We start from the raw sequence: 113444 nt of genomic DNA, 5'->3' as shown, positions 1-113444 counted from the left end.
GTAGCACCATCACACTAAGGGGCGGTATCGGCGCTCGCGAGGTCTCGTGGAACGTGCTCTCGAGCGCCTTGTTTTCGCACCCCGCGTATGCACATTTATTGCGGGACCGCATAAACACTGTTAGCTCGCTGCCGGCGCGGCGGGTCGCGTTGAGGAGGCTCTCTCACGCAATGGTTGGGCTTTCAGCGGGGCTCCTAGTCGGTAGGCTCTCCGTCTCCGACGTGTTTCTACTCTCGTTTCTCGGGGTTCTCGGCGGCGTCTTCCCGGACTTCGACCTTCGCTACGCCCACAGGGTAGCCCTCCACAACCTGCTGTCGTCCTCGATAGTCTCTCTAGGCCTCTACTCGGTCCTGGCCATGGCGGGGGTGGACGCGCGGACGCGGATCCTGGGCTCGGCGTGCTTCCTCGCTGGCTGGCTGAGCCACCTGCTCCTCGACTCCCTGACTCTCAAGGGCGTCGCGTTGCTCTACCCCTTCAGTAGGAGGATGTACGGCCCGAGGCTTCTCAAGTCGGGGGACTGGAAGGGGGAGGCTCTCGCCTGGATGATCAGCGGCCTACTAGTCTACGCGGCTCTCAAGACGTGGTGAAAAACCCGCGTGTTAAGGCAGGCTAGGCGTCAGCCGGCGTACTTGAGGCCCCTTCTCAAGACTACGTATAGACCCACGTTGAGGACCACTACAGCGGCTAGACCCATCGTCACGTAGAGCCTGGCCTGGTTGAGCATGTTCTCCGCCTGCCCGACCCTGCTCTCGTACTCGTTGAGCTTCACGGTCAGGTTCGCAACAGACGCGTTGCAGCTCCCCGCGTTGACCAGCAGGACGTTGACCGTCTCGTTCAGGCTGGCCACCTGCGTCCTGAGGCTGTCGACCGTCTTTGTCAAGTTGTCGATGTAGCCCTGCATCTGGAAGCCTGTCGAGACGAGCGCCGAGGCGGAGGGGTAGTAGAGCCTCGAGTACGAGAGCAGGAGCGTCTCGAACACCTTCTGGTCTACCACGCCGCCGAGTGCCAGCGTCTGGTTGAAGCCCGCCGGCCTGAGTACGAGGGCGAGACCCTCCGAGTACCCCAGCTTACTGTAATCCCTCACCTCGACCAGGACCCTCGTGCCGGACCTGACCACGTCCAGGCTGTAGCCCTGGGCTACCAGCGAGCTTATAGTCTCCGGGCTCGACGTGGCGTCGTAAACACCCGGCTGGACGACTGGGAGCCCTATGCTAGCCCCGCCCGCGACCACTGTGAACGGGCTGTAGACTACGACCGTTGAGTTGACCCCTAGGAAGGTGCGGAAGTCGTTCACGATGGATAGGACGTTGGTTACAGTCGTGTTCAAGAGGGTGTTGTAGGTATTCTCGTCCACCAGGCCCTTTAGAGCGCTGAGCCTCTGGAACAACGGGTAGTACATCAAGTAGACGCCGCCGCTAGTGTACCAGGTGGCCTTGACGACTAGGGCGCTATAGAACCTGCAGGACTGGTTGTACGCCCAGACAAGGGCGTCGAGCGGTAGAGACCTGAGCAGGTCCCGGGGGTAGAGCTCGAGTAGGACGACGGGCTCGGTGAAGCTGCCGTAGAAGCTGTTGAGCCACCCGCTGGACTTGAGCGCCCCTGGGAAGAAGAGCGTGGCCTTGCTGCCCGAGATAGAGACTATCTTGAACTTGAGGTAGTACATCCCCTGGGAGACGTTCAGCCCTGAGGGCACCGAGACCGCGAAGCTCGGGGTCTCCAGCGTCTTGTTGTCGAACTGCTGTACGACGTCGTAGTTGGTGAGGTTGAGCGTCAGGCCGCTACTCGTGTTTGTCAAGACGATCGACGTGTTGAGGGCGCTCCAGTAGACGCTCCCGTTGACGTCCACTGTGAACAGCTGTGGGGGTATGTAGTTGCCTGTAATGTTGAAGTACGGGTTTATACTCATGGCCGTCGAGTTCGGGTCGACACCAGGCACCCCTATGAACACCGTGAAGTTCCCTCCCCATACCTCGTTGACGTAGGACTGGTTGACAGCTGAGGCGAGGTCGACCGGCTTGTTGTCGACGAGAGCCGTCGTCTCGTTCACCACTACGGTCTCGAGGCCGAGCGAGGGGTCAACGAGCTTAAGCAGGTGGTAGAGGTAGTCGTAGGGGGGCTGAGGTCTCACGAGCTCGACAACCGTGCTGTTGGCGCTGAGAGCCCCCGTCGCGTTCAGCAGGCCTAGGTCCGCACCGGGGGCGTACACTACGATCAGCCTCATGACCTGCGATAGGTTCTGGGACTCCACCGGGGCTCCGCCGGCCAACAACGACAACGCGATGACCAATACTACTAGCACGGGGTAAGCTCTACTCACAGCTGTACCACCGTTAATCCTAGTTTAAACAGCACACGAAATTAAAAAGACTACCTAGAGAGGCGGATCGCCCACGCGAACAGTTTAATTCGGTGCTGGGCTTCAGCAAAGAGAGGGCGAGGCCCTGTCCCGGCCATGAGGCTGCTCGTCGCAGGCCTACTCCCGTTCGAGTCTGGGAAGACGACGCTCGTCTTGGGGCTCGTCGAGGAGATGAAGGAGAGGGGTCTCAAAGCCGGTTACTTCAAGCCGGTGGCCGGCCACAACGGGTGGTTTCAGGCAGACACCCTCGAGTACACAGTCTCGCTAGGTGTCCTGGTGGGCCACGACGTTTACGTGGTGGCCGAGAGGCTCGGGCTTACCGAAAAAGCCGCCATCTTAAACCCGGTCGACGTCCTCTCACTACCGATCGACCCCTTCAGCGCGAAGACGACGCCTAGAGGCTACGTGGACTTGATGAGCTCCAGCCTAGGTACGGCCGTGATGGCGCGTTTCACAAGGTTGAGAGGGGGCGTCGTCGAGCACGTGTACTACATGGTCGAGGACAACGTTGCCAGGCTGTCGCCTGTTTCGGCCGAGCTCCTCTCGAGGGTAGTGGAGGCCGTCGCGGGCGGAGGGGCCATCGAGAGAACCGCCGCGAGAGGTCTCGAGAAGCTCTTAGACGACCCGTCGACTTACGCTGAGGTAGACCGCTTCCTCGAGCTGCTCGGGGGCTACGACCACCTGGTCATCGAGGGGTACAACGACGTCTCGGCGCCGACACCCGGCTCTTGCGCAGCCGACTACGTCGTCGTCGTAGCGCCCACGAGAGCGGCGCTGTACGACGGGCGGAAGTACTGTAGAGCCGTCGAGGTGATCGCCCCTGGAAGGCCGTGGGTCGTTCGCTCCTTGAGCGTAGTCGAGATAGCCGGGAGGCCGATCAAGGTTTTCGACGTCCATCAGCTGGGTCACGGTGCTGAGTTTAAAAGAAGCGTGAGCGATATACTTGATACAATAACTGGAGTGCGTGGACGGGATGAGCGAGCTTTCTAAGCACGGTTTCGCCCCGAGGGCTACGGGTAGTGAGCTTTTAATGGACCTCTTGAACGAGTCTCTCAAGGTGGCCGGTGGGAGGGACTGCAGAGACCTCGTGAGGTTCCTCAAGGAGAAGTACCTCCTCTACGCCAGGGAGAGGCCGGGTTCCGCCGGCCTGTTCAACACGATCAGGTCCATCCTGAACTACATTAGGGAGAACGGGTGCACGGGTGTCCGGGAGTTCTTCGGGGGGTTCAGGGACAGGTACGACAAGGCTTTGTGGGCCGCCGGCGAGGTGATGGCTAAGCGCGTCGTCGACGGGGACGTCGTCATGACGAACAGCAATAGTGTGGCCGTGAGGAGGCTCTTCGAGATACTCGTGAGGAACAAGGTCAAGTTCAGCGTCTACGTCCTCGAGTCCAGGCCCGGCATGGAGGGGCTCGTACTCGCAGACTACCTCGACAAGCTCGGGGTTGAGACGTACCTCGTCGTCGACTCCGCTGCGAGGTTCTTTATGAAGAACGTTGACAAAGTAGTGTCGGGCGCGGAGGCCGTGGCCGTGAACGGGGCCATAGTCAGCAAGGCCGGCACGAGCCTGATGGCGCTCGCCGCTAGCGAGGCCAGGGTCAGGTTCTTCGCGATAGCGCCGACGCTCAAGATCAGCCTCGAGACGATCTACGGCGAGTTGGTAAAGCTGCCCGAGGGCGACTGGAGGCTCCTCATGGACGAGGAGACGAGGAGGGCGATGCCCGAGAAGTACACTGCTAGGGCCCCTCTCTACGACGTCACTCCCCCGAACATGGTCGACGGCATAGCGACCGAGCTAGGCCTCTACCCGCCCCAGTCGATCCCTATCCTGGTCAAGACGATCTACGGGACCTACCCCCCGCAGTTGAAGCCCCTGGACACGCTCTTCGCCGAGTTGTTGGGAGGTGGTTGAGTTGAGCACCATACCCCAGGAGGTGCTGGACATAGCCGAGGGGATAAGGTCGATGAGGATCAGGGGTGCTGGTAAGATAGCGAGGTCTGCTGCCGAGGCCCTGAGGATAGCCGCGGAGAAGTACCAAGGCGAGAGAGAGCCCTCCGTCTTCAGGAGGTACATGGCTAAGGTAGCGGACACCCTTATAGAGACGAGGCCGACCGCGGTGAGCCTACCCAACGCCGTCATGTACGTTATGCAGGCGGTGTTCCGGGAGACAAGCGACTTCGACGAGCTGAGGAGGGGGGTGGTAGACGCAGCAAACAGGTTCATCGAAGACAGCCTCAACGCTGTGAAAAGGATAGCCGAGTTCGGGAGCAAGAGGATCAGGGAGAACTCCGTCATACTAACGCACTGCCACAGCACGGCAGCGGTGTCGGTGATAACGGAGGCCTACAAGCAGGGGAGGGTGGTGAAGGTCTACAGCACGGAGACGAGGCCCTTCTACCAGGGGAGGATAACTACGAGGCAGCTGCTCGAGAACGGGGTGCCGGTCGTTCAGATCCCGGACAGTGCTGTGAGGTACATCATGCACGAGGTCGACCAGGTCGTGATCGGCGCCGACACGATAACGAGCAACGGGGCAGTAGTGAACAAGGTAGGGACTAGCCAGGTCGCGCTGGCCGCTCACGAGGCTAGGGTCAGGGTGTTCGTCGCGGCTGAGACTTACAAGTTCTCCCCGATGACCGTTATAGGAGAGCTGGTGCCGATAGAGTTCAGGGACCCCACCGAGGTGGTCCCCCGGGAGTGGTTGGAGAAGCACAAGAACGTGAGGGTTCTCAACCCGTCCTTTGACGTCACTCCCCCCGAGTACGTTGACGCTGTGATCACGGAGGTCGGTGTGATCCCGCCGCAGGCGGCCATCATGGTCTTGACTGAGAGGCTCGGCTGGGCGATCGATAAGATTAAACAGGCTGGTTTAACAAAGCTTAGGTTTGAAGACCTTGTGGAGGATTGAGATGAGCGAAGAGGTGGCCAAGCTGAAGAGCGAGATCGTAAGGCTGATAGACGAGAGCAGGGACGTGGAGGTCAAGATGGCGTTCTACAGCGACGAGAGAGTGCAGTCGATAATGGACAGGCTGAACAAGGAGTGGGAGAGCAACGGCTACAAGGGGATACCCCTGGACTACGCCACGGTAGACGAGTTGAAGACCCTCCACAGCCTAGCCAAGTTCTACTCGGCGAACCCCACGGGAGCCTATAGGGAGTTCATGAGGGCCGCCTACGGGATCCCCTCGGCCAAGCCCGAGAAGAGGAGCTGGTGGAGGAGGCTGCTGGGCTTGTAGGTGTCCTCCATGAGCGGGCCGTCCAACGACGAGCTCAAGAAGAGGGTCATAGAGGTCCTCGAGACCATAGCAGACCCGGAGATAGGGATAGACGTCTACAACCTGGGGATGATATACGGCCTCGAGGTCGGCGGGAACAAGGTCAAGGTAAGAATGACTCTGACCACCCCGTTCTGCCCTCTCGCCAACATACTGCCGCTCATGGTCGAGGAGGAGTTGAAGAAGAAGCTGGGGGTTGAGGTTGAAATAGAGCTCGTCTACGACCCCCCGTGGAACCCGCTGATGATGACCGAGAAGGGCAGGAGGATGTTCAAGGAGAGGTTCGGCTACGACATAGTGGAGGAGTACAAGAGACAGTTGGAGTCGGAGAGGTTCGAGTTCTAGCGACCAAAAAGATTTTTACAATCCGTCTCCCTTTCAATTCACATTGTGAACCGGGGCGAGCTACGTGAGCTGGAGTATACTCAAACTTCTCAGGGAGAACCCTGAGGAGCTGAAGAACCACGTAAAGAAGAGGTTCATGGACGTCTCCATAGTCGACGAGGCCCTCAAGGCGGACTTGGAGTGGAGGAGGATGCTCGCGGAGATACAGGAGCTCAGGCACAAGCACAACGTGATCAGCAGGGAGGTCTCGAGGCTACAGGGCCCGGAGAGAGAGGAGAAGATCAAGGAGGCCAAGGAGCTCCTGTCCCTCATCGAGGTGTACGAGAAGAAGCTCAGCGAGGTCGAGGCGAGGAGGGAGGAGATACTGCTAAGGCTCCCGAACATCGTCCACGAGAGCGTCCCGATCGGCCCAGACGACTCGTACAACGTCCCGGTCAGGTTCTACGGGAGGCCCAGGGTCTGGACGGGGTTCCTAGAGCAGTTCAAGCAGCAGACCGAGAGGTACGGGTTCAAGGTCGACTACGAGCTGATCGACTGGAAGCCTGTTGGGCACGCCGACATGCTCGAGAACGTGCTGGGGCTCGGCAATACGGTTAAAGCGGGCGAGGTGGCGGGTAGCAGGTTCTACTACCTGTTCGACGACGTAGTATTCCTGGACATGGCCCTACTCGCGTACGCTATAGACTACCTGACGTCGAAGGGCTACACCCTCGTCCTACCCCCGTACATGCTGAGGTTCAAGTACATACAGGGCGTCTTAGACTACGCGACCTTCAAAGACGCCATATACAAGGTGGAGGGCGAGGACCTGTACCTGATCGCCACCGCAGAACACAGCCTAGCCGCACTACACGCCGACGAGGACATACCCGAGGAGGCCCTCCCCTTGAAGTACGTGGGTGTCAGCCCGTGCTTCAGGAAGGAGGCGGGGGCCGGCAGCAGGGACTTGAAGGGTATTTTCCGCGTCCACCAGTTCCACAAAGTCGAGCAGTTCGTGTTCGCTAAACCCGAGGAGAGCTGGGACGTAATGGAGGGGCTGATAAACAACGCCGAGGAGCTGTTCAAGGGCCTGGAGCTCCCGTACAGGGTTGTGAACATAGCCAGCGGGGACCTTGGAGCCCCCGCTGCGAAGAAGTACGACCTCGAGACCTGGATGCCCGCCCAGGGCCTTTACAGGGAGATGGTGAGCTGCAGCAACGTGACGGACTGGCAGGCCTACAGGCTGAAGATCAGGCTTGTGAGGAGGAAGGGGATGGTGAAGGAGTACGTCCACACGCTGAACTCGACGGCTATAGCCAGCACAAGGACTATAACGAGCATACTCGAGAACTACCAGGAGCCGGACGGCGTGGTAGTCGTGCCCAAGGCTCTGAGGAGGTACCTCGAGCCCTTCAGCAAGGCCCCAAAGGACGCTATACACCCCGTTAAGAGAGAGAAAGTAGCGTGAGGCGCTCTCCTATAGCCCAGCCTTTTGTGCCCACCGGGCGCGTAGCGATCAACGCCCGCTCAGCACTTTAAAAGAGATCCCGGGTCTAGTTTAGCCTGTGACAGGGCGTGGTCTTGTTGGAGGAGCCGGACATCAAGGTAGAGGTATACCTGGTACTGGGGTTCGACGAGGAGAGCGACAAGGCACTGAAGGTGGCATGGGGTGTCGCTGAGAAGATGCTCGAGAGGGGTATCTGGGTCGTCGTGACGCCCTCTCACGACTGGCTCCTCGACCCCATGCTAGCGGAGGCCTCGGACTACCCCAAGGTCTTCGTCAACGGGAGGCTGATGTTCATAGGGAGGTCGCCTACAGAAGAAGAGCTCGTGAACGCGATAGAGGACAGGCTGGGCCTCAAGACGAGGCCGAGGAGCGAGGAGGCAGCCGTGTACGGGTCGCGGGGTGAAGAGGGGTTTCGTGAAGTAGCTATTGCCTACGTCTAGACTCCTATTCTCACGCTTATAAGGGTCTTTAAACAAAAGCAGAATTGCAGAGCGGGGCTCTACCCAGGGCGATTTGGGTAAAGCCCGCTAGCTTTCAGCGGGCTCGTATGGCTATTTCAGTACACAGTAAACGAGCAGACCACCAAACGAGTAACCTTAGGATTCCAGCAGTCGCGTTTAGAGTACAGGGCTTTTTAGAGAGCTTAAGTAGGGTGGAGCCCCGCGATGAAGCACTACCTTTTCTCCCTCTCCAAGAGCCACTTGTCCGTCTCCTCGAGCGCGTACTCGACGGCCTCCCTCACTGGCAGCCCCTCAACGACTCCAACGAACAACCTGGCCAGGAAGTAGTCCCCGGACCCCGTCTTGTCCCCTACCCTCACCCGCTCCTGCCCGACTACCTCGAAACCCTTCCTGTGGACGACTACAGGCGGCTTGAACCCCTCCGTTACGACTACGTAGCCGTCTCGTAGTAGCTTACGCAGCCTCCCGAGAGCCTCGTCCTTACTGCTCGACCCGGTCAACGCGAGGAGCTCAGCTGTGTCCATGTGTAGCACGTCGAAAACGCCTATGAGCTCGCGCACGTCCGGGCTCCCCCTCAAGGCGAGCGGGCCCAGCCTCCTCTCCCTCACAAAGCCCTGTACGTCACCTGCTAGGACGATCGACTTGGTCCTCAAGCTCTTCAACAGGCTCGGCGTAACCTCCCCCAGCACGGGGTTGACCACCGTGTAGCACGAGCCTGAGTGCTCGTCTACACCGCTGAGTTGAGGGGACATCTCCGCGACTTCCATCACCCGTTCCGTGTCGAGGTAGGTTATCCTGAACACCATCGGGGAGGCCGAGTAGGAGGGGTTCGCTTTGAACTCCATCAGCCCGTTGACTAGGAAGAGCCAGTGGGGGCCCACGGAGTAGACTTCTGATTTAACGCCCTCGTCGAGAAGAGAGAGCGCGGTGTAGTAGACCCCGCCGCCGGTCCTAACCGCGACCCCGCGGCTCGTCACGATAACGTCGACTGTGGGGTTCCCGTAGACGCAGACTCTTCCACGCAACTCCCGCCCCCTAGCGAGACTTAGCCCTGAACGCGCTCCTCGCGTGGTAGTCCCGTATGTGGTATATGAGGTCTTCGACTGTGTAGAAGAAGACCGGCTCTTGCTTCCCCTTACCTGTGCCCCCGCCGAGGCAGGTCTCCCGGGCGTTGACGCATATCGGGCAGGTGATCATCCCGGTTATCCTGTCGCGACACGTCCAGAAGACTATCCCGTGCGACTCAACCCTGAACTTCTCCCAGCGTGGCTCCCATGTGTAGCTCATTCGACCACCTAGTGCCCTCAATGCCAATATCGGAGCCAGGCCGGCTTAAACCAGGCAGGCCCCGAAGACGGAGAGCCCGGGTGTCGGGGCTTTAGCCGGTCGGCACGCGTGTACTCAGCCGGTTGATCCCTCTTCATCGCCTCCAACTCGGCGGCCTAAAGTAGTCATCACCTAGTCTTAAACCATCTGAAGTAGTCTCTTATAACGTTCCAGATCAACAATATCTCGTTAACCCTCTTCTCCGCATCTACTCTCTTCAAGTACATCTTCTTGACCATGAACTCCAGGCTCGCCTCTCTAATAGCCTCGAGCTCGGTCCCTACCGACTCGTAGTGCTTTACCTCCTCGCTCAAGTCCACCACTAAGGCGGTGAAGGGACGACGACCTTGCCCTTGTACTCCTCCAGCTTGAAGGTGTTGGTGGGGAGCCTGACCACCTCGTAGCCTCTAACGAGCTTCAGGAACTCGTCGACGGGGGCTATAGGCAGGTTCAGCCCCTTCACCCAGTAGTGTATAGGCATGACGTTGACGGGCTTAGCCTTCTCGACGGTCTCCCAGGCCTCTCTCGCGTCTATGGTGAAAATCCCGCCGACGGGGAGCATTAACAGGTCTACGCCGGCCAGCTCTGTTAAGACGTCGCCCGAAGGCACGTGCCCTATGTCCCCTAGGTGAGCTACCCTGACACCCTCTGCCCGCACCACGTAGACGTAGTTCTTCCCTCGCCGCCTCCCCTGCGCCTTGTCGTGGTACGTCACAAAGCCCTTAACCACCACGTCGTCGAGCCTGCTCTCGCCTGCGAACTCCATTAGGACCCTGCTCTTGTCCTTCCTCACAACTTCCACGGCGTTGTGGTCGAAGTGGGTGTGCGTGACGAGTATTAGGTCGCCCTTGACCGATGGGGGCTTTAAGCCCAGGCTGCCCCCGTCGTGGGGGTCTATGACGACAGTGTAGCCGTTGGAGAGAGTTATAGACACGCACGCGTGCCCGTGCCACGTAACGGTGACCAAAACAGCCCCCTCACACTAAAATAGCTGCGGGCTATCTATTAAGTCTACCTGGTGCCAGGTTTGAGCCCACTCGACTTGGCTGGGCTGGTTGGGGTAGCCCTGTTTCTCCTGCCGCAGACGCTGTTCTTCGCGTTCTACAGCCTACTCGGCCTCTACTCTAAGAGGTACTCCGAGAAGAGGGGGTCAGAAGCCTACCTAGGCGAGACGGTGTCCATCATTATACCCGTGAAGGGGGAGCCCCCCGACTACGTCGAGGCGGCGCTGAAGAGAGTGAGCGAGCTGAGCAGTACTGTGAACGTCGAGGTGATCGTAGTCTCCGACGACCCGCCCGAGTTCCTCGAGTACCTGAGGAGGCTCGTAGACGAGTGGAGGGGGAGGCTCAGGGTCTACTACGTGTGGAGGAGCGAGCCGAGGGGGTTTAGGGCGGGCGCCCTCAACGTGGGCCTGTCCGCCTCCACAGGGGAGTACGTGTACGTGATGGACGTCGACTCCTTCTTCGACCCCTGCCTCGTACTGAGAGGGGTCTCTCTACTCAAGTCTAGCGAGAGGCTGGCAGGCGTTGTGGGGAGGTGGAGCGTGTGGAACAAGGGCAGCAGGCTCAGCGAGGCGCTGGCGTACAACATGGAGTACGTAGTTAACGTGCTGTTCAAGGCGAGGTCCGCCCTCTCGCTCGACATCTTCCCCCTCGGCACCGGTACTCTATTCAAGGCGAGCGTGCTGAAGGGGCTTGGCGGGTGGGACGAGGAGAGGATACAGGACGACATGGACTTGGGCGTGAGGCTGTACGGGATGGGCTACAGGGTTGAATACATAGACTCGTGTAGGGTCTACGTCGAGGCCCCAACGAGGTACAGCTCCTTGAGGGTGCAGCAGGAGAGGTGGGCTTACGGGGCTACGGACGTACTGCTCGCGAGGCTCGGCGCCCTCCTGAGGAGTCCGGTCAGCCTGGTCAGCAAGTTCGAGTCGGCGCTGTTCTTGAGCCAGTACACCGTAGTCCTCCTCCTTTGGGTCGGCTTCGCCGTCACCGTGGCCGCGAGCCTCCTGGGAGGAGTGGACTACGCCGCCAAGTACGCGTTGGTTGCCGGGGCTTGGCTGTTCTCCCAGGCCCTCTTCGCTGCTGTGGAAGCCCACACCCTGAGAGCCGGGTTGAGGGAGAGCGCTGTTAACCAGGGGAGACTGGCCGCCGTCACAGTCGCGTTGTCGGTGCCGATACTCAGGGGTGTGGCGAAGGCCCTTGCCAGGGTGAGACAGGAGTACAAGAGGACCCCGAAAGGGCTCTTCGAGAGGAGGCTGCGCGGGAAAGGGGTCTCCGGGGAGCTGGCGCTGCTAGTAGCTCTAGCCGTCGTCTTGTCCCTTGTCGCTCTCCGTAGGTACGTCCTGCTGTCTCTTATTACAGGAATGTACACGGTCAGCGTTGTATATACTTTAATAAGGTGGCCTAGAGATATTATCGGGTTGAAATAGCCCGGTTTAAATCCAAACCGTAGAATAGTAGGTTGGAGGGGTCGCGGTTTCTAATGGAGTATGCCAAGGACAACCTCAGCGACGACGAAGTCCTGGGCATGCTGCTGCCTTTCGTGAGAGCCTGGTTTACGCGGAAGTACGGCAAGATGACCCCGCCGCAGAGGATGGCCATACCGTACATTATGCGGGGACGGAATGTCCTGATATCCTCGCCCACGGGGACGGGTAAGACGCTCGCCGTCTTCCTCGGGATCATAAACAACCTGTACAAGGAGTACCTCGAGAAGGGGAGCCTCCCCGACGGCATTGTAGTCGTCTACGTCAGCCCTCTCAGGGCCCTGAACAACGACATGAGGAGGAACCTCTACGAGCCGGTCAAGGAGATCGTGGAAGAGGCGAAGAGGCAGGGAGTCGAACTCCCGGAGATCAAGGTCGCCGTGAGGACGAGCGACTCCAAGCAGAGCGAGAAGCAGAGGATGCTGAGAGACCCGCCTCACATCCTAATAACCACCCCCGAGAGCCTGGCGCTGTCCTTGAACGCGCCAAAGTTCAGCGAGAAACTGAGGAACGCTAGGGTCGTGGTGGTCGACGAGATACACGAGCTGGCCTCCAGTAAGCGCGGTAGCCACCTCAGCCTCAGTATAGAGAGGCTCGAGTATTTGACGGGCAGAGAGCTCCAGAGGATAGGGCTCAGCGCGACGATCGCCCCCTTAGAGGACGTCGCGTTGTTCCTCGTGGGCTACAGAGGCGGGGACGAGCCCCGCGACTGCGTGATCGTCGACGCGAGGTTCGCGAAGCCGGTCGACATAAGGGTGACCGCCCCCGTCAAGGACTTGATACACACGCCAGCCGAGACCGTGAACGAGGCTATATACAAGGCCCTGATCGGGATGATCAAGAGGCACAAGACAACGCTGGTGTTCACGAACACCAGGAGTGCCACGGAGAGAGTCGTGTACAAGCTCAGGAAGATCATGGAGAGCGAGAAGGTCGTAGACGTCGACGAGGTTGAGGCCCACCACAGCAGCCTCAGCAGGGACGTGAGGCTGGAGATCGAGGAGAAGCTGAAGAACGGGGCCCTGAAGTGCGTCGTGAGCTCTACTTCTCTGGAGCTGGGGATAGACATCGGCCACATAGACCTCGTGGTGCTCCTCAGCAGCCCGAAGAGCGTTACGAGGCTTTTACAGAGGGTCGGCCGTGCGGGGCACCACATACGGGAGGTGAGCAAGGGCAGGCTGATCGTGGTGGACAGGGACGACCTAGTCGAGTGCGCTGTCCTCGCTAAAGCGGCCATGGAGAGGAAGATCGACAAGATAAGGATACCCAGGAACCCGCTAGACGTCCTGGCCCAGCACGTAGTGGGGATGGCGCTCGAGAGGAAGTGGAGCCTCGGGGAGGCGTACGAGCTGGTCAGGAGGTCCTACAGCTTCCACGACCTACCCTACGAGGACTTCGTGAGCGTTGTGAAGTACCTCGCAGGCCAGCTCGGCGACTTCTACGAGTACAACAAGGTCTACTCGAAGATATGGCTCGACGAAGAGGAGGGGGTGTTCGGGAAGAAGAAGAGCACGAGGATGATCTACTACCTCAACTTGGGCGTGATACCCGACGAGAGCAAGGCCCACGTCTTCACTACTGAGGGCAAGTACGTGGGAGACCTCGAGGAGGCCTTCGTGGAGTACCTGGCGCCGGGAGACCTCTTCGTCTTGGGCGGCAGGGTCTACGAGTACCTCGGCAGCAAGGGGCTGAAGGTCCTGGTGAGGAGGGCGGACGGGGCTAGGCCGACCGTGCCCAGCTGGTTCAGCGAAATGCTCCCGCTAGCCTTCGACTCGGCCCTGCTCGTAGGGAGGTTCAGGCGGGAAGTAGCCGACAAGCTCGCGAGAGACGGCTTCGAGGAGGCGGTGAGGTTCGTCGCGAAGGAGTACAACCTAGACAAGGACGCCGCCAGGTCCGTCGTGGAGTACGTCTGGGAGCAGTACAGCTACACTGGGGGCCTCATACCGAGCGACAAGCTGATCTTGATCGAGGTCTTCGACGAGGAGGACAGGCGCAACGTGATAGTCCACAGCCTCTTCGGTAGGAGAGCCAACGACGCCCTGTCTAGGGCGTACGCGTACATCGTCTCTAGGGCTGTGGGAGCCAACGTCAAGATCACGGTAACCGACAACGGCTTCATGCTGACCCTCCCGGGCCACCCAGGCGCGGACTGGGTGGGGGTCTTCAAGTCGATAAACCCCGACGAGCTCTACGACATCCTGGTCAGAGTCTTGAGGAGAACCGAGCTGCTGAAGAGGAGGTTCAGGCACGTGGCTACGAGGTCGTTTATGCTCCTCAGGCGCTACAGGGACGTGGAGAGGAGCATCCAGAAGCTCCAGGTGAACGCCGAAGAGCTCCTCAAGGCCGTCGAGGAGATAGAGAACTTCCCCGTCCTGAAAGAGACGTACAGGGAGATCCTGGAGGACTACATGCACATAGACGAGGCCAGGAAGGTCCTAGAGTGGGTGAGGGAGGGGGAGGTAGAGGTCAGGCTCTTCGGTCCTGTAGACGTGCCCAGCCCCTTCGCCCACTCGATAGTAGTACACGGCTACAGCGACGTGGTGCTTATGGAGGACATAAGGAGGATGCTCGCGATACTCTACGACCAGGTAATGGAGAAGCTGAAGAAGCTGGGCGTACAGCTTCAAGTGGGCGGGGTAGAGGAGGTCTCCTGACCCCCCTCCTCTAGCGACAGCACCTCCCGCAGCCTCTCTTTGGGGACCCCGAAGACGTTCTCGGCTATGACGGCTATGTAGTCGTCGCTGGGAGTCGACTTGGGGAACCCCAGCCTTATCGCTAGTGCTCTTTTGAATGCCTCTTTAAAGGTCCTGTTCCTGATCTCGCCCTTCTTTATCCCCTCCGCTATCCTCAGCGCGATAAAGAACCTGACGTAGCTCTTGATCGTCTTCTCCTCCTCGCTCATAGTCTCGGAGACCGCCTTGAACACCTTCGCCACCTCCTCTTCGCTCATGAACCCCAGTACGAACTTCACGAGCGGGAGCCTCAGCATCCTGGCCACCGTGTTGCTGTCGACGACGTTTGCGGGGGAAACGCCCTTGAGTATGCTCTTCGCCTTCTCCTTGTCCCCGCTCATCAAGCTCGACAGGGCCTCTTCGAGCGCCTCCTCGATGTAGAAGATCTTCTTCAAGACCTCTGGGTAGTCCCTGTCGATGTTGAGCCCGTACTTGGCTATCACGTAGATGGTCGCCATCTCCTTGTCGTATATGTCGCTGGGGACGGACTTCCCCATTATCGGCTTCAAGCCGTGCCTCTCGTACTCCCTTCTCAGCATCTCGACCGCGTCCGCCCTCCCTATGTTCTCGATGTTGTGTATGAACTTGCTCAGCAAGTAGACGGCTAGCTTGACCCTCTCCCTGTGTGGGCTAGACTCCACTCGCGTCACCCCTCCACTCCAAGACCCTCTGGAGGACTCTCTTCAGCCCTATGTCCAGGCTCGCTGCACCAGAGTAGACTCTAACAGTGTTTTTCCTAATATTGATTACAACCTTAACAACTTTTTCCTCCCTAACGCGGAAGAACAAGTTTATCTTGGACGACTTGACCTCGACTCCCGCGAGCTCCGTGTGCCCGATTCTCCTCTTCAGGTATCTTATCCCCGCGTCGACCAGACTCTCCACAAGCTCCCTCGAGGGGGGCACGCGCGGCCACCTCTACCTCCATTCCTCTCTAAGCCTGACGAGCCCGAGCGTCTCGCACGCCTCGACGAGCCACCCTGCGTACAGGGACGACACGTAGTCGCAGGCCTGGTTCTCGGGCACTTCCACGCCCTTGCTGAGTTTCATCGCCTCGGAGGCCAGCCTACAGTCCAGCCTGGCAGCGAACTTCCTCTTCAACGCGTCGATCACCTCCAAAAGGCTCCTCCGTTCCTCGAAGAGCCGCATAGCGTACTCCATGTCCTCCCTCGTCAAGGTGTAGTCCTCGGGCTTAAGACCCCTCTCTCGCGCGAGCTCGACGTACCTGAGGAGCGTCTCGTAGTCGCCTACGACCCTCCCAGTGGCTAGTAAGGGCCTCTTTTCTTCACTCCCCTGCGACCGACTCAACTATCCTCTCTCTCGCCTTCTCCCTCAGTCTCGGGTCGTCTATCATGGTGATCAAGGTCTTAACCGAGCTTAATATGTCTTCGACCAGGACTTCGATGACCTTCTCTTTCTCGTAGGGGGCCAGTATGCTCAGAGCCCTGGAGATCACTTCGTCGTCGGGGTACGCCCGCCTGTAGACGTACTTCCGTACAGCGGTCGGGGAGACGCCCAGCTCGGAGGCCAGCTGCTTTATACTCCTAGATGACAGGAGGACGTCGATTATCTTCAGCCTCGCCTCTCTGCTGACCCAGTGGAAACTCATGGTTCTTCATCACAATAATAAACCCAGTTCTGGGTAACATAAATACCTTGAAGCTCTCGCCACGAGAGTGTGGGGTGTAGTGTTTGAGGAACAAGGCAGTGGTGTACGACGGCTCCTTGGCCTACGCCGAAATGCCGGCGGTAGTCCTGAATAGAGGCATGGTGCTAGTCAAGAACAGCATGGCCTACGTGGGCTTCCAGGACGAGGAGCTACTGGAGGGTCGCGAGCCCGTCATCCTCCCGAGGCTACTGGGCTCCGTTTGCGCCGGTCGGGTGATCGAGTCGCCCGAGCACCCCTACCTAACGGGGAAGTTCGTTGTCACAAACCCGCTCGTGGGCGGGTCGAGGAGCGTTCTCGACGTGGACGGCTGCCTCTCGACGTACTTTCAGGTCGACCCTAAGAGGGTCTACGGCACCTACCCTGCCGTGGAGCCGGTCAACCTGCTAGAGCCCTACGCGTCGCACGCCCTCGAGCTCGCGGGCGAGTCGGAGGGGAACACACTCGTCTTAGGCTGCAACGTCGTCGGGATCATGACTGCGATCGCCCTGAGGGACAAGGGGTTAGAACCGTACTTGCTGTGCGAGAAGTGCCTCGCCCAGGCTAAGAGGTTGGGTCTGAGGGCCTTCAGGAACGTCGGCGACCTGCCGCTAGACCTGGAGACGCTGGTGGTAGCAGAGGCCGCACCAGCGTTGTGGGACCTAGCCGACAGGAGCCCGCTGAGGAGGCTCGTGGTCTCGGGCTTCTCGGGCACGAGGAGCCTGCGCCTAGGCCTGTCGAGAGAGCTGGTGGTCGTCTACCTCGACACCGTAACCCCCGCGACCGGCGGGGAGGCGGGGAGGCTGGCCGAGAGGGCCTTGGGCCTGGTCAAAGTCTTCAACGTGAAGAGCGTCGAGGAGGCTGTAGGCCTCCTCCCGCCGAGGGGGCTCGGCACGATACTGAGGGTCTCCGGGCCTGGTGAAAAGAGCCAGGCTGGTGGCGAGCAGGGCGGGGCTGCGAGCCCTACTCGGTCTTGATTAAATCAGACAGCCTCCTCACACCCTCGTATATCTCGTCGAACGTTGGGTAGCTGAAGTTGATCCTCATCGTGTTGTGACCGGTGCCGTCCACGAAGAAGCTGGCGCCAGGTACGTAGGCGATCTTGTACTTGGCGATAGCGACCTCGAGGAGCTTGGTCGTGTTGAAGCCCTCCTTGTTGACCTTCACGAATATGAAGAGGCCGCCGATGGGCTTCGTGTAGTCCACGTAGTCCGGTAGGTAGTCCTCCATAGCCGAGATCATCGCGTCCCTCTTTGACTTGTAGTAGGGTGTGGCCACCTTCACCATCCTGTCTATCAGGCCCTTCTTCACAGCTTCAGCCACAATGAACTGCGTGAGGGTCGGGCTGTGGAGGTCCAGGTACTGCTTGACCAGCTCGAACTTCCTCGTGAGGTCGTCTATCGCGGCGATCCAGCCAATCCTCAGCCCTGGAGCCAACACCTTGCTCACAGTGCTCAAGTAGACGACCCTGCCGTACTTGTCGATGGACTTCAGGGGCGTCGTGTCTGCGCCGTCCTCGTATATTATGTAGCTATAGGGGTCGTCCTCGACCACCAACACGTCGTACTCCTCTGCCAACTCGATGATGTGCTTCTTCCTGTCGAGCGTGAGAGAGGTGCCTGCGGGGTTGTGGCCCACGGGTATGGTGTATATGAACTTCACCCTCTCACCGCTGTTCTTAAGCGACCTAAGCTTCTCCTCCAGCTTGTACGTGTCCATACCGTGCTCGTCCATCTCGACCCCCACCAGCCTGGCACCGGCTATCTTGAAAGCCCCTATTGCTGCGAGGTAGGACGGGTTCTCTGTTACGACGACGTCGCCGGGGTCTACCATGCCCCTGGCCACGATGTCCAGGGCCTGCTGGCTCCCTGTCGTTATGATGAGGTCCTCTGCGTCTGTCTGGATCCCCTTCGTCCTCCTCATGAAGTCCGAGAGTATCTCTCTCAGCTCGATCAGGCCCTTCGTCTCGCTGTACTGGAGGGCGTCGTCGCCGTACTTCAGTATGACCTCTCTCGCTATGTCGGCCAGCTCGCTTTTGGGAAAGAGCTTCGGGTCTGGTATACCCCCGGCGAAGCTTATCACGTCCTTCCTGTGCTTTATGATCGCAAGCAACTCCCTGATGTCCGAGGCTTTAATACCGACAGCCAGCCTACTATAAAACTTGTCGTAAGCGGGCATCACAGAGCCCGGTTAACAGATATCCTGACCATATATTAAAAGCTTTACGTCCCAAAGTGTGTATATATTACACTTATCCGTTTATACCTAGTTTTTAAAGACAGGTGGAGATCACTATATAGAGCCTCGGTGTTCGAGCTGGTCGAGTTAAACAGGGTGTTGAAAAACCCCCTCAGGGTCAACGCGAGAGTCGCGTACGTCTACCCCGGTAAGTACGAGGTCATGACGTCTAGTCTAGCCCACGACATCATATACACGTACGTCAACAGAAGAGAGGACGTCTACCTCGAGAGGTTCGCCGCGGACAGGGGGGAGACCGGGTACAGGAGTATAGAGACGGGTAGCCCGCTGAGGGACTTCGACGCGGTGTTAACCACGCTACACTACGAGCTGGACGTCGTCGATCTCGTCGAGGTCTTGGAGTCCTCGGGCTTGCCAGCGAGGCGGGAGGATAGAGAGATACCCGTGATCGCGGGCGGGCCCGTCGTCATGGCCAACCCAGCGCCGTACACGAGGGTAGTCGACGCGTTCGTGGTAGGCGAGGCCGAGGCCACGATCGACAGGGTGGTCGACGCTATCTCCGCTAGGGCAGGCGAGAGGAAGAAGGCCGTCCTCGAGGAGCTGTCTCAGCTCGACTACGTCTACGTCCCAGGGTTCAACGAGGGGGCGGTGCGGAAATACGCGCCCAGCCTAGACGACGTCGAGTACCCTGTGCGGCAGGTCTTCGACCCCGACAGGCAGCCGGCCTTCGGCCTCGGGTTCAAGCTCGAGCTCTCCCGGGGCTGCTTGTTCCACTGCTCTTTCTGCATGGAGTCCAGGCTCTTCCAGCCCTTCAGGCACAGGTCTCTCCAGAAGACTGTCGAGCTCGCCGATAAGGGGCTCGAGTACAACCGGCTCGAGAGAGTGGTGTTGTACGCTCTCTCGTTCCCTGTCACGAGAGAGGACGTGAAAGTTCTGGAGTACCTGGCCGGGAGGGGTGTGAGGGCTGTCCTACCCTCCCTCAGGCTCGAGAAGCTCGGCGACGAGGTGCTGGAGCTGATAAGGCAGGTGGGGCAGAGGGAGCTCACCCTAGCCCCGGAGTCCTTCAGCGTCTTCGCCCAGAGAGTCCTGATGAAGTACCCCGGGCTCGTGGAGCTGGCCAAACACAAGGTCGGGTCGGTCGTCAGAGCCGGTTTCGACGTGAAGCTCTATTTGATATACGGGGTTAAGGGGACGGGGGCCGAGGACGTGCTCGAGACTGTGAGGATCGCCAGGGAGCTCGCGAGCATGGCAAAGGAGCGGGGTAGGAGGCTCGTCTTGTCCTTTAACCCGCTAATACCCAAGGCCAGGACGCCCTTCGCCTACATCGGTATGATGGGCTTGGACAGGCTCTCGAGGCTAGAGAAGTTGGTAGACAGGGAGCTGAGGGGGTTCGCCAGAGTGAGGGAGTTCAACGTGAAGACCTCGTTCGTCCAGGCGTCCCTCTCGCTGGGCGGCGAGCAGATCGCCGACTTAGTGCTGGAGTGGTCGCTGAGAGGCGGGGGTTACGCTAACTGGGTGAAGTTGGCGAGAGAGAAGGGTGTAGACCTGCGCTACGTCTACAACGGGCTCGACCCCGATTCAGAGCCGCCTTGGTCCAATATAGTGGTGGACGGGCTTGAGGAGAAGGTGTTGAGGGCCCAGGTCGAGGCTATTAAACACCTCGTAGGGTCGGCGGGCGAAAAACAGTAGGGGCTCTAAAGTGCTACTTCACTACCGGCCTGTACGAGACCAGGTAGTATATGAGCCCCGACTCCCCGTCCTCGTTTACCCTCCTCAGTACAGGCTCGAGTAGCATACCCGTCTTCAGCTCGCTCACGTCTACGTCTGTTATCCTAGTCAACAGTCTCGCCTTCGACTCCGTGGTCTCCACGATGCCTACCACGACCGGCTTCTTGTCCTCGAACCCCTCGGCGGCGCTGTAGATCACCGTGTAGGTCAGCAGGACTGCCCTCTCGTTCAGTAGCTCCACCTCCTCCACTCTAGTGGACCCGCAGAGCCGGCACCTGTCGTTGTAGGGGTAGACTACGCGGCCGCAGTCCAGGCACTTCGCGGCCTTCAGCCTGTAGTAGGTCTGCCTTTCACGCCAATACCTGGGTATAGAGAACCTCATGCCGGTCACCCTATCCGCTTGATCAGGCTCCTCGACCTGGCGTAGAAAGCGTAGTCGACGACCTTCTTCCTGGAGAGGTAGTCTACGACCCTAGGGGCCTTGTCCCTCTTCTCCAACACCCTGTCCGTCACCACTATACTGTACGCGTCGCTCCCAGCCCCGCTGCCGAAGGGGGCGAGCAGTATCCTAGAGCCCGGTCTAGCCTCGTCGAGCACCTTGGAGAGGCCTATGAGAGCAGAGGAGTTGTAGCTGTTCCCTATCAACGGCGTTACGAGGCCCGGTTTGACCTTCTCGACGGGGATGTCTAGCATTCTGGCCACCTGCACGGGGAACTTTCCGTTGGGCTGGTGGAAGATCGCGTAGTCGAAGTCGCTGGGTCTGAGCCCGGTCTTCTCCATCAAGCCCTTGACAGCTCCCACGATGTGGTGGAAGTACGCGGGCTCCCCAGTGAAGGCCTCTCCGTGCAGCGGGTACGGGACGTGGGCCCTCCTCCAGAAGTCGGGCGTGTCCGTCACGTAGGTGTAGCTGGCCTCGAACACCGCGGCCGCCTCGCTACTGGGACCTATAACCAGCGCCGTGGCGGCTGAGGAGGCCGTGTACTCCAGGACGTCGCCGGGGTTTGCCTGGGCGGTGTCCGAGCCGACAACTAGTGCGTACTTTATGAGGCCGGACGCCACCGACGCGATGCTTATCCTGATCGCCTCGCTCGCCGCCCTGCACGCGAACTCCAGGTCCGTCGCCATGGTGGAGGGTGTTACACCCAGGGCCTCGGCTATGACGGTGGCAGAGGGCTTGACAGCGTAGGGCTTGCTCTCGGTCCCGAACCACACGGCCCCTATCTCCTTAGGGTTGACACCCGCCCTCTTGAGGGCGTTTAGAGCCGCCTCCCAGCCCATTGTAATGGCGTCCTCGTCGTAGCCTGCGACGCTCTTCTCGGCCACGTCTAGTTCTCTCGGCTGCTCCGGGTTGAAGCCCCAGACCCTGGTTATCTCGCTGAGGGGCATACGGTACCTCGGTATGTAGCTACCCCAGCCGACGATCCCTGTCAGGTCCTCGGGCTTCATATACGCTACCTCTTAGCGTAGAGCCAGCAGGCGACGTAGTGGCCCGGCTCGACCTCGACCATCGGGGGCTCCTGTTTGTCGCAGACGCCCCTCAGCTCCTGGTGCTCGTCTAGGGCTACGCACCTCGGGTGGAACCTGCAGCCCGGCGGTATGTTGACCGCGCTGGGTACCTCGCCCTTTATAGGTACCTCCCTTATCTTCAGCCTGTTAGAGGGGTCGGGTTCTGGGACGGCTGATATTAGGGCCCTGGTGTAGGGGTGGAGTGGGTTCCTGATCACCTTCTCCGTCTCGCCCATCTCCACTATCTTGCCCAGGTACATTATGGCGATCTTGTTCGCGATGTACCTAGCTATAGCCAGGTCGTGAGTGATGAACAGGTAGGTCAGGTTTAGCTTCTGCTTCAGCTCCAGCAGTAGCTCTATGATCTCTGCTCTGATGGACACGTCCAGCATGGAGACCGGCTCGTCGGCGACGATGAACCTCGGGTTCAGTATGAGCGCCCTGGCTATGACCACCCTCTGCCTCTGCCCGCCGGACAGCATGTGGGGGTACCTGTTCATGAAGTCCTCTGGCGGCGTGAGCTTGACCAGCTCCAGTGCCCTGTGGATCATGTCGTACCTGTCCGACCTAGTGAAGCCGAATTTGTGTATTATCAGCGGCTCCTCTAGGATCTCGAATATCGTCAACCTCGGGTTCAGGCTGCCGTAGGGGTCCTGCCATATCATCTGTATCTCCTTGCGTAGCGGGCGCTGGTACTTCCTGGGCACCTTCGAGAGGTCGATGTGCCCGTACTCGGTTATGTACTCGGGCTTGTAGCCCAGCTTCGTGAAGGAGTCTATCAAGTCCTGGGAGGGCTTGTAGCCTATCTGTCCACCCGTCACCTCGTAGAGCATGAGCACGGACTTACCCGTGGTGGTCTTGCCGCAGCCGCTCTCCCCTACCAGCGCGAAGACGTCTCCCTGCTTGACCTCGAAGCTGACGCCGTCTACGGCCCTAACGTAGAGCGGGGGCCTCCTAGCGAGGGCGTCGGTTATCCCTCTTCTGACGGGGAACCAGACCCTCAGGTCCTTCACGAACAGGATGGTGCTGGAGTCTATGTTCATGAAGCCAGGCGTGCTCACGGGGACTCACCTCTTCGCGTAGAGCCAGCAGGCGACGTAGTGGCCGGGCTCGACCTCGACCATCGGGGGCTCCTCCCTCGAGCACGGCTCGAACACGTACTTGCACCTGGGGTGGAACCTGCATCCGGGCGGCGGCTGTATTAGATCAGGCGGGACGCCGGGTATAAACTCTAGCTTCTTCAGCTCTTTCCTGAGGCTGGGTATGCTGTTGATCAGGGCCCTGGTGTAGGGGTGGAGAGGGTTGTTGAAGACCCTGTCCGCGTTCCCTATCTCGACTATCTTGCCGGCGTACATTATAGCTACCTTGTCCGCTATCTCCGCGATCAAGCTCATGTCGTGCGTGATGAGGATTATCGACATCTTCAGCTCTCTCTGAAGCCTCTTCAGCAGGTTCATTATCTGCGCCTGCACGACGACGTCTAGAGCCGTGGTCGGCTCGTCGGCGATCACGAGTGGGGGTCTGAGAGCTAGAGCCATGGCTATCACGACCCTCTGCTTCATGCCGCCGCTCAGCTCGTGCGGGTAGCTCCTCACCCTTCTAGGGTCGAGACCCACCATCTTGAGGAGCTCGGCCGCCTCTTGGAGGGCCTCCCTCTTCGTGAGGCTCCTGTGTAGCATTAGGACCTCGGCGATCTGGTCTCCTACCGTGTAGACTGGGTTGAGCGCGTTCATGGCGCCCTGGAAGATCATCGATATGCCCTTCCACCTAACCTTGACCCTGAACTCCTCCTCCGGCATCTTCAGGATGTCCGTGCCCATGAAGGATATCCTACCGCCGACGATCCTGCCGGGCGGGGGAACGAGCCTTATTACTGAGTAGGCGAGAGTGCTCTTACCGCAGCCGGACTCCCCCGCTACACCGAGTACTTCGCCTTTGTTGAGTTTGAACCCCACGTTGTCGACGGCCTTGACTATACCCTTCGAAGTGTAGAAATAGGTCTTGAGCCCCTCGACCTCTAGTAGCACTTCACTCAACTCAAACTACACCCGCTCCGCGCTAATGTATATGGATACAGAGCGTATATTTTAAAACGTTTTTATCTTAGACTGCTCGCAACCAAAGGTAAGGCCCCCCCGTATTGTATCCGGGGTCTCACTACCTCCTCACACGGGCGTATCGACGTGTGTAGCATACGTTGTGAAACGGTCTTAAGCTTCGCGCCCCCTAGATTAGAGCTTGGTGCCAAGGCTTGAAGAGGGAGTTGCTCGACAAGTTGATACCCGAGTGGGCTAGAGACCTGTACTCGAAGAGGATGTTCTCAGTCCGCGACCTGTTCAAGAGCGACAAGGCGATCATAGGCATGGTCCACCTGCTCCCACTACCTGGTGCGCCCGGATACAAGGGTTGGAGCATCGACGTGGTCGAGGAGCACGCGGTGAGGGAGGCGAGGATCTACGAGGAGAACGGCGTTGACGGCGTGATAGTCGAGAACATGTGGGACCTCCCCTACTACAGCGGCGCCTCCCGCATACCGCCCGAGGAGATGACCGCCCACGCCGTGGTGGCTAGGCATGTGGTGAAGAACGTGTCGATACCCGTCGGGATAACCGTTATCCACAACGGGGGGAGGGTAGCACTCGCGATAGCGAAGGCCTCTGGAGCCAGGTTTATAAGGGTCTGCCTCTACACGGGGGCGGCTGTCTGGGACACCGGGGAGTTCGACCACGGGGTGGCAGCAGACCTCGTGAGGCTGAGGAAGGCCCTCTACGCGGAGGACATCAAGTTCTTCGTAGACGTGGTCAAGAAGCACAGCGTGGTGTTCCCCGGCATCGACATCGTGACGCACACGAAGTGGGCCGACTTCTACCTAGCCGACGCAGTTATCGTGACGGGGAGGATGACGGGCGAGGAGCCCTCGGTGGAGGACGTTAAGCTCGTCAAGTCGATCGTCGGCGACACGCCCGTGCTCGTAGGCAGCGGGCTCACCCCGGAGAACGCCGAGAAGCTGCTCAAGTACGCGGACGGGGCAATCGTGGGCACGTACTTCAAGGTCCACGGACTGACCCAGAACCCTGTCGACCCTGAGAGGGTGAAGCGACTCATGAGCGTCGTCAACAGAATTAGGGGTAAGGCTTGAGCGAGAAGCGCGTCTTCGTCTACGGCGACCTCAACCTCGACGTGATATACTTCCTCGACACGGACGAACTGGTGTTCAGGGACGTCTCGTACGTAGCGAGGAGGGGGCTTTACGCCCCCGGAGGAGTGGCGGGCAACCTCGCCGTGGCTGCGAGGAGGCTGGGCTCCAGGACGAGCGTGATAGCAAAGGTCGGGGAGGACGTGGTGGGGGTGGTGCTGGTCAAAGACTTGGAGACCGAGGGGGTAGGGGTAAGGTACGTGGCCGCCACTCGCGAGGAGCCCACGGGCGTTATGAGCATATTGGTCAAGCCGGGGGGAGGCAGGGTCATAGTCGGGTACAGGGGCGCCAACAGGCTGAACACTCCGAGTAGCGAGGTGATAGAGAGCGCTGTGTCGAGCGCTGACGCCGTCTTCGCCTACGGGTTCGCGGCCCGCAACGTGGACAGGGGGGAGTCGCTCGTGGGGCTCCTCACCAGGGCTAGCAGGGAGTCCGTTGTAACAGGGCTAGACCTGAGCGGCTTCAACAAGGGGGACAGGAGCCTCTTGCTCAAGCTCAAGAAGAGCGTCACCTACGCGTTCATCAACCTAGACGAGCTCGAGGAGCTCGTCGGCTCGGCCTCCGTGTCGGCTGCCGAGGCGCTGTACAAGAGCCTCGAACCAGAGGTCCTCTTCCTCAAAATGGGGGAGAGAGGCTCGCTGGCGATAGCCGGGGACAGGAAGGTGTCCGTGAAGGCGTTCAACGTAATGGCCGTCGACACTACTGGCTCTGGAGACGCGTTCAACGCGGGGGTGCTCTACTCGGTGCTCGAGGGGTTCGACCTAGACAAGGCCCTGCTATACGGTAACGCGATGGGGGCTTACAAGGCGCTGGGCGTGGGGGCGAGGCACTTACCGAGGTCCCTGAGGGAGCTCGAGGAGTTCATCGAGGCGGTAGGCAGGCTCAGCGGGCAACACGCGCTCTGATCACGAGGAAGCTAGCGCCTGGTGCTAGGCCTAAAACGGGCGTCTCGAGAACCTCGGGCGACCCTGGCGGGCTGCGGAGGGTGGAGACCAGCAGCTCCGTCTCGAACCCGGAGAGCTCGAGCATCCCGGTTAACTCGCTCAGCGAGTAGAACCTGGCGTGCGAGTAGAACTTGTGCCCTCTCTCCTTGAGCCGGCTGTAGAAAGTGCCCCACGGACTGTCGCTGGGTATGAACCCCACCACCAGCCTGCCCTCGGGCTTCAGTATTCTCCTGGCCTCTCTCAGCGCCTTCAAGGGCTCGTCGAGGAAGCATATGGTTATGATCACGAAGACCCCTCCAAAGCTCCCGTCTGGGAACGGCGTGGACTCCGCGAGGCCTCTGACCACCCTTACCCCGCGTCGGGAGGCGAGCTCCAGCAACCTCTCGGAGGGGTCTAGGCCGACGTCCACACCCAGCGGTGCCGCGAACCTCCCGCTACCGACACCGATCTCCACCCAGGGCCTAGGGACGCCCCGCGAGGCTAGCTCGACAGCCCACAGCTCGGACCTGTATATGTTGGGGTGTTCATCGTACCACTTGTCGTACTCGAGCCAGAACTTCTCGAAGGGGCCGACGACCATGGCGCCCACTACTCGAGTACGTCGTGCCGCACTACTGCCCGCCCACGTTTATTCGACAAAACTCCGTCACGGGTGGAACACGTGTGGGTGAATACGTCCCCGACCTACTCATCCACAGGCCTAAGCCTGAGTTGTAGGTCCGGTAATAATATTGTCTCAAGAGCACTTATATATATGTCAGGTGAAACCGTTTGAAGGCCCTCCTCTTAAAGGGCCCGCGAGAGCTGAGCATCGAAGACGTGCCTGAGCCCCAGCCCGGACCGGGCTGGGTCTTGGTCAGGACCTCTGCGGTCGGCATCTGCGGGACGGACAAGGCCTTCTACACCGGCTCATACCCTCTGTTCAAGAAGCCGCTGATACCCGGCCACGAGGTGGCTGGGGTGGTCGTCAGCGATGGGAGGCTCAAGGGCAGGCTAGTAGTCAGCGAGATCAACTTCCCGTGCGGCAGGTGCGAGTACTGTAGAAGGGGCTTGTACACCCACTGCCCATACAGGAGGACGCTCGGCATCGACTTCGACGGCGGCTTCGCTGAGTACTTCGTCGCCCCGGAGCAGGCGCTCCACGTAGTAGAGGGCTTGCTCGACCCGGTGGAGGCGACGCAGGTAGAGCCGCTAGCAGCCGTCCTCAACGCGTTCGCCCAGTACCCCCCTGAGCCAGGGGACAACGTCGCAGTAGTTGGCACGGGCAACCTCGCCCTACTCGCTGCCCAGGTACTCAAGTGGATGGGGGTGGACCCCGTGGTCGTGGCGAGGAGGGGTAGCTCGAAAGCGCACTACTTCGAGAAGATGGGGTTCACGGTGATGGCTCTCGACGAGGTGAGAGAGTACATGAAGAGGAGGACCCCCGAAGGCCTGGGCTTCGACATGGTAGTCGAGGCCACTGGAGGGACGCAGGGGCTGGACACAGCGATCGAGATCACGAGGCCTAGAGGGGTCGTGCACTTGAAGTCGACACCCGGGTCGAAGTTCACTGTAGACTTGACGAGGGCTGTTGTCAAGGAGGTGAGGATCGTGGGGACGAGGTGCGGGACCTTCAGGGAGTTCAGGAAGGCGATCGAGCTCGTGAGCAAGGGGCTAGTGAAGCCGGTAATCACCAGCGTGTTCGACGGTATAGAAAGCTCCGTAAAGGCGTTCGAGAAGTCCCTGGGCGAGGGGGAGGTTAAAGTAGTGGTCAGAATCTGAAGCTCGCCAGCGCCCCTAAGAGGGCCGACCCGTACTCTACGGCATACTTTTTCAGCTCCTCCGCGGTGGGGTACCCCGTCTCCTTCACAAGGCTGTTACTCACTAGCAGTACCGAGAGAGCCTTGAACCCCCTGATCTTGGAGAGGACGTATAGGACCGCGGTCTCCATCTCCACGCTAATGGCGCCCAGGCTCCTCCACTCCCGGGCGAACTCGGTGGGGTCGACGTAGAACCTGTCCGCGCTGACTACGCTGCCGACGTAGTACCTGACGCCCCTCTTCGCGAACCTCTCCTCCACGTGCTTCAGCAGCTCGTAGTCGGCTGTGGCGCTGAGCGATATGTTCCCGGGGAAGTACTGGGAGTAGATGCCGCCGCTGTAGTAGCTCGCGTCCATGGCTAAGACTACGTCCCCCACGTCGAGCTGTTCGACCAAGGCCCCTGTTGTCCCGAACCTCGTTATTACCTTGGCGCCCAACATCCGCAACTCCTCGAAGACTATGTGGGCGGACGCAGCCCCGACCCCGTGGACGGCTATTGAGACCGGCACGCCGGAGTACTCCCCGGTGTACACGTAGAAGCCCCTGTTCTCGTTCACCAGCCTCGGGTTTGAGAGGAGGTCCTTTAGTAGGTGGGCCCTCTTAGGGTCGCCGACGGTGACGACCCTCTCGGCGACCTCGCCCGGCTTTGCGAGTATGTGTAGAGGTCTACTGAAGTAGCTCATGGCGCCATCCTCTTGTAGAGCTCCTCCGCCATGTCGCCTACCCTGACCACCTTCCCCAGCCCTAGCTTCGAGGCGATCACGCTGACCTGCAACGGTATGTAGCCGTTGGATTCGAGGAATGCCACGTCCCCGATGACCTCCTCGGGCGTACCCTCCCTGATTATCCTGCCCTGGCTCATGAACACCACTCTGTCGGCGAGCTCGGCGATCAGCTGGAGGTCGTGGGCTATTAGTACGACAGAGTGCCCCTTCTTCGTCAGCTCCCTGAATATCTCGAGGAGGTTGAGGCTCCTCTTGTAGTCGATCCCGGCGAAGGGCTCGTCCAGTACGAAGACGTCCGGGTTAAGGGCCAGTACTGTGGCTATCGCCAGCCTGTGCCGTTCGCCGAAGCTGAGGACGTGCGGGGATATGTCGAGCGGCTTCCTAAGATCCACCACCTCGAGAGCCCACTTGATCCTCTCCTCGATCTCCTCCGTTTTGAAACCGAGCTTCTTGAGCCCGACGCTCAGCTCGTCCCTGATGGTAGCCGAGTAAATCTGCGAGTCCGGGTTCTGGAAGACGTAGCCCACGTGCCTCGCCAGCCTCGAGGTGGGGACTCTCCTCGTGTCCATACCGAGCACTCTGACCTCACCTCTCCACGGCTTTAAGAGGCCGTTGAAGTGCTTGGCGAGCGTTGTCTTCCCGGCCCCCGACTCGCCTATGACGCCGACGAACTCGCCCCTCCTCACCGTGAAGTTGACGTCCTTCAAGACCCAGTCCTGCTTCTTGTTGTACTTGAACCAGACACCCTTTGCCTCCACCAGCACCTCGCTCAACCTACCTCCCCCCGCTCAGCCTGCCCTTGATCAGCTCCACCGCCTCGCGGGCTGTGACGGGTATTCTGTCTACTCTGACCCCCCTGTCAATTAGCTTGTAGAAGACCTCGGAGATCATGGGCGGCCTCACGCCCACCCTCTTGACCAACTCGTAGTTGGAGAAGACCTCGCTAGGCTTGCCCACAGCTACAAACTCCCCCTTGTCCATTATCACGATCTTGTCCGCGATCTCGCTAGCCCACTCGATCCTGTGCTCGACTACAACTATCGTCATCTGGTAGTCCCTCTTCAACCTGTCGAGCAGGTCGAGGACTCTCTTAGTTCCTCTGTGGTCTAGCATGGAGGTCGGCTCGTCGAGTATCATCACTTTCGGCCTGAGAGCCAGCACGGAAGCTATCGCGAGTATCTGCCTCTCCCCGGCCGACAGGCTCCACGGCGAGAGGTCCTTCTTCTCCCACAGGCCCACGTACTTTATAATCTCCTCCGCCCTCTCCCTTATCTCGTCTGGTGGGAGGCCCAGGTTCTCGAGCCCAAATATGACCTCCTCGAGGACAGAGGGCATGATAATCTGCGAGTCGGGGTTCTGGAAGACGAAGCCTATATCCCTCACTATCTCCTGGGGCTGCAGCCTTAGGATGTCCTTTCCGAGTATCTTCACCGTGCCCTTTATAGTCCCTTTGACCATGTTAGGAATGATACCCGTAAGTATGTACATCAGAGTGGACTTCCCGCAGCCGGAGGGGCCCATTAGGACGACGAACTCCCCTCTCTCAACTGTTAAGTTGAGGTTCTTGAGCGTCCAGTCTTCGGCCAGTAAGTACTTGAACCACAGGTCTTTGATCTCAACAGCGGGCTCGCTCATCTCCATCCCTCCACGTAAGTGTAGGTCGAGAACCCGACCATCTTCAATGCGATTATAGAGAGGTAGAAGGCCGCCAGCACAACCAGCGCTATCGTGTCCTTCCGACTCCAGTTCAGGGGCTTCATGTAGCTCCTCTTACCCGCGCCGAAGCCCCTAACCATGAGGGTTATAGCGGTCTCCCACGTTATGCTCATGATCCTTATTATCAGGGGGACGAAGACGGGGGTGGTGTAGGCTATCCTCTTCACCGGGTTAGGAGAGTCGACTTCTATACCCCTGGACTTCTGGACATCGATTATCTCCTTGAGCTCCTTGAAGGTGACCGGCAGCAGCCTCAGCGAGAGGAAGAGTGTGAAGCCCGCCTTATACGGCAGTCTGAGCTTGTCGAATGTCTGGACAAGGTCGTACGGCTTGACAGTCGAGAAGAAGAGCAGCATGGCTGTGATCGGGTTTACTATGAGGAAGAACTTGCCTGTCCCGACCAGTAAACCGACGTCTGTCACCAATAGGTTGGCGAAGCCTATGTAGAACAGGGGCCTGCCCACGTTCTGATAGAAGCTCGCCCACACGAGTATGGTGACTATGAAGAAGACTACGCTGTAGGTTATGGTTATTAGCAGCCTAGCCAACGACAGCCTGGCTAGTACAATCCCCACGATCAGGCTTATGAAGACGAACACGCCTACGCTCCCGTCGAACTGGGTGGCGATCGAGGCGGCGAGTGCGAGTACAAACCAGGCCAGCTTTACTCTCGGGTCCAGCCTGTGTATAACGCTGTCGGCCTCGTAGTATAGGCCTATCTCACCGCTCAACTCCACCACACTCGAGTAAATCTTGGCGAACTTCGCGGATTTTCTCAAAGACTACGTGCTTGAGCCTATTAAACTCCGCGCTTTTGTTCACGGCTCTCCCCGAAACGACTACCAGTGCCGGCCTGTAGTACTGGTGGTCGTAGACGAGGCTGAAAGCCGCGTCGGTCGGGGACATCTCGCTGGGGTCGACCCAGGGCGGGGGCTCCCAGAGGACTATGTCTGCTGGCGCGCCCGGCACGATACCGCTGTACTCCCACCCGAGCGCCCTACTGCCCTCCCAGACGCTATTCTTGAGCAGGGCGTACACGTCCAGCGGCACCGGTCGAGCGTACCTGCTCCCCTGTGCGGCCAGCGCTACTTTCATCTCGAAGAGCGGGCTCATCACGCCTGCTGTGAGAGGCCCGTCTGTGCCGACCGTTACAGGTATGCCTCTCTCGAAGTACTCGAGGACCCTCGCGACGCCGGAGCCCCAGCTCATGATCGTGAACGGGCAGTACGACGCGTAGGGCCTGCGCCTTGCCAGCAGCTCCAGGTCCCTGTCGTCGACGTAGACAGCGTGGGCCAGGAGGGGCCTCACCGAGAGCAGGCCCAGCTCGTCGGCCAGCTGCGCCGGCGTCTTCCCGTACCTCTCCTTAGCGAACCTTACTTCGTCCAGCGACTCTGCGAAGTGGATGTGTATCTTAACCCCCTGGTCGAGGGAGGCCTCGACCGCCCTCTCGACAGAGTCGAGGGATACCGAGTAGAGGGCGTGGACCCCTATCATGCCCCTGACAAGCTCGTCGCTCTTGTATCTCGCCGCGAACCTTACGGAGTCCTCTATACTGTGCTTCGGCGGCCCCTCGAACAGCTCTATGACGCCTAGGCTCAGCGACGCCCTCAAACCCACCTCCTTGGTGGCCTTCGCAACCTCGTCCTCGAAGAAGTACATGTCGCCGTATAGTACAACGCCGTTTTCCACGAGCTCGACTAGCGCGGCGAGAGCCCCGTAGTAGACGTGCCTGGGCTTAAGGCAGCTCTCCATCGCCCAGACCCGCCTCAGCCACTCGAAACCCGTCTTCCTAATAGGGGTGCCCTTGAAGACGTACATGGGTATGTGCGTGTGAGTGTTTACCAGCCCTGGCGTGACGAGGTAACGCCTTCCGCCCACTATGAACTCGGGCCTGTGCTCAAGGGCCTTCTCGTACGGTAGCACGCCGTGTACAACACCCCTATCACCGTCCACTAGGACGACGTGGTCTTCCAGGAAGCGGTCTCGCTCGTCTAGAGTGAGGACGCTCCCCCTAATCCCGTAGAGCAAAAACACCACCGGGACGATGCGGTTAGGTGAGAAAAAATGTGTTTAAGGTAGGCCGACCCTGTCCTTCCAGTAGAGGCCCCTCATCTTGATCGGGGGGTACAGTAGGTAGCCTAGTATGGGTGTTATGGTCGACGTCACGATGGCGTCGTTGAATATGACCCAGGGGGCGAACCAACCCCATATCAGCGGTCTCGGCAGCCCTATCACCGGCTCTAGGGCGTCGAGCCACCAGGATATGTACAACGCTACGTAGATGCTCCCTATGACGGCGCCCCATATGTAGTACTCTATTATGCTCCTCGGGCTCCTGAAGCTGTGGTCTTTCATGAACTTGTACGGTAGGTAGGCTATCATGAAGTTGCCTATGAACCCGCCGATACTGCCGATGCTGAGGTAGCCTGTGAGCGCGTCCGCTATAAAGTTGCCTATTGCAGTCCCGAGCGCGCCGGGTACGCCGAAGAGCATGCCGAAGAGCGGTGCGAGGGCGTTGCCCGGCCTCAACCACGTGAAGCCGGGGATTATCGGGATACCGCCTGTAGCGGCCAGCGAGCCGCCGTAGATAGCTGCGGAGAGAGCCGTCACGGTGACGTCTACTGCGTCCCACTTCACGTTGTTCTTGACTATCCTGAAGTTCCTGTCGATAGTGTCGCCGGAGACCTCCATGAAGAATATTATTGTACCGATCACCCAGAGTATCCCGGCGACGACGAACCAGAAGTCCCTACCCAGGGCTATGAACGGCCGCGAGATGATCCATTGCTGCCAGTTCGAGAGCCCCTTGCTCACGATGTCGTACGCTACGTAGATGAAGAAGGCGGCGAACAGCAAGCCTATGACTATGCTAAGAGTCCAGAGACCGGCACCCTTCCCGCTCACTTCTTACCACCCCTCCTAGCCACGTAAACGGCCAGGGCTATTCCCACTATCAGGATTATGAAGCCTAGCGTTGTCGTGACGGCTGGGCCCATAGAGCTCTGGTTCAGGCCCACAGCCGCGTAGAAGCCCATCGTCGAGTAGACGTAGTATACGAGCATGGCGAAGAGCCACAACGCGCCCAGCGCCAGCAGCACCAGCCCACCCCGCTTCTTCGCAAGGTAAAGCGAGATCCCGATTATTAAGACGATGACGCCTATCGTTAGTAGAACGATGTCCTGCATCAAGAGCCATCCACCTTACGTGTCTTAGTCATATATTTGAGTAGGTAGAAAATATAAACGTTTACACAGGTCTATGTACCGCTTATAGGAAGTAAGCGGCTATATCCTGATTAAGGGGGCGCCCCCGTTTAGTAGAACCTCTGCCAGCCTCCTAGTCGAGCGGGTGACCAGGTTGCTTTCCGCAGCCTCGCGGAGGTCGAACCACTCCACCCTCCTCGCGTCTCCGCCGGGCCTCAGCTCGCCGCTCAGCGTCTCCGGGTCGAAGAGGACGTCTACTATCACGTAGTGGTACTTGACCCTACCGTCGTCCCTCACAATCGACTCGGACACCCAGACTATGCCCACCGGCTTCCCCTTAAGCCCGGTCTCCTCCTCGAGCTCCCGGACAGCCGCCTCTAGAATTGACTCGCCGGCCTCGATCGCCCCGCCCGGAATAGACCACAAGCCTACACCGGGAGGGTAGCCCCTCTCGACCAAGAGTATCTTCCCGTCCTTGACCACTACAGCGCCCACGGAGGCTATCGCGTACTCGGGGTACTCGCGGGGCAAAGGGATGCACCCACGCGGCCTTTTCACAGCCTTGATAGGAGACTATTCCGTTCACAGGGGTAAAAACGGGTTAGCCTGGCGGCGCCTGCGGGCTTACTCCCTCTTGTAGGGCACTCCCACGTACTTCGGCGGCCGGGACTTACCGATGACCCCTGCTACAACTACTAGTGTAGCCACGTAGGGGATCGTGTTGAAGAGGTCTACCGGTATGATCTCCTTGAGCCACCCAATGTTTTTCATCCACTCGCCGAGAACCCAGAAGAACCCGAAGAGGAAGCTCCCCGCTATCCCGAGTATAGGATTCCAGTTGGCGAAGTTTACTGCGGCCAGCGCTATGAAGCCCCTACCGGCCGAGATCTGCTTCGTTATCCCAGCGTTCCAGTCGATGCTCAAGAAAGCCCCTGCCAAGCCGGTGAGAACCCCGGCTATTGCTGAGGCCGCCGTCTGGACCAGCTCGACTCTCACGCCTACAGAGTCGGCTACCTCGGGGTTCTCACCGCAGGCTCTGATTGCGAGGCCGGCCTGCGTCCTGAACAAGTACGGCCTTTCTCCGAGCTAGCTTCTGCCCACAAGAAGGTCTATAGGGGCTCAATAAACACCCTCATAGCATATAACGTTTAATGATATGACGAATACATAGGTTTGTGTGAGTGGTGCTATGGGCCTCCTCGAAGTACAGGACCTGACGGTTGAGGCGGGCGGTAAGGTCGTCGTCGACAACACGAGTCTAGCACTAGAGGAGGGGGAGGTACTCTACCTGCTCGGGCCTAACGGTACTGGCAAGACCTCTCTGATAAGGAGCATCGTCGGCTACCCCGGCTACAACATCGTGAGAGGTAGAGTCCTCCTCGAAGGCGAGGACTTGACGGGGAAGCCCATGGAGTACAGGGTCTCTAGGGGGCTCGGCCTCGCGCACCAGTTACCCCCCAAGCTGAGCGGCCTAAGGGTGAGGGCGCTCTTAGAGGCCATCTGCTCCAGGACTAAGTGCTCCGCCGACGAGATAGCCTCGGCGCTGCAAATACAGTACCTGCTGGACAGGGACTTCGGGAGGGGCTTCTCAGGCGGAGAGCTGAAGAGGGTCGAGCTCGCAACGCTCCTCGCGATGAGGCCGAAGGTCGGCCTAATAGACGAGCCGGACAGCGGTGTGGACGTTGACTCCGTCAAGGTGATCGCTGACGGGATCAGGGCCCTCATGGGTGTCTCGAGGTCGGTCCTCATTGTGACCCACAGCGCCTTGATATCAAAGTACATTAGGCCTACAAGAGTATGCCTGATGTTGAACAGGCGCATACAGTACTGCGGGGGCCCTGAACTAGTGGAGGAGGTGTTCGAGCACGGCTTCAAGGGGCTGGTTAGAGGAGATCAGGTCTAGAGCCCGCGCCGCCCTGTCAAAGCCGGCGACGTACGGCGACGACGTCGACCTGGCAGAGTATACAGAGGCTATCGGGAGAGGAGACTTCGACCCCGCCAGGGCAGAGGAGGTGGGGTTCACAACGTCCGGTAGGGCCTACTACCTCCAGATCGACCAGAACTACTTCAAGTACCTGAGCAGGTTCAGCGGCGTGGAGATCATGACGACGGGGGAGTTCGTCGAGAACAGGCCCGACGAGGCGAGGGAGTACTACTGGAGGCTGATAGACCCGGCGAGGGACAAGTACACCGCCACGGCCGCGCTCCTCGAGAGGGGGGGTTACTACATCAGGGTTAAGAGGAACACGAGGCTACAGGAGCCTATACTGGCGTGCCTCTTCCTAAGTACGCGGGGCATACAGGCACCGCACAACATCGTGGTGGTCGAGGAGGGGGCCGAAGCCGTCGTCACAACGGGCTGCACTATAGCCCCCGAGAATGTCGGCGTCCACATCGGGATATCGGAGTTCTACGTGGGCGAGAGGGCGAAGCTCACCTTCGTAATGGTACACTCCTGGAACCACGTCTCTCACGTCAGGCCTAGGACGGCCGTTGTAGTAGGCGACGGGGGCTACTACCTCAACTACTACGCTAACTTGTCCCAAGCGAGGACGCTTCAGAGCTACCCCGAGGTGACGCTCGGCACGAGGGCTAGAGCGGGGGTCTACTCGATTATACTCGGCCTAGGGGAGGCGTCCATAGACTACGGGGGCGCGGTCTACTTGAACGGGGACGAGGCGAGCGCCGAGGTTGTGTCGAAAGCCCTCGCTAGGGAGGAGGCGAGAGTAGTCACGCGTGGCAGGCTCCACGCCAGGGGTAGGGGGTCGAAGGGGCACCTGGAGTGCAGGGGGCTCATGCTATCCGAAAAGGCCTACATGTTGGCGGTCCCCGAGCTGTCCTCGGACACTCTGGACGCGACTCTCACACACGAAGCATCCATCGGCAGGCTGGCCGAGGAGGAGGTAAACTACTTGGTGAGCAAGGGCTTCAAGAGAGACGAGGCGGTCAGCCTCCTCGTGAAGGGGTTCATCAGCGTCGAGGAGAACGTGTTTCCCCCTAAGGTGAGGGGGATCATCAGCAGCGTCGAGAAGCTAGTTGTCGAGAAGTCGTTCTGAAGACAGCCGCCCAGCCATCCTATTGCTTTCTAAATTATCGGCCAGCCCTTAGTCTCCCCGTCCCAAGACAAGGGGTAGGCTCATACTACGCTCACGATTCGTAATTCAGGTTGACGGTACGGTCCCCCATGTAGAGTCCAGTAAGTCGGCTAGCCCAACGTGATCGGCGGCCCTGTTCTCGTATCCATAGGGTTTAGCACGTAGTATGGTAACAAGAACAAATTAGTAAGTACACGGTGAAGATACGAGGCGGTGAATTTGGAAAAAAACTAGACTGGTGGGGGTAGAGGTCCTGTGGGCTGGGGCTGGACTGGCGGCGGTGGGGCCTGTCTCGCCTTCTTTATGCTGTCTCCCAGCGCGATGTAGAGCAGGATCCACGCTACGAATCCGGCGATCGAGGCGAATATCGCTATGATGAAGAGTATCCCGGCGGCCAGGTAGAGGGCGTTTTTCTCGACGTCGTTCAGCTTGAAGGAGAGTATTATCAGGCCGATGTAGCCTATGATGATTAGTATGACCCCTATAAACATGATAGGTATCCCGACGATGAACACTACCAAGAGAGCCCCTATCAGGAGCAATATGAGCCCGTAGTAGAGCCCGACCCTGATCAAGGTCGCCGATGTGGAGAACTCGGGGTTAATCTCCGCAAGCTTCCTTACGCCCGGTACGAAATATCCCCATAACCCCACGAGGGCTATGATAGCCCCGACGATCACCACGACGATCATGGCGACTAAGGCGCCCATGGCTCCAGCTAACCCGAGCCCCAAGTGGCGTGGAGCTAAGAGGGCCCCCGTAAACACGCCGAAGAGGGTGAGCGACAGCCCGATACCTATAAGAAGCCAGGCGATCAGCAGGAACAGCACTCCTCTCCGCATCGTCTCAAACGCTTCGGCCTGAGGGTTGGATACTACGGTCACTCTTCCACCTCTCCCACTTTAATCAAAAGGCGGTATAAATAATATAGTTTGTGCCGAGTAAGAAGACGCGAAGGGCCTTGAGGGCGGGTTGGATTGTACACTTGATATCCTTAGGAGACAAGAAATGCGTACTCGATGTTTAACAGGTTTTAGACCACGTCACCGCCCATGTTAATGCCGTATTTATGAGTGGGCATCGGTACTGTCGGCCAGGGGACTAGACGCACGGGGTTTGTCGTCGCCTGGTAACCATAAGACGCTAGTCGAATAGACTGTTCAGCCCCGTTGAACAACCCGCTACCCCTACACCCAGGCCTACACAATGCGAGCAAGACTACCGCGGTTACGTAGTCGGAGCCCGCACTAGCCTAGCTCTAGACAGGGAACGACCCCAGCAGGCCGCCGGCTATGTCTGCTAAAACACCCCTCCCGACTATTGGCTAGCAGTTGTACAGTAGTCGTCTCCGCCCGACACGGCTACGCCGATCCCTTCATCTAAGTTTTCCCACAACTACACGCTCATACACGGGCCCGTAGGTTCTAGACCAAGCTAGACGGGTGCTAGTACGCGGTAACCATACCCCTAGTCGCCGATGCCGAGTTCTCTCTTGACTCTCGCGTCTATCTCCGCCCCTATCTCCAGCGACCTCCTGTACGCCGACTCGACCGCCTTCATGAGGGCTGCTTTAACCCCCTCGGACTCCATGGCTATAAGGCCTCTTATAGTGGTGCCCGCGGGGGTCGTCACGTCGTCCCTGAGCTTGAACGGGTGTGTACCGGACTCCCGCAGTAGTCTGCTCGTCCCCTCCAGAACGTCGAGGGCCGCGCTGTAGGCGAGGTCCCTCGGCAAGCCCACGAGGACCCCTGCCAGCACCAGCGCGTCTATGATCTCGGCTATGAAGGCCGGCCCGCTGCCTGCGAGCGCCGTCCAGGCGTCGAGGAACTCCTCGGGAACCCAGTACACCCTCCCCATGCACTTGAGGAGCTTGTCCACGATGGCCATGTCCCTCGTACGGCTGCCCTGGGCAACGGCCGTAGAGCTCAGTCCTACCTCCGCGTTAAGGTTGGGCATAGCCCTGTACACCTCCGCCTCAGCCATCGCCTTCTTCAGCGTAGCTAGCCGGACGCCGGCTATGAAGGAGACGACGGTTCTGCCAGCCCACGAAGCCGGCTTAACGGACTTGACGACCTCTGGCAAGTGGTGCGGCTTCACGGTCAAGAAGGCGATGTCGCTGGAGGAGACGGCGTAGTCGTTGTCCCGGGTCGCCTCTGCGCCGAGGGAGGCCGCGTTCTTGAGAGTCTCGTCTCTCCTGCCCGTCGCCACGATTTCACTGTAGCCGCACCTCACCAGCGACTTCACGACCACAGATCCGATCCTACCCGCCCCTATCACCGCCACTCTCAATACACCGCACCCGTGGAGGCGAGCGTGTACAGGCGGTGTATATTTCTAGGACTGGAATATAAACGTGAATGTAAGAAAAAACTATATCTGGGGCTGTAGTTTCTCGCCTATAATCCTCGTGAGGAGGACCGTACAGGCGTTGTCGCCGCTCGCGTTTATCGCTGTCCTTATGGCGTCGGCTAACGGGTCGATGACCATCATAATTGCTATGCCTTCCAGCGGCAGCCCCACAGTGGCTAGGACGTAGGCGAGCATTATTGTCCCCCCGCCCGGTATGGCGGCTGTGGCAACGCTACCTATGGTCGCAGCCGCGATGATCAACCCCACCTGGTACGGCTGGATGGGGATGCCGAAGAGTTGCGCTATGAACATCGCGCTGAGGGCCTGGTAGAGGGCTGTCCCGTCCATGTTCACCGTCGCCCCGATTGGTAGAGTGATGTTGTATATGTAGTCCGGCACACCCATCTTCCTGGACGCCTCCATGTTGTAAGGTAGCGTAACAGCGCTGCTCCTCGTAGTGAAGGCCACGATAAAGGGCGTGGACTGCGCCTTGAAGTACTTCACGGGGTTGAGACCGCCCAGGGCCACAAGCAGGGAGTATACCACAAAGAAGTGCATCAGCGTAAACGAGTACTGGGCTACCAAGAACTTCCCGTAGGCCCCCAGCATCTTCGCCCCGTACTCGCTCATGAGCCAGACAGCGTATCCGAAGATCGCTATGGGGGCGTAGTACATTATCACCCTGACTGTCGCGACGCTGAGGTCGCTACCGATTTTCAGGTAGCCCGCAATTCTCCTACCCTCCTCGCCGAGCAATAGTGTCGAGACACCGAGTATCATGGCGAATATGATCATTGTCATGGAACCGCCTACTGTGAGGACGTTGCTGAAGTCCAGCTGGAAGAATGACATGAGTACGTCGACGCCGGTTGGGGGAGTCGGCGGCTTATAACCGGCGGGTGGTGTCAGTCCCACCCCGACCCCCGGCTGGAACAACACGCCCGCCAGGTAACCCCAGAACGATGCCAGAATTGATGTGCCTATGTAGAGGACTAGCATCCAGAACAGTATTATGCCAAGCTTCCTGGCATCTGCTATCGAGGCAGTGGCGGCTGCGATCGTGAAGAATATCAGCACGGGTATAACTATCCTGATCAATCGCACGAAGATGTCGCCGAGAGCCTTGAACCACGAGTCCACGGACGCCCTTGTCGCAGTCTCGGGGATAGCGAGTGTCAGGATGTACCCTACTAGCAGACCTAGCACGAAGGCAATAGCTATAGCGATTAAAATCCCGTAGCCTTTCTTGACTGACATGTCTATGCTCACCTTACAAAAATAGATCCTATTTACACCTAGTTATATACCTGATAAAGGGGTAAAACCGCACGGCGCCTCCTCCCACCCTAATTCTGACCTGGATATAGGGTGGTGATCCGCGTCGTTGGTCCTCCACCCAGTCGCCGTTCTGAACTCCTCCCCGCCCCTAAGGGTGGTGGTTTCGCCATGAACGGTTCACGGGTTTGTTGTTTGCCGGTATCATCTCCATCGCTTCATAGCTAGTGGGAGTTACCCATCACGCTCTACCCGTGCAGCGGTGGACCACGGGTCTGGTCTTAGGCCTAATTACTCCCATCCCTCACCTTGGGTAACCCTCTACCCACGATTCTCCGGGGCTAGGGGTATGTCATGTCCCGAGGACGGGTGAGAGAGCCCTTTTAACGAACTCGTATACTCTCCTGGCCTCGTCCTCGGTGAATCCGCTTCCACCGAACCTACTGACGACAAACACCCTCTCGATGCGCGAGAGCTCCACTAGGATAACCGGGTCCTCTACGAGCCTCTTCGCGGCGGGGTCGTGTTCCGCGAGAGTGGCCGCTAGGCCGACCAGCGAGTAAGAGTCCACTAGACATCCTGTCACCTCGAGTATCCTCGCCGTGAGTGCGAGCCTGACGTACTCGGCTACGTAGTAGGCCGCCCGGTCGTACTCGCCTCTGTCTATCAGGCCCGGCACGTCCTCCAGTAGCCTTCGAGCCCGCTCCCAGAACTCGGTCGGGTCCCGGCTAGCTACCACTCCTGCCACCGCGTAGTGGGACCGGTGGAGCCGCGGAGCTTCCCCTAGCCTCGTCAGCCATATATGGCTCTAGCCCTCTTCCTCTTCTCCTGCTCGTTCAGGCAGAGGTCTCTCACCAGTTCATCGACGTCCCGGTACTTCTTGACTGGGGCTAGCCTCCTGTCGTCCAAGTACTCGGGCCACTGTGATATGGCGTCCGTCGGGTACCCTGTCGATACCAGGGCGTAGACCGGCTTCCCCTCCGTGTAGGCGGTCACGGCCTCCTGGAGACAACCGGAGCCCCCGCCCAGAACCACCAGCACGTCGGAGGTCCTTACCAGGGCGACGCTCCTACCTCTGAACGAGAGCCCTGTCTTAACGACCACTGCTCTGTCCGGGAAGGAGGCGTCTTCCTCCTCCACTGGGGGGAGGACGATCACGGTGAAACCCGCGGATAGGGCCTCGTCCACCACGGTCTTCATGAGGCCCCAGTACCCGCCCACTACGATCCTGTGCTCCACGCCACACCTCTCCTTGAGTAGCTCGACGAACCTCTTGGCTACTCTAGCGAGCTCTACGCTGGGCTCGCCGCTATGTGCGGCGACACCTACGTACATGCCCTTGCAGTCCCCGGTAGAGAAAATGCCCAGAGAGGTTAATTTACTCTGGTTGAGAGAGAACTATGGAGGTGGCACCCCTGACCTACACCTGCCGGGCCGGCTACGTGACGATCCAGGTGGTCAGCGGCGACATAACCGAGTTCGAGGGTGACGCCATAGTCAACCCGGCCAACACCCTCATGATCATGGGCGGCGGTGTCGCGCTGGCGATCAAGAGGAGGGGCGGGGCCGAGATCGAGGAGGAGGCCAGGAGGCACGCCCCCGTCCCGATAGGCGAGGCCGTCGCGACGGGCGCGGGGAGGCTGAGGGTCAGGTACGTCATCCACGCCCCTACAGTCGAGAGGCCGGGAGGCTCGTCGAGCGCGGAGAACGTTCACAGGGCGGCCTCCGCTGTTGCCAGGCTGGTGAAGGAGCTGGGCCTGAGCAGGGTGGCGCTACCCTTGATGGGCGCTGGTGTCGGCGGGCTGAGCCCGGAGGAGAGCGTGGAGAGCATGCTGAGGGCCCTGCTGTCGATCGACAGGCCTGTCACCGTGTACCTGTACGCCCGCGACGAAGAGACGGCTAGGAGAGTCGAGACTGTTGTCAGGTCCAAGTGCGGGTAGGGGTAGGGTCGTCTACACCATTGGCTACTCGGGGCTGACACCGGAGTCTCTAGTAGCGGTCCTGAGGAGGCTGGGCGTAGAGCTGGTAGTAGACGTCCGAAGGTTCCCTCGCAGTAGGGTACCGGGGTTTTCCCGACCCGAGCTCGAGAAGGCGCTGGGGGAGAAGGGGGTTGAGTACAGGTGGATGGGCGCCCTAGGCGCCCTCGGCATCAGGTACGAGAGCAGGTTCAGGTGCGTCGACTCGCCGACTTTCAACTCGTACGTCAACTACCTCGTCTTCAGCGAAGAGGCGCGGAGTGCGCTGAGGGAGCTCGCGGGCCTGGCCTCGGAGAGGAAGGCCGCGCTGCTATGCCGCGAGAGGGACCCTAGGTTCTGCCACAGGCAGTTTATCGCCGACTACCTCGCACACCTAGGCTTCACCGTAGTGCACGTAGTGGGGGGCTCGACCCGGGGGCACGAGCCGACCCCGTGCTACGCCTACCTCAGTGTGGGGCCGGGCTAGGCGCCCAGCACCTCTGCGTACAGCTCCTCGACAGCCCTCTCGACCTTGGACTTCGGCCTCCCCCTCGTCTTCTCGAAGAACTCGAGAGCGATGTCTGGGAAGATGCAGTAGGTCACCACGTCCTCCTCGCTCGGGTTGAAGCCCTGCTCAACGAGCGACCTCCTACACTCCTCGAGGGCTGGCCTCAACAGGTCCGCCGGCCTGGCGTCGATCGGCTTCTCACCCTTCAACACTACGTCTATGACCTCCCGCTTGATCGGAGCCGGTGGTCTCCCGTACATCCCCTTCACGTACTCCCTCACCTCCTTCGTGACCACGCTGTACCTGCCATTGACCACGTTGAGGAGGGCCTGTGCGCCCACAATCTGCGAAGTCGGCGTGACTAGGGGCGGCCAGCCCAGGTCTTCCCTGACCCTCCTGACCTCCTCTAGGACCTCCTGTAGCTTGTCCTCAGCGCCGACCTGCTTGAGCTGCTGCATGAAGTTGGTGATCATACCGCCGGGGATCTGGTGGTCCAGCACGTTTGGGTCGGGCATGAAGACCCTGGCGTCCAGGAGGTCCCTGTACTTGGTGAACAAGACCTGCTCGAGGTAGGAGGATATCTTCCTTATCACGTCCATGTTCACCCTCGGCTTCCACTCGGCTGGTAGCGCGTAGTAGAGGGACTGTATACCCGGCTGACCCGTCCCGTAGGCCAGAGGGCTTATCGAGGTGTCGACGAAGTCGGCCCCAGCCTCAACCGCCTTGATGTAGTTCGCTATGGCCAGCCCACCCGTGAAGTGGCTGTGTACGTCTACCGGGATCTTCAGCCTCGCCTTGATCTCCTTGACCAGGTTGTACGTGGTGTAGGGGTCTAGTAGGCCCGCCATGTCTTTTATCGTGATGTGGTCTACTTCGAGGCTCGCGATCTCCTCGGCGAGCTTCAAGTAGTAGTCGAGGGTGTGGACGGGGCTCACGGTATAGGTTATAGTCCCCTGAACGACCGCCCCCAGCTTCTTGGCCTTCCTTATACTGACGGCCATGTTCCTGACGTCGTTCAAGGCGTCGAAGACTCTGAAGACGTCTATGCCGTTCTTGTAGGAGAGCTCCACGAACTTCTCGACCACGTCGTCGGGGTAGTGCCTGTAGCCCACGAGGTTCTGGCCCCTCAAGAGCATCTGGAGCTTGGTCTTCCCCACCCTCTCCCTGACGAGCCTGAGCCTCTCCCACGGGTCCTCCTTCAAGTACCTCAGCATGACGTCGAACGTTGCCCCGCCCCACATCTCGATGCTGTAGAAGCCCGCCCCGTCGATCAGGTCCAGTACGGGGATCATGTCCTCCGTCCTCAACCTCGTCGCGATCAGGGACTGGTGGGCGTCTCTAAGAGTTGTGTCGACGATCTCGACCATGTATAGCACCCGGAGCCGCACAGCGCGGTGTTATATATCTATGCCGGCCCTAGATAAAAACAGGTATTGCCGTTGGACACGGTCTGCCTGGCCGACAGGGGGGCCTGCGAGGCTGTAGCCTGGGAGGAGGCCCCCGGCAGACGTGTGGGGAGGCGCCGGCGAGTGGTGATCGTGGAGCCTGGTCTCAGGTCTGCCCTGGCCCTAGCCCTCGAGCTACTTGCCAAGGGGAGGCCGGCGGAGATCGTGGTCGCGCCGGCAAGGGGCGGCCTGTCCGGGGGGAACCCTCTCCTACGCGGGCTGCTCGTCGCGCTGCTTAGACTGACCTCCCCCTCCACCCGGGTGGAGGTCTACTCCTGGAGGGACTACGCTGCCCTGTCAGCGGCCCTCGGCAGCGTTGTGCGCCTGAACCCGTCCGCAGTAGTGTTCAGGGTAGGGGGAAGGCACCAGCCGTACCCGCTCACGCCCGTAGTCGTCGTTGCGGGCGGGGACCCCCGCGACCTGGAGAGGCTCGCGGACTACTTGTCCGAGAACAGGCTCGGGCTAGCAATAGTGGCATCCCCGGTCCCCCCGAGGGCTGCGAAGGCAAGCCCGCTCGTACTCTACGTTGTCACGGACTGCTACGGCGACGTCGCGTGGTCGGCTAGCATCTGCCTCACCCCCTCCACGTCGATACACTCTATTCTCGCGGCCTCGGAGTGCCTGAGAAGCGGGAGGGCTGTCGTGGCCCCGGAGGGCCTACCCGTCCTAGTTAGCAAGAAGTTGAGAGAGGCCGTGGTCTGGGCTAGGGACATGAGCCTGGAAGGGCTTTTGTCAGCCTTGTTGACCGCTATCAACAGACTCGGAGACCTTAAAAAGCTCTTCCTCCATGAGCGGGAGGCCGCCTAGACGGCCCCGAAGAGCCTGAACGCCGTTATCTTCGCAGCGTCTGTCAGCACGAGCGTCACGGCGACCGAGTACGTGAAGCCCACCACCACAGCGTGCGGCGGTATCGCGGGTATCACCCAGCCCTGGTAGACTAGTAAAGTCCCCGCGATCATGTCGCCGACTATCGAGAGGGCCACTGGTAGGCTGGGCTTACTGCTCCAGAACCAGCCGGTCTCCCTGAAGTTGAGTATGTTGAAGAGCCCTGACAGTAGCAGGACGTAGAAGACAAACGTCCTTGTCTGGTCGAGCGGGAGGGCCAGGTAGTCGAGCGCGATGTAGAGCGCCAGGAACAGCTCGAGAATCTTCACGAGGCCCAGCACCACTGATATTGTCACCAGCTTGCGTATGTTCCACCTCTCGGGCCTCTTGCTGGGCCTCAGCCTGTCGGTGCTGATCGAGAGGGTTACGAAGTCGTAGAGGAACAACATGAGTATCATGTGGGTCGGCGTGAGAACGGGGAGACCGAGGAAGAGCGTGGATATCGCGACGAAGTAAACGATCTGGAACGTCTTAACGACCTTGTTCAGAGACCAGACAACGATCCTCCTGTAGACCATCCTGCCGAGCTTGATTATGTCAACGATGTTCCTCAGCCCCGGCTTTGTGAGGACCACCGACGCCGACAACTTCGCGATGTCTGTGGCGTTGCTCACGGCCACGCCTAGGTCGGCCCTCTTCAGTGCGGGGGCGTCGTTGACGCCGTCGCCCGTCATGCCTACTACGTGCCCCTTCTTCTGCAGGGCGACCACGATGTCGTGCTTCTCTTCGGGTATCACCTCTGCGAAGGCGTCTATGCCCTCCACGAGGCTCGGTATCTCCTCCCTGGGCACCCCCTTGAGCGTGACCACTCTCCCGCCTATACCGACGACCCCCGAGATCGTCTTCGCCACGTAGACGTTGTCACCGGTTATCATGATGGGCTTGACGCCCATCTCCCTGATCTCCTTAATGAAGAGCGGTGAGTCGTCCCTGGGCTTGTCGTATAGACCTAGAAGACCGATGACCTTGAAGACGCCGCCCTTCTCGACCCCCACTGCTAGGGGCCTCTCGCCTCTACTGCTCATCCCCTTGATCAACGCCTCGTACCTCGACTTGTCCAAGTTCTCGTCCATCTCGGCGAGTACCTGAGGAGCCCCCTTAACGGCCCGTACCTCTACCCCGTTGACCCTCGCTACTGCCTCCGTCCTCTTGGTCTCTGGGCTGAAGGGCCTGAACTCCAGCACCTCGACGCCTTGTTTGGAGACGCCTTTTTCTTTGGCCGCCTCTAGTACGGCCCTGTCGATCGGGTCTTTACTGTCATCCTCGGACGCCAGCAGAGCGTAGAGTAGGACCTCTCTCTCGGAGTACTCGCTGGAGAGGGGTACGACCTCCCTGACCGTTATCCTGTTCTCGGTGATCGTACCCGTCTTGTCCAGGCATATCACGTCCATCATAGATCCCGCCTCTATCGCCTCCAGCCTCCTCACGATGACCCCCGCCTTCGCCAGCTCAATGCTCCCCAGCGCGAGTGTTATAGTGGTCATGGCAGGCAGTGCTATCGGTATAGAGGCTATCAGGAGGGTTAGCGTGAAGGGCAGTAGGTCGAGGAAGCTCGTCCTGCTCATTACGAGCTTTATGGCTACCAGGACTATGAAGAAGACGTCGGCGGCCAGGAGGCCCTTGGTTATGCTCGCAGTTATCTCCTCTATAATCAGCCTAGGCTTGCTGACCTGGACTAGCTCGACCGTCTTCCCGTACCTCGTCGACACGCCCGTCGCGGTGACCTTGACTACCCCCTCACCCCTCAGTACCGTGCTACCCGCGTACACCTTGTCGCCCGGGTTCTTGTCGACCGGGAGGGACTCGCCCGTCAAGGCGGACTCGTCGACGATCAGGTGGCCGGTGACGAGCTCCCCGTCAGCCGGGACTACGTCGCCCAGCTTCAGCTTGACTACGTCGTCAGGCACTATGTACTCGGCGGGGACGTCGGTCCACTCCCCGTCTCTCAGGACTCTCACAACGACTCTCAGCTTGGACTTGAGGAGCTCTACAGCCTTCTCGGCCCTGTGCTCGTGTATAATGCCTATCACAGCGTTGACGAGTAGGAGGGCGACCATGACGGTGAAGTCGACGTACCTCCCCAGCACGAACGATATAGCGGCTGCCGCCTCGATGGTGTAGGGGGTGAGTCCCGTGAACTTCTTCAGGAAGAGCTTGATGAGGCTCTCCTTCTTCTCCGGTACGACGTTGAGCCCGTACCTCTTGATCCTCTCTTCAACCTCGGCTTTTGTAAGCCCGCGTAGGCTGCTCAAGTAGAGCCACCTCTACTCCGCGTATACAACGAGTAGAATAATATTGAGAAGAGGTTAAGAGCCTACTTCGAGTGGAGCAGGTACACGTACTCGTCGTTCGCGTCCATCTTGAAAAGGCCGAGGAAGGCGCCCCACTGGAGTATGTTCCGCTTAGCGTCGTTCAAGTGGAGGTGGTAGTACTGCGAGAGAACGCTCTCGTACTCGTCTGAGGTTATGACCTTCCTCCTGGAGAGCACGTCGAGTAGCGTGCTAAGCGGCTCTACCCTCTTGGCGTTCTCCCTCAGCAACTTCTTAACGTTCTTTATGTTGCCCGTCACGATCCTCTCGCCCAGCTCTGTGAGCACCACGTCGCCGTTGGGGGCGATCGCGACAAGCCCCAGGCTCTCCGCAACGTCGATTACGTGGGGCAGTATGTCGATGTTCTCGCCTAGCAGGTCCCCCAGGTTCATGGGGTCTGCCTTCCCGCCCAAGCTGTGGAGGGCCTCAACAAGGCCGAGTAGGTGGTCAGGTGTTAGGTAGTACGGTAGCACGATCTTCTTTGTATCTTGTGACAACCCCCTCTAAGCACCCCGGTGAGTATATTAAACGCTCTGGATCCTAATAAACTTGACAACATGGAACGGTGCGGGCTTTGGTCCCGGAGCTCGTCGTGGCAACGCTTATGAGCCTCTACAGGATGTTCGCGGCATACCTTTTATCGCTCTTGATCGCCCTGTTCACGGGCATCGCGATGGCCAGGAACAGGGTCGTCGAGACGGTTCTCCTACCCATCCTAGACGTCCTCCAGTCCATACCCATACTGGGCTTCTTCCCCGTCGTCTTATCCGTGTTGGTCTACGCGCTGGGCCCGGGTGTGGGGGGCGAGCTGAGCGCTGTAGTCCTGATAACGACGAGCCTGGTTTGGAACATGATCTTCGGCGTGTACGCGTCTGTTAAGTCTCTCGACCCCTCCTTCGACTTGATGGCCAGCGTGTACAGGATACCGCTCCCCCTCAAGGTGGCCTTGGTGTACGCCCCCGCCTCGCGCACGTCTCTCCTCTCCAATAGCATAATATCCTGGGCGGGCGGCTGGTTCTTCCTCACGAGCGCGGAGGTGATCTCGATGGGGTCCCAGACCCTCAAGCTGGTCGGGCTGGGGAGCTTCATATTCGACGCCTCGAACAGGGGGGACGCCCAGGCCTTCGCGGCTGGCATAGCCGTCTTATTCGCCGTCATCCTCGCGACCTACATACTCCTCTGGAACCCGGCCGTGGTGAAGTACACGGGGCTCGCCATACTCCCTGGTGTGGCGGCGGTCTACGACTCCCTCGAGAAGCTTACGAGGCTCTTCTGGAGGCTCGTAGTAAGGGCTGTCCTGAAACTCTGGGTCTACTCCAGGAGGCTCGCGCTACCCACCGCCACGGCCTTAATCCCGGCCGCTCTGCTGGGCCCCCGGTTGGAGCTACCCGGGGTCTCCGCCGTCACATTCTACGATAACATGGTCAAATACTTGGACATGTTCCTGAGCAACGTCTGGCTGACGCTGGTCAGAGTCTACGTTGTAGTGCTCGTCTCACTACTAATATCTCTCCCGCTCGCGTACCTATCGCACAGGAGGAGGGCCACGGGTCTGGCCGCTTGTACGGCTGGGGAGCTCCTGTCGTCGATCCCGGCCGTGATATGGTGGCCTCTACTACTACCTGTCGCCCACATCGCCCCCTGGTTCGTCATGTTCTTCGTCTACCTCCAGGGCGCCCTGTGGTACGTGTACTTCAACGTCATGATCTTCGGACTCCAGTACGTGAAGAGGGACGTCATCGAGCTGGCGGACGTGTACAGGGTGAGGGGGTTCCTCTACTTCAAGTCGGTGTTCATACCGGCCATGCTCCCCTCTATATTAGCAGGCCTACTCTCCGCCTCGGGGGGTGCCTGGAACGCCTCTATAGCCGCAGAGTACATCGCACTCGAGAACTTCGAAGTAGACATGGGAGGGGTGGGGAGCCTCATAGACAAACTGGCGGCGGGGGGCGACGCGCTCGGGGTCTTGTTCGTAGCTTTATACATGAGCCTCGTGATAGTCTTGCTAAACAGGCTCGTCTGGCGCAGGCTATTCGCTAGGATGGGGTCGAGGTCAGTTGTCGACTAAGCTCACGCTCAGCATCAGGGGGCTGACGAAGAAGTACAAGGCTTCCGGCAGGGAGGTCCTGGTCTTGGACAACATAAGCTTCGACGTTGGCGAGGAGTTCATTGCCATACTGGGACCCAGCGGTTGCGGGAAGTCGACCCTCCTCAGGATCATAGCCGGCGTGGAGAAGCCCGACTCCGGGACCGTGGAGTTCCACCTCGGGCACGAGCCGAGAGTAGGCTTCGTCTTCCAGTTCCCCACCCTCCTGCCGTGGATGACGATCCTATCCAACGTAGCGCTGCCGCTGCTCGCCAGAGGGGTAGGGGAGGGCGAGGCCAGGGAGAAGGCCAGGAGGGCCCTGACCCTCGTGGGGCTGGGGGAGTTCGAGGACTTCTACCCCAACGAGCTGAGCGGGGGGATGAAGCAGAGGGTTAACATAGCAAGGGCGCTCGCGGTCGAGCCCGACTTCCTCCTACTAGACGAGCCGTTCTCCAACCTCGACCCGCTTACAGCGGAGACCCTGAGGAGCGAGGTGCTCGACCTCTGGCTCTCCAGCGTCCTGCCCCTGAAGGCGATCATAATGGTCACCCACAACGTGGAGGAGGCAGTTTTGATGGCGGACAGGATCATAGTCCTGTCGCCGCGGCCCGCGAAGATCGTGAAGGACGTCAAGTTGGACATCAAGAGGCCTAGGAGCAGGAAGATGCCCGAGGTGCAGGAGCTGGTGGACAGGATATACGAGTACGTCAGCTAGCCGGGGGCCCGATTCTCTCCCCCACCCCCACCGAGCACACGCTACGTAGGCCACAGCGAACTGTAGACCGGTACGCGTGGCTGTGCTACCCGAGACCCTCAACGCCGCTCTCTAAGCTTGCCGCACACCTATGTTCTAGTCTGTTCTAGGAGGAGGTCTTTAACGTCTTCCACTCCAGCCCTAGACCCGGGGTAGCCATTGTGTAGTCTATCTCTCCACATCACGGTGGTCTTGCGCACCCCGAGTACGACCGTTGTCCCCGGTTAGACTCCCGCTGCTCTGGTGTAGTTTGTGTAAGTTTATATACGTGTGGACCTTACAGGTATATAGGTGTTGGGGTCGCCATGAGGCGTATTTTCGTCCTCGTAGTCGCCATGGTGGCCCTGTCGCTACTAGTGCTGCCGGCTAGGGTCGAGGCGCTGTCCACCGGCGGGGGCTACGTCACGGTGCCGCTGGACGTGCTACTCGCCCTCGCGCGGCCGGGGGACATAATCATTGTGAGGGGGGACTCCTGGTACATGAAGATAGCGGGCTACTGGCACCACGTAGCAATCTACATAGGTAACGGGTACGTCGTCGAGGCTACTCCGGAGTACGGGGTGAAGATAAGCCCCGTCTCCTCCGTCGTGTCCAACAGGCTTGCAGTGGGCCTGTTCAGGGTCAAGACCACCGACTACGTGAGGCAGAGGGCGGTTCAGTTCGCGCTCGCCCAGCTCGGTAAGCCATACGACTACGGCTGGCTGGTGTACCCCGGCGGCAAGCAGGTCTACGGGCCCAGCTACTACTGCAGCGAGCTCGCATGGGCCAGCTACCTGGCCGCGGGAGGCCCCGACATAGACGCCAACCCCGGCTTCACGCTAAGGTACGGCTACAACGTCGCACCAGACGAGATAGCGATGGACAACGACGTCTACCCGGTAGCCGTCTGGACGGCCTAGGCCCACCTCACACCCGTTTTTTAGACCAGGGCACTCCCCGCGGTCCCCCGGGCGCGGAGGGGGTTTTGTGCTCGCCGCGGCTCAGCGTCGGGGCTGCCCAGCCCCTCCGCGCCCGTTGCTCCCACCACGCGGACAGGGCTGCTGGCGGCGGGGCTTCGGACACGTGTATGCTTTACGCTGCCCGGGCCATGCGTAGGGGTTGGCGGGCTAGGGGGTGTAGTGGAGTGTCGTGCGGCCAAGTCGGCGCGAGTGAACTCCTTTCCTCTGTCAGGGAGAGGGTCGTAAGGTGGGCTCTGGAGCACAGGTTCGACTACCCTTGGAGAGTGGAGAGGACGCCGTACAGGGTTTTACTCGCCGAGTTCCTTCTCAGGAGGACCACAAGAACGGCGGTGGCCAGGGCCTTCCAAGCCCTCGTCGAGAGGTTCCCGGACGTGGAGTCGTTGCACAGGGCGCCCCTGGAGGAGGTTGAGGAGGCCCTCAGACCCCTCGGGCTGTACAGGGTGAGGGCCAGGCAGTTGAAGGAGCTCGCGTCCGTTATCGTGGAGGAGTACGGTGGCAGGATACCCGACTCGTGGGAGGAGCTGGTGAGGCTGACGGGGGTCGGCCCCTACACTGCGGGGGCGCTTCTAAGCTTCGCCCACGGCAAGCCCGCACCGGTAGTAGACGGGAACGTGGCGAGAGTGCTCGCCAGGCTGACGGGGCACGCCGCGAGGAGGTGGGGGGACTACCTGGCCCTCCTCCGTAGGCTACTACCCGAGGACAGGCACCAGGAGTTCAACTACGGGCTGATAGACCTCGGCGCCCTCGTCTGCCGGCCCAGGAACCCGAGGTGCTGGGAGTGCCCTCTCAGAGACCTCTGCGCTCACTACCAGAGGGCCTCGGGGGAGGAGGCCTGCGCGCGGCGGCTTGAGGAGGCCTACGCAGAAGCCCTTCGCCCCTGAGGAGGCGCGGCTTGCGCGGTCTAAGCCTGCTACCTGCCGCTGGCTTCGCCTCTCGCTATGTGCGGGCGAAGGGTACCTCGAGCTCCTGGTGTCGGAGAGGCGGGTAGAGGGACCACCCGGAGACGTGGGGCTGGCGGTGTCAGGGTAGGCTGTCTACCAGGTTCGTCAATGACCACTCTACGGCTCTCGACCCCGTAGCGTAAAGGCGCTGAGTGTCAATCCCCTACTGGTGCTCCTTATTCATCTTCGACAACGGGTTAGACTGGCTTCTGGGGGTTTACCAGGCTCATCAACAGCTTGGCGAGGTTTAGGTCCCGCTTCGACAGCTCCGCGTGGAGTAGCTCGTAGACAGTCCTCCTAGTCTCCGGCCTTACATGGGCGAGCGAGTCGACGTAGTCTAGGGGCGTGGGGAAGCCCGTCGACCCCGTCACCCCGGAGAGCGCCGCGAGGACTTCGGGCAACCCCCAGCCCCCTGCCTCGTAGACCTCCACTTTGGCCGCGAGGGGGGAGACGGTGAGGCGCGGCTTGTAGAACACGACCTTCACCTGGCCCGCCCACGAGCCGTACACGGTGTTCAGCCTCTCTAGCCACTCGAGCCTCGGGTAGAGGGCCCTCGCCACCTCGCCGCCCGCCCTCCTCGCCGCCTCTGCCAGCCTGTCCCTCAGCTCCCTGTAACTCCCGAGGACAAAGTACTCCCCGGGCTCGAGCACGAGCGACATCAGGAGCCTGTCGTTGACGGGTATTCTTCCCGCCCTGTAGACCGCGGAGATGTCCCTGGAGTAGCTCCTCTTCAAGACCCCCACGAGAGGCGTGCCGGTCTCGCCGGCCAGCCTCAGCGCGCTCTTGGTCTCCTCCGCGACCCGCCAGTGCGCCAGCCACTCCTCCTGCGACAAAGTCGGCTCGGCCTCCACCCCGCCCCTGTAGAGCAGCTCCCCGTCGACGACGGCTATGTCGAACCTCGCCCAGCCCTCCTTCTTCTCCTCGAGCCTTTTTAGGAGGGCCCGCCTCTCGAGTAGCCTGGCCTCGACCTCGGTCAAGTCCCTCGTGGAGTAGTGCCTGACATGGGCCACTACCCTGGGCGGCCCGCCGCAGGAGTGCCCCATTAAGACCTCGGCGACCTGTATGACGCCTATGAAGCCTCCGGCCACCTCGATCGGCGGGGAGGTGTAGCCGCTGTCAACACTGTAGAAGCAAGCCTCTCTAGCCTCGGGGAACTTGTTTATTAGCCTCTTCCCGCGGAGCTCTTCGCCGAGCTCCAGAACCTCGTCCACGCCCTTAGCCTGCTCGAAGACCTCCTCCGCCACCTCTCTAACGGCCTCGTACACGACCTCGGGGGCTACGTAGACCTCCTCCTCGCTGCTCATACGGTCTTCACCTTGATCAAGACTGGGTGCCTGAGCGGGTTGCCTAGGCCGGCGAAGTAGAACTCCCTCTCCCTCAGCAGGGCTATGTTATCCAGGGTTATGCCCCCCAGGTCGAGGTCGCCTTGGAGGTTCTGCAGGTCGCCGGGCGTCTGGAGCCTGCTGAAGAAGTAGGTGTTGATGTTGTTCCTCACCCAGGTGCTGAAGTCCACGACCCTCTGGCTCACGAGGACCAGTCCAAGCCCCCACTTACGCCCCTCCCTCGCAGTCCTCTCTATTATGTCGACAGACCCGCACTCCCTACAGGCGTAGTTGTGGGCCTCGTCTACGACGACAAGCGTGTTCACGGGCGTCTTGGTCTCGTCGATCCTGTCCCACAGCCTGCCGAGGACCGCGTTGAGTATAGAAGCCCTCTCCTCGTAGTCCACCGTGCTCAGGTCCACTACGAGGACCCTCTCCCGGCCGAGCCTGTCCAACAACTCCCCTACCGAGAGCCTCCTCCGCTTGAGGGACTCGAAGAACCCCCTCGCCTTAGAGGCCAGCTTGACCCTGTACTTGGCGGGGGTGGTCTTCTTCGCCCCCAGCGCTCTCGCGACCGATGACAAGACCTCCCCGAACCTGCCGAGGTCCCAGTCAACTTGCTTCAACACGTCCTCGGGGTTCGTGCTGAGGAACTCGGACACCACCCCCTCTAGCCCACCCTCCTCGACCCCGCTCTTCCCGTACTGCTTCACCTCGCTTTGTAGCCTGGACTTCACAGCTCCCGGGTCTCCTCTCGCGACTATGTAGGCGATGAGGGAGTAGAAGAGGTAGGCGTCCTCCTCCCTCTCCTTCACGATGCCTGCGAGGTGGTTGTAGATGTCCTCGACGTCCGGCAGCACCTCGTCGGCCGACACGGTCTTGTCTGGGAAGTATGGCTTGTAGTCCAGGCCCGAGTGGTCGAAGACCAGCACCTTCCAGTCCGTGTTGTCGAGCACCTCCCTTATGAGGGCTATGGCTAGCCTCGACTTCCCCGTCCCAGTTGCTCCAACTATGCCTATGTGGTACGGGAGGCTCTTCGGTGACAGGGGGATCTCGATACCGCTGTACTTGTGGCTCCCGACGACCAGACCCTTCTCCAGCTTCAGGTTGACGTCGCCTGGCGACTCGACGAGGTAGACCTCGCTACGGGGGGTGGGCGGCTGCGTGGAGGGCTCTAGTGAGCCGTCCTCCCTCAGCACGCCTATGATCCTCACGGCCGAGGTCTCGAAGACCACCTCCCTCCCCATCCTCGCGAGGCCGGGGTTGTCCACGACGCTAGACCTCTGGTTGGGGCTCAAGAGTGGGTCCTGCATTCTCAGGTTGCGGAGTACCCCAAGGTAGTTCAGGTTCTTGGCCTCGTCCCTCACCACTACGAAAGCCTCCTCTTTCGCGTCGAGCTCGCACTGCTTGTACACCTGAATAGGGGCTATAGCGGCCGAGGAGCCGCTGGCCACGACACCGATGGGCTTCATTTAGACCACGACTATAGTTTTGTCATCATGGTCATATAATTGTTGCTCAGGCAAGAAGCGTGGAATAGCCAGACCCGTTTGCACCGAGGCCGCCGGGGTACGCTCGCCGACGTCGTGGCCGGCGTGGTGAAAGGCCCTCCTGGTAGTGGGCGGTTTAACGGCGATGAGGGTGCGGAGTGTTCAAGTAAGAGGTTTTGTTTACCGCTATCCAAGTTTTTCTTAGAAAAGATCGCTTTTCAAACAAGCTCTAGGAATCCTTTCCTCCGCACGGGATGCGGCGGCTTAAACGCTTATAGAAGACCTCAACTTAGGGTTGTAGACCTCCTCTAACCCTACCCCGAGTAGCATGAAGCCTAGGACTAGCCCCAGTAGCATCAGCCCCGGAGGGGTGAAGTACCACCAGTAGCCTGCCGTGAAGCTACCGGAGGTGTAGGCGAAGTGTAGTATGGTCCCCCAGCTTATGTCGTTTATGTTCCCTACGCCGAGGAACACTAATGCCGCGTGGGAGAAGATCGCGTTGGCGACCGAGAGCATCGAGTTTGCGAAGACTACTGGGGCTACTATGGGGAATATGTGCTTGAACATTATCAGCCTGTCCCCGGCCCCCATCGACCTAGAGGCCTCGACGAAGGGCCACTCCTTCACCGTCAACACCATGCTCCTTATCACCCTGGCTATCGGGCTCCAGTTCAGGAGGCCTATCACCAGTATGATGTTGAGGAGGCTCGACCCGAGGAGAGACCCGACGACTATCATCAGCATGACAGGCGGGACTATTAGGAGGAAGTCGGTCACCCTCATCAAGACCTCGTCTACTACGCCACCGTAGTACCCGCTTACTAGGCCTACGACGGTGCCCACGAGGATCGTCACGAGGGTTGCGAAGAGGCCTACTATGAGAGACGTCGAGATGGCGTACATGTTCTCCGTGAAAAGGTCTCTCCCGGCGTCGTCTGTCCCGAACAAGTGCTGGGGGCTCGGGGGCTGGATTATACTGTTGATGTCGGTCTCGTAGGGGCTGTAAGGCGATATAAAGGGCGCTAGGAGTGCGAGGGCCACGTAGGCGAGTATCACGGCGAGCCCCACCCTGCTCTTCCTGTTACCTACCACCGCGTTGAGGGCGCTCCTGAGGCCCCCTACGACCACGCCCGTCTTCAAACCGAGGCTTACCCCTACAGCCCTCGCGAGACCTCCCACGGCTCCCATGAGCCCTCGTCCAGCCACGTGTGCTCACCTACCTGTACTTTACTCTGGGGTCTAGGAGGCCGTAGACGATGTCCGCGAGGAAGTTGGCCAGGAGGACGCTTATCGTTATCACTAAGAAGCCGGCCTGGAGCAGGGGGTAGTCCCTGTTTGATATCGCGTCGAAGATGAGCCTCCCGACCCCCGGCCAGTTGAACACCGTCTCGGTCAGCACGGAGCCCGTCACTGCCGTGCCGAGGCTGACGGCGGTGAGGCTCACGGTGGGGAGCATGGCGTTGGGGAGTGCGTGCCTGCTCAACACCCTCCAGCTACTCAGCCCCTTCGCGACAGCGGTCCTGATGTAGTCCTCGGAGAGGACGTCTAGTAGAGCGCCTCTGACCGTCAGAGTGAAGCTGCCGTATGAGACCAGGGTGAGCGTGGCGAGGGGTAGAGTTATGTGCGTGAACAGGTCCCCGAGGTAGGCGAGCGGGTTGTTGTGGTCGACACCGTAGTTCAGCATCCCCCCGACTGGTAGCCTCCAGTAGTTTATAGAGAGGAATATGAATATCCCGCCGAGCCAGAACGTGGGTAGGGAGTAGAGCCCCAGCGAGACGAAGGAGACGAGGGCGTCTGTCAAGCCGCCCCTCTTCCACGCCGCTACCACTCCTGTAACCACTCCCAGGAGAATCGAGAGTACAGTGGCCGGGATTACTAGTATTAGCGAGTTGGTTATCCGGGGTACCAGTATCTCCATTATGGGCTTCTTGTACGCGAAGGAGATCCCCCACTCCCCCCTCAGCAGGTTCCAGAGGTAGATGAAGAACTGCTCCCACAAGGGCTTGTCCAACCCGAACTTGTGGTACAGGTAGTCGATCTGCTCGGGCGTGAGCCTGGGGTCTCTGAACAAGAGCATGATGGGGTCTCCGGGGAGTAGTCTGAACAGTACGAAGTTTACGAGTGTTATGATGAAGAGGGTTAAGACGAGAGTAAAAAACTTCCTCAGAATGAAGCTCCTGTAGGGCAAAGGCGTCACCTCCTCTTCAAAGCGTAGACTGTGATTGCCACAACAACGGCTACTGCCACTACTCCCACAACCAGCCACGTACTGGAGGGCTGGGCGCCGGACTGCGGTGGGCTCTGTGGTGTAGGAGTCGTGGCACTCGTGGCCGTGGGAGCCGCTGTCTCCGTCGCTACGGGGCTACTGCTCGTGGAAGTGTAGGTAGTGGTCGACGGCGAGGAGGGGGCCAACTGGGCGTTCAGGAAGGTCCTCCAGTCGCTACCGCCGAAGGGGCCGGACGGCCAGTCGTAGTCGAAGCCCGTGAAGGCCTTGCTGTGAGCCTGGACAGCCCACACCTCGCAGAGCGGTATGTATGGGAGGTCGTTGTGGAGCATCTCCTGGAGGCTGTAGGCTATGCTCTTGAGCTCGTCGAGGCTGGTCGCGTTGTAGAGCTTCTCGAAGGTGGCGTCGTAGACGGGGTTGGCGTAGCCGGAGTCGGACACCCCCGTCAGCTTCATGCCGGACAGGAAGACGTTGAGGAACAAGACGTCGTTGGGTGCAACGAACCAGTCCCATATGTCCGTGTCGTGGCCTAGGACTATTGTGTCGTTGACCTTCTTCCATATTATAGCGGACATGCTGCCGGTGTCCATCGGCTGGACGCTGGCCTTAACGCCTATCTGGCCCCACCACTGCGCTATCACCTGCGCAGCCTTTATCGCCTCGGGCATGTTGCTGGGGACTAGCAGGTTGTACTCGAGCCTTACTCCGCTGGGCGACGCCCTCACCCCGTCGGCCCCCAGCTTGTAGCCGGCCTGGTCTAGTATCTGGGCTGCCAGCGTGAGGTTGAAGCTGTACGGCTTCAAGTCCTTGTCCGCGAATATGTTAGTCGAGGGCATGACAGTGCCCATCGGCTCTCCAGCGCCAGGCCACCCTATCCCGCAGACGTACGAGACGTTTATTGCGTGGGCGAGCGCCAGCCTGACGTTCGGGTCTCTCAAGGTGGGGTTGCCTGTGCCGTTCGGGTCTACGTTGAAGGCCAGGTAGAAGAACATCGTAGGCGGCGACTTGAACAAGTAGAGGTTGGGGTTGTTAGCGACTGTTTTTATCAGCGTGGAGGCGATGTAGGGGCCGACGGCGTCTATGTCCCCAGCCAGCAGGGCGTTAGTAGCCGAGGTGACGTCGCTGTAGAACTTCACGATTATCCTGTCGACCTTGGGCAACCAGCTGGGGTAGTAGAAGTTCGGGTTGGGCTCTAGGACGGCGTACTGCCCCTCCTTGAACTCCGCGACCTTCAAAGGCCCGCTCCCAATAGGCGGGTTGTCGGGGTATGTTGAGGGGTCGCTCACGTTGGCCCATATGTGCTTGGGGACTATGGGTACGTTGATGGCGGCCTCGAGCATGAAGAGCGTGGGGCTCGTCACGTAGAACTCGACCGTGTAGTTGTCTACGACCTTGATGTCCTTCACCATGGCCACGTAGGGCGAGAGCGAGCTCCAGCTCTGGTTGGCCAGGTAGTAGCTGTACGCTACGTCCTCGGCAGTAACGGGGTAGCCGTCGGTGAAAGTGGCGTTGTGCACGAGGTTGAATGTGACGCTGTCCCCCTTGACCTCCCAGCTCTCCGCCAGGTCGGGTACGAAGCCCGTGTAGTTCTCCGTGGGCCTCACAAGCCTACTGTAGACGTCGAGCGTTAGCCACACAGAGATCGTCGCGTAAGTGGTGAAGGGGTTGAACGTGTCGAAGCTAGTCCCTCCCCACCCGACCCTGAACACCTTGGTGGCCTGGGCCACGCTCACTTGAGTGACTGGTAGTATGGAGGCTAACACGAGAGCCGCGACCAACACCAATACTCCGGGTCTCCTCAAGCACACCACCCTATAGGCGTGGGTTGACTCGCGGTACAGGTATTTAAAGAGTGCTTACGATCGCGTCAAACCCTATACGTGAATGTGTAACAAATGTAACATACAGACAGATCATGCGAGGAGGGGCTTTAAGACGGCCGCATAGAGGTGCCTGGCAGCCATCGCTACTAGGGCCACGCCTATCCCGATCAACATCAGCGTGTAGAGCTGCGTGGAGATTACGAACCCGAGGAACGAGAGGAGGGTGAGCCAGGCGTAGTCTATTGAGACGTGCGAGGCGTAGTAGCCCAGCTTCGCGAGCGGGCGGGCCTCGCTGAAGACCTTCACTACGGGGAGGCCGACGGTCAGCCACCAGGCTATGAAGTAAGCGTTCAAACCCGTCAACAGGAAGCCCGCTGCGAGTGCCGACAGGAGGGTCGTAGCCTCCGCGGCGTTGTTGCTTGAGGGGTCTAGTGCTGACTTGAACGTGAGGTAGGAGAAGTAGAGGGCGGAGGCGACGAAAGCAGCGTCTAAGGCGAGCCTGACCCTCCTATCCCGTAGAGCCCCGCCTACTCCTTTCGCAAGGACCATGGTGAAGGGGAGCTCGAAGGCCATGTGCCCTGTCGCTATCATGAGACCCCCTAGAGCCCCTACGTAGGCCCCCGAGGCCACCGCGGTAAAGGAGAGCGGGCCCGGTGCTAGAGCACCGGTCGAGCTAACCGCTATCACGCTGAGGAGGTTCTTCTTGACGCTCATGCCTAGCCGCCGTTGGGGAGGGTTTTAAAGTGGTTCAGACTAATAAGCGTGTATGTACATCCCGTTTCATGGTTGAAACATGTAGAACACCAACCAATGGTGTGCGACCGTGGAGGAGAGGAGGGAGTCTATCACAGGCGTTGTCGAGAGGATAGTTGAGAACAGCCCGCTTCTCAAAGAGTGCCTGGCCTCCGGTGTCGCGAACTACTCTAGTATGGCCAGGATGATCAAACCCGTGGTGGACGATGAGCTGGGCTTCGACGCGTCGGTCGAGAGCATCAAGGTGGCCCTTGTCAGGCTGTCGAGGAAGATGAGCCCGCTAGACGTGTCGAGCGTCGAGAAGATCCTCGGTGAGACGAGCATCGAGGTGAAGACGAGGGTCACAGTCATTACCTACGACCCGGGCTCTACCCGAGAAGTACTGCGGGTCGTCTCGGGCGTCCAGGGCGCCCGCTTCCTGTCGGTGGTCACCGGTATAACGAACGTGACTGTAATGGTGGGCGACGAGCAGGCAAGGCTATTCACCGAGGGCGTCGGGTCTAGGCCGCTCTTCTACCAGGGAGGGCTTACAGCGATAGTCCTCGTGAGCCCCGTGGAGAACGTCTACACGCCGGGGCTGATAGCGTACATAACCAGCCTCCTCGCCCAGACCGGGATAAACATCATACAGATAACCTCAAGCTACAGCGAGACAGTGATAGTAGTCTCGCCCGAGGACACGATGAAGGCCTTCAACGTACTCAACGACGCGGTCTCGAGGGCCAGGAAAAAGTCTGGGCTGCGGGTTTGACGGCACGCCTCTATGGCGGAAGGGCTTCTGGCTTTACTGAACGCGTTTACGCCCAGCTACACGGCTACCCTTACAATACACCATGCCAACTACGTGTAACCTTCAATCAAACGGGTGCACTAGACAAGCTGTGGGAAAACGAGCGGGAAAAACAACTGTGGTGGTTAAAGCTAGGCCGCTAAGGGAGGACGACCTGGACTGGGTAGGTCTTACCGCTCGCAGTGTGTAGCTTGATCTCGACCTGCTGCCCTGACGAGAAGCTCAGCGCGGAGCTCGTACCCAAGGGTATGAACAACTGTATTGTAGTGCTATTACCTGGCGAGAGAGTCAGTGGCAGGCTCACGCCCAAGCCTACGGGGACTGTAGTGGTTGCGCCACCAGTACCAGTAGACGTTAAGATAATCGCATTATACGGTATCCCGTTCACGAAGACCTGGTCTATCGTGGCCGTGGTCGTCCCCGCGTTCTTTACTGTGAGTGTTATACTCCAGCCCTGCCCGGGTGTTGTGGTCGCCAGAGCGTAGGCGTTGACTATCTGGAGGTTCTCGGTGCCGGTGAAGCCGCCGACCAGGCCTGTCATCCAGAGGGCTACAGCGATCGCTACGGCTATTGTCACCGCGACGATGATGACCGTGGCTATGACCGGGCTTATTGCCCTCACGTTTTCCACCCTGCTATAGTAGTATTGGCTGGCTTAACTTATAAGTGTTACAATAATATTCCTGCGGAGATTGCTTAGGGTAATATTCGGGTATTAAACTGTCTCTTTTCACCATAAATGTTCCCTTTACCTCAACACTTTTATCCCGTTCCATACAAGATTTTATTTAGGTCGACAGCTATGCTTAGGAGACTATTCGGCGGTAAGCCCCTGCGGGGGCGTAGAGGGCCCAGTATTGAGGTTGACACCGCGATATACGCGGGTGGCAAGTACTACACGGCTCTCCTCCTAGAGGTTGTTAACAAGCCTGGTGTAGTAGCGAGGATCGTGGACGAGATCGCCAAGAGGAGAATCAACATCGTCAAGGTGACGACCCCGTACCTCGTGACAGGGGACAGGGGGCACCTCCTGATCATACTCGAGGACTGCGACGAGAGGTGCGCGGAGGAGCTCAAGAGGGTTCTCGAGGGGATGAGAGAAATCGTCCTCGCGGTGGAGGCGACGAGCGGCATGGACATATTCCTATTCCCGAAGCTGGGCGAGCTCAGGTTCCTAAACGAGAGGGGGCTGGTCCTCTCGGCGGGGATGGTAGCGGAGGCCCTTAGAACGGTCTCCAGGAGCGTGGGCAGGGCCGAACACAGCGGCGTGCTCAGGTTCGCCGGGAAGGGCGTGGGGAGGTACGTGTACCAGGGCGTGTACTCGCTTATGTCGGCCCCTCAGTCCCCCGAAGCCCAGTTGAAGCACTCCCTCGACTTCCTCGTAGACATGTTCAAGGCGCTGGGGCTGGGAGACGTGGAGTACGACCTGCGAGGGCTGGAGGTCAGGTTCAAGGTCAGGGACAACTTCGAGTGTGCGGCAGCCAAAGAGGCTGGGCTGATCGGACCGACAGGGAACTTCACTAGCGGCCTGATCGAGGGGTTCCTCGAGGGGGTCTTCGGTAGGAGAGTCGAGGTCGTCGAGGAGAAGTGCATAGCGCGCGGAGACAACCACTGCGAGTTCAGGGCTATGATGTACGAGGCGACCCCCGGGTAGGGCTACACCATCCCGGTCTAGACCCCTTTTCTAGAAGCCCGACCTGTTTTAAAGGATCCTAGATCCCATGGATCAGATCGGGTGTGTGGCGTGTCCGAGACCAAGACAGCCAAGGAGATAGTCCTCGAGGTTTTAAAGAGAGAGAAGAGGCCTTTGACGCCGAAGGAGATACAGAAGCTGACAAACCTGAACTACAACACTGTGAGGGGCAGGCTACAGGACCTCAAGAAAGCGGGCCTGGCCGTGAGGACCGAGCAGGGCTGGGTGTACAAGGAGAGGAAGTAGCCCTCGTACCGCGACCGCCATCACGTTTTTAGCCACCCAAACGCCATTTTTCCCACAAGGTGGTTTGTTGAGCCTCAGCGGCCTTTCCTGGAAGGAGATAAGCGACCCTATTTACGGGCACGTCTACTACAACAAGGAGATCGAAGAGAGGGTTTTGGGCACCCTCCCCGTGCAGAGGCTCAGGTACATACTGCAGCTGCAGACCGCCCACCTCGTCTACCCTGGAGCTGTCCACACGAGGTTCCAGCACAGCATAGGCGTAATGCACTTGGCGGGCGTGATGGCCGAGGACGTCCTCAGGAAGCTCGTGAGGTTCGTAGGCCCTGAGGCCCTCGGTGGGTACAGCGTAGACGAGCTCGTGGAGGCGGGCAGGTTAGCGGGCCTACTCCACGACATCGGCCACGGGCCGTTCGGCCACACTTTCGAAGAGGCTGTGCTCTGGCGTGGGGGCGTCAGCCCGGAGGTCGCGAACCACGAGAGAGTGGGGCTACTGTTGTTCAGGCACACCTTGAAGGACCTCGTAGACGACCTGGGTAAGAAGAGCGGGTTCAGCGACCTGGCGGGCGTAGTGGAGGAGCTGCTCGGCCCGGGGGAGCCGCGCGCACCCGTCCTAAGGCTTGTGAGGAGGGTGATCAAGGACAGCTACTACCCCGCCGACGTTCTGGACTTCCTGAGGCGGGACAGCTACTACGCGGGCACGGGCGAGTACGGCTCTATCAACCACGAGAAGCTGGCCAAGAACACCTACCCTAACCCCAGGGACGTCTCGGAGCTGGTGCTGGAGAGGGGCGGGCTCGGGGAGTTCAAGGCCTACATGACCGCCAAGGCTAGCATGTACCACCACGTATACTACCACAGCGTTGCTAGGGCCTTCGACAGGATCCTCTACGACATACTCGTACTGCTCGACGAGGAGCTCGGGTTGAAGATCGCCGTCAACGCTGTTGCCAGGGGGGAGGTGAGGGACTTCCTGCTCCTGACGGACGCGGGGCTCTACGACCTGATGCTTAGAGAGTCGGTGAGGGAGGGGAGTAGGCTGGGCCAGCTTGCGAGAGCGCTTCTAGTGGAGAGGAAGCCCTCGTGGAAGCGGGTGGGGAGGGAGGTGGTGGTAACGCCCTTCAAGAGGGGTTGGAGCACGCTTAAAGTCCTGAGGCTGGCCTACGATAAGAGTATCAGGGAGAGAGTGAGGCGAGAGCTCGAAGAGGAGCTCGCGGGGGCTGTCGGCTTGGCGAGGGAGGACATCTGGGTGGACGTCGTGGACATTACACCGCTGCCTAGGAGCGTGATCTACTCGCTCAAGGGAGAGCCGCTCATAGCTCTCAGGACCTGCGAGGTGTCTGGGAACAGGATAGTGCTGGACAACCCGCTAGACCTTGTCGCGGAGGGCCTGCCGCTCACGGTGCTGGTTAGAGGCTACGTTAGGAGGGAGAAGTACAGCATGGACTACGAGCCCAGGTTCTCGGCTGTGGTCAACGACTACCTCGAGGAGCTGGCCGGCGAGATCCCCGAGTCGGCCGTCGACTTGGAGGCTTACCAGCACATGAAGATAACCTCTTGAGGTGGCGGCCGTGGGCAAGGTCGTCCTCTACCTCTACCCTATGTTCGAGGAGTACGCGGTTAAGGCCTTCTACTACAGCGACGAGGGGAGGCTCGCTGAGACCTGGGAGTTCAGGGGGGTCAAGAACGTCGTGATAACGGCCAAGCAGGTCTCCCTCAGCAGGCAGCTGGCTAAAGAGCCCCTGGCAATAGTCGTGGACGTCGAGAGGCCTGTAGTAGAGTTCAAAGAGGGGGTCCTGAAGATCGCTGGTGGTAGCCGTGAGTAGTGTGGTGGGAGAGTTCCAGGTGGAGTCCTCGAAGAGCAAGAGCGGGAAGCACGTACTGTACAGCAACGCCTACGTGTACTCGAGAGCCGCCTCCAGGATACTCCCCTGCGACAAGTACGTCGCGTCATCCATTGAGGCCAAGCCCGTGTACGTCAGGGGTAGGGCTAAAAGGGTCAGCTTGAGGGTCGAGAAAGGGGACTTCGTCATCTACGTGTGGATGGTCAGGAACTACCTGAAGAGGGTGAAGGGGTATATTCTGCTGTTCAACCACAGCGGCGAACTAGTCTACAAGGCCAAGTACGTCGACGGAAGCCTACGGAGGAGCGTGGGGAGCCCTGTCTACGCGTGGCTCGTGAGGCTGTTCGTGGAGCAGCTGAAGATCCCCGTGAGGGAGACCAGGCTGGGTGACGAGAGTGCCTAGTATACTGGAGCTCGCCGAGAGGGTCCTTAAGGCTTTCAAGCACTACGAGGCCTTCATATTCGAGGCTAGCGAGCTAGCGCAGGTGAGGGAGCTGGTGGCGAAGAGCGAGCTCACGGGGCTCGTGGTCATAAGGCGGGTTGACCCGAGGTACGAGGACATCTACGTCATGGCCCCCTGGTCGCTGGACTTCGAGAAGGACTGCCTAAGCAAGATACAGCAGCTGCTCGCAGAGGGGAGGCTGAGCCCGGAGGAGTACAAGAGGAAGAGGCTGAGCCTCCTGGAGCAGTGCGTCAACAGCATGGAGAGGGAGAGGGCTAGGCTTATAATAGGAAAGTTGGAGAACTACATTAAGAGCATTAAAGGAGCCTGAGATGAGCAGGCTTCAAACGGGCTTAAGGGCCCTCATGTACGGTTACGTGATAAGGGTATTCCCAGTTGTCTCCCTCGCGGGCTTCGTGGTCTCAGCATACGGGTGGTTCAGGCTGTACCAGTGGTTTAAGAGCAGGGCTCTCATAGTCGCCCTCGTAGGCGTCCTCGCGGTTATCGTCTTAAACGTGGCTCTGGCGCTAACACCCCCACAGCAGGTTGCGGGCTTGTCGGAGAACATGACTTCGAGCGAGATGGTCAACGCGCTTGTAGCCCTCGAAAACCAGCTGGAGAGCCCGCTGACGGTGGTGACGGTGGTGGTGCCTTCCATAGGCTTACTCTTCGAGTCTACGGGGCTGATACTCCTCCGCAAGCTCTACAGCGGGAGGCCTCCTCTCGTGGCCCCGGCGCTACTGATCGCTTACAGCCTGCTCTTACTCGCCCCCCTGGTCTACCTGCCCTGGATAGAGGCTGGCATTAAGTCTGTTAGGGAGAGCCTCCTCAACGGCAGCCTGAACACGACTACGGCGCTTAGCAGCCTCGGCCAGCTATACCTGCCCTTCAACATAGTCGAGTTCGCGGTCTTGTTCACAAGCCTCCTAGCCTACATCGTCCTAGCGTACTTCTTCTACAACATGAGCAGGAGTGTTGAAGAGTAGGCCCTGGCTGTAAGCCGCGTAAGTCGCCTCGCCTACCAGGTGAAGTAGAAGAAGTAGAGTAGGGCGCTGACAGCGATTACCACAAAGTACACTATTGGCTTCCACTTCAAGACTTTCGAGCCGTCTAGAGGTGGGACTGGGAGCAGGTTGAAGAGCGCGACCCAGGAGTTCACGTAGCCGACGTAATAGAGGGCGCTCGCTAGCAGGGGACCCACAAGGCCGGGCGCTAGTTGGAGTATGCTGACCGAGGCGATGGAGACTACTATGTTGTAGAGGGGGCCCGCCAGGCTGACCAGGCCGTCTATCCTCCTCAGCTCCTCTCTGTCGTACGTGGGGGGCGACACAAGCGTGAACCCGGGCATCACGAACTTCACCGGGACGAACGGGAGGGAAGTCGCCAGCGTGACGAGGAGTCCTATGGGAGAGAGGACGTACCTCGACCAGCACCCCATCCTCCTAGCCACGTTCCTGTGAGCCAGCTCGTGGGGTACTACCGCCAGGAAGGAGGCCACCGCCGCCACCACGAAGCAGGCTGGACTGCCCCCCAGTAGGCAGCTCGAGCCGAAGGCCAGAGAGACGGCTAGGCCCCCTATTAGAAGCGCGACCGGCTCGTTGAGCCCCACCAGCCAGCTCATGGCTAGACAGCACCCGTGTAGAGGGATTAGCGCCCGGTGTAAAAAGCGTTGCCAGGAGCAAGAGCCGCGAGGTGAGGCTAGACTACCGTGCCGGGCGGGAAGCTGGCTCTCTCGTCGCCGAACAGGTCGAAGGGTAGGCTGTCGACCCAGTCATCACCTGAGGGCGGGATGGTGTTGGCGTAGTACTTGAAGACCAGCTTCAGCCCTGTCAGCAGGTTGAACCCGTATATCTCGACCCCTAGGAGGCCTGCCCAGAGGAAGGCCACTGTGACCTTCCTCCTCGACATGTCTAGTGCCGGCTGCTTTGGGTCGGGGAGTGACGTACTGTAGGGTGGCGGGTAGCTGTCGTCGCAGTCGGCCGAGCTCAGCACGAGGTTGCTCCAAACGACTTTCTCCTGGAGCCAGGGCCAGTAGTAGCTCGGGCTGATGGGTATCCTGAAGACGAGGTACGTGGTGCCGTTCCCGTAGTAGTACGCGGCTACAGGGGCCATCGTTATGTTACCCTTGTTTGTCTGCGTGAAGTTCATTAGGGCCAGGCTCCCGCTGTACACCGTCAGCCTAGTCGAGTTCGGGTTTACGATGTAGCTTGAGGGGGCGCCGTTGAAGTTCACGTAGGCTGTAACGTAGACGGGTATGTAGAGCCCGTCGTACTTCCAGTAACCCTGCTGGAATACAGCTGTGTAGCCTATCTCCAGCCACCTCGTGATCCTCTTGTACCCGAGATAGGGGTTGTATACGTCGACGGTGACGTTGACGCGTAGCGCGACCCTGCTGTAGGAGGAGCCCGTGGTGCTGTTGCTGGCTATAGTCGCGGCGTAGGACGCGTTCACTATAATCCCCGAGGGGTACACCGTGTAGCCGAGGGTGTTCATCAGCCCGGCCCAGTTCCTGACCGTACTGTAGAGGCTGGAGGCGAGGAGTGCTGACACGGACTGGGCCGAGAGGTTGACGGCGTTGTAGAACCTGGTGAAGGACTGGTTGAAGCCTCGCGAAGTGTAGTTGGACTGGCAGAGGCCGTAGCACACGTAGTCGTCGTAGTTGTAGACGACGTCCCACCTCATCGAAGTAGGGCAACTAAGAATCCTGTCTGAGACGGGGTCGTAGTACCACTCATATCTAGCACTGCTGTTAAAGCGCACTAGGGATGACTGGTAGCTGAAGTACTCTGTGTAGTTACCCCAGAAGGTGGAGGCGAACAGCGAGCTCGCGTTACCGCTGAGCCTCGCTAGTGTGGCAAGTATGATCGAGTCGATCTCGTCCCCTATCACGCTCCACGCCGCCTGTTCCGACCCCGAGGGGATGGAAACGTAGTTTAACGTCGAGGTCGAGTAGTATACGGTGGCCAATATCAGGCTTAGGACGAGGGCTAGGGCCACGACTACGGGCATCTCCCCTCTCATCACGGAGCCACCCTCACGACGTAGAAGTATACGAGCCCGTCTCTCGTCTCCCTCATGTACGTGTAGGTCCTGTAGTAGCCTGAGGACTGAGACGACCTCAGCTCGCAGTAGTCCACGCCTAAAGTCCTCCCTGTACTGAGGTCGATCACCGTCACGTTCACGAACACGTAGGAGACCCCTGTAGAGTTTTTCAGGGCGTACGCCAGCTCGCAAGCGCCCCAAGTCATCTTGGAGCCTATGACGCTGTAGACGTTCGACCCCACCTCCATCACCCTGTAGGAGGAGACGCCGGATAGTACGTTCAAGTAGAGGATGGAGACCACGGCTACGAGGAGCCCTATCGCGGCGGCCGAGGCGATTATCTGGACCTGCCCCCTCACCGCTGCCACACCTTCAGGTCTACTACGTAGTCGAACAGGCCGAGCCTGACGTAGTAGGTTGTCTCCCAGTACCCGCTCGACGGTGGCCTCTCGCCTACGCTGAACGCGCCCCTGTAGACGGGTGCTGGTATGGAGTTGGAGCCGTCGTAGACTACGACCATGACGAGGTTGGATATGGGGAGGACGAGGTCCCTGGTGCCAGCCCAGCTACTCACGTAGACCGGATTCGAGCAGTAGTAGTTGCCGGAGACCCACTGGCAGGTCAGGTTGACTGTGACGTGGGTCTCGCCCACAAAGGTCCTCAGGGTGCTGTAGGTCGAGTTCCAGGCTCCAGCCGGCCTCGAGTAGTAGCCTATGCTACTCCTATTCAGTGTCACGTTGTCGTACCTCCCCGGGTAGAAGACGACCCACACGAGCGGCTCGTAGTAGGTCGAGCTGTAGGCGTTGAACGTGTTGTTAGCGTAGTAGAGCAGGGTGGTGTTGTAGACGGTAGAGAAGTTCGGGTGGTTGTACGCCATTACTGTCGAGAGGACGCTGTTAGAGACCGCCAGCATCACGTTCCCTGAACTAGAGTACAGGTAGGCCGACGCGGACGGGTCCTGGAACCAGTAGTTGACGAACCTGGCAGAGGACGACTCGAGGACCGCCACGACAGCCTGCGGGGTGCTCTGGAGCGTGAAGGTGTAGGTGTAGGTCCCCGAGCTAGGGTCGAAAGCGTCGGGGCTCGCCTTCGAGAGCGTGCTCCAACCGCCGCCTTTAAATACCAATAGTACTGCGAGCGTCCCGTTGTATAGGGTCTTGACGACCAGGCTACCCCCGCTCACGGTGACGGCCGTGACCCCGGATGAAACAGTGGCGTTGAAGCCGTACCTGCTGTAGATGGTCTCGCCCACGGCGCTATTAACGTAGTTCACGATGCTGTTGTAGAGCTCCGGGAGCTCCGGTGTGAGGTTGCCGCTCGAGAAGGCGTTGCTCAGGGCGAGCGACACGGCCGTGGCGTAGATGTCCACTACGTTGGTCTGGGGGGCCTTGACTAGGGGCTTGTAGTAGACGTTGACCATCATGTTGAAGACAGGTATCACCGAGAGGAGTATAATGAACGCCAGTACGTACTCGACTATCTCCTTCAACTACTCCTCGCCCCCTTGACCATGACAACGACCACCTCGTCGCCCGTGGGCGTGACCACCAGTGCCACGTCCACGAGGAGCTTGCTGCCGAACACGACCACCGGCCTCAGAGAGTAGCTGATGACGGGCACAGACGGTGGCGAGGCGCTCTCTACCGGGCCGAAGTAAACTGACGGCTCGGGGTAGACGAAGGGCCTCGCCCTCACGTAGTAGTAGAAGCCCGATGTCGGCACGGTCTTCGACTTGCCGTACCCGTCGCTGTTCCCGTTCGCCGTCCCTATCACTACTAGGCCCGTGTCCACGTAGCCGTAGTAGGTACTGTTCAGGTAGAGGTAGCTGTACGACGAGTTGCTGTAGTAGGCTGTAGTGTTGTACACGACGTAGTACGCCGTGCTGTTGAAGTAGGCGACCCCGGCGAGAGCCAGGGAGCCTACGCTAACAGGGACGTTGGTGTTCAGCCAATAGGGGACGGGGAAACTCGAGTTCCTGAAAACGACCGTATACTGGGGGATGTGCCCCTCAGCCGGTACGCCGGAGGCGTGGACTGCCGCCCCGTACTGCTGAGCAGGCTGTGTAAGCTGGGGCAGAAACATGAACACGGTGCCGCCCGATATAGTCTGGTTCAAGACGAAGGTCGTCACGATGTAGCCCTGGTCGTCGTAGATAGTTATGTAGACTGGTGTCGTGACACCCAATACGGGGTTCAGGGAGACGTCGACCACTGCTACACCGCTCTCGTTCGCCACCGCACTGTAAGTCAGGTCGTCGCTGAACAGTGTCACGCTCCAGCCGGCCGGCAGCCCTATAAAGGTTATGGCTGTCAAGTTGACCGTCTGCTGGGAGGGGTCGTACCTCGCCGAGACGAGGTCGTCGTAGAGGGAGTTGTCTGGCGTGGAGTCGCTGTAGGGGGAGACCGCCACGGCTCCTACGTAGTTAGGGTCTGAGGGTACTAGGCCGCTCTGCTTCGAGTAGAACAAGAGCCCGTCTCCGGTCTCGGCGTCGTAGACTCTGACCGTCAGGTGGTTTGAGACCCCTGGGCCGAGTATGTCTACGTATATGAACACCCAGTGGGGCCTGTCGAAGCCCGGCGGGCTCGCGGAGTCGATCATATCCCAGGTCCTCGCGTCTCTCAAGTCGCCTATCCACAGCTCCAGGTCCTCGCCGCTGCTGTTCACCGCGACGAAGAAGTTCTTGAAAAGGCTGGTGTCCTGGGCTACTACGAGGCCTCTCAGCACGCCGTCCGGCTTGACCAATACCTTGAACAGGATCTGGTACTCCTCCTGCCCTCTAGGGGCGTTGGACGGCGGGTTCCACCTCACTACCGCGGCTGCCCAGTAGTTGGAGTTAGAGATCGTGATGTTGCTGTAGTTGTAGGCGTTCAAGAGGGTCTCCGACCCCGACGACACTATGCTCCAGTTCCCGTAGATGACCGTGTAGTTCGAGAGGTTTACGTTTACGAAGGGGTCGATGACCGGGGGTATGAACTGTATACCGAACCACCGCAGCCCACCCGTTATGTTGTAGAGGGCTAGCCTCCAGTCCTGGTCGTTGAGTGTAAGGGGCGCGCCGTAGCCCTCTACTATCACGCCTTGGCCGCTGGGCGACAGCGTTAAGGGTGTCTTGTAGAACAGCGTGAGCAGCGTCGGGGACGTCTTGCCGGGGAAGGTCGCGTTAACCGCCACTCCCGATAGACTGCTGAGGTTGTACTGTGATATGCTCCAGCTAGTGGCGTTCACCGGCAGTACGCCCCACGCGCCCTGTATTGCCTGCTGGTCCGCAGCGCTGAAGTTGTAGAACATGGGGAAGACCCCGGGGTCGCTCCTCGACGTCGCGAGGGGTGCGCCCCAGTACATGAATATCGTCTTGTTCGACCTGGCTTCCAAGTAGGGTATCTGAACCCACACGACGGCGCTTGTGGAGTTCCAGTACTCTATCCAGTACCTGAGCGGCGTAACTCCGTCGCTGTCAGCGAACCTCAAGTCGTTTGGGGTCGGCGTGTAGTTGAGGAGCCCGTAGGTGCAGCTGAGACTTGACGGGTTGAACACTACTCTCACAGGGTAGTTGGTCAGGTTTAACCCAGAGTTCTCTCTGACGTAGAGGGCCTCTCTGCACAGCCAGGGTACCCCGGACTCGGCGTAGCCGGTGTTGGGGTCGAAGCCCACCCGCGTCGCGTTGTAGACCCAGCTCCCCGTAGCGACCATCACTTGCCTCCCCTGGAGGTCTGCGGGCTTCAGCACCAGGCTGGCAGACCAGACCTTGTTGTCCGCCGCCGCGGCCACTACGTAGAGAGCAGCCGGGTCGTAGTCGGCTCTCTGCCTAATGGCAGGGAAGTACTGTGCTAGAACACTGCCGTTACCGATGTAGACGTTGTAGCCGGCCCCGTAGTAGACCTCAACCGGGAGGTTGAGCGTCAGGAGGCTGCCGTTGGCCCCCGATATCAGGAGGTTCCTGAGGGAGCCGGCGAGAAGAGACGAGACGGCGCTCAGCACGTTCTCCATGTTCCTCCTGTTCATGACGTCGACTGTGGTGAACGCGTACAGTGAGAGCGCGACGAAGACGGCTATCATCGCCGCGAAGCCTATCAAGTGAGTGAAGACGGGTGTGGGCACTAGCCCATCACCACCGTTACGTTGACTACCGTGAGCGAGACCGTCACCGGGCCTCCCGTGTACTGCCTGTATATGTCCCTCGGCCCCAGGGTGACCGGGCTACTGAGGGCCGGGCTCTTTACCACCACTGTGAGGTTGTAGACGTTCGAGTACCAGTAGGTCGAGGAGCTGGACGCGTACAGCTCGGCGAACCCCCTGCCCGGGGATAACACGGGGTTGAGCACTACGACCATTACGTTGAAGTAGTAGAACGAGCCCAGTCTATCGAAGGTAGCCTGGACGCTCGCGTAGAGGCGGCAGGTGTCCAGCTCTATTCGGGCCGAGCCGTTCTCGTAGAACTCCCTCACGCTGGGTACAAGCCTGGGGTCGTCGACTACGAGGGAGCTGTTTCCGTAAAGGTATCGTGAGGACTGGGCGTACGTAGAGTAGGAGGCGGCTGTTACAGAGTAGCACGGTAGTAAGAGGACGGGGCTTGTGCTCGAGTTCACGTACACCCCCACGTAGCCGGACAGCCTGTAGCCCAGGGCCATGGTGGACCTGGGGTAGGTCACTACGTAGTCGCCGCCGTTCAGCACGTAGAACATGTTGGTCGCCATACTGAGGAGGACCTGCCTGTAGTAGAGGTACTCTGCCCGGTAGACGTTGTTGAAGCCGGCTAAATAAGAGTAGCCCAAAACGAGGGAGAGCAGCGCGAGCAGGACGCCCGTCATGATAACAGTAGCAAAAACCTCGGAGACCCCATTCAAACTAGCGCACCTTACCCGGCCACTACTTATAGACTTGTGTAAGTGTCTAAATTAAGTTTTCCTCGCATGGTCCGGCACTGGGTCTCGGTAGGCAGACTGGAGGCCTGTCCAGGTTTTAGGGGCTTACCCCCCTCCTCCCCGCCCACTCAACCTACCATCACACCTATTTCAACGACCCGGAGCTCGACCTCTACCCCGTAGCTCGAGCTGGACAACACGGTTTGGACGTCGGCGGGTAGCTGGACTTGCTTACCGTTTATGTAGATGGACAAGCTCGTTACGTTGGTGTACACCAGGTCGATGTCCCTACTAGGGTCGTGTCTCAGCACTAGCAGGCCCTGCCCGTAGACCTCGGGTGGTCGGTCCGGTCTATTCAGCCCTGTGAAGTTCGATACCACGAAGGTAACCCTGGCTTTAACGCCCAGTGTGGAGTTCACGTAGACTACCTGGTATGTGACTACGGATGGGTCTAAGACGAGGACGCTAGCCCCCTGCTGGTAGTACTCGTAGACCAGCATACCGGGGTGTCCCGAGGGTAGGAGGCTCGAGTTGACCCCGTATACGAGGTTGAACCCCTGTACGAGGTTCCTCCTGACCACGGCTGTCAGAGCCGTGATGTTCCCCACTACGACCCTCGTGTTGTTGACCACGAGTGTGAGGTTGAAGGGCCTCGTGGCGAACCCGATGGAGACGTAGTTAAACGGGTAGCTGTACTCGAGCTTGAACGGTTGTTCCAGGGCTGAGACCGCTATGTTCCTGAACACGGACTTGACGTAGCCGAATTCCACGGAGGCCTGGTTCCTGTCCAGGTAGAACATCACGTACATGAACCCGGCTATAGATATGCTCAGGGTGACAGCGAAGAGTATGACCGCCGAGACTACCTCGCTTAGCCCTCTCAGTTCAACCACCAGCCATTCCCAGCAGCCCGCCCCCGAACATCGGCGTGAGGACGAAGAACGCGACCGAGGCTATTGTCAGGATCAGCGCGTGCTTGAAGCCGGAGGCCGTTGACTCGTTTGCCACTTTGCCCGCGACCAGGCCCATTATGTAGCTGTTCAGCACTATACTGGGCAGTACCTGGCTAGCGGCTGCCTGGTAAGCGCCGACGCTGACCGGGAGCTGCCCCATGAAGCTCGCCATCAATATGACGGTCATGGACGAGAGTATGGCGCCCATGTACGGGACTATCATCAGCGTCCTCAAGCTACGCTTCTTCTCCAGGTCCATTGCCTCGACGCTCTCGGCGAAACCGGCGAGAGACTCTAGGACCTCGATGGTGCCGCCGCCTACCTCGATGCTGTCCGTGAGCATGTACAGGAGGATCTTGGCCCTCCACACCCTTATCTTCCTGAGGAGCTCGTCTATGATCCTCCCCAGCGGTATACCTAGCTCGAGCTCGAGAGCCATCTTCCTCAGGTAGCTAGTGAACACACCGTAGTTCCTCCTACTCAGCTCGAGAATGCTCCTCTCGGGGGAGAGGCCCGTCTTCCTGACCTCGACCAGGTCTCTTATGAACCTCGTGATGCCGTTTATGATCTTGTACTCTCTCGATACGTACTCGTAGTAGGCGACCGCTGGGATGGTGGCGTAGATCAGCGCCATTCCCAGCGCTACGCTGCCGTAGGTGTAGCCCGGCAAGTGGTATAGCTCTGCCGGCCAGACCAGCATAGTGTACATTCCACTGAGCACGGGGTTGTACTTCAGGGGGTGGTAAGGGGGTATACTCGTGTAGAGGACCCAGCCGAAGAACAGGAACAGCGCTGCTAAGGGCATTGTGAGGCCCAACGCGACTATGTAGGGTCTCCAGTCCATCCAGGGCTCCTTGAACTGGAGGAGGTCGGCGAAGTATATGACGGCGAAGGAGAGGAGAGGGAGGAGTATGTACAAGAGCATGAAAATACCTCCACCAGTCAGACCGAACGGGAGGACGCCGGCGAAACTCTGTGTAACGAAGTACATGACCGTCATTGTAAGAAGCGTCAAGAGGACTACTGCGAGGTAAGACTCGAGGAGGCCTCCCAGCCTGTCGGCTGTTATCTTGATCCTCACGAGGAGGTCGTTGAATAGTGCTCTAGCCTTTTTGTTCAAGTAGTCGATCACGTCGCCGCCGGCCCTCACCGTTGTGACGTAGCCTGCCAGCACGTCTCTCACGATAGGGCTGGGAGACCTCTCGCTTAGTAGGCTGAAGGCCGTCAGGGGGTCTTTGCCGAGGACTCTTACCAGTAGCGTGAACCTCTGCCCTATCTCGGCGCTGTGGGGCATTATCTTGCCGCTCCTCGCCACTCTCTCGAACGCTACGTACGGGCTCATACCGCTCTGGACTAGGACGCTCAAGTAGCTCATAGTGTAGGGGAACTCGGTGTCGATAGCCGAGGCCTTGTTCGAGACGCGCAGGCTCGGGTAGGCCACGAAGAGTAGGAATACGAGGGAGGGCAAGACGATCGCTACGACTCCTAAGACCACGAGCCTCAAGAGGACGGCTAATGCGAGGAGAGCTACGGCCACCCCCGTGGAGATTGCCAGGGAGAAGGCGATCAGGGAAGCGTAGACGGGCGGGTGTATGTGGAGGTCTGACCTCCTGATAGAGGTGCTGATAGACGGGTAAACCTCGAGTATCTTCAGACCTAGGGGCTCAAACCGCTTGTACACCTTGTCGAGAAAACCCATTAAGCGACCCCCACACAGTTAAATATCGCATCCCCCAACTTTATATTGTTGCTAACATGAAATATAATTGTTGGGAGGGAGCTTTTGCCAAAACTGTCGATTAAACTCCCCTTGCAGAGGGTGAGGAAGCCGAAGAGCGAGTTGGGAGAGCTCGTCAAAGCCATAACACCAGTCGAGGAGCCCCTCCGGCTCCTAATTAGGGAGCCGGGCTCTAAGGTCCTAGACTCCTACTACGTTTACAAGCCTTTCGTCAAGGTCACGGTCGCAGAGACTAAAGAAGGCATTGTGTACTATGTAGAGGAGTTCGGGCTGACCGAGGAAGACAAGGCGGTCCTAGAGAAGCTCACAGACATCGTGATGGACGAGATGAGGCCTCCGGCGAGGCCGGGTGTCGTCAAAGACCTAAGGGAATACGTCTACTCGGAGATACAGAGGATAGCCGACAAGTACAAGGAGAGGCTGGGGCTTGTGGGCTCCCGGAGGATCAAGCTGATGTATTACCTGGAGAGGAACCTGATAGGCTACGGTCCCATAGACCCCCTGATGAGGGACCCCAACATCGAGGACATATCCTGCAACGGTGTCAAGACCCCTGTCTTCGTCTGGCACAAGAAGTTCGAGAGCATCCCCACGAACATAATCTTCGAAAGCGAGGACTACCTGAACGAGTTCGTCATGAAGCTCGCCCACATGTCCGGGAAGCACATCAGCGTGGCTTACCCAATAGTCGACGCGATGCTACCAGAGAAGCACAGGCTCGCCGCTACGTTCGCGAGGGAGGTGTCCGTCAAGGGCCCCACCTTCACTATAAGGAAGTTCAGGGAGAGGCCTTTCAGCCCCGTCGAGCTCATAGAGGGGAAAGTAATAGACTCGGTGGTAGGGGCCTACCTCTGGACGCTCATCGAGCACGGCAAGACGGCGATGGTGGCTGGCGGCACCGGTGCCGGCAAGACCTCGTTGCTGAACGCGATCTCGCTATTCATCAAGCCCGGGAAGAAGATCGTCACGATCGAGGACACACCGGAGCTCAACCTCCCCCACGTCAACTGGACGCAGTTAACCAGTAGAGAGACCTTCGTGGTCGGCCAGAGCGTAGGGACGAGCGTTAGGCTCTACGACTTGGTCAAGCTCAGCCTGAGGTACAGGCCAGACTACATTATCGTCGGCGAGGTCAGGGGAGAGGAGGCCTTCGTGCTCTTCCAGAGCATGGCGACCGGGCACGGCGGCCTGTCAACCATCCACGCCGAGACGCTCGACTACGCGATAAAGAGGCTCACCAGTCCTCCGATGAACATACCGCCGGCCTACATGAAGTTGATGAACGTGTTCATACACATACAGAGAGTCCTCACAAGGGTCGAGAAAGGCGTTGTCTCTGTGCGGAGGAGGGTCACAGTACTACAGGAGGTGGAGGACGCCGACAAGTACATCAAAATCGCGCAGTGGGACCCGCGGACAGACAGCTTCATAGTAGACCTCTCGAAGAGCATACACCTCAGGGACATAGCAGAGAAGAGGGGTCTCGACTTCGAGGACATACTCGAGGAGATCGAGAGGAAGGCCACCATTCTCAACTGGATGAGGGTTAGAGGGATAACCGATGCTTGGGATGTAGCAGGGATTGTTTTCGACTACTACCACGACCCCGAGGCTGTCTACAAGAGGGCTCTCGGAGAGCTCGAAGAAGCACACGTAGAGGTCCCGAGAATCGCCGAGAAAGCCCCCGTCGAGATCGAGAAGACCATCGAGATATCTTCTGGGGGGAAGCCTACTGCTCAAGGGAGACAAGGATCTTGACCGGCATATTGACGTCGTACTTCGAGGCCAGGAGTTCGAGGTCTCTCTCGATCGCCTCCTTCAACTTCAAGTGCTCGCACTTCTTCATGAGCCCAGCCTTCTTAACGCTCACTCTCACGTAGAGCACGCCCTTCGATAGAGAGACGCCGAAAGACACTACCCTACAGCCGTAGAAGTTAGAGTAGTCGTTGACCAGCCTCTCCAGCTCTACGTTGAACGACTTTATCTTCTCGGCCTCCACGGCCAGGAGGGGCTGTTGCACAGCGGGCGCCTCCGCTTTCTGGGCCTCGGCCCTCGGCTTCTCGGGTACTTGACTAGTCTTCTCCTCTTCCACCAGGGGTAGCACCTCGTAGACGTAAGCCGTAACAGGCCTGTCTTTCGCTGACATAGCTAAGACCACGAGAGGTTTTAAACCCGCTACTCTCGTCGAGGACTGTGTGAGGCTGACCATCGAGGAGGAGACCAGGACCCCCTTCTCGATGTACACGGTAAACTTGTAGTCCTCGAGCCTCACGGTCACTAGTATGTTCTTGTCTGGGCTGAGAGACGTGATGTTCAGGACGTCGTCGTAGCCCAGCTTGACGACCTTGACCAGCTTGCTCCTGAGGAGGAGGCTGGCCTCGGCGCTCAGGTCCTTCAGCAACTCCAGCCTAGAGTAGTCTATGTTGAGCCTCGTTATGAGGTTGTAGATCTCCTGCTCCGTGACCAAAAAACACAGCCCTGAGGCTAGAATTATGCTTACGTCGATTTATAAGTGAGCCCCCGAGAAGTGGACCGGCCGGGATTTGAACCCGGGACCTCCGCCGTGCGAGGGCGGCGCTCTTCCAGCTGAGCTACCGGCCCTCAATACTATTTAAATAAGTGGAGGATTTTAATACTTCAATCAAGCCGGTTCCGCCTATTCACGTGGTAGACGGGTGTGCTTAGTTGAGTGGCGAGGTCGAGCACAGGAAGCGTGTTAGAGAGGAGCTGATCTCGAAGAACATCAACCCGTATCCCCACAAGCCCCTCTACCAACCGGCAAGCTTGAGGAGCGTCCTAGACAGCCCCGTGGAGGGGGCCGAAGTCGCTGTGGCCGGCAGGGTAGCAGCCGTACGGAGACACGGTGGCCTTGTGTTCCTCGACATAGTTGACGACGGGCTACGCATCCAGGCATCGATAGACAAGAGCAAGGCCGGAGACGTCTTCGAGTTCTTCGGCAAGTACGTAGACCTCGGAGACTTCGTGAACGTGAAGGGCGTGTTGTACAGGACTAGGAGAGGTGAGCTGACTGTAGACGTCAGGGGGCTTCATCTGCTGGCGAAGAGCCTCCGCGCACCGCCTGTGAAGTACGGGCACAGGCTGCTCGACCCGGAGGTGAGGTATAGGAAGAGGTACCTCGACATGATGCTGACACCAGACGTTAGGAGAGTGCTCGAAGTTAAGTTCAAGGTCCTGGAGGAGACGAGGAGGTTTATGTGGGGGGAGGGCTTCGTCGAGGTCGAGACCCCTGTCATACAGCCGATCTACGGCGGCGCAGAGGCCAGGCCTTTCAAGACCCACGTCTGGGCTCTGAACACCGAGTGGTACCTCAGGATCAGCCTCGAACTACACTTGAAGAGGTTCATTATCGGGGGGTTCAACAAAGTTTTCGAGATCGGTAAGGTTTTCAGGAACGAGGACATCGACGCCCAGCACAACCCCGAGTTCACGATGCTGGAGGCCTACCAGGCCTACGCGGACTACAACGACATGATGGACTTGACAGAGGAGCTTATAAGCCACCTGGCCGAGAAGGTCGTGGGGAGGAACGTCGTCGAGGTGCCCGTTGGAGACGTCAAGGAGAGGATAGACCTGTCGCGCCCGTTCAAGAGGATGACGATGTACGAGGCCTTCAAGGAGTACGCCGGTATAGACGTCGAGAAGCTCGGCGACGACGAGATCAGAGACCTGTTGGCCAAGAACGCGATAAGCCTGGCAGGCGGGTACGACAGGGGGAGGGCTATAGTGAAGCTGTTCGACAAGCTCGTGGGCAGGAAGTACCTGGTGCAGCCTGTGTTCATCACCGACTACCCGAGGTCGTCCTCGCCGCTGGCGAAGCCCCACAGGTACAACCCTGACTTAGCAGAGAGGTTCGAGCTGTTCATCGCCGGCATGGAGATCGCCAACGCCTACACGGAGCTGAACGACCCGGTTCTACAGGCAGAGTACTTCAGGGCCGAGGAGGAGAGGAGGAAGAGGGGCGACGAGGAGGCGCACCCGTTTGACTGGGACTTCGTGGAGGCGCTGGAGTACGGGATGCCCCCTACCGGGGGGCTTGGAGTCGGGCTAGACAGGGTTAGCATGGTCCTAGCAGGTGTCTCGTCGATAAAGGAGGTCATACCGTTCCCGATGATGAAATAAGCCATCAAGCCGGGAGGTTGAAGCCGGCCTCAAGGGCTTTGAAGTTCGCCTCGTGATACCTCTTGTCCAGCAGCTCTGCTATACCCATCTTCACGTAGTCGAGGGGCAGTAGGTTCGTTACCTTGACGACGTGGCCTAAGAGGAGCATGTTCGCGACTCTCGGGTTGTTTAGCAGCCTCTCTGCCAGCCGCGTGTACTCGTGGGCGTAGAGCTTGGCCTCGGTCCTGACCTCCCCCTGGTGGAAGGTCTTGTCAAGGAAGACGAACGTCTCTCTCTGGGCTAGCTTGAGGTAGCTGTCGAGGTTGTAGGGGTAGAGGAGTATCATTATGTGCGGGTTCGTGGCCGAGACGAAGTTGAAGGCCTCCTCGAGGCTGTCGGCTATGACCATGTCGACCCTGCTCTCACCACCCCTCGTCTCGGAGGCGTAGTGCTCTGTCCCGGACGTGTAGTAGTTCATGTACTTAGACGCGATGAGGCCGATCAGCCTACCCAGTAGTAGGACGCCCTGACCCCCTCTCCCGACGATGAGTATCTCGTGCCTCAACTCTCAACCCCTCTTCACAAGGTCGAGGTACGACGGGTTGTTCCTGACGACGTACTCCCCTATGACGATCCCCTTCTCCCAGTCTATGTCGGACTCGTCTATTACCGGGTTGGGCTTGTACCTCACCCTCTTCTTCAGCTCCTCGAACATCGTGACCGGGTTCCTCAACCCGATGTGCCTGCCGTAGACCTCGGGGCACGTGCTTATCACCTCGAGGAACCTGAAACCCCTCATCCCCAGAGCCTTGTAAGTGAACATCTCGATGTAGTGCGGTGTTGTGATGCTGGCCCTCGCGACGTAGTTCGCGTTGAGGCTCGCGACCAGCTTTACTACGTTGAGAGGCGGCTCGGGGTTCCCGTGAGGGGTGGTCGTCGTGTAGACTTTCAACGGCGTGGTTGGGGCCAGTTGACCGCCGGTCATGGCGTACACGAAGTTGGTTATCATCACGACGAACAGGTCCATGTTCCTCTTGGCAGCGTGCAACAGGTGGTTGCCTCCTATACCTGCTATGTCCCCGTCGCCACCGACGACTATGACTTCTAGGCTCGGGTTTGCGAGCTTGACGCCGGTGGCGAACGGTATGGCTCGCCCGTGGAGCGTGTGGGCAGAGTCGAAGTCGACGTAGAAGGAGACTCTAGCGGAGCAGCCGATACCGGTAACAAAGACGACCTTGTTCCTGTCGAGCTTCCCCTCGTTTATCCTCCTGTCAATGGCCCTCAGCATGGCGCCTAGTGCTATGCCTATCCCGCAACCGGGGCACCATATGTGGGGGAGCCTGTCGGTCCTCAGGTACTTGTCAAGGGGGTGCAGGGTGAGCTTGGCTAGAGCCATTTGGCGACGGCCTCCATCACCTCGTTGAACTTAGGGGGGTCGACCGTTATAACCGGGGAGAAAAACGTCCTCGCCGAACCGGCGATCCTAGCGACGTCCAAGTAGACTCTCCCCGTGTTGTTCTCGACGACAATGACCTTGCCCGCCCTCGAGAGGGCCCTCCACAGCCTCTCTTCGTCCAGCGGCCAGAGTGTCTTCAGCCTCAAGAAGCCCACCCTAGCGCCTTTCTGCCTCAGAGCCTTGACTACCGGGTACACCATGCGCGCTGTCGACCCGTACGCTACTACGACGGCGTCCGAGTCCTCGACCCAGTACTCCTCCTGCTCGTAGATGTAGCCTATACCCCTCCTTATCTTCTCGTTGAGCCTCGCGATCATCTCGCGGTAAGTCCCGGAGTCCTGGCGGTAGTACCCCAGCTCGTCGTGGACGAGGGACTCGACTATCACCTTGTAGCCCTCGCCGAAGACGGCCATCGGCGGTACTAGGTCCTCGCCTGGCTGGTAGGGCCTGTACTCCTCTGGGGGCACCGAGGGCTTCTTCCTCTCTATAATCTCCACCTCACCCGGCTCCCTGACGTAGAGCGTCTCCCACATGTGGGCTATGTTGGCGTCCGAGAGGAGCACTACAGGCGTCCTGAACTTCTCCGCCACGTTGAAGGACTTTATGGTCATGTCGTAGCAGTCCTGGACGCTCCAGGGGGCGAACACCGGGATCGTGTAGTCCCCGTGCGCTAGCCAGCGGGCCTGGTACACGTCCGACTGCGTCGCCTTCGTCGGTATCCCGGTGCTAGGCCCCGCCCTCATGATGTCGACTACCACGACCGGGGTCTCGGTGGCGACCGCGAGACTTACCCCCTCCGCCATCAGCGAGAAGCCGGGCCCGCTCGTGGCGGTCATGGCTTTGACGCCCGCCCACGACGCGCCTATCGCGGCGTTTATACTGGCTATCTCGTCCTCGAACTGGACCACTATACCGCCGTAGCTCGGCAGCTTCTCGGCTAGGTACTCCATGAGGTCTGAAGCCGGCGTTATCGGGTAGCCCGCGTAGAACTTGAGCCCCGACAGTATCGCGGCCTCAGCGATAGCCCTGTTACCCGACAAGAACTCCCGTCTCAACTCCTGCCACCCTTCGTCACGTATATCGCGAACTCGGAGCAGACGTACTCGCACAGCCTACAGCCGATGCACTTGTCGGGCTCTGTCACCACCGGGGGCCTGTAGCCGAAACGGTTTGAATTCTGACCCTTCACCAGTATTTTAACGGGGCAGATGGCGATACAAAACTCGCACTCCTTGCACCTGTCCCTGATCACATTGACGACGAACCTACCACCAGCATACTCGTCTACAGCTAGTGCTAGCGTTTGCGTCAATAGCCAACACACCCTTAGCCACTAAATTCATACTACCAGGTGCTCCTTTTAACAATACGAACACGACGTGTTTAACACTTGTGTATCTGTTCACCCGTACAAATACGTTCACGCGGGGCAGCATATAGCCTCGCAAAGCTATTTTAAGTTTTATAAAAGATTATGTTGATATCAACCTCTCTTTTGATTGGGAGAAGAAGTGCTGAGACCTAAGGAGGTTTGCCAGAAGCTGGGGATAAGTTACGCTACCCTCAGAAACTATGTCAAGAGGGGATACATAACTCCAGTTCTGACACCCGGTGGAAAGTGGAGGTTTAGGGAAGAGGACGTTGATAAGCTAATGGGTTTAACCAAGGCTAGGAAGGTCGTGTTATACGCTAGGGTATCATCACACGCGCAAAAAGACGACTTGGATAGGCAGGTTAGAGCCTTGGAGGAGTGGGCTAGGCAAAACAACATTCAAGAGTACGAGGTCGTAACCGATATTGGTAGTGGTCTCGACGAGGATAGGAAGGGGTTCAGGAAGATACTAAGGCTTGCCACGGAGAAAAGAATATCGAAAATCGTTGTGGCGTACCCGGACAGGCTGACTAGGTTCGGTTTCAAAACGCTTGAGGAGCTTCTAAGACCCTTTGGCGTTGAGGTAGTTGTTCTAAATAAAGAGGATAAAGACCCGAGAGAAGAGTTGGCGGAAGACCTCATAACAATAATCTCTCACTTCGCGGGGAAACTCTACGGCATGCGGAGCCACAAGTACAAGGAGGTGGTTGAGGGTGCAAAGAGGCTCATTGAAGACCCTTGAGCTCGTGAGAGCTTACTCGGTTCCAGTAAGAGACGAGAGGGCTAGAGAGCTAGTGACGTGGTATTTGAGGACTCTGCAGAAGGCCATAGACATGATCTGGGATAATATCGCGTGGGGGTATCGCTTCCCAAAGCTTGTTAGAAAGAGGGGAAGGACGACAGTAATTACTGGTTTGAAGACCCGGATCCCCATGATACCAAAGGATAAAGTGTTCAAGAAGATGCTTAGAGATACGCTTATGAAGGATAACCCGTACGCGAGCCACTGGGTCGACGCTGTTATCAGGACAGCCTATTCGGTCATGGAGTCTTGGAGGAAGAGGTACCTGAAAGGGAGAGCTGGGAAGACCAAGCCGAGGATTAGGAGGAGGTTCGCTAGGTGCAAGACAACGCTTATGAAGATAGATTATCAAGCTAAGACCATTAGAATAACGCTGAGACCGGGAGAGTACCTGACCGTGTCGTGGAGGTCGACGTGGTTCGAGCACAGGGTTAGAGACTGGATTGTTGGCGAGGTCGTAATCAAGGACGACAGGATCGTCATCCCCTTCAAGAGCTCTAAGGAGGTCGAGATTAAGAGGGTCGTCGGCTGGGATAGCAACGAGCTCTCATTGGACGGCTACGAGCCATCAATAGGCTTTATACACGTCGACCTCAGACCTCTTCAGAGCATGAAAATCGTCTATGAGAGGAAGAAAGCGGTTGCGCAGAGCAAGGGCAAGAAGAGGGTTTACGAGAAGTACGCGGCTAGGGAGGGGAACAGGGAGAGGGACTTTGTAAACAAGCTAGTGGCAGGTCTGAGAAGGATACTACCAAACTCTATCCACGTCTTCGAGGATCTAGGTAAAGAGGATCTCGTTAGCAATAAGAAGGTTGAGAAGAAGAGGAGGAAGAGGAACGCTAGAACGCCTTGGAGGAGCATACACAGAAGAATGTCAGAGTCTGCTCTAACAGTTTTTGTGGATCCCAAGAACACGTCCCGCACCTGCCCCAGATGCGGGTATGTCGTGAAGACCCAAGTGGGGCGTACATTCAAGTGCCCGAGGTGCGGGCTCGAGATGGATAGGCAGAAAGTGGCGTCGGTGAACATTAGGAAGAAATACCTAGAGGGTGGAGGAAAGGGAAAAAAGGCCAAGATGCGGGGGTTCCCCCACAGCGATGATCCTGAGGATTCAATGAAGGCGGAGCTGTGGGCTGGGGTCGCCCCGAGCGGGCGGAAGCCAATGATATGGGCTCCGATGAAAGGAACCCTGAAGGCAATGAAGCCAAGGGTAGAGGGCTGGCATCAACTAATATAAAGCCCTATGAAACCCGAACCCCCGTTTCCAACTTGTTCTAGATAGATATTTAAATAGACTCACGTGATAGATTGAATCCGGTGTCTAGATGCTCATTGAGATCACGTGGTACGGGAGGGGTGGACAGGGAGCGTGGACCTCGAGCAACATCCTAGCAATGGCGGCCGCCCTTGACGGGAAGCACGCCCAGAGCTTCCCAGCCTTCGGCCCCGAGAGGTCTGGAGCCCCCATGCTGGCCTTTACGAGGATAAGCGACGAGCCGATCGAGATCCACAGCATGGTCTACAACCCGGATGTCGTGATCGTCCTGGACGACAGCCTCATATCCCCCAAGGTGTACGCGGGTATCAAGGAGAACGGCGTCCTGATCCTGAACTACGAGGGGGACAAGGAGTCGCTCTTCAAGAGGCTCGGAGACCTCCCACAAGGTGTGAAGGTCTACACCACGCCCGCTACGAGGCTCGCACTCGAGATCCTGAAGGCCAACATAACCAACACGGCAATGATAGGCGGGTTGATGAAGGCGTGGAGTATTGTCTCCTGGGGCAGCCTTGAGAAGGCGGTGAAGGAGAGGTTCAAGGGAGCTGTCGCGGACAAGAACATCGATTTAATAAGGAAGTCGCATGACTTGACTGTGAAGGTGAAGTAGATGTCCCAACAAGCCGGTTGGAGAAGCCTCCCCAAAGCCGGCGTAGCCTTCAGGCTGTCGACCGACTACAAGACGGGGGACTGGAGAGCCCTAAAACCGGTTATAGACTACAACAAGTGCACGAAGTGCATGCTCTGCTGGTTGTTCTGCCCCGACATGGCGATAGTCTGGGACGGTGAGAACGTGGTTGTGAACTACGACTACTGTAAGGGCTGCGGTATCTGCGCCAACGAGTGCCCGGTCAAGGCCATAAGCATGGTACCCGAGTTCTAGGTGGTAGCCGTGACCCAGGCCGTGGTTAAACCCCGAGCCCCCTTGGAGAAGCAGGTCATGATGACCGTGAACGGCGACGAGGCCGTGGCCTACGCCGTCAAGCAGAGCCTGGTCGACGTCGTCGCCGCGTACCCCATAACACCACAGACGATCATAGTCGAGAAGTTCTCGGAGTTCGTGGCGGACGGCGAGGTGAAGACCGAGTTCGTCCCAGTGGAGTCGGAGCACTCCGCTATGAGCGCCTGCGTCGGGGCCGCGGCCGCCGGCGCCAGGGCCTTCACAGCGACCTCCTCGCAGGGGCTCGCCCTCATGGTGGAGATACTGTACATCGCGTCTGCCCTGAGGCTACCCATAGTCATGGCAGTAGTCAACAGGGCCCTCTCGGCCCCGATCAACATACACAACGACCACAGCGACGCGTACCTCATGAGGGACTCGGGCTGGATACAGCTATTCGCCGAGAACGTACAGGAGGCCTACGACACCACCATCCAGGCCTTCAAGATAGCCGAGGACGAGAGGGTGCTCTTGCCCGTGGCCGTTAACCTGGACGGCTTCTTCCTCAGCCACACACTCGAGAACATCTACATGCTCCCCGACGAGGTCGTCCACGAGTTCCTCGACGGCTACAGGAAGGTGAGCAAGGTGAGGGTCGACTACTTCGACGAGGAGGTACCTCTCGCACTCAACCCAGCTAGGCCCCTGAGCTTCGGCAACCTGGACTTGTACGACTACTACTTCGAGCACAAGGTCCAGCAGGTGGAGGCAATGAAGAGCGTCCCCGAGGTAGTACGCGAGGTCAACGAGGAGTGGTTCAAGCTGACTGGGAGGAGGTACGGCGACGGTATACTAGACCCGTTCGAGGTGGAGGACGCCGACGTGGTCCTAGTGGGTATGGGTAGCGGCGTCGGGACCGTGAGGAGCGTCGTTAGGAGGCTGAGGAAGGAGGGCCTTAAGGTGGGTCTGGTGAAGCTCAGGATGTTCAGGCCCTTCCCGTTCAAGGAGGTCGCTGAGGTGTTGAAGAACGCTAAAGTGGTGGCGGTAATGGAGAAGGGGGTGAGCCCGGGTAGCTACGGCCCGCTATTCCTCGAGGTCAATACAGCCCTGTACGACCTGAAGAGCAGGCCGGCGCTGGTCAACTACATCTACGGGCTGGGCGGTAGAGACCTCGTCCCGGACCTCGTCGAGGGGATGATAAGAGGGTTGTTCAAGGAGCTCGAGAAGGGGGTGTTCGAGCCCAAGCTCAGGCACCTCGGCGTGAGGGAGTGAGGTGGTAGGCGTGGTCGTAAAGACCCTGCCCGAGTTCCCCGTCAAGAAGGGCGAGCCGGCGTACAAGCTCTGGCTGTTCGAGCCCGGGCAAAAAGTGGAGATGCCTCTGGTCTTCAACCTCAGGCAACTAGCTGAGACGAGAAGGCCTATTCTACTGCCGGGCCACAGGCTGTGCGCTGGCTGCGCTGCCCCAATAGTAGTCAAGCTCGCGAGCTTCGCCTTCAGAGGCCCCACTATAGTCGTCACGGCAACAGGCTGCCTCGAGGTCTCGACCACAATCTTCCCGTACACCAGTTGGGCTGTCCCGTGGATCCACAACGCGTTCGAGAACGCCGCGGCGACAGCCTCCGGTATAGCGGCCGCGGTAGAGGCCATGAAGAAGACCGGGAGACTGCCCTACGAGCACGTCGACGTCGTCGTCTTCGCGGGCGACGGCGGCACCTTCGACATCGGCTTCCAGGCCCTCAGCGGTGCGGCTGAGAGGGGCCACGACTTCCTCTACATACTCTACGACAACGAGGCGTACATGAACACCGGGATACAGAGGAGCGGCGGCACGCCCAAGTACGCTTGGACCACGACGTCGCCCGTCGGGAGCGTGCTACCGGGTAAGATGGAGAACAAGAAGCCCATAGCAGAGATAATGGTGGCTCACAGGATACCCTACGTGGCGACCGCGACGCCGGCCCACTGGATGGACTTCATGAAGAAGGCGAGGAAGGGTATAGAAGTGAAGGGCCCCGCTTTCATACACGCCCTCAGCAGCTGCGACAGGGGTTGGAGGCACGACACAGCGCTGACACTAGAGGTGACGAGGAGGGCTGTCGACACCTGCTACTTCCCGCTGTGGGAGTGGACGCCCGAGACAGGCTACTTGCTCACTGACAGGAGCCTGGCCATCGCCAGGAACCCCAAGCTGAAGCAGCCGATCGAGAAGTACCTCGAGCTGCAGGGTAGGTTCAGGCACCTTCTGAAGCCCGAGAACAAGCACCTGGTTAAGGAGCTGCAGGAGCTAGTCGACGCCGCCTGGGAGGAGCTGCTCAGGAAGGCCAGTAACGCCCCAAGGTGAACGGCGAGGAGTAGAACGAGTTTTTTAGACAAGGTCGATTTAAGGAGTAGCCTTGTTGCCTGCGTTGGGTCCCCGCTGAGAGGAGACGACAGGATAGGGCTTCTCGTGTGCGAGGAGCTTTCCAAGTGTGGAGTCCCCAATGTAACCTGCGAGTACGGCCTAGAGAACTGCCTCTCACACATCTTATCGGCCAGGCCCGAGAACCTGGTGGTGGTGGACGCGGTCTACTCGGACAAGCTGGGCGAGGGGGACGTAGTCCTAGTAGACCTGGACAAGGTCTCCGAGTACTGCATCCCCACCACGCATAGTCTCCCCCTCAGGATGCTCGTTGACATGCTGGTGAGAGAGGGTGCTGTAAAGAGGGTCTTCATCATAGGGGTCTCGGTCAAGAATCTGGACGTGTCCCTGGAGGTCTCGCAAAGGGTGTTAGAGGCCGGCATGACGCTCTCTAAAGCGTTATGCGACGCTTTTAAAGAGGGTAAGGTAGACGAGGAGGGGCGACGCAGCGGTCTTCAGGATTAGCCTGAAGTGCTCGTCGTAGTCGAGGGGGTTGAACAACCCGCTAGAGCTTACGACTTTTAATATAGGCGGTGCTAGCTCTGGTACTCCAATGCCCGAGAACCCCCTCTCCAGCGAGTTCAGACGCGCTAGCCTCTTGACCTCCCTCTCGTAAGTCGCCGGGTTCTCAAGCGACTCGACGAGAACCCTAGCCAGCCTGGCGACGTAGTAAAGACCCCCGTAGGTGAACGGCTTCACCAGTCCGAGGGCGTCCCCTGTAAAGAAGACCCTACCACGTATGTGAGGCCTAGACAATTGCCCCGGCTTGACCACCACCCCTCCGAAGAAGCCCAGCAGCCTCCTGTACTCTACCCCAGCAACGCCGAGCACCTTCTTGACGGCAGACCTGGGGTTTCCGACGTGCTTCTCGGTCAGGTACCCCGCTAAGCCGAGGCCGTCGCCTATCGGCGCGAACCAGGAGAACAGCGCGCCGCCTACGCTATACTCTACGTGTATTGTGTCCTCGCCTCCCTCGTGTTCAACGAGTGCCTGTAGGCCATACAAGTACTCCCGTCTCCTCCCGTTGAAGAACCTGAAGAACTCGCTCGTAGAGCCGTCGGCTACAACGAGCCTGTCGAAGCGTACAATGCCATCACCCGCCCTCACGCTGTACGTGTCTAGCGGCTTAGCCCTCACCCCCGTCTGGAGGCTGTGGCCGAGCCCGCTCGCCTTATCGGCTAGCTTCTCCTCGAGTAGCGGTCTCTCGAGGTAGAAGGCGACCTCTCTACTAAACTCCACCAGGTAGCTCCCTAGCCTGGTGTGGAACAGGAACCTCTTGTAGCCCCGTTTAACGACCCTGGGTGTTAAAAGTTTGGCAAAAAAGCTCGCGGTGTAATGGCCGACGATGCTTGTACAGTGACGCGGCTCTCCGAACCTGGGGTGCTCCTCGTAGACCAGTACATCCCGGTCCCTGATCAGTGACGCTACCGTGAGGCCGGCGGGGCCGCCGCCGACCACTACGACTCTACTCATTCTCCTCCTCGTAGTCCCTCGAAGACGTCCGCAACGTGTATCTCGCGGCTCTCAGGGCCTTCGCGATGTACTTAAAGGCTGCCAGGGGGTCGGTCTTCTCCCCACACGTGTACACGTCTACCGTGGCGAAGGAGTACTCGGGCCACGTGTGTATCGATATGTGGCTCTCGAGTACCACCGCGAAGACTGTGACACCCGGGTCGATCTTCCACGTCTTCACGTCTAGGATCGTGAAGTTGCCCACCCTAGCCGACTCCTCGACGACCCTTCTCAAATACACGGGGTCGCTCAACAAATCTGGGTCGCAGCCGTAGAGCTCGCCGTAAACGTGCTTCCCAACTACCTTCTTTTTCAAACTCTCTACGTAAACACTCATCCCTGAATCACCCACTAAATAACTCCCCCCCTGGGGGCTTTTAAAGGTTTCCCCCCTCCCCCCTTCCCGTGATCAAGGGTATGGGGGGTTGGCCGCGTATATGGGGTGGTTGTCAGAACGTGATACAAAAAACAGGTATATATCGTGGTATACTATTGCTTAAACCGGGGTTTGGTTTGAGGCTCTTCGGCACTGCCGGCATTAGGTTACGGTACCCCGGCGAGATAGACCCTGTCCTGTGCTACAGGATAGGGCTAGCAGTCTCGAGGCTGGGGCTTTCCCGCGAGGCGTTTATCGTCCACGACTCCAGGACGACAAGTCATGTCCTAACACTCGCTACGGCTGCAGGCCTTATGGCGGGAGGGGTGGACGTCTACTTAGTCGGCTTAGCACCCACGCCCGTCGCGGCTTACGCGGCTAAGGGGGGGAGGGGGGTCGGCGTCAGCGTAACTGCTAGCCACAACCCCCCGGAGTACAACGGGCTCAAGTTCTACGACCCGGAAGGCTTTGAGTTCGTCAGGGGGCTGGAAAAAGAGGTCGAGGAGGCAGTCTTCAACAAGGCCGTAACACCCCTGGGGTGGAGCGAGGCGGGTAGGTTCTACACGGAGCCGGGCCTCGTGGACGACTACGTCGAGGACCTCTACGAGTTGGCGCGCCCGCGGAGGGTAGCCTGGAGGCCCGTACTAGTTGTCGACCTGGCAAACGGGGCCGCCGGCCATGTGACGCCCACTCTTCTCAGGATGATGGGAGCCACCCCACTCACGGTCAACGCCAACCCGGACGGCTTCTTCCCCGTGAGGACGCCCGAGCCGAGGAAAGACGTCCTCGAGTCTTACATAGGCCTCTACTCCAGCGTTAAGCCGGCGGCCGTCCTCGCACACGACGGAGACGCCGACAGGCTAGCGGTACTCGACCCAGTAGAGGGCTTCATAAAGCAGGACAGGGTCATAGCCTTCTTCATCGACGAGCTGGGCGGAGGCTCGAAGGGGAGGGTGGTCGTGAGCGTGGACACTGGACGGGTGGTGGACGAGGTCGCCGAGAGGCACGGGCTCGGCGTAGAGAGGTACCTGCTTGGCAAGACTCACGAGAGAGTGAAGGAGGACCCCGGCGTTGTGATAGCGGCCGAGCCCTGGAAGCTCATCTACCCCAGGTGGGGGCCGTGGGTCGACGGCGTGCTACAGGCCGCTCTGATAAGCAGGGTTGTAGTAGAGGAGGGCAAGAGGTTCGCCGAGGTGCTGAAGGACAGGGGGATTAAGGAGTACCCGTGGGACAGGAGGAGCTACAAGTTGAAGCCAGAGGAGAAGCTGGACGCCGTCTACCGCAGGCTGGCCGAGAACCTCAGGAACAAGTTCGGGGAGCCCTTGAGGGAGACCCTCATAGACGGGTACAGGTACGACTACGACGACGGCTCTTGGTTCCTAGTAAGGCGTAGCGGTACAGAGCCTAAGATAAGGTTCTACATAGAGGCCCCGTCGAGAGACAAGCTCAGGACGATGGTGGAGACCGTAGAGTCGGAGGTGGGGAGAACGGTAAAAGAGTACTCTGCTGTAGTCGAGGAAGTGACGGTGGGCTAGAGCAGTCTCTTCAAGAACGCGGGCAGGTCCTGTTGCCAGACCTCCACGACACCTGGCGGGCTCAGGTGGCGGTTGTACTCGTTTCTGACGAAGACGGGGTGCTCGACCTCGCCGAACACCTCTATGTCGCTCTCGCTGTCCCCGAAGAAGTAGACCTCTGAGACTCCGAGAAGCGCCCTGGCAACCCTCAACCCTACGGCCTTGCTCGTCTCAGCTACGTAGACCTCTATGAACGGGCGCTGGTACTTGAACACGAAGAGCCCCCTCTTTTCAGACTCCTCCTCGACCGCGACGACGTCCGCCGGCTTACCGGGGCACCTCCTCCACCCGACCCCCAGCCCGAGAGCCCTCCCTAGAAGGCTCTTCTTCAGCTCTACCCGGAGGCAAGGTTCCCTCAGCCTCTTGTACAGCTCCTCGACGTCTCTAGACCTGCGCTCGTCGAGAGCCCCCAAGGGGTACACGAGGTAGCCCCCCGCGAGGACCTCGAGGCCGTTAACCCCGATGTACGCGTCGGCAGAGGGGACTTGCTCGACCAGGAAACCCGTGCTCCTCGTAGAGGCGATCAGCAGCCTGTACTTCCTCTTCAGCTCTCGGAGAACGCCCTGCACCCAGGGCAGGGGGAAGTCTCTCCCTATCTCCGCCAGTACCCCGTCGTAGTCGAACACGAGAGCCCTATCCACCAAACGAGTCTCCACCAGCGCTCTGACCCGGTCAGGCTCACTCTCCGAATGCCCTGTCCCCTGCATCACCTAGGCCGGGGACTATATAGCCCTTCTCGTTGACTGTGGGGTCGACCGCCGCTGTGTAGATCGTGGCGTCCAGGTTGTACTCCTCGACCACCTCTCTAACCCTGTCGATCGCGAGCGGTGTAGCTATGGCTCCCACGACGAAGACCTTCCGGGGCCTGCTCTTGGACAGCACTATCTTGAGGACCTCCCTGATCGTCGAGCCCGTAGCCAGCATAGGGTCCACTATGATGACGGTGTCCTCACTACTTATTTTCGGCAGCCTCACGTACGTGATCTCGACGTCGAAGGTTTTGTCCGGGTGCATCCCCTTCTCCTCCACCCTCCTCGCAGAGACTACACCTTGCCTAGCGTTGTAGAAGATCTTTATCAGCCCCTCCGTCATAGGCATGCCTGCTCTCAAAACGGTTATTATCACCACCTTGTCCATGTCCTTGAACCTGACACCCCCCGTCTTGACGCCTAGTGGTGTCTCGACCTCCACGCGCTCCAAATCTAGGTCTCTCGTTATCTCAAAGCCCATGGCCCTGCCGAGCCTTACCATGGCCTTCCTGAACTCTATCTGCCTGATGCTCTTGTCTCTTAGAGTGGTGAGGACTACCTGTATGTACGGGTGATCTAGCACCCTGACCTTCAGCAAAGCCCTGGCTAACTAATCCCCCTGGAGACTATTAAACTTGATGTAACGGATAGGGATATTACCCCAGTGAGCTAAAAATGGAAAATGTGAGGCAAATGCGCGAGGACCTCTACGGCTACGGGGACAACAGGTGCAGGGTGATATACGAGCAGAGGCCAGGCATACCAGTCCTACTCCTACACGGGTACAGCTTCACTAGCGATGCCTGGAGGGACATAGGGCTCCTAGGCGAACTCGACGGGAGGAGGATCCCCTACATCGCAGTAGACATGCCGTACGGTAGGGTCTCGAAGTGCATCAAACACACCAGGAGCCCCGTGGAGAACGTGGAGTTTGCCAAGAGCGCCTACAAGGCGTTCTTCGGCGAAGTCCCGCCCCTAGTCGTAGGGGCGAGCCTCGGCGGTTACATCGCCCTGAGGTACGCCACGTCAAACCCTGTCGCGGGTCTTCTACTAGTTGCGCCAGTCGGGGCGGGGGAGTTTGTAGACGCCTTCAGGAGAATGAAGGTGAGAATGAGGATCTTCTACGGGGAGAGAGACGACGTAGTCGACTACGCTGAGTTGAGGGACTTCGCCTCAGCCGCGGGAGGGGAGCTAGTGGTCTACGAGGGCGCGGGCCACGCGCTGTACCTAGACCAGCCTAGTAGGTTCCTCAGGGACTTCGCGGACTTCTACAACAAGATTCTGCCTAAACCTCCGTGAGCGGACATCGCACCTTTTAAAAACACCCTTTAATCAGAGTGTTAAGAGAGCGTGGTTTATAGTGGCCGAGTACGCCGTCATAACGCACACAGACATGGACGGTGTAGCGGGGGCCGGCGTCTACGCGCTGGCTTCAGGGGAGTGGCCTAGGTACGTCTACTTCACCGAGCCCTACAAACTGCACAGACTACTCGGCGAAAAACTCGGCAAGATCAAGGAGGTGGAGAAGCTGGTAGTGATAGACCTCGGCGTCAACCCAGGCGGTTTCCCCGAGCTAGTAGGCTCGATCAGAGAGCTCGCAGCGAAAGGTGTGAGCGTGGAGTGGTACGACCACCACCTGTGGGATGGCGAGTGGGTGGCAGCGATACGTGGGGTCGGCGTCAAGCTATACCTCGACACGTCGACGTGCGCGACCGGCGTCGTTTACAGGTACTACGCCGCGGGGAGGGTGAACAGGGAGATAGCCGAGGAACTCGTCCCGGGCGTCTGCGCCGGGGACTTGTGGACGTTCGACCACTGGAGGGGGGGCTGGTACCTCAGGCTCATCAGGAGGGGCGACAGCGACTCGTGGAGGTTGAAGGTCATGAGGGAGGTCTTTAAGGGGAGGGCCTGGACTAGTAGCTTCACTGAAAAAGTGGAGGAAGCAGTGGACGGGGAGCTCAGGGCCCTGTCCAGCGTAGAGAGCATTGTCGTTAGAGAGGCGGACGGTATCCGCGTGGTCGCGGCTTACGAGAATAGCGATGTCGAGAACAGCTTCCTCGCAGCCTACCTGCTCTCCAGGTACGGCGCCGACGTCGCCGTGATAGCATCGGCCGACGGGAAGCTGAGCCTGAGGAGTAGGAGCGTAGACGTTAGAAGGGTCGCGGTGAAGCTGGGTGGGGGAGGGCACATGTACGCCAGCGGCGCCAAGGTGAGCATCCCCCTGTCGAGGAAGCTCCTCTCGCTAGTGGACAAGAAGGTGCTCTTGAACTACGTAGCCGACAAGGTATATTCCGCCCTAGTCTGAGCCCCCGCATACAGGGGGCAACAGGTAGATCCTGCCGTCCACGCCCTCTACCTCGACGACTGCGCCCTCCACGTACATAAGGCTCACAGCCGAGGCTACCACAGCGTCCTCCTCGTCCCTCGTGAGCCTGCCAGGCAAGGCCAATCCTAGCCTTGACGCCAGCTCGCCCAGGCCGTGGCACTTACTCGACTTGAGCGCGCTCCTGGGGTGCGTCTCGAGCACGACTACGCCCATGCTGCTTAAGCGCGAGGCGAGCCTCACCCCCCTCTCGACGAGCATGCTCATGCCCCTCCAGCCAGGCGGGAGCACCCTGAAGCCCAGCCTGACCATAACCCTGTCGACGTGCCTGTAGGAGGGGCTGTGCGAGAGGGGGGAGTCGATGGCGACAACCAGGGCTTTATGGCGCGTGAGGAAGTCTACTATCTCCTCGTCGCTGTACAGCGACTCGACGCGTAGGTCCCTCCCCGAAATCACCGCTACGCCCGAGGGCCTTCGATCGCTCCCCCGCAGGTCTACGCCGGCTACTGTCACCATTTAACTCTAGGTCCCCTGTCGAACCCTATGAGTCTCGCATACTCCTCGAACAGCTCCTCGACTCTACTCGCCCAGCTCCTAATCCCCTCGGGGCTCCTCGGGTACTCGTCCCTGTACAAGGTCGTAACCTTGTTCATGTAGTTCCTGACTATCCTCAGCTCCCCCAGCAGGCTAGGCCTCCCGAGGAGCTTGATCACTGTGCTGACAGAGCTGACGACCCTGTCCCCCAGGCTACCCTTTACGCCTATGTCGTATACGGCCGAGCCGTCTACCAGCCTGTTCCTTATTATCCAGTCGAAGTCGTCGTTGGACAGCCTCTGGAGGTACATGCGAAGGACGTCGAGGCTGGCCTGTTTGACCCCGTACGCTTCTAGGTACTTCAAGTTCACCTCCCACATGTTGCCCGTGTCCGGCTCCCCCTGCTCAAGGACGTTCGCCAGGTGTGTTGCTAGTATGTTCGCGGCCTCCATAGTCGACCCTATCCCGCCTCCGTGGACTGGGTTCACGGTGTACGCTGCGTCCCCCACGCTCCCCACGTTACTCCAGACCATTGTTGGGAGGGGTCTCCTCGTCGGCACAATACCTCCCCCCGCGTGGACTACCCTCCCCTTGAACCTCTCCCTCAAGTACCTGTCGTAGTTGTGCCTCGGGTTGAGCCCCGACCCCCCTATCACCCCGAGCCCGACGTTCACCACCGTGCCCTCTCTGTTCTTGGGGAACATCCACCAGTAGCCGCCGGGGGCCACTCTCGTGTTGAGGTATATGACGGCGTAGTGGACGTCCGCCTCGCTCACCCCGCTCTCGAGCTCGACGACCTCCCTGTACGCCAGGTTGAAGTCCGTCTCGTACGGCCTCTCGGCGATGGGCCAGTCCTCGGGTAGCCTGGTCCTCAGAGCGGGCCTCGCGCCACTCGCGTCTATGTAGAACCTCGCCCTCAGGTCGGCTACCCCTCCCCCGGTCTTCTTCACCTTTACGCTGCTCACCCTCCCCTCCCTGACCTCCACGCCGACCAGGAAGTGCTCGTCGTACAGCTCGACACCCCGGTCTAGGGCGTTCTTCAGTAGCCACTGCCCGAACCCGACCCTGTTGACGCTGACCCCTTCTCCCGGGACGATTATCTCGTGCTCCTCGCTGGGGCTCTTTATCTTCACACCCCTATACCTGTGGTCTAACACGTTGTCGGGGATCTGCAGCCCGATGTGCTCAAAGTGGTGCACCCCGATAGCGTCGCCGCAGGTCTTGTCCCCGATCTTCCCCCTAGGCTTGCTCTCCACGAGGGCTACCTTGAAGCCCTTGGAGGCCAGCACGAGCGAGGAGTACAGCCCGCCGACCCCCGAACCTACCACTACTACGTCGTACACGCGAGTACACCTCTGCACTTGGAGAGGCTAATCCCTGTTGAACGAAATAAGCTTTAAGCGGAGCTGGGGGTCACGGGAGAGTCTTCAGTAACATGCCCTCCACGGTTATAAGGGAGTACTTCGACGCCAGCGAGATGGCCTCCTCGAGCCTGCTCTCGCTGTTACTGTATAAGGTGAACAGGGGGTCGCCCTTGTTGACCCTGTAGCCCACCTTCGCGTGGAACTGTACCCCGGCGCCCTTGTCGAACGGGGCCCCCGCCGCTCTAGCCACCATGGTTACCGCCGCGTTGTCGATGTACGTCACCGCCCCCTCTAGAGGCGACTTGAACGTGTAAGTGTACTTGCCAAGCGGGACCTCCTCGGGTTTAATGTTGGGGTTGCCGCCCTGGGCCTCGATTATCTCCTTGAACTTCTCGTAGGCCCTGCCCGAGGAGAACAGCTCCCTTGCGTAGCTCTCGCCCTGACCAGGCGGCACCTTACCGCTCAACTCCATGGTCAAGCCGGCTATCAGGACAGCCTTGTCGACGAGGCTCCTCGAGCCCCTCCTGTTCAACAGGGCCTCTAACGCCTCCTTCGCCTCGAGGGCGGGCCCCACGCTCATGCCTATGGGCTGCCCCCCGAACGTGATGGCCACCTTGACCCTCATGCCGAGCTTCGCGGCCTGCCTTATGAAGAGGCCCGCCAGCTGGTCTGCGTGGCCCGGCTCCTCTATCTTCGCCTTCTTCCCGACGGGAATGTCTATCACCAGGGACTCGACGCTCATCGCGAGCTTCTTGCTCAGTATACTCGCGACCATCTGGTGCCACGGGTCTATGGAAAGCTTCCTCTCCACGTTCACGAAGATGTCGTCTGCTGGGGCCAGGTTGAGCTTCCCGCCCCAGACCAGGAGCCCTCTCGTCTTCTTGGCGAGCTCTCTTATCTCTTCCGCTGTGAAGTCCACTCTCGCTAGGACCTCCATCGTGTCGGCCGTGCCAGCCGGGCTGGTTATAGCCCTGCTACTAGTCTTCGGGATGAGCAGGCCGAACGACGCGACAATGGGTACCGCCACCATCGCGACCTTGCTGTTCCCCGGGACTCCGCCAATACTGTGCTCGTCGAAGACGGGCTCGTCGAAGCTTATCTTCACCCCTGTCTCTACCATGGCCTTTATCAGGCTCGTGAGCTCGTCCTCGTCTAGGACGTAAAACTGCTGGCTGAGCAAGAAAGCGGCTATCTCGGCCTCGCCGTATGCCCCGTTCACGACGTCTCTTATTATCGAGTACATCTCGTTGTAGCTCAGACGCTCCCCCCGAATCCTCTTGAGCAGGTACGCGTACGACCCGGGGAGGCCTGCGGGCTTGACCTGAACCGGGTAGCCCTCTTTCAGGCCGAGCTTATCGGCCAGCTCGATAGACGCGAGAACCCTCCCCTTCGCCACCATGGTCTTGGTCAGCGTAACCGTGGCGTAGGCCTCTCTGTCCTCGTACTTGACGAGGACCTTAGAGTGGGGTGTTAAACTCATCTCGAGAGCGTCTTGCTCGTTCACGACTAGAAGGGGACTTCCCGTGGAAACCTCGAGCACGCCCGCAGTAAAATTCCTGACCTCCTTGGATACGAGCATGCTTACTACCCTCAACACGGGCCGTAGGAGATACTATTCTATATCCTTAAGGGGTTAAAAACCTGGTCAAGCGGGCTCTCCGAACACGGCCTCAGCCGGTCTCCTCCACGTCTATGCTCCCGTCCCTCATCAGGTAGATCTTGACCCTCTTCTTGAGCCTAGGGTAGCCGGCGCCTGCCTTGAAACGTAGAAGCCCGAATATGTAGTCGAAGTTCGCCTTGACTTTGACCCCCGCTTTGTCTGCCTCGTCGATGACCGTCCTGGGTACGTCGACTAGCCTAACCCCCTCGTCGAGCGTTATCACTTTCACGGCCATGATCTCCCGGTAGACCCTGAGGGTCTCGGCCGCGAGCTCTATCTTCCTGAGGGCCCTCTTCTCCGCGATAGCAACCGCCGACCTAGACATCCCCAGCCTGGAAGCGACCTCTGCCTGGGTGAGACCCTTGGCTCTCAGCTTCAAGACCTCGTACTGCTTCTCGGTCAAGAGGCCGTACTTTCCCATACTTACACCACTTACTGCTTTAATACACGGAGCGGCTCTATAAAGTGAAAGCTTTTATACTGAGGGGGGCCTCCGATATGGGATTGGTGGGACCATGTTGGAATGGAGTTAAGGTCTTCCCAAAGACCCGACCTCCTACCTAATACCTGGTACAACATAGTCCCAGACCTCCCGGAGAAGATATCCCCCTACATCTTGCCGGACGGAACCGTTGTGAAACCCGAGATGTTCCACGCACTCTTCGCCAGGGAACTCGTCAGGCAGGAGTTCAGCGACGAGAGGTTCATCAAAATACCCGACGAGCTCTCCGAGTACTACCTGCAAGCCGGGAGGCCAACGCCGCTGCTAAGGGCGAGAAACCTCGAGAAGTACCTCGACACGTGCGCGAGGATATACTTCAAGTACGAGGGGGTCCTGCCTGCTGGCTCCCACAAGTTCAACACCGCGATAGCCCAGGCGTTCTACAACAAGCTCGAGGGCGTAAAGAGGCTCAGTACAGAGACTGGCGCTGGGCAGTGGGGTAGCGCCCTATCTCTAGCCGGTAGCCTAGTGGGCATCAAGGTAAGGGTCTTCATGGTGAGGGCGAGCTACAACCAGAAGCCCTTCAGGAGGATACTGATGGAGACCTACGGGGCCGAGGTCTACCCCAGCCCCTCCAGTGTAACCTCTTTCGGCAGGAAGCTGCTCCAGGAGAACCCGGACCACCCGGGCAGCCTCGGCATCGCGATATCGGAGGCCATAGAGGACGTCATCAACAGCGGGGGAGAGGCCAAGTACAGCCTCGGAAGCGTCCTCAACCACGTCCTCCTACACCAGACCGTGATAGGGCAGGAGGCGGTCAAGCAGTTGGAGGAGTTGGGTGTCGGAGTCGAGGACGTGGCATACGTCGTGGGGGCTGTCGGCGGCGGGAGCAACTACGCCGGCCTGGCGTACCCCTTCCTCTACTACAGGCTTAGAGGGAAGACGAGCGCCGTGTTCGTGGCCGTAGAGCCCAGAGCAGTGCCGTCCATGACCAGAGGCGAATACAGGTACGACTTCGGTGACACGGCCGGGCTGACGCCGATGTTGAAGATGCACACGCTCGGGCACGAGTTCGTCCCGCCCCCCATACACGCCGGGGGGCTCAGGTACCACGGGGTGGCGCCGTCGCTAAGCATACTCGTAAACCACAAGCTAGTGGAGCCCGTGGCGTACGGGCAGAGGGAGGTGTTCGAGGCCGGCGTCCTGTTCGCGAGGTTGCAGGGGGTAGTTCCCGCCCCGGAGAGCGCCCACGCCGTGAAGGCCGTGATAGACATAGCGAGGAAGTACAGAGGGTCCTGCGAGAGACCCGTCATAGTCTTCAACCTCAGCGGGCACGGGCTACTCGACTTAAAGGGGTACGAGGAGTACCTCTACAACGCCCTGCCGGACACGTAATTTTTATTTTTTAGGAACAGGAAAAACAACATGGGTAGGCTCTTGATCAAGAAGTGGAAGGTCTACACCCTCGAGCGGGGGCTCGGCTGGTTCGAGGTCTTCCTCTGGGTCGTCGCCAACCCCGTAGCCTCGGGCTTCACCTTCTTCACAATCCAGATGCTGGGTACGCCCGGGCTCTACGGGGGCTCGAACCTACTTGCCTACCTCCTCGCTGGCCTGGTCTACGTCCCCGTGGTCCTCGCCTTCATGTACGTCGCGCTTAACGTCCAGAGGGCGGCCGCGCCCTACGTGCTGATATCCAGGGCCGTCTCTCCCGTCGTGGCCTTCATCGCGATCTGGTACTACATGGCCGCCAGCGGTGGTCTGCTCTCTCTAGGCTTCCTCGTTTACTACGGGCTCAAGGCGCTGGCGGGGGACGTCCTCTTGGCTGGGCTCGCCTCCGGCGACCAGCTCCTGGTGGACCTGGGCGTGGTGTTAAACCAGCCTTTGACGGAGCTCTACCTGGGCGTACTAGTGGTAGCGGCACTATTCATCCTCGCGAGCGTTAGGACTAGGCGGCTGAAGTGGGTCCTAGCCCCAATAGTGGTAACGCCGCTGTTAATCACGCTGGCGTACACGGTGGCCCTGTACCTCGCAGACCCTGGCACTATTTACGAGAACTGGGCTAGAGCGACCGGTTTAAACCCCGTGCTACTCGAGAACGCCGCATTGAAGGGGGCCGTCAGAGGGGTGACCCCTCTAACCCCGGCTCCTCTCGCGGCCGCTACCGGTGGTATGATGGTCGCCGCTCTCTGGGCTTACGCGGGGCTGGAGTCGGCCAGCTTCGTAGCCGGCGAGGTCGAAGACCCGGTGAAGTCGTACACGAGGGGCTACCTGCTCGGCTTCCTTACAGTCTTCGCTCTCTACCTCCTAGTCCCCTTCGTCGTCGAGGCCAAGCTAGGGGTAAGCTTCGTCGCGTCGTACTCCTACCTCTACTACACCTACCGCGGAGTCTTGGGGAGCCTCAGCGGGACGCCCCTGGTACCCCCGTCGATCTTCGTGTACCTGTCCCTCTTCACCAGCGACAAGTACTTGATACTCCTGGCAGGACTAGCGGCCTTCATGTGGTTCCTCAACACTGCCTACACAATCTGGCTAGCGGCTATTAGGATATTGTACGCACTCGCGGTCGACAAAATGGCGCCCCCGTCGCTGGCAAGGGTGACGGGTGTCAGAGGCGTGCCTATAGTGGCTAACAACGTTGTCTTCTCGTTTGGGCTGGTGGGACTCCTCCTAGGCTACTTGACCGTGGAGGGCCTGATACCAGTCGCGTCTCTCCTGAAGCTCTTCGACTTCAGTTACAGTATACTCGTCTGGTTGACAGGTCTCTCCCTCGCAGTTCTGCCCTGGATCCGGGGCGGCTTCTACGAGGGCCTGCCCTTCAAGAGGCGCGTCTTCGAGACCGCTGTCGGCGCGGCCTGCTTCGCCTCGGGCTGGTTCATGCTGCTCTACTCCGGGTCTAATGTGAGTCTCGTAGACGTCGCCGCCAACTCCTTCATAGGCCTGCTAGCGCTTGTATCACTGCTACTGGTGATGAAGAGGTTCTGGGCCCCCGAGGCGGTAACTACCTAGCGTGATTGGGGCCCTCTGCTTCGTGGGGCTCCGGCGGCCAGCCGCGGCTTGTGTGGAGTAGGGTGGACAGGGTGGAGGACAGGAGCGTGGCCAAGGCCAGTACTAGGTGTACCAGCGGGTTCAGCAGCAGGCCCGTGTAGGGGAATTGCTGCACGTTCGACGAGCCCAGTATCAGCCTCCCAGCCGAGGTAACGTGGTCTAGGCTGAAGGACAGGGTCGAGAGGGCCCTCGTGAAGAAGTAGCTGTAGAGGCCCAGGAACACCGCCGAGGAGACCGCGCCCACCAGCCCTCCCGTGAAGCACAGCCTGAGCTGGACAGTGTAGTCCTCGCCCTCTAATAGGGCGAGCAGCAGGTTGGCCCCGCTGAACACCATGTAGACGGTAAACAGGACGAGGGGGGCGGCCATGTAGCTCGTTCTGTCGAGCTCGTCTACCGTTATCGGCGCGCCGAAGTAGGTGACCCGGTAGTAGGAGAACGCTACCAGACCGTCGAGGACCCCGTAGACCCTGTAGAGCGGTAGCACTAGTGCGAGGACCATGTAGACTCCGTAGAACAGGGTGAGGAGCCCCGTGACGTAGTGGACCTTCTCGTACCTCTCCCCCTCACCGACTACAGGGCTCGACTCTCCCAACCCAGACCACGCTCTCGTTCCCGTAGTAGTAGGAGACTCTTACATACGCGTAGTCGAATACCCCCTGGAGCTCCAGCCTGTACGTCTCCATCGGCTCTACTGTCACGTCAAAGGACTCATCCCGGCTGTGCACGACGTTCACTAGGCCGACCCACGTAGAGTTCACGTAAGTGACTCTCACCGAGACGTTCTCGAGGGGGAAGGGCAGGGTGTTCTCGACGAGCAGGGTACAGCCCTCCACCTTCACCGCCGGCTTGCGTAGAGTGAAGTGTACCGGGTAGTAGCCTATGAGGAGGCCTCTGTCGAGCTTCGCGGTCAGGTTCACGTAGAAGTAGTTCACCCCGGCCTGAAAGAGCTTCTTGTACAAGAATGATGGTACACCGATTACCACCCTGCTACCGTTGACCACCTCTGCGAAGGTGCAGGGGTAGAGACCGGCAGGGCTTACAACACTACAGCTGGAGACGCCGGCTATACTGGTGTTGTAGGTCGAGTAGTCCAGTGTGAGAGCCGTGTAGTCCCCGGAGATCTCGTAGCCCGCGAGCTCAACGCTGGGGGCTTGGAGGACGGTTCTATAGGGCGGCTGGCCCACCACGTAGAGGGCTGTGAACACGGCGTAGAGCGTTACGAACAGGGCGAACAAGGTGGTCTCTAAGTGTAGGGGCTGGAAGAGTCGCCTCAGGTCCCAGAGGGGTACGAACAGCGAGGTCATCAGTATCACCGCCAGCGGGAGCCACACCTCCAGCGGTATTGCGAGGACCTCTCTGTACTTGACAGCCGTCTCCGGGACGGGAGGGTCTGGGGCCGGGTTGAAGTCCCCCTTAGTCACGACAGCGCCTCCGGCTACTTCCACGACCCTGTGCACCACGCAGTGGAATAAGCCTGTGCAGTAGATCACTACGTCGCCCTTCGAGAAGCCCGCCAGCCAGACGGCGGTGCTCAAGACCAAGTCGCCCGGCTTGAGAGAGGGGTACATTGAGTAGCCGGCGACAAGGCTTAGAGCGAAGGGCGGGAGGCCTAGATAAGGGGCTAGGAACGCCGCGACCAACAGTACCGCTACAACGAGTAGAGGCAGGTCCCTCGGGTACATGATAGCACCGCGGAGGTTGTTAGAGTTGATAAAAAAGTGTTTTAATGGTGTCGTGTTTACGGCGGCGTCTCAGTAGAAGACGTGGTGTAGACTAGGAGTAGCTTGGCGGTAACTGACGCGGGTGGCGTGGAGCCCTCTGGTATGTACACGTAGAGGTCGATCTCCACCGGGCTGCCCGCCGAGATCGTTATCGGGAATTTCTGCGATGTTGCGGTGATCAGGTCGAGGCTGGCAAGGTAGGTGCCCGATACCGGAGTGGGCGGCTGGTAGCCGGAGAGACTCCTAGAGGCACCCTTACTGTACACGTAAAGGACTAGCTGGGAGCCGTCCGGTAGACCCGTCGCGGCGGTATAGACTCTCAGGTACGCGTAGTACACCTTCGAGGAGTCACCGTTCACTATGCGGACGATGTCCTTGTAGTACGACACCTGGTAGGTGGGGTGTATCGTGATGGCGAGACTCGCAGAGTTAGGCCCGAGCGAAACGCCAATGGTGTTGTTCGGGCCCAGGTCCTGTTGGTTGGCGTTCGAGCCCGTCGCGAAGTAGACGGGCGGCTGTACGGGGCTGACGGTCACCCATGCCGGGTAGTACACGAAGACGCTGGCGAAGACTATGCTCGTGAAGACTGCTACTGCGACTAGGGCTAGTACTCTCCTGTCGAACCTCATACTAGGCACCGCTGGGGGTTTGTATCACATGATACCTTTGAGTCCCCTTTTAAGCCTTCCGCCCAATGAGCCTGTCCACGTCTTCGCCGGCCCCCGGAAACGGTTTTATTTTTCGACGCACTCAGTATTCTCTGTCAACAGTAATGTGGTAGTGATGCCGGACCTAGTCAGCGACGCTATAGGGGTCGTCGAGGGGCTGGCCGTAGCCTACATGGCTATTCTCGCCATAGGTTTGACCGGCTACATCCTGTACAGGCCTAAGAGAGGGGGCGTGAAGGCGAGCAGCTTCGAGATCGTCGTCGTCTCCAAGGCCGACGAGAGGGTGAGGAAGAGCCTGTTCGAGACGGTCCGCTACCACGCGAGGAGGTTCGGGGGCGTAACGCTGGTAGTAGACGAGGAGTCGCCGCTACTACCCGAGCTGAGGAGGCTCGGGCACGTCAAGCTCGTGGTCGTCCCCAGGGGGTACAGGAGGGACCTCGTCGGTAAGGGGAGGGCCCTTAACTACTTCATCGAAAACTACGTGGACAGGGAGAAGTGGTACGTCTTCATAGACGACGACAACATCATCCTGGACGACGACTTCCTCTACGAGATACCCTACTACGAGTCTAGGGGTGTTTTCGTCGGGAACGGCGTCCTCGTGCCGAGGATGGGGAGGAGCAAGCTGGCCTACGTCATGGACTGGGCCAGGTTCCTAGACGACGTGACCCTGTACAGGTTCTTCACGGGACTGCTCGGGAGGCCGCTCCTAGGGCTGCACGGCGAGCTGCTCATAGTGAAGGGGAGGGTGTTGAAGGATGTGGGGTTCAGCTACAGGAGTATCACCGAGGACTTCAGGTTCTCTGTAGAGCTCGTCAAGAGGGGGTACAAAACGTGGCAGAGCGGCACGAGGGTCCTCATCAAGAGCCCCAACAGCATAGCCGACCTGATCAAGCAGAGGGGGAGGTGGTTCAAGGGGGTCATCTCGGACGTCAAGCACAGCCCCCTGCCCATGAAGCTCGTCGTAGGGTTCAGGGCGTTCTTCTGGAGCCTGGTCTTCACCGCGTCCTGGGCGATGCTTCCGGCCGTGCTGGCAGCAGGCATAATCTGGTTCATACTGCCGGCCGGCCTATACTACGCGTCGGCGTACCTCTACGGCTCGTACAAGGCCGGGGAGCCCGTACTCGTCTTCACCATCCCCTTGTTCGGCCTAATCGAGGCTTCCGCGAGGATCTACGGGCTTCTAGCCGTGAGAGACTTCGTCGTCATAGACAAGAATTAAATAGGATTGTAGAGAAAACTAGACAAGGTGGGCAAAGTGAGGCCCTTTAGACTGAAGCACGAAGAAGTCACCCTCTATTTCGGGGAGAACTCTCTCGAGAAGGCCGCGTGGTTTCTCGAGGGTAAGAAGAAGGTGGGTGTAGTCACGGGCCGGCAGTCGGCGAAGGTCTCCGGCGCCCTCGACGACCTTTTGAAGATCCTGAGCGAGAGGGGGGTCGAGTACGTAGTCTTCAGCGACGTGGCGCCTAACCCGTACCTCAGCCAGGCGCTCAGGGCGGGCGAGCTGTTCTGGCGGGAGAGCGTTGACGCAGTGGTGGCCGTTGGAGGGGGTAGCGTGATCGACGTGGCGAAGGTCGCCTCGGTGATAGCGGTGGCTGGGGCGAGGTTCGAGGACCTGCTGAAGGGGGCCAAGCCAAAGAGGAAGCTCCCACTACTCGCCGTCAACCTGACCCACGGGACCGGCACTGAAGTCGACAGGTACGCTGTCGTCACCGTGGACGAGACGAGGGAGAAGCACGGTCTCTCTGTGACCTACCCGGACGTCAGCGTGGACGACCCCAGGTACACCCTGACGCTCAGCCTGGAGCAGACCGTTTACACGAGCCTAGACGCCTTCTACCACGCCTACGAGTCCGCTACGTCCACAGTATCCTACCCCTTGGTCGAGACTCTGTCGTACGAGGCGATCGCTATAATAGGCGAGAAGCTCCCAAGGCTGGTCAACAACTTGAAGGACGTCGGCCTGAGGACGAGCATGCTCTACGCCAGCATGCTGGCGGGCCTGAGCATAGACATGGCGTCTACCCACCTCGTCCACGGGATAGAACACGTCCTCAGCGGCTTCGAGCCCAGGCTGGCCCACGGGGCGGGCCTAGCGCTGCTGGGGCCGCGGGTGGTCTACTACACCCACAAGGTGCTCCCCGAGGTGTCCGCGAGGCTGCTCAAGCCTATAAACCCGTACATCAAGCCTGTCGCCGAGGACGCCGAGAGGGCTATGAAGAGCGTTAAGGCTTTCCAAGAGCGGGTCGGCTTCAAGGAGAGGCTGAGCGACTACGGCTTCAAGGAGAACGACGCGAGCAGAGTCGCGGAGTTCTTGTTCAGCAGGCTAAAGTACATGGTTGGGAACACGCCCTTCCCCGTCACCGAGGAGGTAGTCAAGGACGTTTTCCTGTCGGCTCTGTAGGCCCCCGAGTTTTTGGCCCGTTAACTCACCTCGCGCTTTTTCCGCTCGTAGGGCCTCCCAGGGCGCCAGAGACGACTCACGGGGCACGAGGGGGCAAGCCGTCGCGGCAACGACTCCGGCTCCGCTCGCCACACGGGTTGGCCTCCCGACCCCCGCTACTAGTCCCCTCCTCCTCCAGGCTCATCGGTGAGACCCGGCCGTTTTACCCTCTACGGGCGGACTCTCATAGCGTGGGCGCTCGTCTAAGGCCAGTCCAGGTAGACGGGCACTACCTCGCCCTCCTCGAACCCCTCACTACCCTCCTCTAGCCGGATGTACGAGTTCGTCTCCGCTAGGCTCCTCAACAACCCGCTACCCCTCAACATGAACGGCTCCACTAGCGGCAGGCCCCCGACGCCGCCGGTCAACGTGCTTCTCACGAACGTGGTGTAGCCCGCCTGGTTAGGCAGCCTCCTCGCGAGCTTGGCGTAGACGACTTGGTTGCTGAACCCCTTCAAGCCGAGCGCCTCGACCATCGCCGGCCTGAAGACCCCCTCCAGGCCGACCCACGCAGCAAGCGGGAAGCCGCTGAGGTGGAGCACGGGCTTCCCGTCGATCACCGACGCACTGGTCGGCCTACCGGGCCTCATCGCCACGCCCCTGAAGACCCAGGCCCCGCGCGTCTCGACGAGGTCGTAGACCAGGTCTCCCTCGCCCGGCCCAGTACCACCGGTGGTTACGACGACGTCGTTTAGCGCGAGAGCTCTGGCTGCGAAGTCGGCGAGCAGGCCTAGGTCGTCGGGTACGACGCCGTAGTACCTGGCCTCAATGAATGGGAGCCTCCTCAGGTATGACAGCACAACGTATCCCGTAGAGTTGAAGACGCGGCCTCTCTCAAGGCCCGCTGTGTCGGGGCCGGGCTCGACGACCTCGCTGCCTACAGTCACCACGCCTACTCTCAGCTTCCTGAAGACTCTTACAGTGCTGTGGCCGGACGCGTATATGATGGGTATCTTCCTGAAGTCGAGGACTGTTCCAGCCCTGACCAGCACCTCCCCCCTCGCGAAGTCCTCTCCGCGCCTCGAGACGTTGGAGCCCCGGGCCACCGGCTTGTATACGAGTATCTTACCGCCGACCCTCTTCACGTCCTCCTCCATCACCACGGCGTCGGCCCCACTCGGCAGGGGCTCGCCGGTACTGACCGGCCTCGCCTTGCCAGGGCCTATGGCGAAGGCCTCCACCACCTCCAGCTCGGCTGGGTTAAACATGCTAGCACTATACGTGTCGGAGCTTACGACCGCGTACCCGTCCACCGCACTCCTATCGAAGCCCGGGTGGTCTACTAGGGCGACGACGTCGCTTGCTAGGACCCTACCGTAGGCCTCCAGAACTTCTACTTCCTCCACGCCCAGCTCTATCTTCGCTAGTACTTTAGCCAGCCTAGAGACGGCCTCTCGTACGCTGACCAGCTCTTTAATGCCCTTTACCCCCAGTGTAAACACCTCGTGTCCTCTATAATTAGGCTACCAGGCAATTTATCGGTTCAGAACAGCCTCACCAGGGAGTCTCTCAGCCTGGTATAGAAGGCGACGTAGGCCGCGAGTACCCAGCCGAGTACAGGGATGCTCCTGGAGATCCTCACCAGGAAGGAGAGCTCTACGTCGCCTAGGGCGTTGAAGGCCGCCAGGAGCACGCTGTAGAGGAGGGCCGAGAACGTGAAGCCGAGTACGAGCCTAGCGACGGACAGCGCTAGGAGCCTCGCCAGGGGGACTGAGGCGAGGGCCGAGAGCACGGACGCTACAGCGGTCTTCAGGTACTTCGAGTACCCTAGCCTGAAACCGGCGGCCTCGAGGTAGGAGAGCTGGTAGACTAGGACGGGTATACTGGCCAGGGCGCTGGCTATAGCCAGCCCGGCGACGCCGAGGGTTAGGCCCAGCCCGAGGTAAAGTAGAGCGCCGGAGACCAGCGATATTGTGTTGGAGAGCAGGATCACCCGCTTGACACCGTAAGCCTGGATCACGTTGCCCGCGACGACGCCGAAGGGCCAAAGCAGTAGAGAGACCGATATTACAGTGTAGTAGAAGCCCGCCTCAGCGTACTCTGGGCCGTACACCGTCCTGATCACGTCGCCGGAGTACAAGATCGAGACTAGGGACAGCGGGAGCGTGAGAGCGAAGAGGGTCGCTAGCACCGCCTCGACTATGCCTTTAAAGCCCTCCTCGTTCTTCGACTGGTGGACGAAGAGGGGGAGTAGGGGGGTTGCCAGGGCCCCGTAGACTGCTCCTACGGCGCCTAGGAAGTTGTATGCGGCGTTGAAGTAGCCCGCCACGCTGTTGCCGGCCACGCCCATGGAGGCCGTTATGAACCCCAGCAAGTAGCCCTGTAGCCTAGCGACAACAGCTCCAGCCACGCTCCCCGTGTAGACCGTCAGCGCGTATCCGACGACCTCGTCCATTTCGAAACCGCACCCGGGCGACGAGAGGACGTCCTTCACCATGGCAACCGATACAGCTATGGCAACCACGTAGGAGACGGCCAGGGCGAGTATCGCGTTTTCAACCGTTGGGCCCACTAGGCTGAACAGGGCCAGTACCGCCGCCAGCCTCGCGAGAGGTTGGGCTATGACCACTACGGTCCTGGCCCCCGCCCTCCCCAGGCCGACCATGAGGCTAGCGGCGTCTGCGGCGAGTACTTGGGGGACTAGCACGATAGTGTAAAGGGAGACGTAGAGTCCGATGCCGCTCCTGCTGCTCAGAACCTGGCCGAGAGGCTCCGCCAGCACTAGGGCTGGGGCTACGACCGATAGAGACAAAACGAGCTTGAGTAGCAACGCCCTCTTAGCCAGCGAAGCGACTCGGCAGACCAGCCCCCTACTAGCGTAGAGGGAGGAGTACCTCAGTACCGCGGCGTCTATCCCGAAGTCTGTGAGCAGCGATAGCACGCCTACGGGTATAGCCGCCAGGTTGTAGAGGCCGTAGTTGGCGGGGCCTAGCAGCCTGGCCACAACCATCAGTGTAGCGACTTGGACTAGGAGATAGACGACCGTCGAGGCGGCGTAGAGGAGGGCGTGCGCGCCGGCTCTCTCAGCAGTGTACTCCAGCTCGCTCATCCAAACCCCTATTCGAGAGGTCAGGATAGAATATTTATCGGCTTCTCTTAAAATGAGTTAGGTGCCCTAATGAAGCTGGGGGAGCTCACGGAGAGGCTGTTCATAGAGGGCGTGCTACGCCCCTACCTCGGCAAGAGTCCGCCCCTCTCTCGGCTCGGGTTCCCCGACGACGCTGTGGACTTCCTGCCTCTGGCTCCTAGGATCGTCGCCTCCGTCGACGCCGCCTCTATCAAGGGCGTTAAACTCCCCTGGAGGAGCCTCGAGGACGCGGCTTGGGCTATCGCTACAGGGGCCGTTAGCGACCACGTTGCCAAGGGGTCGAGACCGGCCTACGCGCTCGTCTCGCTCGGGCTAAGCCCCGACCTAGACCTGTCCGATGCGGAGGCCATAGTCCGCGGGCTGAGCGAGGCCTTCAAGTACTACGGTGTGAGCTGGGTGGGTGGCGACACTAACAGTTCGGGGGCCCCCTGGGTATCAGTGACGATGATCGGCTTCACTACAGCCAAGAGGCCCCCACCCAGGAGCGGCGCTAGGCCCGGGGACGCCGTGGTCGTCACGGGGAGGTACGGGGCGATGGGCTACGTAGCCCTTAGAGGTGTAGAGGAGGCCTCGCGGACCGCCTGGGTGGTCGAGAAGACGAGGAGACCTCTCGTTGACGTCAGAGTGGGGACGGTGATCGCCCTCAACTACAAGAGCGTCCACGCAAGCATGGACGTGAGCGACGGGCTGGGGTTCACCATGATGGAGATCGCCAGGTTGAGCGGGGTGGGCTTAAGGGTCGAAAGACCGCCTCCAGTCTTTAAGGAGGTCTACGAGCTCTGCGAGGGGCGGCTCGAGTGCTTGTACGAGCTGTCCTTGAACGGGGGAGAGGAGTACGGGGTGGTCATGACTGTGAGCAAGGAGGGCCTAGGAGAGGTCGTCGAGGACCTCGAGTCCTACGGCGTGGAATACGAGGTGATAGGCGAAGTTGTCGAGGGCTCCGGGCTCAAACTAGAGGGCGTCGATAGGGTGGCGATCTACGGCTGGGACCAGTTCGGGGGCTACGTGAAATCCGCCTAACCACGCGAAACACCCCCGTTTAAAAACTAGACGCCCCGGGAGTTAATTCTGGCGACCCGTATGTGGCTCTACATAGCTGGTCTAGCGCTAGCGACACTGGGCGTCATGGACTTGCTGGTCAACATCGTAGCTGTCAGGCTACTCAACTTCACCCCAGTCGAGCTTGGTCTACTCAACGCGCTATGGACCGCCGCGGTCATTCCCTCACTGAGGCACTCTAACCTGCTGTCAAACGCTGGTCTGACCAAGAGGCCCACCTTAATAGGCTTCTTGGCGTTCGCCACCTTCATTCCTCTCTTCTACCTGTCTGTCGGTTGGAGGAGCGCCGCCTTGCTGTACACGGCATACGTGCTCCACGCCGTCACGTACTCGTACGTGAAGACGGGCTGCCAGACGGCTGTTCTCGAGTCCTACCCGAGCCATCAGTGGTCTCACTACAGCAGGAGGCTCGCACAGCTGGCCGTCCTATTCGAGGGACTACTCTTGCTAGGCGTCTCCAGAGTGTGGAGTAGCCTATTTGAGACGTGGTACTTTCAGCTCATAGCAGTATTCGTCTTAGCCGGGAGCGCCCTCCTAGTACTGGTGGTACCTCAGCCGTCGCTACGTTTCGAGAAAATACTGACCAGGATAGAGAGCCACCTTAAGAAAAGCCTTACACGGATACACGGGTACCTGACTATCTCCAGCCTAGACTACGCCAACGGCGAGAAAGTCAATATCCTCATTGAAAGGTTTGTCAAGGACGGGATTAGTTTGACCCTCATCGCCGCCGCGCTAGCCGCCTTCAGGATCGGTAACGAGTACCTGTTCACGCCTCTACCGTTCGTGTTCATACGACTGATGGGCCTCAAGACCCCGGATGTTATCGCCTTGTACGGGTTGGGGAAGTCGATCGGGTTCACGGTAATGCTCGTCCTGCCGCCGAACGTCGTGAGTAAGGGGGCCTTTACCCTGGCCGCTCTAGTCAAGGTCGCGAGCGTGGCGGGGATCGTGTTCTGGAGGCCAGACCTCGGCTCCTCCTCGGTCCTCCTGGCGGCGATCTACATCTCGAACCTGGTGATCGACACGACGATCTACACCCTCTACGTTACTACGACAAGCGGGAGCAACGTGGGCCTGTTCAACATAGTGGCGGAGGCCTCGAGCCTAGTGGGCACCCTGACGTCCGGTTTCGTCATGACTATCCTAGGGCTCGACACGACAGTGCTTCTACTAGTGATACTCAACCTAGTCCCGTTGCTCCTAGTGAAAAAAAGTTGGTAGGCGTTAGAAGACTAGCTGGCCCTAGACCTTATGACTATCTTCTGGCCGACGATCATGGAGCTCGGTATTAGGACTGTCAGCCCGTCCTTCCTCTTAACGACTGTGAACATAGACCCTATGTCCTCTACTGTAACCTCGCTCTCGCCAGCTATGTCGACCACGTCGCCTATCTTGAACGGCCTCGCCAGTAGAATGAACATGCCCGCCACGGCCTGGCTCAGCACGTTCTGAGTGGCGAAGCCCACCACTAAGCCTATGAAGCCTCCAAGGGCCACCCCGGCTGCCCCGCCCGATACCCCGCCGGCTATGCCCGCGAGGAGGCCGCCGATACCCAGTATCCTGATCATGCTCCTCACGGCTGCCGCCGTGGACTTGCCGTACTTGGGCAGTGTCATGGCGTAGAAGAGCGAGGCCACGGCGTTGACTATCATCCAGCCGAGCACCAGCAACACTATTATGTAGACGTACACCGCGTAGTCCATTAAAGTCAGGAAGCCGCCCAGTTTAGTAGCCTCGTACAGCATGCTAAGACCCTGAGTGAAGAACCACTGGAGGATGCCCATCACGATGGCTACTAAGATCGCGTAGAGTATTACCCTTGCCATAGCCTTTGAAACGGGCTCCTCTGCCAAGGTCCCCCCTGTTAGTTTTTCCTCACAGGTGAAATTTAAACTTTGCGGCCAAGAAACAGGTGGTCAGCGCCCGCTTTAAGTCTATCATGTCATCGCTCGAGGCTACATTCCCGGGTTCTTCTTCATCCCACCTACTTCTTACACCCTGCTCCTGATAAAGCTTAGTATCCTCGTCATCGACCTGGCGAGGTGCCTAAAGGGCTTTACGAGGGCGTCGACAACAGACACGAGGACGAACTTTAAGGTCGTGGCCAGACCGCGGCTAGAGTATAACTCGGTCGCTTTAACCCAGTCCACCTGCCCGATTACGTAGATTACGACGACCGTCAGCGCGATGAGCAGGAGTGTGGACAGCCAGAGTGGGAGGCCCAGTTTCTCCTCGAACAGATTTAACACTGTCCTCCCGTAGACGACGGCCAGTATCGAGTGGACTGTCTTGCCCAGGAACACAGCGAGTGCGTACAAAGCAATGCTGTAGGACGCGAACCCCATCGGTATCAAGACGACGTCGTCGGGGGCTGGTGTAATAGCCACGAACAGGATTGCGAAGAAGCCCGCCACCTTGTGCCTGGAGGCCAGGTACGACCAGTTCCTGGCAGTCCTCGAGGCGGGCGATATGCTGCTAAAGCCCCTGCCTATAAAGTAGATGATGATCTTGCCTAGTCCAGCACCTATCCCGCTGACGACCGCTATGAGGACCAAGCTCCTGAAGTCGCTGAACCGCGAGGCGTAGACGATTATGTACACCAGGTAGGGTAGAGCAACGAAAGGGATAGAGTTCGATACGAGCGAGACGAAGAAGACACCGTAGAGCCCCGTACTCCTCAGCACTCTCTCGGCGAGCGCGAATACCTCGTCCACCACTCTGTGGAAGGGCATGTTGTTTCTCCTTTTTCCTCCAACAGCCGCTGCCCGCGACTCTCTACGGTATATGAAGGGTATTATACTCAAATAAGCTTATAGACAGTCGTAGCGCGGCCGGTGGCACGCCGGATGATGATCAGGCTTTACACTGGCGTGGTCTACGAGTCGATAGCCTCGACGTACGTAGACGGCGCGGTCTACCACACGCCCTTAGGGTTCCGGGCCTCCGGCCACCTTTTGAGGGCGAGGCTCTACCCGGAGACGAGGCTCTACAGAGTCGTAGACCGAGCGAAGTTCGTTGTATTGAACCTGGCGAGGAACCCTATTCAATACTTGGCCTCCGCTTTCAAGGGCCGCGTCGAGGCCCGCCTAGAGTTCGAGGAGGCCCGATGCGTTAAGGCGCCGCGCCTAGTCGGGGCTGAGGCCTATATCGAGGCGCTCGTCACCGGTGTACGGCCCTCCAACGGCGTCAAGGTAGTAGACCTCGAGCCTCTATGCGTAGACGTGGGGGAGGCCCTAACCCCCTATTCCAGGGCCGACGCCGCGCTAATCGAGATGATCGTGTACGCGACGAAGGTACCCGTCCTCAGGGAGAAGGGCGACGTGGAGGGCTCGAGCTACTACACCACGCTTTTCAATGTGGTGAGGGGGATAATAGGGAGGGTGTCCGATAACAAGCTGTATAAGGACGTAGTGGAATTCCTCGGTAGAGTGGTGTCGGGATGAGCAGAGGCGTCGAGGTGTCGGCCCCGTCGCGTCTGCACTTCGGGCTAGTGAACCCGCACGGCGTGGCACCTTACAGGCTTTACGGTAGTGCCGGAGTGGCAGTGAAGAGCCCGCGCGTAGTAGTGGAGGTCTACCCAAGCGACCGCTTCGAGCTACCGCCTGTACTGGAAGAGGGTGAGAAAGCCGCGCTGGCGAGCGTGCTGCGTGGTAGGGGCGTCAGGGGTGT

Annotated in this window: 119 protein-coding genes and 1 tRNA gene (1 of these 120 running past the window's edge); 52 read left to right on the top strand and 68 right to left on the bottom strand. The window is 59.3% G+C overall.

Going from position 1 to position 113444, the window contains the following annotated elements; all coding sequences use genetic code 11:
• Positions 1–149 precede the first annotated feature (149 nt).
• Positions 150–587 carry a metal-dependent hydrolase gene (locus tag WLZ34_RS06320; RefSeq protein ID WP_434731192.1) on the top strand — a complete coding sequence of 146 codons (438 nt, stop codon included), beginning with the start codon at positions 150–152 and terminating at the stop codon, positions 585–587.
• 29 nt (positions 588–616) lie between these two features.
• On the opposite strand, the gene WLZ34_RS06315 is transcribed toward WLZ34_RS06320, so the two are convergent.
• Positions 617–2317, bottom strand: coding sequence for a hypothetical protein (locus tag WLZ34_RS06315; RefSeq protein WP_434731191.1), 1701 nt, complete (start codon positions 2315–2317; stop codon positions 617–619).
• Between the two features lie 135 nt (positions 2318–2452).
• On the opposite strand from WLZ34_RS06315, the gene WLZ34_RS06310 reads away from it, so the two are divergent.
• From WLZ34_RS06310 to WLZ34_RS06280, 7 genes are all read left to right on the top strand, one after another.
• A complete protein-coding gene (locus WLZ34_RS06310) occupies positions 2453–3346 on the top strand; it encodes an ATPase (RefSeq protein WP_434731190.1) in 894 nt (297 codons plus the stop codon).
• Entirely contained in the window at positions 3330–4268 is a 939-nt protein-coding gene (locus WLZ34_RS06305; RefSeq protein ID WP_434731189.1) for a translation initiation factor eIF-2B, read from the top strand. The genes WLZ34_RS06310 and WLZ34_RS06305 overlap by 17 nt, the downstream gene beginning before the upstream one ends.
• On the top strand, positions 4261–5265 hold the full coding sequence (locus WLZ34_RS06300) for a ribose 1,5-bisphosphate isomerase (protein ID WP_434731188.1): 1005 nt from the start codon (positions 4261–4263) through the stop codon (positions 5263–5265). The genes WLZ34_RS06305 and WLZ34_RS06300 overlap by 8 nt, the downstream gene beginning before the upstream one ends.
• A complete protein-coding gene (locus tag WLZ34_RS06295) occupies positions 5243–5593 on the top strand; it encodes a hypothetical protein (protein WP_434731187.1) in 351 nt (116 codons plus the stop codon). The genes WLZ34_RS06300 and WLZ34_RS06295 overlap by 23 nt, the downstream gene beginning before the upstream one ends.
• Before the next feature lie 9 nt (positions 5594–5602).
• Positions 5603–5977: a metal-sulfur cluster assembly factor gene (locus tag WLZ34_RS06290; RefSeq protein WP_434731186.1), complete on the top strand. Its 375-nt coding sequence runs from the start codon at positions 5603–5605 to the stop codon at positions 5975–5977.
• A 64-nt stretch (positions 5978–6041) separates the two neighbouring features.
• Positions 6042–7424: a serine--tRNA ligase gene (gene serS, locus WLZ34_RS06285; protein ID WP_434731185.1), complete on the top strand. Its 1383-nt coding sequence runs from the start codon at positions 6042–6044 to the stop codon at positions 7422–7424.
• Between the two features lie 107 nt (positions 7425–7531).
• The gene (locus WLZ34_RS06280) at positions 7532–7903 is read left to right on the top strand and encodes a hypothetical protein (protein ID WP_434731184.1); all 372 of its coding nucleotides are present in this window, start codon (positions 7532–7534) and stop codon (positions 7901–7903) included.
• 233 nt (positions 7904–8136) lie between these two features.
• On the opposite strand, the gene WLZ34_RS06275 is transcribed toward WLZ34_RS06280, so the two are convergent.
• From WLZ34_RS06275 to WLZ34_RS06260, 4 genes are all read right to left on the bottom strand, one after another.
• Positions 8137–8949, bottom strand: coding sequence for a PfkB family carbohydrate kinase (locus WLZ34_RS06275; protein WP_434731183.1), 813 nt, complete (start codon positions 8947–8949; stop codon positions 8137–8139).
• 10 nt (positions 8950–8959) lie between these two features.
• Positions 8960–9211: a hypothetical protein gene (locus tag WLZ34_RS06270; protein WP_428724551.1), complete on the bottom strand. Its 252-nt coding sequence runs from the start codon at positions 9209–9211 to the stop codon at positions 8960–8962.
• Positions 9212–9378: 167 nt separating this feature from the next.
• Entirely contained in the window at positions 9379–9564 is a 186-nt protein-coding gene (locus WLZ34_RS06265; RefSeq protein WP_434731182.1) for a hypothetical protein, read from the bottom strand.
• 8 nt (positions 9565–9572) lie between these two features.
• Positions 9573–10217, bottom strand: coding sequence for an MBL fold metallo-hydrolase (locus tag WLZ34_RS06260; protein ID WP_434731181.1), 645 nt, complete (start codon positions 10215–10217; stop codon positions 9573–9575).
• 60 nt (positions 10218–10277) lie between these two features.
• On the opposite strand from WLZ34_RS06260, the gene WLZ34_RS06255 reads away from it, so the two are divergent.
• Positions 10278–11681 (top strand): glycosyltransferase, encoded by a 1404-nt coding sequence (locus tag WLZ34_RS06255; protein WP_434731180.1) that lies wholly within the window; start codon positions 10278–10280, stop codon positions 11679–11681.
• A gap of 53 nt (positions 11682–11734) precedes the next feature.
• Positions 11735–14392, top strand: coding sequence for an ATP-dependent helicase (locus tag WLZ34_RS06250; RefSeq protein ID WP_434731179.1), 2658 nt, complete (start codon positions 11735–11737; stop codon positions 14390–14392).
• Here the strand turns inward: WLZ34_RS06250 and WLZ34_RS06245 are convergent.
• Genes WLZ34_RS06245 through WLZ34_RS06230 form a run of 4 tightly spaced genes read right to left on the bottom strand, consistent with a single transcriptional unit; the run spans position 14362 to position 16079 of the window.
• Positions 14362–15111 (bottom strand): DUF2192 domain-containing protein, encoded by a 750-nt coding sequence (locus tag WLZ34_RS06245; RefSeq protein ID WP_434731178.1) that lies wholly within the window; start codon positions 15109–15111, stop codon positions 14362–14364. The genes WLZ34_RS06250 and WLZ34_RS06245 overlap by 31 nt on opposite strands.
• Complete coding sequence (locus WLZ34_RS06240) at positions 15101–15376, bottom strand: hypothetical protein (RefSeq protein WP_434731177.1); 276 nt, start codon at positions 15374–15376, stop codon at positions 15101–15103. The genes WLZ34_RS06245 and WLZ34_RS06240 overlap by 11 nt, the downstream gene beginning before the upstream one ends.
• 12 nt (positions 15377–15388) lie before the next feature.
• Positions 15389–15778: a hypothetical protein gene (locus WLZ34_RS06235; RefSeq protein WP_434731176.1), complete on the bottom strand. Its 390-nt coding sequence runs from the start codon at positions 15776–15778 to the stop codon at positions 15389–15391.
• Positions 15756–16079 carry a DNA-binding protein gene (locus WLZ34_RS06230; RefSeq protein WP_428727101.1) on the bottom strand — a complete coding sequence of 108 codons (324 nt, stop codon included), beginning with the start codon at positions 16077–16079 and terminating at the stop codon, positions 15756–15758. The genes WLZ34_RS06235 and WLZ34_RS06230 overlap by 23 nt, the downstream gene beginning before the upstream one ends.
• Positions 16080–16162: 83 nt before the next feature.
• On the opposite strand from WLZ34_RS06230, the gene WLZ34_RS06225 reads away from it, so the two are divergent.
• A complete protein-coding gene (locus WLZ34_RS06225; RefSeq protein ID WP_434731175.1) occupies positions 16163–17092 on the top strand; it encodes a hypothetical protein in 930 nt (309 codons plus the stop codon).
• Here the strand turns inward: WLZ34_RS06225 and WLZ34_RS06220 are convergent.
• Positions 17079–18293, bottom strand: a complete 1215-nt coding sequence (locus WLZ34_RS06220) for a PLP-dependent aminotransferase family protein (protein WP_434731174.1) — start codon at positions 18291–18293, stop codon at positions 17079–17081. The two genes, WLZ34_RS06225 and WLZ34_RS06220, sit on opposite strands and share 14 nt — an antisense overlap.
• A 129-nt stretch (positions 18294–18422) precedes the next feature.
• On the opposite strand from WLZ34_RS06220, the gene WLZ34_RS06215 reads away from it, so the two are divergent.
• On the top strand, positions 18423–20003 hold the full coding sequence (locus WLZ34_RS06215) for a B12-binding domain-containing radical SAM protein (protein WP_434731173.1): 1581 nt from the start codon (positions 18423–18425) through the stop codon (positions 20001–20003).
• 13 nt (positions 20004–20016) lie between these two features.
• On the opposite strand, the gene WLZ34_RS06210 is transcribed toward WLZ34_RS06215, so the two are convergent.
• From WLZ34_RS06210 to WLZ34_RS06195, 4 genes are read right to left on the bottom strand one after another with little or no spacing between them, the layout of a single operon-like run.
• Complete coding sequence (locus WLZ34_RS06210; RefSeq protein ID WP_428727104.1) at positions 20017–20424, bottom strand: Zn-ribbon domain-containing OB-fold protein; 408 nt, start codon at positions 20422–20424, stop codon at positions 20017–20019.
• Positions 20425–20429: 5 nt separating this feature from the next.
• Positions 20430–21488 carry a hydroxymethylglutaryl-CoA synthase gene (locus tag WLZ34_RS06205; protein WP_434731172.1) on the bottom strand — a complete coding sequence of 353 codons (1059 nt, stop codon included), beginning with the start codon at positions 21486–21488 and terminating at the stop codon, positions 20430–20432.
• A gap of 5 nt (positions 21489–21493) precedes the next feature.
• A complete protein-coding gene (locus WLZ34_RS06200; protein WP_434731958.1) occupies positions 21494–22591 on the bottom strand; it encodes an ABC transporter ATP-binding protein in 1098 nt (365 codons plus the stop codon).
• 24 nt (positions 22592–22615) lie between these two features.
• Positions 22616–23584, bottom strand: a complete 969-nt coding sequence (locus WLZ34_RS06195) for an ABC transporter ATP-binding protein (protein WP_428727106.1) — start codon at positions 23582–23584, stop codon at positions 22616–22618.
• Positions 23585–23799: 215 nt separating this feature from the next.
• On the opposite strand from WLZ34_RS06195, the gene WLZ34_RS06190 reads away from it, so the two are divergent.
• On the top strand, positions 23800–24687 hold the full coding sequence (locus WLZ34_RS06190; protein WP_434731171.1) for a BtpA/SgcQ family protein: 888 nt from the start codon (positions 23800–23802) through the stop codon (positions 24685–24687).
• Positions 24684–25649 (top strand): carbohydrate kinase family protein, encoded by a 966-nt coding sequence (locus tag WLZ34_RS06185; RefSeq protein WP_434731170.1) that lies wholly within the window; start codon positions 24684–24686, stop codon positions 25647–25649. The genes WLZ34_RS06190 and WLZ34_RS06185 overlap by 4 nt, the downstream gene beginning before the upstream one ends.
• Here WLZ34_RS06185 and WLZ34_RS06180 read toward each other — a convergent pair.
• Positions 25627–26268 (bottom strand): class I SAM-dependent methyltransferase, encoded by a 642-nt coding sequence (locus WLZ34_RS06180; protein ID WP_434731169.1) that lies wholly within the window; start codon positions 26266–26268, stop codon positions 25627–25629. The genes WLZ34_RS06185 and WLZ34_RS06180 overlap by 23 nt on opposite strands.
• A gap of 191 nt (positions 26269–26459) precedes the next feature.
• Here WLZ34_RS06180 and WLZ34_RS06175 point away from each other — a divergent pair, with 191 nt between their 5' ends.
• The gene (locus WLZ34_RS06175; protein ID WP_434731168.1) at positions 26460–27449 is read left to right on the top strand and encodes an MDR/zinc-dependent alcohol dehydrogenase-like family protein; all 990 of its coding nucleotides are present in this window, start codon (positions 26460–26462) and stop codon (positions 27447–27449) included.
• Here WLZ34_RS06175 and WLZ34_RS06170 read toward each other — a convergent pair.
• From WLZ34_RS06170 to WLZ34_RS06130, 9 genes are all read right to left on the bottom strand, one after another.
• Positions 27439–28170: a purine-nucleoside phosphorylase gene (locus WLZ34_RS06170; protein WP_434731167.1), complete on the bottom strand. Its 732-nt coding sequence runs from the start codon at positions 28168–28170 to the stop codon at positions 27439–27441. The two genes, WLZ34_RS06175 and WLZ34_RS06170, sit on opposite strands and share 11 nt — an antisense overlap.
• Positions 28167–28976 (bottom strand): energy-coupling factor ABC transporter ATP-binding protein, encoded by an 810-nt coding sequence (locus WLZ34_RS06165; RefSeq protein WP_434731957.1) that lies wholly within the window; start codon positions 28974–28976, stop codon positions 28167–28169. Before WLZ34_RS06165 ends, WLZ34_RS06170 begins: the two co-directional genes overlap by 4 nt.
• Positions 28977–28986: 10 nt before the next feature.
• Positions 28987–29853 carry an energy-coupling factor ABC transporter ATP-binding protein gene (locus WLZ34_RS06160; RefSeq protein ID WP_434731166.1) on the bottom strand — a complete coding sequence of 289 codons (867 nt, stop codon included), beginning with the start codon at positions 29851–29853 and terminating at the stop codon, positions 28987–28989.
• Positions 29844–30659 carry an energy-coupling factor transporter transmembrane component T family protein gene (locus WLZ34_RS06155; protein WP_434731165.1) on the bottom strand — a complete coding sequence of 272 codons (816 nt, stop codon included), beginning with the start codon at positions 30657–30659 and terminating at the stop codon, positions 29844–29846. The genes WLZ34_RS06160 and WLZ34_RS06155 overlap by 10 nt, the downstream gene beginning before the upstream one ends.
• Positions 30649–31956: an amidohydrolase family protein gene (locus WLZ34_RS06150; RefSeq protein WP_434731164.1), complete on the bottom strand. Its 1308-nt coding sequence runs from the start codon at positions 31954–31956 to the stop codon at positions 30649–30651. Before WLZ34_RS06150 ends, WLZ34_RS06155 begins: the two co-directional genes overlap by 11 nt.
• A gap of 42 nt (positions 31957–31998) precedes the next feature.
• Positions 31999–32832, bottom strand: coding sequence for a QueT transporter family protein (locus WLZ34_RS06145; RefSeq protein ID WP_434731163.1), 834 nt, complete (start codon positions 32830–32832; stop codon positions 31999–32001).
• Positions 32829–33116 (bottom strand): hypothetical protein, encoded by a 288-nt coding sequence (locus WLZ34_RS06140; RefSeq protein WP_434731162.1) that lies wholly within the window; start codon positions 33114–33116, stop codon positions 32829–32831. The genes WLZ34_RS06145 and WLZ34_RS06140 overlap by 4 nt, the downstream gene beginning before the upstream one ends.
• Positions 33117–33212: 96 nt before the next feature.
• On the bottom strand, positions 33213–33662 hold the full coding sequence (locus tag WLZ34_RS06135) for an NUDIX hydrolase (protein ID WP_434731161.1): 450 nt from the start codon (positions 33660–33662) through the stop codon (positions 33213–33215).
• Positions 33663–33755: 93 nt separating this feature from the next.
• Entirely contained in the window at positions 33756–34199 is a 444-nt protein-coding gene (locus tag WLZ34_RS06130; protein WP_434731160.1) for an ABC transporter permease, read from the bottom strand.
• A gap of 109 nt (positions 34200–34308) precedes the next feature.
• On the opposite strand from WLZ34_RS06130, the gene WLZ34_RS06125 reads away from it, so the two are divergent.
• Complete coding sequence (locus WLZ34_RS06125) at positions 34309–35034, top strand: ATP-binding cassette domain-containing protein (protein WP_434731159.1); 726 nt, start codon at positions 34309–34311, stop codon at positions 35032–35034.
• Positions 35035–35143: 109 nt separating this feature from the next.
• Positions 35144–36187 (top strand): SufB/SufD family protein, encoded by a 1044-nt coding sequence (locus WLZ34_RS06120; RefSeq protein ID WP_434731158.1) that lies wholly within the window; start codon positions 35144–35146, stop codon positions 36185–36187.
• 269 nt (positions 36188–36456) lie between these two features.
• Here WLZ34_RS06120 and WLZ34_RS06115 read toward each other — a convergent pair whose 3' ends face one another.
• The 5 genes from WLZ34_RS06115 to WLZ34_RS06095 form a co-directional block, all read right to left on the bottom strand.
• Positions 36457–37110: a DUF973 family protein gene (locus WLZ34_RS06115; RefSeq protein WP_434731157.1), complete on the bottom strand. Its 654-nt coding sequence runs from the start codon at positions 37108–37110 to the stop codon at positions 36457–36459.
• Positions 37111–37693: 583 nt separating this feature from the next.
• Positions 37694–38515, bottom strand: a complete 822-nt coding sequence (gene proC, locus WLZ34_RS06110) for a pyrroline-5-carboxylate reductase (protein WP_434731156.1) — start codon at positions 38513–38515, stop codon at positions 37694–37696.
• A gap of 81 nt (positions 38516–38596) precedes the next feature.
• A complete protein-coding gene (locus tag WLZ34_RS06105; protein WP_434731155.1) occupies positions 38597–39844 on the bottom strand; it encodes a dicarboxylate/amino acid:cation symporter in 1248 nt (415 codons plus the stop codon).
• 358 nt (positions 39845–40202) lie between these two features.
• The gene (locus WLZ34_RS06100) at positions 40203–40589 is read right to left on the bottom strand and encodes a HEPN domain-containing protein (protein ID WP_434731154.1); all 387 of its coding nucleotides are present in this window, start codon (positions 40587–40589) and stop codon (positions 40203–40205) included.
• Between the two features lie 53 nt (positions 40590–40642).
• The gene (locus WLZ34_RS06095; RefSeq protein WP_434731153.1) at positions 40643–41185 is read right to left on the bottom strand and encodes an LOG family protein; all 543 of its coding nucleotides are present in this window, start codon (positions 41183–41185) and stop codon (positions 40643–40645) included.
• A 65-nt stretch (positions 41186–41250) separates the two neighbouring features.
• Between WLZ34_RS06095 and WLZ34_RS06090 the strand changes: the two genes are divergently transcribed.
• Both WLZ34_RS06090 and WLZ34_RS06085 read left to right on the top strand, forming a co-directional pair.
• Positions 41251–41790: a macro domain-containing protein gene (locus WLZ34_RS06090; RefSeq protein ID WP_434731152.1), complete on the top strand. Its 540-nt coding sequence runs from the start codon at positions 41251–41253 to the stop codon at positions 41788–41790.
• The gene (locus WLZ34_RS06085) at positions 41768–42292 is read left to right on the top strand and encodes a DUF488 domain-containing protein (RefSeq protein ID WP_434731151.1); all 525 of its coding nucleotides are present in this window, start codon (positions 41768–41770) and stop codon (positions 42290–42292) included. The genes WLZ34_RS06090 and WLZ34_RS06085 overlap by 23 nt, the downstream gene beginning before the upstream one ends.
• Here the strand turns inward: WLZ34_RS06085 and WLZ34_RS06080 are convergent.
• Positions 42289–43680, bottom strand: a complete 1392-nt coding sequence (locus WLZ34_RS06080) for a pyruvate carboxylase subunit B (protein WP_434731150.1) — start codon at positions 43678–43680, stop codon at positions 42289–42291. The genes WLZ34_RS06085 and WLZ34_RS06080 overlap by 4 nt on opposite strands.
• Positions 43681–43746: 66 nt before the next feature.
• Between WLZ34_RS06080 and WLZ34_RS06075 the strand changes: the two genes are divergently transcribed.
• Positions 43747–44565: a hypothetical protein gene (locus tag WLZ34_RS06075; RefSeq protein ID WP_434731149.1), complete on the top strand. Its 819-nt coding sequence runs from the start codon at positions 43747–43749 to the stop codon at positions 44563–44565.
• Here the strand turns inward: WLZ34_RS06075 and WLZ34_RS06070 are convergent.
• Together WLZ34_RS06070 and WLZ34_RS06065 are read right to left on the bottom strand one after the other, a co-directional pair.
• Positions 44562–46895 carry a plasma-membrane proton-efflux P-type ATPase gene (locus tag WLZ34_RS06070; protein ID WP_434731148.1) on the bottom strand — a complete coding sequence of 778 codons (2334 nt, stop codon included), beginning with the start codon at positions 46893–46895 and terminating at the stop codon, positions 44562–44564. The two genes, WLZ34_RS06075 and WLZ34_RS06070, sit on opposite strands and share 4 nt — an antisense overlap.
• A 62-nt stretch (positions 46896–46957) precedes the next feature.
• Entirely contained in the window at positions 46958–47449 is a 492-nt protein-coding gene (locus WLZ34_RS06065; protein ID WP_238529004.1) for an AAA-associated domain-containing protein, read from the bottom strand.
• Between the two features lie 77 nt (positions 47450–47526).
• Between WLZ34_RS06065 and WLZ34_RS06060 the strand changes: the two genes are divergently transcribed.
• The 4 genes from WLZ34_RS06060 (at position 47527) to WLZ34_RS06045 (ending at position 51632) form a co-directional block, all read left to right on the top strand.
• The gene (locus WLZ34_RS06060; RefSeq protein WP_434731147.1) at positions 47527–49020 is read left to right on the top strand and encodes an ABC transporter permease subunit; all 1494 of its coding nucleotides are present in this window, start codon (positions 47527–47529) and stop codon (positions 49018–49020) included.
• Positions 49010–49753 carry an ABC transporter ATP-binding protein gene (locus WLZ34_RS06055; RefSeq protein WP_434731146.1) on the top strand — a complete coding sequence of 248 codons (744 nt, stop codon included), beginning with the start codon at positions 49010–49012 and terminating at the stop codon, positions 49751–49753. The genes WLZ34_RS06060 and WLZ34_RS06055 overlap by 11 nt, the downstream gene beginning before the upstream one ends.
• A 344-nt stretch (positions 49754–50097) precedes the next feature.
• Positions 50098–50691, top strand: a complete 594-nt coding sequence (locus WLZ34_RS06050; protein WP_434731145.1) for a YiiX/YebB-like N1pC/P60 family cysteine hydrolase — start codon at positions 50098–50100, stop codon at positions 50689–50691.
• A 224-nt stretch (positions 50692–50915) separates the two neighbouring features.
• Positions 50916–51632: an A/G-specific adenine glycosylase gene (locus WLZ34_RS06045; RefSeq protein ID WP_434731144.1), complete on the top strand. Its 717-nt coding sequence runs from the start codon at positions 50916–50918 to the stop codon at positions 51630–51632.
• Positions 51633–51889: 257 nt separating this feature from the next.
• Here WLZ34_RS06045 and WLZ34_RS06040 read toward each other — a convergent pair whose 3' ends face one another.
• The 6 genes from WLZ34_RS06040 to WLZ34_RS06015 all read right to left on the bottom strand — a co-directional run bounded on the left by WLZ34_RS06040 (position 51890) and on the right by WLZ34_RS06015 (position 59265).
• Positions 51890–52996, bottom strand: coding sequence for a DNA double-strand break repair nuclease NurA (locus tag WLZ34_RS06040; protein ID WP_434731143.1), 1107 nt, complete (start codon positions 52994–52996; stop codon positions 51890–51892).
• On the bottom strand, positions 52993–54486 hold the full coding sequence (locus tag WLZ34_RS06035) for an ATP-binding protein (RefSeq protein ID WP_434731142.1): 1494 nt from the start codon (positions 54484–54486) through the stop codon (positions 52993–52995). Before WLZ34_RS06035 ends, WLZ34_RS06040 begins: the two co-directional genes overlap by 4 nt.
• Before the next feature lie 282 nt (positions 54487–54768).
• On the bottom strand, positions 54769–55692 hold the full coding sequence (locus WLZ34_RS06030) for an ABC transporter permease (protein WP_434731141.1): 924 nt from the start codon (positions 55690–55692) through the stop codon (positions 54769–54771).
• 28 nt (positions 55693–55720) lie between these two features.
• Positions 55721–56692, bottom strand: a complete 972-nt coding sequence (locus WLZ34_RS06025; RefSeq protein ID WP_434731140.1) for an ABC transporter permease — start codon at positions 56690–56692, stop codon at positions 55721–55723.
• Between the two features lie 5 nt (positions 56693–56697).
• Positions 56698–58536, bottom strand: a complete 1839-nt coding sequence (locus WLZ34_RS06020; RefSeq protein ID WP_434731956.1) for an ABC transporter substrate-binding protein — start codon at positions 58534–58536, stop codon at positions 56698–56700.
• 105 nt (positions 58537–58641) lie between these two features.
• Complete coding sequence (locus WLZ34_RS06015) at positions 58642–59265, bottom strand: LysE family transporter (RefSeq protein WP_434731139.1); 624 nt, start codon at positions 59263–59265, stop codon at positions 58642–58644.
• Positions 59266–59374: 109 nt separating this feature from the next.
• Here WLZ34_RS06015 and WLZ34_RS06010 point away from each other — a divergent pair, with 109 nt between their 5' ends.
• Positions 59375–60055: an ACT domain-containing protein gene (locus WLZ34_RS06010; protein ID WP_434731138.1), complete on the top strand. Its 681-nt coding sequence runs from the start codon at positions 59375–59377 to the stop codon at positions 60053–60055.
• A 178-nt stretch (positions 60056–60233) separates the two neighbouring features.
• Here WLZ34_RS06010 and WLZ34_RS06005 read toward each other — a convergent pair whose 3' ends face one another.
• Positions 60234–60716, bottom strand: coding sequence for an archaellin/type IV pilin N-terminal domain-containing protein (locus WLZ34_RS06005; RefSeq protein WP_434731137.1), 483 nt, complete (start codon positions 60714–60716; stop codon positions 60234–60236).
• Between the two features lie 180 nt (positions 60717–60896).
• Here WLZ34_RS06005 and WLZ34_RS06000 point away from each other — a divergent pair, with 180 nt between their 5' ends.
• The 7 genes from WLZ34_RS06000 to WLZ34_RS05970 all read left to right on the top strand — a co-directional run bounded on the left by WLZ34_RS06000 (position 60897) and on the right by WLZ34_RS05970 (position 65302).
• A complete protein-coding gene (locus WLZ34_RS06000) occupies positions 60897–61748 on the top strand; it encodes a V4R domain-containing protein (protein ID WP_434731136.1) in 852 nt (283 codons plus the stop codon).
• Between the two features lie 90 nt (positions 61749–61838).
• Positions 61839–62033 (top strand): HTH domain-containing protein, encoded by a 195-nt coding sequence (locus WLZ34_RS05995; RefSeq protein ID WP_014737886.1) that lies wholly within the window; start codon positions 61839–61841, stop codon positions 62031–62033.
• A gap of 67 nt (positions 62034–62100) precedes the next feature.
• Positions 62101–63591, top strand: a complete 1491-nt coding sequence (locus tag WLZ34_RS05990; RefSeq protein ID WP_434731135.1) for an HD domain-containing protein — start codon at positions 62101–62103, stop codon at positions 63589–63591.
• Between the two features lie 10 nt (positions 63592–63601).
• Positions 63602–63856: a hypothetical protein gene (locus WLZ34_RS05985; protein ID WP_434731134.1), complete on the top strand. Its 255-nt coding sequence runs from the start codon at positions 63602–63604 to the stop codon at positions 63854–63856.
• Complete coding sequence (locus WLZ34_RS05980) at positions 63849–64277, top strand: hypothetical protein (RefSeq protein ID WP_434731133.1); 429 nt, start codon at positions 63849–63851, stop codon at positions 64275–64277. Before WLZ34_RS05985 ends, WLZ34_RS05980 begins: the two co-directional genes overlap by 8 nt.
• Positions 64270–64647 (top strand): hypothetical protein, encoded by a 378-nt coding sequence (locus WLZ34_RS05975; protein ID WP_434731132.1) that lies wholly within the window; start codon positions 64270–64272, stop codon positions 64645–64647. Before WLZ34_RS05980 ends, WLZ34_RS05975 begins: the two co-directional genes overlap by 8 nt.
• A 1-nt stretch (position 64648) precedes the next feature.
• Complete coding sequence (locus WLZ34_RS05970; RefSeq protein ID WP_434731131.1) at positions 64649–65302, top strand: hypothetical protein; 654 nt, start codon at positions 64649–64651, stop codon at positions 65300–65302.
• 32 nt (positions 65303–65334) lie between these two features.
• Here WLZ34_RS05970 and WLZ34_RS05965 read toward each other — a convergent pair whose 3' ends face one another.
• From WLZ34_RS05965 to WLZ34_RS05930, 8 genes are all read right to left on the bottom strand, one after another.
• Positions 65335–65937 carry a site-2 protease family protein gene (locus tag WLZ34_RS05965; protein ID WP_434731130.1) on the bottom strand — a complete coding sequence of 201 codons (603 nt, stop codon included), beginning with the start codon at positions 65935–65937 and terminating at the stop codon, positions 65335–65337.
• A gap of 77 nt (positions 65938–66014) precedes the next feature.
• Positions 66015–67337, bottom strand: a complete 1323-nt coding sequence (locus tag WLZ34_RS05960; protein WP_434731129.1) for a hypothetical protein — start codon at positions 67335–67337, stop codon at positions 66015–66017.
• Positions 67337–67717, bottom strand: coding sequence for a hypothetical protein (locus WLZ34_RS05955; RefSeq protein WP_434731128.1), 381 nt, complete (start codon positions 67715–67717; stop codon positions 67337–67339). The genes WLZ34_RS05960 and WLZ34_RS05955 overlap by 1 nt, the downstream gene beginning before the upstream one ends.
• On the bottom strand, positions 67714–68847 hold the full coding sequence (locus WLZ34_RS05950) for a hypothetical protein (protein ID WP_434731127.1): 1134 nt from the start codon (positions 68845–68847) through the stop codon (positions 67714–67716). The genes WLZ34_RS05955 and WLZ34_RS05950 overlap by 4 nt, the downstream gene beginning before the upstream one ends.
• Entirely contained in the window at positions 68844–71456 is a 2613-nt protein-coding gene (locus WLZ34_RS05945; RefSeq protein ID WP_434731126.1) for a DUF2341 domain-containing protein, read from the bottom strand. Before WLZ34_RS05945 ends, WLZ34_RS05950 begins: the two co-directional genes overlap by 4 nt.
• Positions 71456–72202 (bottom strand): hypothetical protein, encoded by a 747-nt coding sequence (locus WLZ34_RS05940; protein ID WP_434731125.1) that lies wholly within the window; start codon positions 72200–72202, stop codon positions 71456–71458. Before WLZ34_RS05940 ends, WLZ34_RS05945 begins: the two co-directional genes overlap by 1 nt.
• Positions 72203–72348: 146 nt before the next feature.
• Positions 72349–73113 carry a hypothetical protein gene (locus WLZ34_RS05935; protein WP_434731124.1) on the bottom strand — a complete coding sequence of 255 codons (765 nt, stop codon included), beginning with the start codon at positions 73111–73113 and terminating at the stop codon, positions 72349–72351.
• Positions 73106–74872 (bottom strand): type II secretion system F family protein, encoded by a 1767-nt coding sequence (locus WLZ34_RS05930; RefSeq protein WP_434731123.1) that lies wholly within the window; start codon positions 74870–74872, stop codon positions 73106–73108. The genes WLZ34_RS05935 and WLZ34_RS05930 overlap by 8 nt, the downstream gene beginning before the upstream one ends.
• 93 nt (positions 74873–74965) lie before the next feature.
• Between WLZ34_RS05930 and WLZ34_RS05925 the strand changes: the two genes are divergently transcribed.
• Complete coding sequence (locus tag WLZ34_RS05925) at positions 74966–76669, top strand: type II/IV secretion system ATPase subunit (RefSeq protein WP_434731955.1); 1704 nt, start codon at positions 74966–74968, stop codon at positions 76667–76669.
• Here the strand turns inward: WLZ34_RS05925 and WLZ34_RS05920 are convergent.
• Together WLZ34_RS05920 and WLZ34_RS05915 are read right to left on the bottom strand one after the other, a co-directional pair.
• Positions 76641–77378, bottom strand: a complete 738-nt coding sequence (locus WLZ34_RS05920) for a hypothetical protein (protein ID WP_428724455.1) — start codon at positions 77376–77378, stop codon at positions 76641–76643. The two genes, WLZ34_RS05925 and WLZ34_RS05920, sit on opposite strands and share 29 nt — an antisense overlap.
• 61 nt (positions 77379–77439) lie before the next feature.
• A tRNA-Ala gene (locus WLZ34_RS05915) sits at positions 77440–77512 on the bottom strand.
• Between the two features lie 84 nt (positions 77513–77596).
• Between WLZ34_RS05915 and lysS the strand changes: the two genes are divergently transcribed.
• Positions 77597–79051 (top strand): lysine--tRNA ligase, encoded by a 1455-nt coding sequence (lysS, locus tag WLZ34_RS05910; RefSeq protein ID WP_434731122.1) that lies wholly within the window; start codon positions 77597–77599, stop codon positions 79049–79051.
• A 4-nt stretch (positions 79052–79055) separates the two neighbouring features.
• Here the strand turns inward: lysS and WLZ34_RS05905 are convergent, their stop codons facing one another.
• The 4 genes from WLZ34_RS05905 to WLZ34_RS05890 are packed head-to-tail and all read right to left on the bottom strand — an operon-like array spanning position 79056 to position 81798.
• Positions 79056–79595, bottom strand: coding sequence for a 2-oxoacid:acceptor oxidoreductase family protein (locus tag WLZ34_RS05905; RefSeq protein WP_434731121.1), 540 nt, complete (start codon positions 79593–79595; stop codon positions 79056–79058).
• Positions 79596–79598: 3 nt separating this feature from the next.
• Entirely contained in the window at positions 79599–80426 is an 828-nt protein-coding gene (locus WLZ34_RS05900) for a thiamine pyrophosphate-dependent enzyme (RefSeq protein WP_434731120.1), read from the bottom strand.
• Positions 80417–81541 carry a 2-oxoacid:acceptor oxidoreductase subunit alpha gene (locus tag WLZ34_RS05895; protein ID WP_434731119.1) on the bottom strand — a complete coding sequence of 375 codons (1125 nt, stop codon included), beginning with the start codon at positions 81539–81541 and terminating at the stop codon, positions 80417–80419. Before WLZ34_RS05895 ends, WLZ34_RS05900 begins: the two co-directional genes overlap by 10 nt.
• Complete coding sequence (locus WLZ34_RS05890) at positions 81538–81798, bottom strand: 4Fe-4S dicluster domain-containing protein (RefSeq protein ID WP_434731118.1); 261 nt, start codon at positions 81796–81798, stop codon at positions 81538–81540. Before WLZ34_RS05890 ends, WLZ34_RS05895 begins: the two co-directional genes overlap by 4 nt.
• A 199-nt stretch (positions 81799–81997) precedes the next feature.
• Between WLZ34_RS05890 and WLZ34_RS05885 the strand changes: the two genes are divergently transcribed.
• From WLZ34_RS05885 to WLZ34_RS05855, 7 genes are all read left to right on the top strand, one after another.
• Positions 81998–82600, top strand: a complete 603-nt coding sequence (locus WLZ34_RS05885; RefSeq protein ID WP_434731954.1) for an IS607 family transposase — start codon at positions 81998–82000, stop codon at positions 82598–82600.
• Entirely contained in the window at positions 82572–83897 is a 1326-nt protein-coding gene (locus WLZ34_RS05880) for a transposase (protein WP_434731953.1), read from the top strand. Before WLZ34_RS05885 ends, WLZ34_RS05880 begins: the two co-directional genes overlap by 29 nt.
• Before the next feature lie 88 nt (positions 83898–83985).
• Entirely contained in the window at positions 83986–84546 is a 561-nt protein-coding gene (locus WLZ34_RS05875; RefSeq protein ID WP_434731117.1) for a 2-oxoacid:acceptor oxidoreductase family protein, read from the top strand.
• The gene (locus tag WLZ34_RS05870; protein WP_428724448.1) at positions 84547–84819 is read left to right on the top strand and encodes a 4Fe-4S binding protein; all 273 of its coding nucleotides are present in this window, start codon (positions 84547–84549) and stop codon (positions 84817–84819) included.
• Between the two features lie 60 nt (positions 84820–84879).
• Positions 84880–86088, top strand: coding sequence for a transketolase C-terminal domain-containing protein (locus tag WLZ34_RS05865; RefSeq protein ID WP_434731952.1), 1209 nt, complete (start codon positions 84880–84882; stop codon positions 86086–86088).
• 10 nt (positions 86089–86098) lie between these two features.
• Positions 86099–87157: a thiamine pyrophosphate-dependent enzyme gene (locus tag WLZ34_RS05860; RefSeq protein WP_434731116.1), complete on the top strand. Its 1059-nt coding sequence runs from the start codon at positions 86099–86101 to the stop codon at positions 87155–87157.
• A gap of 105 nt (positions 87158–87262) precedes the next feature.
• The gene (locus WLZ34_RS05855) at positions 87263–87679 is read left to right on the top strand and encodes a hypothetical protein (RefSeq protein ID WP_434731115.1); all 417 of its coding nucleotides are present in this window, start codon (positions 87263–87265) and stop codon (positions 87677–87679) included.
• Here WLZ34_RS05855 and WLZ34_RS05850 read toward each other — a convergent pair.
• Together WLZ34_RS05850 and speD are read right to left on the bottom strand one after the other, a co-directional pair.
• Positions 87614–88687 carry an NAD(P)/FAD-dependent oxidoreductase gene (locus WLZ34_RS05850; RefSeq protein ID WP_434731114.1) on the bottom strand — a complete coding sequence of 358 codons (1074 nt, stop codon included), beginning with the start codon at positions 88685–88687 and terminating at the stop codon, positions 87614–87616. The two genes, WLZ34_RS05855 and WLZ34_RS05850, sit on opposite strands and share 66 nt — an antisense overlap.
• The gene (gene speD, locus WLZ34_RS05845) at positions 88680–89063 is read right to left on the bottom strand and encodes an adenosylmethionine decarboxylase (protein ID WP_428727042.1); all 384 of its coding nucleotides are present in this window, start codon (positions 89061–89063) and stop codon (positions 88680–88682) included. Before speD ends, WLZ34_RS05850 begins: the two co-directional genes overlap by 8 nt.
• 176 nt (positions 89064–89239) lie before the next feature.
• Between speD and WLZ34_RS05840 the strand changes: the two genes are divergently transcribed.
• Positions 89240–90637 carry a phosphoglucomutase gene (locus WLZ34_RS05840; RefSeq protein ID WP_434731113.1) on the top strand — a complete coding sequence of 466 codons (1398 nt, stop codon included), beginning with the start codon at positions 89240–89242 and terminating at the stop codon, positions 90635–90637.
• On the opposite strand, the gene WLZ34_RS05835 is transcribed toward WLZ34_RS05840, so the two are convergent.
• Both WLZ34_RS05835 and upp read right to left on the bottom strand, forming a co-directional pair.
• Positions 90634–91317, bottom strand: a complete 684-nt coding sequence (locus WLZ34_RS05835) for an HAD hydrolase family protein (protein WP_434731951.1) — start codon at positions 91315–91317, stop codon at positions 90634–90636. The genes WLZ34_RS05840 and WLZ34_RS05835 overlap by 4 nt on opposite strands.
• A gap of 37 nt (positions 91318–91354) precedes the next feature.
• Positions 91355–92023 carry a uracil phosphoribosyltransferase gene (gene upp, locus WLZ34_RS05830; RefSeq protein ID WP_434731112.1) on the bottom strand — a complete coding sequence of 223 codons (669 nt, stop codon included), beginning with the start codon at positions 92021–92023 and terminating at the stop codon, positions 91355–91357.
• Between the two features lie 95 nt (positions 92024–92118).
• Between upp and WLZ34_RS05825 the strand changes: the two genes are divergently transcribed.
• Together WLZ34_RS05825 and WLZ34_RS05820 are read left to right on the top strand one after the other, a co-directional pair.
• Positions 92119–92724 carry an alpha/beta fold hydrolase gene (locus tag WLZ34_RS05825; RefSeq protein ID WP_434731111.1) on the top strand — a complete coding sequence of 202 codons (606 nt, stop codon included), beginning with the start codon at positions 92119–92121 and terminating at the stop codon, positions 92722–92724.
• 61 nt (positions 92725–92785) lie between these two features.
• Positions 92786–93730 (top strand): DHH family phosphoesterase, encoded by a 945-nt coding sequence (locus WLZ34_RS05820; protein ID WP_434731110.1) that lies wholly within the window; start codon positions 92786–92788, stop codon positions 93728–93730.
• Here the strand turns inward: WLZ34_RS05820 and WLZ34_RS05815 are convergent.
• The 4 genes from WLZ34_RS05815 to WLZ34_RS05800 form a co-directional block, all read right to left on the bottom strand.
• On the bottom strand, positions 93722–94264 hold the full coding sequence (locus WLZ34_RS05815; RefSeq protein ID WP_434731109.1) for a DUF429 domain-containing protein: 543 nt from the start codon (positions 94262–94264) through the stop codon (positions 93722–93724). The two genes, WLZ34_RS05820 and WLZ34_RS05815, sit on opposite strands and share 9 nt — an antisense overlap.
• The gene (locus tag WLZ34_RS05810; RefSeq protein ID WP_434731108.1) at positions 94258–95625 is read right to left on the bottom strand and encodes a geranylgeranyl reductase family protein; all 1368 of its coding nucleotides are present in this window, start codon (positions 95623–95625) and stop codon (positions 94258–94260) included. The genes WLZ34_RS05815 and WLZ34_RS05810 overlap by 7 nt, the downstream gene beginning before the upstream one ends.
• A gap of 70 nt (positions 95626–95695) precedes the next feature.
• Positions 95696–97225 carry an AMP phosphorylase gene (locus WLZ34_RS05805; RefSeq protein ID WP_434731950.1) on the bottom strand — a complete coding sequence of 510 codons (1530 nt, stop codon included), beginning with the start codon at positions 97223–97225 and terminating at the stop codon, positions 95696–95698.
• A gap of 91 nt (positions 97226–97316) precedes the next feature.
• Positions 97317–97727: a Tfx family DNA-binding protein gene (locus tag WLZ34_RS05800; protein WP_434731107.1), complete on the bottom strand. Its 411-nt coding sequence runs from the start codon at positions 97725–97727 to the stop codon at positions 97317–97319.
• A 102-nt stretch (positions 97728–97829) separates the two neighbouring features.
• Between WLZ34_RS05800 and WLZ34_RS05795 the strand changes: the two genes are divergently transcribed.
• Positions 97830–99143: a TrpB-like pyridoxal phosphate-dependent enzyme gene (locus tag WLZ34_RS05795; protein ID WP_434731106.1), complete on the top strand. Its 1314-nt coding sequence runs from the start codon at positions 97830–97832 to the stop codon at positions 99141–99143.
• A gap of 30 nt (positions 99144–99173) precedes the next feature.
• Entirely contained in the window at positions 99174–100754 is a 1581-nt protein-coding gene (locus tag WLZ34_RS05790; RefSeq protein WP_434731105.1) for an APC family permease, read from the top strand.
• On the opposite strand, the gene WLZ34_RS05785 is transcribed toward WLZ34_RS05790, so the two are convergent.
• From WLZ34_RS05785 to WLZ34_RS05775, 3 genes are read right to left on the bottom strand one after another with little or no spacing between them, the layout of a single operon-like run.
• On the bottom strand, positions 100747–101385 hold the full coding sequence (locus WLZ34_RS05785; protein ID WP_434731104.1) for a hypothetical protein: 639 nt from the start codon (positions 101383–101385) through the stop codon (positions 100747–100749). The two genes, WLZ34_RS05790 and WLZ34_RS05785, sit on opposite strands and share 8 nt — an antisense overlap.
• Entirely contained in the window at positions 101357–102475 is a 1119-nt protein-coding gene (locus WLZ34_RS05780) for a signal peptidase I (RefSeq protein ID WP_434731103.1), read from the bottom strand. Before WLZ34_RS05780 ends, WLZ34_RS05785 begins: the two co-directional genes overlap by 29 nt.
• Before the next feature lie 56 nt (positions 102476–102531).
• Positions 102532–103143, bottom strand: a complete 612-nt coding sequence (locus tag WLZ34_RS05775; RefSeq protein ID WP_434731102.1) for a hypothetical protein — start codon at positions 103141–103143, stop codon at positions 102532–102534.
• Positions 103144–103297: 154 nt separating this feature from the next.
• Between WLZ34_RS05775 and WLZ34_RS05770 the strand changes: the two genes are divergently transcribed.
• Both WLZ34_RS05770 and WLZ34_RS05765 read left to right on the top strand, forming a co-directional pair.
• The gene (locus WLZ34_RS05770) at positions 103298–104404 is read left to right on the top strand and encodes a glycosyltransferase family 2 protein (RefSeq protein ID WP_434731101.1); all 1107 of its coding nucleotides are present in this window, start codon (positions 103298–103300) and stop codon (positions 104402–104404) included.
• Positions 104405–104440: 36 nt separating this feature from the next.
• Entirely contained in the window at positions 104441–105586 is a 1146-nt protein-coding gene (locus tag WLZ34_RS05765) for an iron-containing alcohol dehydrogenase (RefSeq protein WP_434731100.1), read from the top strand.
• Positions 105587–105828: 242 nt separating this feature from the next.
• Here WLZ34_RS05765 and WLZ34_RS05760 read toward each other — a convergent pair whose 3' ends face one another.
• Positions 105829–107067 (bottom strand): molybdopterin molybdotransferase MoeA, encoded by a 1239-nt coding sequence (locus tag WLZ34_RS05760; protein ID WP_434731099.1) that lies wholly within the window; start codon positions 107065–107067, stop codon positions 105829–105831.
• 41 nt (positions 107068–107108) lie between these two features.
• Complete coding sequence (locus WLZ34_RS05755) at positions 107109–108674, bottom strand: oligosaccharide flippase family protein (RefSeq protein WP_434731098.1); 1566 nt, start codon at positions 108672–108674, stop codon at positions 107109–107111.
• Between the two features lie 69 nt (positions 108675–108743).
• Between WLZ34_RS05755 and WLZ34_RS05750 the strand changes: the two genes are divergently transcribed.
• On the top strand, positions 108744–109733 hold the full coding sequence (locus tag WLZ34_RS05750) for a thiamine-phosphate kinase (protein WP_434731097.1): 990 nt from the start codon (positions 108744–108746) through the stop codon (positions 109731–109733).
• A gap of 60 nt (positions 109734–109793) precedes the next feature.
• Positions 109794–110996 (top strand): hypothetical protein, encoded by a 1203-nt coding sequence (locus WLZ34_RS05745; RefSeq protein ID WP_434731096.1) that lies wholly within the window; start codon positions 109794–109796, stop codon positions 110994–110996.
• An 11-nt stretch (positions 110997–111007) separates the two neighbouring features.
• Here the strand turns inward: WLZ34_RS05745 and WLZ34_RS05740 are convergent, their stop codons facing one another.
• A complete protein-coding gene (locus WLZ34_RS05740) occupies positions 111008–111559 on the bottom strand; it encodes a mechanosensitive ion channel domain-containing protein (RefSeq protein WP_428727084.1) in 552 nt (183 codons plus the stop codon).
• 207 nt (positions 111560–111766) lie between these two features.
• A complete protein-coding gene (locus WLZ34_RS05735) occupies positions 111767–112507 on the bottom strand; it encodes a VTT domain-containing protein (RefSeq protein WP_434731095.1) in 741 nt (246 codons plus the stop codon).
• A gap of 114 nt (positions 112508–112621) precedes the next feature.
• Here WLZ34_RS05735 and WLZ34_RS05730 point away from each other — a divergent pair, with 114 nt between their 5' ends.
• Positions 112622–113218: a DUF447 domain-containing protein gene (locus WLZ34_RS05730; RefSeq protein WP_434731094.1), complete on the top strand. Its 597-nt coding sequence runs from the start codon at positions 112622–112624 to the stop codon at positions 113216–113218.
• A protein-coding gene (locus WLZ34_RS05725) for a beta-ribofuranosylaminobenzene 5'-phosphate synthase family protein (protein WP_434731093.1) crosses the window boundary here: on the top strand, positions 113215–113444 show its start. It continues 706 nt past the right edge of the window; the window shows 230 of its 936 coding nt (coding positions 1–230); it begins with the start codon at positions 113215–113217; its stop codon lies off the right edge, out of view. The genes WLZ34_RS05730 and WLZ34_RS05725 overlap by 4 nt, the downstream gene beginning before the upstream one ends.

This window comes from Thermogladius sp. KZ2Tp1, assembly GCF_051131135.1.
Classification (GTDB): domain Archaea; phylum Thermoproteota; class Thermoprotei_A; order Sulfolobales; family Desulfurococcaceae; genus Thermogladius.
The sequence above is the reverse complement of the archived record's forward strand: the minus strand, read 5'-3'. Positions and strand labels throughout refer to the sequence as shown.

What these genes read in the sequence shown, in the direction of transcription:
- WLZ34_RS06310 (WP_434731190.1), top strand. Translation starts at nt 2,453, where the DNA reads ATGAGGCTGCTCGTCGCAGGCCTACTCCCGTTCGAGTCTGGGAAGACG.
- WLZ34_RS06305 (WP_434731189.1), top strand. Translation starts at nt 3,330, where the DNA reads ATGAGCGAGCTTTCTAAGCACGGTTTCGCCCCGAGGGCTACGGGTAGT.
- WLZ34_RS06290 (WP_434731186.1), top strand. Translation starts at nt 5,603, where the DNA reads ATGAGCGGGCCGTCCAACGACGAGCTCAAGAAGAGGGTCATAGAGGTC.
- WLZ34_RS06270 (WP_428724551.1), bottom strand. Translation starts at nt 9,211, where the DNA reads ATGAGCTACACATGGGAGCCACGCTGGGAGAAGTTCAGGGTTGAGTCG.
- WLZ34_RS06250 (WP_434731179.1), top strand. Translation starts at nt 11,735, where the DNA reads ATGGAGTATGCCAAGGACAACCTCAGCGACGACGAAGTCCTGGGCATG.
- WLZ34_RS06230 (WP_428727101.1), bottom strand. Translation starts at nt 16,079, where the DNA reads ATGAGTTTCCACTGGGTCAGCAGAGAGGCGAGGCTGAAGATAATCGAC.
- WLZ34_RS06220 (WP_434731174.1), bottom strand. Translation starts at nt 18,293, where the DNA reads ATGCCCGCTTACGACAAGTTTTATAGTAGGCTGGCTGTCGGTATTAAA.
- WLZ34_RS06210 (WP_428727104.1), bottom strand. Translation starts at nt 20,424, where the DNA reads ATGAGGTTCTCTATACCCAGGTATTGGCGTGAAAGGCAGACCTACTAC.
- WLZ34_RS06205 (WP_434731172.1), bottom strand. Translation starts at nt 21,488, where the DNA reads ATGAAGCCCGAGGACCTGACAGGGATCGTCGGCTGGGGTAGCTACATA.
- WLZ34_RS06200 (WP_434731958.1), bottom strand. Translation starts at nt 22,591, where the DNA reads ATGAACATAGACTCCAGCACCATCCTGTTCGTGAAGGACCTGAGGGTC.
- WLZ34_RS06180 (WP_434731169.1), bottom strand. Translation starts at nt 26,268, where the DNA reads ATGGTCGTCGGCCCCTTCGAGAAGTTCTGGCTCGAGTACGACAAGTGG.
- WLZ34_RS06170 (WP_434731167.1), bottom strand. Translation starts at nt 28,170, where the DNA reads ATGAGCTACTTCAGTAGACCTCTACACATACTCGCAAAGCCGGGCGAG.
- WLZ34_RS06160 (WP_434731166.1), bottom strand. Translation starts at nt 29,853, where the DNA reads ATGGAGATGAGCGAGCCCGCTGTTGAGATCAAAGACCTGTGGTTCAAG.
- WLZ34_RS06095 (WP_434731153.1), bottom strand. Translation starts at nt 41,185, where the DNA reads ATGTACGTAGGTGTCGCCGCACATAGCGGCGAGCCCAGCGTAGAGCTC.
- WLZ34_RS06090 (WP_434731152.1), top strand. Translation starts at nt 41,251, where the DNA reads ATGGAGGTGGCACCCCTGACCTACACCTGCCGGGCCGGCTACGTGACG.
- WLZ34_RS06080 (WP_434731150.1), bottom strand. Translation starts at nt 43,680, where the DNA reads ATGGTCGAGATCGTCGACACAACTCTTAGAGACGCCCACCAGTCCCTG.
- WLZ34_RS06050 (WP_434731145.1), top strand. Translation starts at nt 50,098, where the DNA reads ATGAGGCGTATTTTCGTCCTCGTAGTCGCCATGGTGGCCCTGTCGCTA.
- WLZ34_RS06040 (WP_434731143.1), bottom strand. Translation starts at nt 52,996, where the DNA reads ATGAGCAGCGAGGAGGAGGTCTACGTAGCCCCCGAGGTCGTGTACGAG.
- WLZ34_RS06035 (WP_434731142.1), bottom strand. Translation starts at nt 54,486, where the DNA reads ATGAAGCCCATCGGTGTCGTGGCCAGCGGCTCCTCGGCCGCTATAGCC.
- WLZ34_RS06030 (WP_434731141.1), bottom strand. Translation starts at nt 55,692, where the DNA reads ATGGGAGCCGTGGGAGGTCTCGCGAGGGCTGTAGGGGTAAGCCTCGGT.
- WLZ34_RS06015 (WP_434731139.1), bottom strand. Translation starts at nt 59,265, where the DNA reads ATGAGCGTCAAGAAGAACCTCCTCAGCGTGATAGCGGTTAGCTCGACC.
- WLZ34_RS06000 (WP_434731136.1), top strand. Translation starts at nt 60,897, where the DNA reads ATGCTTAGGAGACTATTCGGCGGTAAGCCCCTGCGGGGGCGTAGAGGG.
- WLZ34_RS05970 (WP_434731131.1), top strand. Translation starts at nt 64,649, where the DNA reads ATGAGCAGGCTTCAAACGGGCTTAAGGGCCCTCATGTACGGTTACGTG.
- WLZ34_RS05965 (WP_434731130.1), bottom strand. Translation starts at nt 65,937, where the DNA reads ATGAGCTGGCTGGTGGGGCTCAACGAGCCGGTCGCGCTTCTAATAGGG.
- WLZ34_RS05960 (WP_434731129.1), bottom strand. Translation starts at nt 67,337, where the DNA reads ATGAGAGGGGAGATGCCCGTAGTCGTGGCCCTAGCCCTCGTCCTAAGC.
- WLZ34_RS05930 (WP_434731123.1), bottom strand. Translation starts at nt 74,872, where the DNA reads ATGGGTTTTCTCGACAAGGTGTACAAGCGGTTTGAGCCCCTAGGTCTG.
- WLZ34_RS05900 (WP_434731120.1), bottom strand. Translation starts at nt 80,426, where the DNA reads ATGGCTCTAGCCAAGCTCACCCTGCACCCCCTTGACAAGTACCTGAGG.
- WLZ34_RS05875 (WP_434731117.1), top strand. Translation starts at nt 83,986, where the DNA reads ATGCTCATTGAGATCACGTGGTACGGGAGGGGTGGACAGGGAGCGTGG.
- WLZ34_RS05870 (WP_428724448.1), top strand. Translation starts at nt 84,547, where the DNA reads ATGTCCCAACAAGCCGGTTGGAGAAGCCTCCCCAAAGCCGGCGTAGCC.
- WLZ34_RS05865 (WP_434731952.1), top strand. Translation starts at nt 84,880, where the DNA reads ATGACCGTGAACGGCGACGAGGCCGTGGCCTACGCCGTCAAGCAGAGC.
- WLZ34_RS05850 (WP_434731114.1), bottom strand. Translation starts at nt 88,687, where the DNA reads ATGAGTAGAGTCGTAGTGGTCGGCGGCGGCCCCGCCGGCCTCACGGTA.
- speD (WP_428727042.1), bottom strand. Translation starts at nt 89,063, where the DNA reads ATGAGTGTTTACGTAGAGAGTTTGAAAAAGAAGGTAGTTGGGAAGCAC.
- WLZ34_RS05825 (WP_434731111.1), top strand. Translation starts at nt 92,119, where the DNA reads ATGCGCGAGGACCTCTACGGCTACGGGGACAACAGGTGCAGGGTGATA.
- WLZ34_RS05815 (WP_434731109.1), bottom strand. Translation starts at nt 94,264, where the DNA reads ATGGTGACAGTAGCCGGCGTAGACCTGCGGGGGAGCGATCGAAGGCCC.
- WLZ34_RS05805 (WP_434731950.1), bottom strand. Translation starts at nt 97,225, where the DNA reads ATGCTCGTATCCAAGGAGGTCAGGAATTTTACTGCGGGCGTGCTCGAG.
- WLZ34_RS05800 (WP_434731107.1), bottom strand. Translation starts at nt 97,727, where the DNA reads ATGGGAAAGTACGGCCTCTTGACCGAGAAGCAGTACGAGGTCTTGAAG.
- WLZ34_RS05795 (WP_434731106.1), top strand. Translation starts at nt 97,830, where the DNA reads ATGGAGTTAAGGTCTTCCCAAAGACCCGACCTCCTACCTAATACCTGG.
- WLZ34_RS05790 (WP_434731105.1), top strand. Translation starts at nt 99,174, where the DNA reads ATGGGTAGGCTCTTGATCAAGAAGTGGAAGGTCTACACCCTCGAGCGG.
- WLZ34_RS05780 (WP_434731103.1), bottom strand. Translation starts at nt 102,475, where the DNA reads ATGTACCCGAGGGACCTGCCTCTACTCGTTGTAGCGGTACTGTTGGTC.
- WLZ34_RS05775 (WP_434731102.1), bottom strand. Translation starts at nt 103,143, where the DNA reads ATGAGGTTCGACAGGAGAGTACTAGCCCTAGTCGCAGTAGCAGTCTTC.
- WLZ34_RS05770 (WP_434731101.1), top strand. Translation starts at nt 103,298, where the DNA reads ATGCCGGACCTAGTCAGCGACGCTATAGGGGTCGTCGAGGGGCTGGCC.
- WLZ34_RS05755 (WP_434731098.1), bottom strand. Translation starts at nt 108,674, where the DNA reads ATGAGCGAGCTGGAGTACACTGCTGAGAGAGCCGGCGCGCACGCCCTC.
- WLZ34_RS05750 (WP_434731097.1), top strand. Translation starts at nt 108,744, where the DNA reads ATGAAGCTGGGGGAGCTCACGGAGAGGCTGTTCATAGAGGGCGTGCTA.
- WLZ34_RS05745 (WP_434731096.1), top strand. Translation starts at nt 109,794, where the DNA reads ATGTGGCTCTACATAGCTGGTCTAGCGCTAGCGACACTGGGCGTCATG.
- WLZ34_RS05740 (WP_428727084.1), bottom strand. Translation starts at nt 111,559, where the DNA reads ATGGGCATCCTCCAGTGGTTCTTCACTCAGGGTCTTAGCATGCTGTAC.
- WLZ34_RS05735 (WP_434731095.1), bottom strand. Translation starts at nt 112,507, where the DNA reads ATGCCCTTCCACAGAGTGGTGGACGAGGTATTCGCGCTCGCCGAGAGA.
- WLZ34_RS05730 (WP_434731094.1), top strand. Translation starts at nt 112,622, where the DNA reads ATGATGATCAGGCTTTACACTGGCGTGGTCTACGAGTCGATAGCCTCG.